Source organism: Kaistia nematophila, assembly GCF_026343855.1.
Lineage (GTDB): Bacteria > Pseudomonadota > Alphaproteobacteria > Rhizobiales > Kaistiaceae > Kaistia > Kaistia nematophila.
In genome coordinates, this window is record NZ_JAPKNK010000003.1 from 1 (window position 1) to 109,936 (window position 109,936).

113 protein-coding genes, 4 tRNA genes and 1 pseudogene (1 of these 118 cut by a window edge) are annotated in these 109,936 nt (G+C 66.8%); 60 read left to right on the forward strand and 58 right to left on the reverse strand.

The features are described from left to right. The 3 genes from OSH07_RS08465 to OSH07_RS08475 form a co-directional block, all read right to left on the reverse strand. Window positions 1-95, reverse strand: a 95-nt coding sequence (locus tag OSH07_RS08465) for a GTP-binding protein (protein ID WP_266338652.1), incomplete at its 3' end; no start/stop codon positions are given. A 109-nt stretch (window positions 96-204) separates the two neighbouring features. Further along, window positions 205-278: transfer RNA gene (locus OSH07_RS08470), tRNA-Gly, on the reverse strand. A gap of 20 nt (window positions 279-298) precedes the next feature. After that, window positions 299-383: transfer RNA gene (locus OSH07_RS08475), tRNA-Tyr, on the reverse strand. Between the two features lie 199 nt (window positions 384-582). On the opposite strand from OSH07_RS08475, the gene rlmB reads away from it, so the two are divergent. Both rlmB and OSH07_RS08485 read left to right on the forward strand, forming a co-directional pair. After that, entirely contained in the window at window positions 583-1,425 is an 843-nt protein-coding gene (gene rlmB, locus OSH07_RS08480; protein ID WP_266338205.1) for a 23S rRNA (guanosine(2251)-2'-O)-methyltransferase RlmB, read from the forward strand. 171 nt (window positions 1,426-1,596) lie between these two features. Beyond that, window positions 1,597-1,671: transfer RNA gene (locus tag OSH07_RS08485), tRNA-Thr, on the forward strand. Window positions 1,672-1,772: 101 nt separating this feature from the next. On the opposite strand, the gene OSH07_RS08490 is transcribed toward OSH07_RS08485, so the two are convergent. After that, window positions 1,773-2,417, reverse strand: a complete 645-nt coding sequence (locus tag OSH07_RS08490; protein WP_266338206.1) for an alpha/beta hydrolase family protein — start codon at window positions 2,415-2,417, stop codon at window positions 1,773-1,775. A gap of 203 nt (window positions 2,418-2,620) precedes the next feature. Between OSH07_RS08490 and OSH07_RS08495 the strand changes: the two genes are divergently transcribed. Continuing rightward, window positions 2,621-2,830 (forward strand): hypothetical protein, encoded by a 210-nt coding sequence (locus OSH07_RS08495; protein ID WP_266338207.1) that lies wholly within the window; start codon window positions 2,621-2,623, stop codon window positions 2,828-2,830. 39 nt (window positions 2,831-2,869) lie between these two features. Here OSH07_RS08495 and OSH07_RS08500 read toward each other — a convergent pair whose 3' ends face one another. From OSH07_RS08500 to OSH07_RS08530, 7 genes are all read right to left on the reverse strand, one after another. Then, on the reverse strand, window positions 2,870-5,137 hold the full coding sequence (locus tag OSH07_RS08500; protein ID WP_266338208.1) for a cellulose synthase: 2,268 nt from the start codon (window positions 5,135-5,137) through the stop codon (window positions 2,870-2,872). Beyond that, window positions 5,134-6,210, reverse strand: coding sequence for a family 8 glycosyl hydrolase (locus OSH07_RS08505; RefSeq protein WP_266338209.1), 1,077 nt, complete (start codon window positions 6,208-6,210; stop codon window positions 5,134-5,136). The genes OSH07_RS08500 and OSH07_RS08505 overlap by 4 nt, the downstream gene beginning before the upstream one ends. Next, a complete protein-coding gene (locus OSH07_RS08510) occupies window positions 6,207-8,927 on the reverse strand; it encodes a cellulose biosynthesis cyclic di-GMP-binding regulatory protein BcsB (RefSeq protein ID WP_266338210.1) in 2,721 nt (906 codons plus the stop codon). The genes OSH07_RS08505 and OSH07_RS08510 overlap by 4 nt, the downstream gene beginning before the upstream one ends. Then, window positions 8,924-11,128: a UDP-forming cellulose synthase catalytic subunit gene (gene bcsA / locus OSH07_RS08515; protein WP_266338211.1), complete on the reverse strand. Its 2,205-nt coding sequence runs from the start codon at window positions 11,126-11,128 to the stop codon at window positions 8,924-8,926. The genes OSH07_RS08510 and bcsA overlap by 4 nt, the downstream gene beginning before the upstream one ends. 110 nt (window positions 11,129-11,238) lie before the next feature. Then, a complete protein-coding gene (gene bcsN / locus OSH07_RS08520; protein WP_266338212.1) occupies window positions 11,239-12,108 on the reverse strand; it encodes a cellulose biosynthesis protein BcsN in 870 nt (289 codons plus the stop codon). Window positions 12,109-12,442: 334 nt separating this feature from the next. Further along, on the reverse strand, window positions 12,443-12,862 hold the full coding sequence (locus OSH07_RS08525) for an HIT domain-containing protein (protein WP_266338213.1): 420 nt from the start codon (window positions 12,860-12,862) through the stop codon (window positions 12,443-12,445). Further along, window positions 12,859-13,815 carry a UDP-glucuronic acid decarboxylase family protein gene (locus OSH07_RS08530; RefSeq protein ID WP_266338214.1) on the reverse strand — a complete coding sequence of 319 codons (957 nt, stop codon included), beginning with the start codon at window positions 13,813-13,815 and terminating at the stop codon, window positions 12,859-12,861. Before OSH07_RS08530 ends, OSH07_RS08525 begins: the two co-directional genes overlap by 4 nt. A 321-nt stretch (window positions 13,816-14,136) precedes the next feature. Here OSH07_RS08530 and OSH07_RS08535 point away from each other — a divergent pair, with 321 nt between their 5' ends. Continuing rightward, window positions 14,137-15,039, forward strand: a complete 903-nt coding sequence (locus tag OSH07_RS08535) for a DMT family transporter (protein ID WP_266338215.1) — start codon at window positions 14,137-14,139, stop codon at window positions 15,037-15,039. Window positions 15,040-15,179: 140 nt separating this feature from the next. On the opposite strand, the gene folD is transcribed toward OSH07_RS08535, so the two are convergent. Next, a complete protein-coding gene (gene folD / locus OSH07_RS08540) occupies window positions 15,180-16,112 on the reverse strand; it encodes a bifunctional methylenetetrahydrofolate dehydrogenase/methenyltetrahydrofolate cyclohydrolase FolD (RefSeq protein WP_266338216.1) in 933 nt (310 codons plus the stop codon). Continuing rightward, on the reverse strand, window positions 16,084-16,944 hold the full coding sequence (purU, locus tag OSH07_RS08545) for a formyltetrahydrofolate deformylase (protein ID WP_266338217.1): 861 nt from the start codon (window positions 16,942-16,944) through the stop codon (window positions 16,084-16,086). Before purU ends, folD begins: the two co-directional genes overlap by 29 nt. A gap of 176 nt (window positions 16,945-17,120) precedes the next feature. Between purU and OSH07_RS08550 the strand changes: the two genes are divergently transcribed. Together OSH07_RS08550 and OSH07_RS08555 are read left to right on the forward strand one after the other, a co-directional pair. Further along, window positions 17,121-17,813 carry a fumarylacetoacetate hydrolase family protein gene (locus OSH07_RS08550; protein ID WP_266338218.1) on the forward strand — a complete coding sequence of 231 codons (693 nt, stop codon included), beginning with the start codon at window positions 17,121-17,123 and terminating at the stop codon, window positions 17,811-17,813. Between the two features lie 96 nt (window positions 17,814-17,909). Continuing rightward, window positions 17,910-18,692 carry an NAD kinase gene (locus OSH07_RS08555; protein ID WP_266338219.1) on the forward strand — a complete coding sequence of 261 codons (783 nt, stop codon included), beginning with the start codon at window positions 17,910-17,912 and terminating at the stop codon, window positions 18,690-18,692. Window positions 18,693-18,788: 96 nt separating this feature from the next. Here OSH07_RS08555 and OSH07_RS08560 read toward each other — a convergent pair whose 3' ends face one another. Further along, window positions 18,789-19,364 (reverse strand): nitroreductase family protein, encoded by a 576-nt coding sequence (locus OSH07_RS08560; RefSeq protein ID WP_266338220.1) that lies wholly within the window; start codon window positions 19,362-19,364, stop codon window positions 18,789-18,791. A gap of 258 nt (window positions 19,365-19,622) precedes the next feature. Here OSH07_RS08560 and OSH07_RS08565 point away from each other — a divergent pair, with 258 nt between their 5' ends. Further along, complete coding sequence (locus OSH07_RS08565) at window positions 19,623-20,618, forward strand: hypothetical protein (protein WP_266338221.1); 996 nt, start codon at window positions 19,623-19,625, stop codon at window positions 20,616-20,618. 835 nt (window positions 20,619-21,453) lie between these two features. Here OSH07_RS08565 and OSH07_RS08570 read toward each other — a convergent pair. Then, window positions 21,454-21,813, reverse strand: a complete 360-nt coding sequence (locus OSH07_RS08570) for a hypothetical protein (RefSeq protein ID WP_266338222.1) — start codon at window positions 21,811-21,813, stop codon at window positions 21,454-21,456. Window positions 21,814-21,838: 25 nt separating this feature from the next. On the opposite strand from OSH07_RS08570, the gene OSH07_RS08575 reads away from it, so the two are divergent. From OSH07_RS08575 to OSH07_RS08585, 3 genes are all read left to right on the forward strand, one after another. Beyond that, window positions 21,839-22,291: a hypothetical protein gene (locus tag OSH07_RS08575; RefSeq protein WP_266338223.1), complete on the forward strand. Its 453-nt coding sequence runs from the start codon at window positions 21,839-21,841 to the stop codon at window positions 22,289-22,291. A gap of 36 nt (window positions 22,292-22,327) precedes the next feature. Then, entirely contained in the window at window positions 22,328-22,675 is a 348-nt protein-coding gene (locus OSH07_RS08580; protein WP_266338224.1) for a hypothetical protein, read from the forward strand. A gap of 112 nt (window positions 22,676-22,787) precedes the next feature. Then, on the forward strand, window positions 22,788-23,390 hold the full coding sequence (locus OSH07_RS08585; RefSeq protein WP_266338225.1) for a hypothetical protein: 603 nt from the start codon (window positions 22,788-22,790) through the stop codon (window positions 23,388-23,390). Window positions 23,391-23,541: 151 nt separating this feature from the next. On the opposite strand, the gene OSH07_RS08590 is transcribed toward OSH07_RS08585, so the two are convergent. From OSH07_RS08590 to blaOXA, 3 genes are all read right to left on the reverse strand, one after another. Beyond that, on the reverse strand, window positions 23,542-23,829 hold the full coding sequence (locus OSH07_RS08590; RefSeq protein WP_266338226.1) for a hypothetical protein: 288 nt from the start codon (window positions 23,827-23,829) through the stop codon (window positions 23,542-23,544). A gap of 254 nt (window positions 23,830-24,083) precedes the next feature. Next, entirely contained in the window at window positions 24,084-26,054 is a 1,971-nt protein-coding gene (thrS, locus tag OSH07_RS08595; RefSeq protein ID WP_266338227.1) for a threonine--tRNA ligase, read from the reverse strand. A gap of 209 nt (window positions 26,055-26,263) precedes the next feature. Continuing rightward, the gene (blaOXA, locus tag OSH07_RS08600) at window positions 26,264-27,097 is read right to left on the reverse strand and encodes a class D beta-lactamase (RefSeq protein ID WP_266338228.1); all 834 of its coding nucleotides are present in this window, start codon (window positions 27,095-27,097) and stop codon (window positions 26,264-26,266) included. Window positions 27,098-27,199: 102 nt separating this feature from the next. Here blaOXA and OSH07_RS08605 point away from each other — a divergent pair, with 102 nt between their 5' ends. Beyond that, window positions 27,200-28,093 (forward strand): LysR family transcriptional regulator, encoded by an 894-nt coding sequence (locus tag OSH07_RS08605; RefSeq protein WP_266338229.1) that lies wholly within the window; start codon window positions 27,200-27,202, stop codon window positions 28,091-28,093. A gap of 5 nt (window positions 28,094-28,098) precedes the next feature. Here the strand turns inward: OSH07_RS08605 and OSH07_RS08610 are convergent, their stop codons facing one another. Continuing rightward, the gene (locus OSH07_RS08610; RefSeq protein WP_266338230.1) at window positions 28,099-29,079 is read right to left on the reverse strand and encodes an AraC family transcriptional regulator; all 981 of its coding nucleotides are present in this window, start codon (window positions 29,077-29,079) and stop codon (window positions 28,099-28,101) included. 125 nt (window positions 29,080-29,204) lie between these two features. Between OSH07_RS08610 and OSH07_RS08615 the strand changes: the two genes are divergently transcribed. Next, on the forward strand, window positions 29,205-30,098 hold the full coding sequence (locus tag OSH07_RS08615; RefSeq protein ID WP_266338231.1) for an SDR family oxidoreductase: 894 nt from the start codon (window positions 29,205-29,207) through the stop codon (window positions 30,096-30,098). A 57-nt stretch (window positions 30,099-30,155) separates the two neighbouring features. Here OSH07_RS08615 and yidD read toward each other — a convergent pair whose 3' ends face one another. From yidD to OSH07_RS08635, 4 genes are read right to left on the reverse strand one after another with little or no spacing between them, the layout of a single operon-like run. After that, window positions 30,156-30,494 carry a membrane protein insertion efficiency factor YidD gene (gene yidD / locus OSH07_RS08620; RefSeq protein WP_266338232.1) on the reverse strand — a complete coding sequence of 113 codons (339 nt, stop codon included), beginning with the start codon at window positions 30,492-30,494 and terminating at the stop codon, window positions 30,156-30,158. Between the two features lie 31 nt (window positions 30,495-30,525). Then, on the reverse strand, window positions 30,526-30,825 hold the full coding sequence (locus tag OSH07_RS08625; protein ID WP_266338233.1) for a hypothetical protein: 300 nt from the start codon (window positions 30,823-30,825) through the stop codon (window positions 30,526-30,528). A gap of 34 nt (window positions 30,826-30,859) precedes the next feature. Then, on the reverse strand, window positions 30,860-31,231 hold the full coding sequence (locus OSH07_RS08630) for a VOC family protein (protein ID WP_266338234.1): 372 nt from the start codon (window positions 31,229-31,231) through the stop codon (window positions 30,860-30,862). Window positions 31,232-31,234: 3 nt separating this feature from the next. After that, complete coding sequence (locus OSH07_RS08635) at window positions 31,235-31,687, reverse strand: iron-sulfur cluster assembly scaffold protein (protein WP_266338235.1); 453 nt, start codon at window positions 31,685-31,687, stop codon at window positions 31,235-31,237. Between the two features lie 129 nt (window positions 31,688-31,816). Here OSH07_RS08635 and folE point away from each other — a divergent pair, with 129 nt between their 5' ends. Together folE and hisI are read left to right on the forward strand one after the other, a co-directional pair. After that, window positions 31,817-32,431 (forward strand): GTP cyclohydrolase I FolE, encoded by a 615-nt coding sequence (gene folE, locus OSH07_RS08640; protein WP_266338236.1) that lies wholly within the window; start codon window positions 31,817-31,819, stop codon window positions 32,429-32,431. Window positions 32,432-32,517: 86 nt separating this feature from the next. Beyond that, window positions 32,518-32,979, forward strand: coding sequence for a phosphoribosyl-AMP cyclohydrolase (gene hisI / locus OSH07_RS08645; protein WP_266338237.1), 462 nt, complete (start codon window positions 32,518-32,520; stop codon window positions 32,977-32,979). Window positions 32,980-32,997: 18 nt separating this feature from the next. Here the strand turns inward: hisI and OSH07_RS08650 are convergent, their stop codons facing one another. Both OSH07_RS08650 and OSH07_RS08655 read right to left on the reverse strand, forming a co-directional pair. Beyond that, window positions 32,998-33,426, reverse strand: coding sequence for a CBS domain-containing protein (locus OSH07_RS08650; protein WP_266338238.1), 429 nt, complete (start codon window positions 33,424-33,426; stop codon window positions 32,998-33,000). A gap of 229 nt (window positions 33,427-33,655) precedes the next feature. Beyond that, the gene (locus OSH07_RS08655; RefSeq protein ID WP_266338239.1) at window positions 33,656-34,396 is read right to left on the reverse strand and encodes a rhomboid family intramembrane serine protease; all 741 of its coding nucleotides are present in this window, start codon (window positions 34,394-34,396) and stop codon (window positions 33,656-33,658) included. Between the two features lie 410 nt (window positions 34,397-34,806). On the opposite strand from OSH07_RS08655, the gene OSH07_RS08660 reads away from it, so the two are divergent. The 3 genes from OSH07_RS08660 to OSH07_RS08670 all read left to right on the forward strand — a co-directional run bounded on the left by OSH07_RS08660 (window position 34,807) and on the right by OSH07_RS08670 (window position 37,830). Next, entirely contained in the window at window positions 34,807-35,448 is a 642-nt protein-coding gene (locus tag OSH07_RS08660; RefSeq protein ID WP_266338240.1) for a PAS domain-containing protein, read from the forward strand. A 420-nt stretch (window positions 35,449-35,868) separates the two neighbouring features. Continuing rightward, window positions 35,869-36,483: a transglutaminase-like cysteine peptidase gene (locus tag OSH07_RS08665; RefSeq protein ID WP_266338241.1), complete on the forward strand. Its 615-nt coding sequence runs from the start codon at window positions 35,869-35,871 to the stop codon at window positions 36,481-36,483. 267 nt (window positions 36,484-36,750) lie between these two features. Then, window positions 36,751-37,830 carry a CAP family protein gene (locus OSH07_RS08670; RefSeq protein ID WP_266338242.1) on the forward strand — a complete coding sequence of 360 codons (1,080 nt, stop codon included), beginning with the start codon at window positions 36,751-36,753 and terminating at the stop codon, window positions 37,828-37,830. A 75-nt stretch (window positions 37,831-37,905) separates the two neighbouring features. Here the strand turns inward: OSH07_RS08670 and OSH07_RS08675 are convergent, their stop codons facing one another. From OSH07_RS08675 to OSH07_RS08690, 4 genes are all read right to left on the reverse strand, one after another. Further along, window positions 37,906-38,427, reverse strand: a complete 522-nt coding sequence (locus OSH07_RS08675; protein ID WP_266338243.1) for a gamma carbonic anhydrase family protein — start codon at window positions 38,425-38,427, stop codon at window positions 37,906-37,908. A 168-nt stretch (window positions 38,428-38,595) separates the two neighbouring features. Further along, window positions 38,596-38,811, reverse strand: a complete 216-nt coding sequence (locus OSH07_RS08680; RefSeq protein WP_266338244.1) for a DUF3126 family protein — start codon at window positions 38,809-38,811, stop codon at window positions 38,596-38,598. Window positions 38,812-38,928: 117 nt separating this feature from the next. Further along, window positions 38,929-39,753, reverse strand: a complete 825-nt coding sequence (gene cysE / locus OSH07_RS08685; RefSeq protein ID WP_266338245.1) for a serine O-acetyltransferase — start codon at window positions 39,751-39,753, stop codon at window positions 38,929-38,931. Window positions 39,754-40,060: 307 nt separating this feature from the next. Further along, a complete protein-coding gene (locus OSH07_RS08690; protein WP_266338246.1) occupies window positions 40,061-40,819 on the reverse strand; it encodes an alpha/beta fold hydrolase in 759 nt (252 codons plus the stop codon). A gap of 154 nt (window positions 40,820-40,973) precedes the next feature. Between OSH07_RS08690 and OSH07_RS08695 the strand changes: the two genes are divergently transcribed. Beyond that, entirely contained in the window at window positions 40,974-41,222 is a 249-nt protein-coding gene (locus tag OSH07_RS08695) for a zinc-finger domain-containing protein (RefSeq protein WP_266338247.1), read from the forward strand. Between the two features lie 15 nt (window positions 41,223-41,237). Beyond that, window positions 41,238-42,404, forward strand: coding sequence for an FAD-dependent monooxygenase (locus tag OSH07_RS08700; protein WP_266338248.1), 1,167 nt, complete (start codon window positions 41,238-41,240; stop codon window positions 42,402-42,404). Window positions 42,405-42,434: 30 nt separating this feature from the next. On the opposite strand, the gene OSH07_RS24435 is transcribed toward OSH07_RS08700, so the two are convergent. Then, the gene (locus tag OSH07_RS24435; RefSeq protein WP_266338249.1) at window positions 42,435-43,475 is read right to left on the reverse strand and encodes a sensor domain-containing diguanylate cyclase; all 1,041 of its coding nucleotides are present in this window, start codon (window positions 43,473-43,475) and stop codon (window positions 42,435-42,437) included. Window positions 43,476-43,645: 170 nt separating this feature from the next. Here OSH07_RS24435 and OSH07_RS08710 point away from each other — a divergent pair, with 170 nt between their 5' ends. Next, entirely contained in the window at window positions 43,646-43,933 is a 288-nt protein-coding gene (locus OSH07_RS08710) for a hypothetical protein (protein ID WP_266338250.1), read from the forward strand. A gap of 33 nt (window positions 43,934-43,966) precedes the next feature. Here OSH07_RS08710 and OSH07_RS08715 read toward each other — a convergent pair whose 3' ends face one another. Continuing rightward, window positions 43,967-45,550 carry an AMP-binding protein gene (locus OSH07_RS08715; protein ID WP_266338251.1) on the reverse strand — a complete coding sequence of 528 codons (1,584 nt, stop codon included), beginning with the start codon at window positions 45,548-45,550 and terminating at the stop codon, window positions 43,967-43,969. Window positions 45,551-45,760: 210 nt separating this feature from the next. Between OSH07_RS08715 and OSH07_RS08720 the strand changes: the two genes are divergently transcribed. The 11 genes from OSH07_RS08720 to OSH07_RS08770 all read left to right on the forward strand — a co-directional run bounded on the left by OSH07_RS08720 (window position 45,761) and on the right by OSH07_RS08770 (window position 57,706). Next, a complete protein-coding gene (locus tag OSH07_RS08720) occupies window positions 45,761-46,450 on the forward strand; it encodes a PadR family transcriptional regulator (RefSeq protein WP_266338252.1) in 690 nt (229 codons plus the stop codon). A gap of 1,023 nt (window positions 46,451-47,473) precedes the next feature. Next, complete coding sequence (locus OSH07_RS08725) at window positions 47,474-49,057, forward strand: arylsulfatase (RefSeq protein ID WP_420909613.1); 1,584 nt, start codon at window positions 47,474-47,476, stop codon at window positions 49,055-49,057. 231 nt (window positions 49,058-49,288) lie between these two features. Beyond that, entirely contained in the window at window positions 49,289-50,254 is a 966-nt protein-coding gene (locus OSH07_RS08730) for a formylglycine-generating enzyme family protein (RefSeq protein WP_266338254.1), read from the forward strand. A 39-nt stretch (window positions 50,255-50,293) separates the two neighbouring features. Beyond that, on the forward strand, window positions 50,294-51,322 hold the full coding sequence (locus tag OSH07_RS08735; protein ID WP_266338255.1) for an HAD family hydrolase: 1,029 nt from the start codon (window positions 50,294-50,296) through the stop codon (window positions 51,320-51,322). Between the two features lie 6 nt (window positions 51,323-51,328). Next, complete coding sequence (locus tag OSH07_RS08740) at window positions 51,329-52,300, forward strand: AAA family ATPase (protein ID WP_266338256.1); 972 nt, start codon at window positions 51,329-51,331, stop codon at window positions 52,298-52,300. 13 nt (window positions 52,301-52,313) lie between these two features. Then, entirely contained in the window at window positions 52,314-53,306 is a 993-nt protein-coding gene (locus tag OSH07_RS08745) for a DUF58 domain-containing protein (RefSeq protein WP_266338257.1), read from the forward strand. Further along, a complete protein-coding gene (locus OSH07_RS08750) occupies window positions 53,303-53,776 on the forward strand; it encodes a DUF4381 domain-containing protein (RefSeq protein ID WP_266338258.1) in 474 nt (157 codons plus the stop codon). The genes OSH07_RS08745 and OSH07_RS08750 overlap by 4 nt, the downstream gene beginning before the upstream one ends. A gap of 3 nt (window positions 53,777-53,779) precedes the next feature. Continuing rightward, window positions 53,780-54,805, forward strand: coding sequence for a VWA domain-containing protein (locus OSH07_RS08755; protein WP_266338259.1), 1,026 nt, complete (start codon window positions 53,780-53,782; stop codon window positions 54,803-54,805). Beyond that, complete coding sequence (locus OSH07_RS08760) at window positions 54,802-55,725, forward strand: vWA domain-containing protein (protein ID WP_266338260.1); 924 nt, start codon at window positions 54,802-54,804, stop codon at window positions 55,723-55,725. The genes OSH07_RS08755 and OSH07_RS08760 overlap by 4 nt, the downstream gene beginning before the upstream one ends. Next, window positions 55,722-56,396: a tetratricopeptide repeat protein gene (locus tag OSH07_RS08765; RefSeq protein ID WP_266338261.1), complete on the forward strand. Its 675-nt coding sequence runs from the start codon at window positions 55,722-55,724 to the stop codon at window positions 56,394-56,396. Before OSH07_RS08760 ends, OSH07_RS08765 begins: the two co-directional genes overlap by 4 nt. Further along, window positions 56,393-57,706 (forward strand): hypothetical protein, encoded by a 1,314-nt coding sequence (locus OSH07_RS08770; RefSeq protein WP_266338262.1) that lies wholly within the window; start codon window positions 56,393-56,395, stop codon window positions 57,704-57,706. The genes OSH07_RS08765 and OSH07_RS08770 overlap by 4 nt, the downstream gene beginning before the upstream one ends. 13 nt (window positions 57,707-57,719) lie before the next feature. On the opposite strand, the gene OSH07_RS08775 is transcribed toward OSH07_RS08770, so the two are convergent. Together OSH07_RS08775 and OSH07_RS08780 are read right to left on the reverse strand one after the other, a co-directional pair. Beyond that, complete coding sequence (locus OSH07_RS08775; protein WP_266338263.1) at window positions 57,720-58,889, reverse strand: MFS transporter; 1,170 nt, start codon at window positions 58,887-58,889, stop codon at window positions 57,720-57,722. 20 nt (window positions 58,890-58,909) lie between these two features. Beyond that, window positions 58,910-60,124: an MFS transporter gene (locus OSH07_RS08780; RefSeq protein ID WP_266338264.1), complete on the reverse strand. Its 1,215-nt coding sequence runs from the start codon at window positions 60,122-60,124 to the stop codon at window positions 58,910-58,912. Window positions 60,125-60,341: 217 nt separating this feature from the next. Here OSH07_RS08780 and OSH07_RS08785 point away from each other — a divergent pair, with 217 nt between their 5' ends. Then, window positions 60,342-61,112, forward strand: a complete 771-nt coding sequence (locus tag OSH07_RS08785; protein ID WP_266338265.1) for a DeoR/GlpR family DNA-binding transcription regulator — start codon at window positions 60,342-60,344, stop codon at window positions 61,110-61,112. A 33-nt stretch (window positions 61,113-61,145) separates the two neighbouring features. Here the strand turns inward: OSH07_RS08785 and OSH07_RS08790 are convergent. Both OSH07_RS08790 and OSH07_RS08795 read right to left on the reverse strand, forming a co-directional pair. Continuing rightward, window positions 61,146-61,230: transfer RNA gene (locus OSH07_RS08790), tRNA-Leu, on the reverse strand. Window positions 61,231-61,309: 79 nt separating this feature from the next. Next, entirely contained in the window at window positions 61,310-62,284 is a 975-nt protein-coding gene (locus OSH07_RS08795) for a tetratricopeptide repeat protein (protein ID WP_266338266.1), read from the reverse strand. A 335-nt stretch (window positions 62,285-62,619) separates the two neighbouring features. On the opposite strand from OSH07_RS08795, the gene OSH07_RS08800 reads away from it, so the two are divergent. Next, the gene (locus tag OSH07_RS08800) at window positions 62,620-63,318 is read left to right on the forward strand and encodes a hypothetical protein (protein WP_266338267.1); all 699 of its coding nucleotides are present in this window, start codon (window positions 62,620-62,622) and stop codon (window positions 63,316-63,318) included. Between the two features lie 174 nt (window positions 63,319-63,492). On the opposite strand, the gene OSH07_RS08805 is transcribed toward OSH07_RS08800, so the two are convergent. Continuing rightward, window positions 63,493-64,353 carry a LysR substrate-binding domain-containing protein gene (locus OSH07_RS08805; RefSeq protein ID WP_266338268.1) on the reverse strand — a complete coding sequence of 287 codons (861 nt, stop codon included), beginning with the start codon at window positions 64,351-64,353 and terminating at the stop codon, window positions 63,493-63,495. 127 nt (window positions 64,354-64,480) lie between these two features. Here OSH07_RS08805 and OSH07_RS08810 point away from each other — a divergent pair, with 127 nt between their 5' ends. Next, a complete protein-coding gene (locus OSH07_RS08810; RefSeq protein ID WP_266338269.1) occupies window positions 64,481-65,389 on the forward strand; it encodes a DMT family transporter in 909 nt (302 codons plus the stop codon). A gap of 72 nt (window positions 65,390-65,461) precedes the next feature. On the opposite strand, the gene OSH07_RS08815 is transcribed toward OSH07_RS08810, so the two are convergent. The 3 genes from OSH07_RS08815 to OSH07_RS08825 all read right to left on the reverse strand — a co-directional run bounded on the left by OSH07_RS08815 (window position 65,462) and on the right by OSH07_RS08825 (window position 67,161). Continuing rightward, window positions 65,462-65,797 (reverse strand): hypothetical protein, encoded by a 336-nt coding sequence (locus tag OSH07_RS08815; protein ID WP_266338270.1) that lies wholly within the window; start codon window positions 65,795-65,797, stop codon window positions 65,462-65,464. Between the two features lie 11 nt (window positions 65,798-65,808). Then, on the reverse strand, window positions 65,809-66,306 hold the full coding sequence (gene gpt / locus OSH07_RS08820) for a xanthine phosphoribosyltransferase (RefSeq protein WP_266338271.1): 498 nt from the start codon (window positions 66,304-66,306) through the stop codon (window positions 65,809-65,811). Window positions 66,307-66,402: 96 nt separating this feature from the next. Continuing rightward, window positions 66,403-67,161 carry a competence/damage-inducible protein A gene (locus tag OSH07_RS08825; protein ID WP_266338272.1) on the reverse strand — a complete coding sequence of 253 codons (759 nt, stop codon included), beginning with the start codon at window positions 67,159-67,161 and terminating at the stop codon, window positions 66,403-66,405. Window positions 67,162-67,486: 325 nt separating this feature from the next. Here OSH07_RS08825 and map point away from each other — a divergent pair, with 325 nt between their 5' ends. Continuing rightward, window positions 67,487-68,320: a type I methionyl aminopeptidase gene (gene map, locus OSH07_RS08830; RefSeq protein WP_266338273.1), complete on the forward strand. Its 834-nt coding sequence runs from the start codon at window positions 67,487-67,489 to the stop codon at window positions 68,318-68,320. Next, window positions 68,317-69,018, forward strand: a complete 702-nt coding sequence (radC, locus tag OSH07_RS08835) for a RadC family protein (protein ID WP_266338274.1) — start codon at window positions 68,317-68,319, stop codon at window positions 69,016-69,018. The genes map and radC overlap by 4 nt, the downstream gene beginning before the upstream one ends. Here radC and OSH07_RS08840 read toward each other — a convergent pair. Continuing rightward, the gene (locus OSH07_RS08840) at window positions 69,005-70,489 is read right to left on the reverse strand and encodes an MFS transporter (protein WP_266338275.1); all 1,485 of its coding nucleotides are present in this window, start codon (window positions 70,487-70,489) and stop codon (window positions 69,005-69,007) included. The two genes, radC and OSH07_RS08840, sit on opposite strands and share 14 nt — an antisense overlap. A 266-nt stretch (window positions 70,490-70,755) precedes the next feature. Here OSH07_RS08840 and OSH07_RS08845 point away from each other — a divergent pair, with 266 nt between their 5' ends. Genes OSH07_RS08845 through OSH07_RS08860 form a run of 4 tightly spaced genes read left to right on the forward strand, consistent with a single transcriptional unit; the run spans window position 70,756 to window position 74,268 of the window. Then, complete coding sequence (locus tag OSH07_RS08845) at window positions 70,756-71,688, forward strand: metal ABC transporter substrate-binding protein (protein WP_277614214.1); 933 nt, start codon at window positions 70,756-70,758, stop codon at window positions 71,686-71,688. Next, window positions 71,685-72,563 carry a manganese/iron ABC transporter ATP-binding protein gene (locus tag OSH07_RS08850; protein ID WP_266338276.1) on the forward strand — a complete coding sequence of 293 codons (879 nt, stop codon included), beginning with the start codon at window positions 71,685-71,687 and terminating at the stop codon, window positions 72,561-72,563. Before OSH07_RS08845 ends, OSH07_RS08850 begins: the two co-directional genes overlap by 4 nt. Further along, a complete protein-coding gene (locus tag OSH07_RS08855; RefSeq protein ID WP_277614226.1) occupies window positions 72,560-73,420 on the forward strand; it encodes a metal ABC transporter permease in 861 nt (286 codons plus the stop codon). Before OSH07_RS08850 ends, OSH07_RS08855 begins: the two co-directional genes overlap by 4 nt. Then, window positions 73,417-74,268 (forward strand): metal ABC transporter permease, encoded by an 852-nt coding sequence (locus tag OSH07_RS08860; protein ID WP_266338278.1) that lies wholly within the window; start codon window positions 73,417-73,419, stop codon window positions 74,266-74,268. Before OSH07_RS08855 ends, OSH07_RS08860 begins: the two co-directional genes overlap by 4 nt. A 66-nt stretch (window positions 74,269-74,334) precedes the next feature. On the opposite strand, the gene OSH07_RS08865 is transcribed toward OSH07_RS08860, so the two are convergent. The 4 genes from OSH07_RS08865 to OSH07_RS08880 all read right to left on the reverse strand — a co-directional run bounded on the left by OSH07_RS08865 (window position 74,335) and on the right by OSH07_RS08880 (window position 78,750). Further along, complete coding sequence (locus OSH07_RS08865; protein ID WP_266338279.1) at window positions 74,335-75,927, reverse strand: L,D-transpeptidase family protein; 1,593 nt, start codon at window positions 75,925-75,927, stop codon at window positions 74,335-74,337. 61 nt (window positions 75,928-75,988) lie between these two features. Beyond that, window positions 75,989-77,011 (reverse strand): amino acid ABC transporter substrate-binding protein, encoded by a 1,023-nt coding sequence (locus tag OSH07_RS08870; protein ID WP_266338280.1) that lies wholly within the window; start codon window positions 77,009-77,011, stop codon window positions 75,989-75,991. A 167-nt stretch (window positions 77,012-77,178) separates the two neighbouring features. Further along, window positions 77,179-78,168, reverse strand: coding sequence for a potassium channel beta subunit family protein (locus OSH07_RS08875; protein ID WP_266338654.1), 990 nt, complete (start codon window positions 78,166-78,168; stop codon window positions 77,179-77,181). A gap of 96 nt (window positions 78,169-78,264) precedes the next feature. Then, window positions 78,265-78,750 (reverse strand): VOC family protein, encoded by a 486-nt coding sequence (locus OSH07_RS08880; RefSeq protein WP_266338281.1) that lies wholly within the window; start codon window positions 78,748-78,750, stop codon window positions 78,265-78,267. Window positions 78,751-79,141: 391 nt separating this feature from the next. Between OSH07_RS08880 and OSH07_RS08885 the strand changes: the two genes are divergently transcribed. After that, window positions 79,142-79,885 carry a proteasome-type protease gene (locus tag OSH07_RS08885; protein WP_266338282.1) on the forward strand — a complete coding sequence of 248 codons (744 nt, stop codon included), beginning with the start codon at window positions 79,142-79,144 and terminating at the stop codon, window positions 79,883-79,885. A gap of 52 nt (window positions 79,886-79,937) precedes the next feature. Here OSH07_RS08885 and OSH07_RS08890 read toward each other — a convergent pair whose 3' ends face one another. The 6 genes from OSH07_RS08890 to OSH07_RS08915 all read right to left on the reverse strand — a co-directional run bounded on the left by OSH07_RS08890 (window position 79,938) and on the right by OSH07_RS08915 (window position 84,161). Next, window positions 79,938-80,207 (reverse strand): usg protein, encoded by a 270-nt coding sequence (locus tag OSH07_RS08890; RefSeq protein WP_266338655.1) that lies wholly within the window; start codon window positions 80,205-80,207, stop codon window positions 79,938-79,940. A 155-nt stretch (window positions 80,208-80,362) separates the two neighbouring features. After that, entirely contained in the window at window positions 80,363-80,974 is a 612-nt protein-coding gene (locus OSH07_RS08895) for a nucleotidyltransferase family protein (protein WP_266338283.1), read from the reverse strand. Next, the gene (locus OSH07_RS08900; protein ID WP_266338284.1) at window positions 80,971-81,678 is read right to left on the reverse strand and encodes an XdhC family protein; all 708 of its coding nucleotides are present in this window, start codon (window positions 81,676-81,678) and stop codon (window positions 80,971-80,973) included. The genes OSH07_RS08895 and OSH07_RS08900 overlap by 4 nt, the downstream gene beginning before the upstream one ends. Next, entirely contained in the window at window positions 81,679-82,020 is a 342-nt protein-coding gene (locus OSH07_RS08905) for an XdhC family protein (RefSeq protein ID WP_266338285.1), read from the reverse strand. It abuts the gene before it with no gap. 12 nt (window positions 82,021-82,032) lie between these two features. After that, a complete protein-coding gene (locus OSH07_RS08910; protein ID WP_266338286.1) occupies window positions 82,033-83,250 on the reverse strand; it encodes a vWA domain-containing protein in 1,218 nt (405 codons plus the stop codon). Beyond that, window positions 83,247-84,161, reverse strand: coding sequence for an AAA family ATPase (locus OSH07_RS08915; RefSeq protein ID WP_266338287.1), 915 nt, complete (start codon window positions 84,159-84,161; stop codon window positions 83,247-83,249). Before OSH07_RS08915 ends, OSH07_RS08910 begins: the two co-directional genes overlap by 4 nt. A 169-nt stretch (window positions 84,162-84,330) precedes the next feature. On the opposite strand from OSH07_RS08915, the gene pcaD reads away from it, so the two are divergent. Beyond that, window positions 84,331-85,116, forward strand: a complete 786-nt coding sequence (gene pcaD, locus OSH07_RS08920) for a 3-oxoadipate enol-lactonase (protein WP_266338288.1) — start codon at window positions 84,331-84,333, stop codon at window positions 85,114-85,116. Here pcaD and OSH07_RS08925 read toward each other — a convergent pair whose 3' ends face one another. From OSH07_RS08925 to OSH07_RS08935, 3 genes are all read right to left on the reverse strand, one after another. Further along, window positions 85,117-85,530: a DoxX family protein gene (locus tag OSH07_RS08925; RefSeq protein WP_266338289.1), complete on the reverse strand. Its 414-nt coding sequence runs from the start codon at window positions 85,528-85,530 to the stop codon at window positions 85,117-85,119. A 108-nt stretch (window positions 85,531-85,638) separates the two neighbouring features. Beyond that, window positions 85,639-87,300: an electron transfer flavoprotein-ubiquinone oxidoreductase gene (locus OSH07_RS08930; RefSeq protein ID WP_266338290.1), complete on the reverse strand. Its 1,662-nt coding sequence runs from the start codon at window positions 87,298-87,300 to the stop codon at window positions 85,639-85,641. A 179-nt stretch (window positions 87,301-87,479) separates the two neighbouring features. Further along, window positions 87,480-88,784 (reverse strand): PQQ-dependent sugar dehydrogenase, encoded by a 1,305-nt coding sequence (locus tag OSH07_RS08935; RefSeq protein ID WP_266338291.1) that lies wholly within the window; start codon window positions 88,782-88,784, stop codon window positions 87,480-87,482. On the opposite strand from OSH07_RS08935, the gene OSH07_RS08940 reads away from it, so the two are divergent. After that, the gene (locus tag OSH07_RS08940) at window positions 88,753-89,721 is read left to right on the forward strand and encodes a uracil-DNA glycosylase (protein WP_478293585.1); all 969 of its coding nucleotides are present in this window, start codon (window positions 88,753-88,755) and stop codon (window positions 89,719-89,721) included. The genes OSH07_RS08935 and OSH07_RS08940 overlap by 32 nt on opposite strands. A gap of 140 nt (window positions 89,722-89,861) precedes the next feature. Continuing rightward, entirely contained in the window at window positions 89,862-91,166 is a 1,305-nt protein-coding gene (locus OSH07_RS08945) for an MFS transporter (RefSeq protein WP_266338292.1), read from the forward strand. 167 nt (window positions 91,167-91,333) lie between these two features. On the opposite strand, the gene OSH07_RS08950 is transcribed toward OSH07_RS08945, so the two are convergent. Then, a complete protein-coding gene (locus OSH07_RS08950) occupies window positions 91,334-91,831 on the reverse strand; it encodes a flavin reductase family protein (protein WP_266338293.1) in 498 nt (165 codons plus the stop codon). 273 nt (window positions 91,832-92,104) lie between these two features. Between OSH07_RS08950 and OSH07_RS08955 the strand changes: the two genes are divergently transcribed. The 7 genes and pseudogenes from OSH07_RS08955 (at window position 92,105) to OSH07_RS08985 (ending at window position 98,938) form a co-directional block, all read left to right on the forward strand. Then, window positions 92,105-93,022, forward strand: coding sequence for a branched-chain amino acid ABC transporter permease (locus OSH07_RS08955; protein WP_266338294.1), 918 nt, complete (start codon window positions 92,105-92,107; stop codon window positions 93,020-93,022). 1 nt (window position 93,023) lies between these two features. Then, window positions 93,024-94,403, forward strand: a complete 1,380-nt coding sequence (gene livM / locus OSH07_RS08960; RefSeq protein ID WP_266338295.1) for a high-affinity branched-chain amino acid ABC transporter permease LivM — start codon at window positions 93,024-93,026, stop codon at window positions 94,401-94,403. Next, window positions 94,403-95,293: pseudogene (locus OSH07_RS08965) on the forward strand (ABC transporter ATP-binding protein); the annotation flags it as partial. The gene livM and the pseudogene OSH07_RS08965, both read left to right, overlap by 1 nt. Window positions 95,294-95,298: 5 nt before the next feature. Further along, the gene (locus OSH07_RS08970) at window positions 95,299-96,036 is read left to right on the forward strand and encodes an ABC transporter ATP-binding protein (RefSeq protein ID WP_266338297.1); all 738 of its coding nucleotides are present in this window, start codon (window positions 95,299-95,301) and stop codon (window positions 96,034-96,036) included. A 40-nt stretch (window positions 96,037-96,076) separates the two neighbouring features. Further along, entirely contained in the window at window positions 96,077-96,421 is a 345-nt protein-coding gene (locus tag OSH07_RS08975; RefSeq protein WP_266338298.1) for a DUF6867 family protein, read from the forward strand. A 160-nt stretch (window positions 96,422-96,581) separates the two neighbouring features. Beyond that, window positions 96,582-97,700: a branched-chain amino acid ABC transporter substrate-binding protein gene (locus OSH07_RS08980; protein WP_266338299.1), complete on the forward strand. Its 1,119-nt coding sequence runs from the start codon at window positions 96,582-96,584 to the stop codon at window positions 97,698-97,700. 101 nt (window positions 97,701-97,801) lie between these two features. Further along, on the forward strand, window positions 97,802-98,938 hold the full coding sequence (locus OSH07_RS08985; protein WP_266338300.1) for a branched-chain amino acid ABC transporter substrate-binding protein: 1,137 nt from the start codon (window positions 97,802-97,804) through the stop codon (window positions 98,936-98,938). Here the strand turns inward: OSH07_RS08985 and OSH07_RS08990 are convergent. Next, window positions 98,935-100,182, reverse strand: coding sequence for an NAD(P)/FAD-dependent oxidoreductase (locus OSH07_RS08990; RefSeq protein ID WP_266338301.1), 1,248 nt, complete (start codon window positions 100,180-100,182; stop codon window positions 98,935-98,937). The two genes, OSH07_RS08985 and OSH07_RS08990, sit on opposite strands and share 4 nt — an antisense overlap. Window positions 100,183-100,343: 161 nt before the next feature. Between OSH07_RS08990 and rpe the strand changes: the two genes are divergently transcribed. The 5 genes from rpe (at window position 100,344) to OSH07_RS09015 (ending at window position 104,125) form a co-directional block, all read left to right on the forward strand. After that, a complete protein-coding gene (rpe, locus tag OSH07_RS08995) occupies window positions 100,344-101,012 on the forward strand; it encodes a ribulose-phosphate 3-epimerase (RefSeq protein ID WP_266338302.1) in 669 nt (222 codons plus the stop codon). Window positions 101,013-101,049: 37 nt separating this feature from the next. Then, window positions 101,050-101,769 (forward strand): DUF2259 domain-containing protein, encoded by a 720-nt coding sequence (locus OSH07_RS09000; RefSeq protein ID WP_266338303.1) that lies wholly within the window; start codon window positions 101,050-101,052, stop codon window positions 101,767-101,769. Between the two features lie 69 nt (window positions 101,770-101,838). Then, on the forward strand, window positions 101,839-102,177 hold the full coding sequence (locus tag OSH07_RS09005; protein WP_266338304.1) for a hypothetical protein: 339 nt from the start codon (window positions 101,839-101,841) through the stop codon (window positions 102,175-102,177). A gap of 69 nt (window positions 102,178-102,246) precedes the next feature. Continuing rightward, a complete protein-coding gene (gene purB / locus OSH07_RS09010; RefSeq protein ID WP_266338305.1) occupies window positions 102,247-103,554 on the forward strand; it encodes an adenylosuccinate lyase in 1,308 nt (435 codons plus the stop codon). A gap of 94 nt (window positions 103,555-103,648) precedes the next feature. Next, the gene (locus OSH07_RS09015; RefSeq protein WP_266338306.1) at window positions 103,649-104,125 is read left to right on the forward strand and encodes a glutathione peroxidase; all 477 of its coding nucleotides are present in this window, start codon (window positions 103,649-103,651) and stop codon (window positions 104,123-104,125) included. Window positions 104,126-104,222: 97 nt separating this feature from the next. On the opposite strand, the gene aqpZ is transcribed toward OSH07_RS09015, so the two are convergent. From aqpZ to OSH07_RS09030, 3 genes are all read right to left on the reverse strand, one after another. Further along, entirely contained in the window at window positions 104,223-104,921 is a 699-nt protein-coding gene (gene aqpZ, locus OSH07_RS09020) for an aquaporin Z (RefSeq protein WP_266338307.1), read from the reverse strand. A gap of 76 nt (window positions 104,922-104,997) precedes the next feature. Continuing rightward, on the reverse strand, window positions 104,998-105,771 hold the full coding sequence (locus OSH07_RS09025; RefSeq protein ID WP_266338308.1) for an HpcH/HpaI aldolase family protein: 774 nt from the start codon (window positions 105,769-105,771) through the stop codon (window positions 104,998-105,000). 33 nt (window positions 105,772-105,804) lie between these two features. Further along, a complete protein-coding gene (locus OSH07_RS09030; RefSeq protein WP_266338309.1) occupies window positions 105,805-106,128 on the reverse strand; it encodes a DUF1476 domain-containing protein in 324 nt (107 codons plus the stop codon). 282 nt (window positions 106,129-106,410) lie between these two features. Here OSH07_RS09030 and purC point away from each other — a divergent pair, with 282 nt between their 5' ends. The 4 genes from purC to purL form a co-directional block, all read left to right on the forward strand. After that, window positions 106,411-107,178 (forward strand): phosphoribosylaminoimidazolesuccinocarboxamide synthase, encoded by a 768-nt coding sequence (gene purC / locus OSH07_RS09035; protein ID WP_266338310.1) that lies wholly within the window; start codon window positions 106,411-106,413, stop codon window positions 107,176-107,178. Window positions 107,179-107,252: 74 nt separating this feature from the next. Then, on the forward strand, window positions 107,253-107,495 hold the full coding sequence (gene purS / locus OSH07_RS09040) for a phosphoribosylformylglycinamidine synthase subunit PurS (RefSeq protein ID WP_018185112.1): 243 nt from the start codon (window positions 107,253-107,255) through the stop codon (window positions 107,493-107,495). A 19-nt stretch (window positions 107,496-107,514) separates the two neighbouring features. Continuing rightward, window positions 107,515-108,177, forward strand: a complete 663-nt coding sequence (gene purQ, locus OSH07_RS09045) for a phosphoribosylformylglycinamidine synthase subunit PurQ (RefSeq protein WP_266338311.1) — start codon at window positions 107,515-107,517, stop codon at window positions 108,175-108,177. Window positions 108,178-108,251: 74 nt separating this feature from the next. Then, on the forward strand, window positions 108,252-109,936 hold the 5' portion of the coding sequence (gene purL, locus OSH07_RS09050; protein ID WP_266338312.1) for a phosphoribosylformylglycinamidine synthase subunit PurL. It continues 529 nt past the right edge of the window; 1,685 of the gene's 2,214 nt are visible here — the first part of the coding sequence; it begins with the start codon at window positions 108,252-108,254; its stop codon lies off the right edge, out of view.

Below are 109,936 nucleotides of genomic sequence, written 5' to 3' on the forward strand. Positions count from 1 at the left end.
ATCGCCGCGGTCAGCGAGGTCTTGCCGTGGTCAACGTGGCCGATCGTGCCAATGTTGCAGTGCGGCTTGTTGCGCTGGAATTTCTCTTTTGCCATCGACGTCGCTTCCTGTCGTCTCGTTCCTACGAGCCGGACGGCTCGAACTGCACCATCAAACCGCTGCGCAACGCGCTCAGATCGCGCCAGAAGCGCAAGGCTCAGTTGATGGAGCGGGTGAAGGGAATCGAACCCTCGTATTCAGCTTGGAAGGCTGCTGCTCTACCATTGAGCTACACCCGCACGCTAACGTTCCGTCGAAATGGTGGAGGAGGTTGGATTCGAACCAACGTAGGCTAAGCCAACGGATTTACAGTCCGTCCCCTTTAACCACTCGGGCACTCCTCCAAATCACTTCGGCAGAGCGTTACCGTTCAGGCAGTCACCGGACGAACCCGCCGGGCGGGTCGTTCGATGGGCGTCTTATGGCGACCTTGCCCGGCCCTGTCAACGCATATCCAACCAACTTCCACGGCTTCGGTGCATGGGCCCGAATCCGGCGGCCGGTTCGATTGCCGGTTTCGCGCGCCGCCCGTATAAGCGGGGCATGACCGACGAAAACAAACATAGCAAATCCCCGCGGCAACCCGGCCATTTCCGGGGCGGCAAGGGCAAGCCCGGCCAACACGGCCAACGCCGTTTCGGCTCCAACGCGCCGGCCGAACGCCGGCCCGATCAGCTGTGGATATATGGCATCCACGCCGTGGCAGCGGTGCTTTCGAATCCCCGGCGCAGGGTTTTGACGCTGCTGGCGACGCAGAATGCCGCAGCACGGCTCGTCGAGGAGGGCGCCTCCCTCCCCGCCGGCCTCAAGGACGCGTCGCCGCGCGATCTCGACAAACTGCTCGGCGCCGAGGCGGTGCATCAGGGCGTCGCCGTCGAAGTCGCACCTCTGGAGCCGCTCGATCTCGACGCGCTCGGCGACGCCCGCCTCGTCGTCGTGCTCGACCAGGTGACGGATCCGCATAATGTCGGCGCGATCCTGCGCTCGGCCGTGGCGTTCGGCGCCGATGCGCTGGTCACCACAGGCCGCCACGCCCCGACCGAGACCGGCGTGCTCGCCAAGTCGGCATCCGGCGCGCTCGAGCACATCGCGATGATCGAAGTGCCGAATCTCGCAACCGCGCTCACCGATCTCCGCGACATGGGCTACACCTGCGTCGGCCTCGACAGCGAAGGCACGACCTCGATCGAGGACGGCATGCAGGGCGACAGGATCGCCCTCGTGCTGGGCGCGGAAGGCAAGGGCCTGCGCCGTCTGACGCGCGACCGCTGCGACGTCGTCGCCCGGCTCGACATGCCTGGCGCGATCAAGAGCCTCAACGTCTCCAACGCGGCGGTGCTGTCGCTCTACCTGGCCCACCGCCATCTCGGCACGCCCACCGCCTGAGGCGGGCACGACTGCGAATCACGCGCGAGCCAACGCCTCCCGCGTGATTCCACCCCGCCGCCCTCCCCGCGCACGGCCAAAGCGGCAGCGGAGGGAAAAGCGATCGATTGCGGAAATCTGCGCGATCCGCGCTTGACCGGCGGGTGCGGTCCTCACTACACCCGTCACCGGGCCGGTTTAGCTCAGCGGTAGAGCAGCGGTTTTGTAAACCGAAGGTCGGGGGTTCAATCCCCTCAACCGGCACCATTTTCCAGAAAAGCCCACGCGTCCCCCAACGTTTCGCCTGGCTCCCGGCAGGTTCGCAGGTCGCGTCCCCTCCGCTCCGCCTGTTGCGACCGCTCTGGCTATCAGCGGTCCACCAACCCGTGGATCCAGCTCGATGCCCGGGCCGACATCGTCTTAAGATGGTCCGCCGCCGTGAAGCCGGAGACGCTCTTGCGCGGCTTCAGGTCGTGGTCGCCATCCTCGAGCCAGAGAACCTCGATTCGTGGCGACAGCGCATAGCCGCCAACCTCTTCCCGTGTTCCGAATTCGTCGCGCGTGCCCTGGCAGATCAGCGTCGGCGTCCGCAGCTCGACGAGATGGGCCGTGCGCAGTTCGTCCGGCTTGGTCGGCGGATGGAATGGATAGCCGAGGCAGAGCAGACCGGCGATCTCGCCGGCGGCATGGAATTCGTCGGCGACCATGCTGGCGACGCGCCCGCCCATCGACTTGCCGCCGATGATAAGCGGCGTCGAGGCGGCGAGCGCCGCAATCGCTTCGCGATATTCGGGCATCAGCCTGTCGGCGCGCGGCGGCGGCTTGCGGCCGGTTCCGCTCCGCCGCTCGGCCATATAGGCGAACTCGAATCGCGCGACACGGAGGCCCGCCGTCGCGAGCGCCCTCGCCGACGCCGTCATCGAGGCCGAATCCATCGGCGCCCCGGCGCCATGCGCCAGCAGGATGGTCGCCCGCGCGTCTTCCGGGCCATCGAAGAGAAAATTTCCTGTCATCTCGCCGCCCTCGCCTTCCGACATTCGAAGGCGCAAGTTTCGCCCATCCTTCAGGACGGCTCAATGCGGCCCTCCCACGCCCGGGGAAGCCCCGACACGCACGGATCACGGCGATATGTAGAAAGGGCGATTCGGCCGCGTGGTAGTCCTAGCGTGACGGCTGGCGGGCTGTTGCCCATCCCCGGAACGCAGGAGAGATCATCATGAAATCTTCAGCCTTGGGTCGTGCCCGACTGGCCGGCCTCGCCGTGATCATGGCAATGACCACACTGATGGCCACCTCGCCCGGCGAGGCCGTCGTCTATTGCCGCGCCGGCGCCTATGTCAGGGGCTGCGTCCAGCGTCCGCCTGCGGCGGCGCCCGCCGTCCGCTGCGGCCATGTCGGCTATACGCGCGGCTGCGTCGTCCGCTAGGCCCTATCCGAGGGAACGCAGCGCTGGCGCCGCGTCCGCTCAGTGCGGCTTCATCGCCTCGGCCAGCGTCGCCAGGGCGCGCTGCGCCTCGCGCGAGCCGGTGCCGGCGACCGCGACGAAGATCGTCTTGGCGTCGTTCCAACGGCGCAGGTGAAAGTAGGACCAGCCCCGCATCATCATCAGGTCGTTCTGCTCGGGTGCGATGCGCGAACGCTCGTCGAGCATCAGGAGCGTCTCGATGTAGCGGCCATCATTGTAGGAGCCGATGGCGCGCTGGGTCAGGATCTCGGTCTTGAGCTCGATCGCGCGCTGGACGGTCTGCGAGGTCTGCGCGGCGGAAGCTGCTGCCTGGTCCGTCAGCCCGGCGCGCAGATAGGCGAGCGTCTTGCCATAAGCGGCGTCCTGCGCGACCTGGCCGTAGCTGGTGCGGAGCGCGACGTCGAACGCGTCGGCCGCCTCGATCGGACGGTTCAGGTCCATCAGGCACCAGCCGCGATTGAGCGCGCTCATCGACGAAAGCAGCGCCGGACGCACTTCGCCGGTGCAGGTGCGGCCGCGGCTGCGGGAGGCATTGCGCGGGGCGGCGCGGCGCTCGGCCGGCTGGGCAGCGGCCTGCTGCCGGCGAGCCGGACGCGCCACCGGGGCGGGATCCGCCTCTTCCTCGTCGGCAACGGTCTCCACCCGCGCCGCCGGGGCGGGATCGTCGACCGCCACGGCTCCATCGGGACCGGGAATGGCCTCGGCGGCCGGGATCCGCTGCCGGGCCGCCTTCGGATCCGCCAGCGCGGCGATGCGCGGCGAACGCGGACCCCACTCCCGAATGATCTTCTCGAAGCCGGCCTTGTCCTTGAGCTTCTGGTTGGCGAGCGCCAGGCCATAGGCGGAGGGCTCGTCGTTCGGCATCAGCGACAGCGCGGTGGCGAACCAGCGGGCGGCGATCGCCGTCTGGCCGATCTTGTAGGCGTACCAGCCGAATTCCTGCGCGCCGGGGCCATACTTGGCGTCGCTGATCGCGGTGGCCATGCGGGTCAGCACGTCGCGCTCCAGCTTCACCGGCGGATCGATGGCGAGCGTGGCGGTCGCGACGACGAGATAGGCGTCGGTGTTTTCCTTGGTGGCGTCGCGCCACTTGTAGGCAGCGGTTTCGGCATCGACGGGCCGCTTCAGCGCGTTCAGCACATAGGCATAGCCGCGCGCGATCTCCGCCGTGTCGGCTCGCCCCTTGGCGAGTTCGAACCACTGCGCCGCACGGGTCGGGTCGTTGTGCTGGAACCAATAGGAGCCGAGAAGCACCGCATCGTCCGGGCCCGTGCCCTCCCGCACCAGCCGCTCGACGAGCGCGATATCGTCGGGCGCCACCGCGAGGCTCGGATCCTTGGCGCCGGCGGCGAGGCGGCGCCGGGCCAGGTCGCCCTTGACCGGCGCGAACTCGCCTTGCCCGTCCGGACCGGTGCGCTCCAGCTTGAGCAATTCGTTGAGCTCGGCATCGTCGAGATAGCCCATCGCCTTCTGGACGGTGGCGAGACGTTCCTTCGGGTCCTGGCAGTTCGTCAGGATGTAGACGCCGACATCGCGGGCGCGCGGCGTCCGCGCGGTCTTGGCGAAGCCTTCGGCGACGCGCCAGAGCACGTCGACATCGGCACAGGTCAGGAGAGCCGGCGTCGCGGCGGCGACCGAGACGACCGTGTTCCACTGCTGCGCGTTGGAGGCATTGACCAGCCGGTCGCGCGCCTCGCCCACTTCGAGGCGGGCGAGCAGGTCCGGCGGCACCTGCCAGTTGGGCTCGCGGGCGAGCCGTGCGGCGATGGCGCTGCGCACGGCGGCATACTGGCCGTCGCCATAGAGTTTCCACATCTGGTCAAGCACCGGATCGGAAATCGGCACCGGCGCCGAGAAATCGTCCGGCGGTGTCCAATCGGGGTTGAGGGCTCGAAGCCGGGCGATCTCCGCCTGCAGACGACGCTGGTCACCCTGGCGGGCAAAATAGCGGAGCGCAGTCTCGTCGACAGCGGGAGCTGCCGCCAGCGCCGGCGCCGGGGCGATGGCGGGGGCCGGCGCCGCAGGCGCGACAGCCGGAGCCGCGGGCGCCGCCGGGGCCTGCGCCATGCGGACGGTTCGCGTCGGCACGACCGGGACGCTCGCGGACGAGCCATAAAAGTCGGTGGCGGCGTCTTGCACCCGCCGCACCTGAAGCATCTGCGCGGTTTCGTCGCCCGCTTCCGCCGGCGACAGCGCCTGGTCGAGGAGATAGGCGCCTTCCAGGCCGATGACCACAAAGGCGCCGAGGATCAGGAGCTGCTGCTTCACAGGCATTCCGCGCGCCTTTCTTTCAGAAAGGACAAGGAGAGAAGGTGGAGGGTCGACGGGTAGTAGAGCGTCGGCGAGAAGGTCTTGAGGTCGTCCGGAACCGGCTTGCCGTCCCGCACGCAGGCCAGCGCCGCGGCGACGATGCGATAGCCGGGCTCGCCCAGCGTGCTCTCGACCGCGTTGGTCTTGACGTTGATCACGGCGGGACCCGGCTTGCCGGGTCCGAACCAGGCCTTTTCATAGGGCCCGAGCAGCGCGGCGTCGGTGATGCCGGCACGCAGGATGTAGAGCGGGATGCGGATGGAATTGTAGCCGAAGACGGGATCGAAGCCCTCGGCCGGCTCCACCCGCTTTTCATGCACCGTGATCCAGTCGGTCGGCAGATGCTCCTCGCCGAACTGCGCCTGCCGCAGCAGCGACAGGCCGGAATTCGCAAGTCCCTTCCAGTTGGTCGCCGGCGCCAGCTGTGCCATCACGGGAAACGCCTCGAAGATCCAGTAGGAGAGATTGACGATCGGCCCGTCCGGGCGCGCCGAGCGGCTGAAGCCATCGACGCCGGGCAGCAGCAGCTCCCGGCCGAGATCCTTCACCACGGTCTTCTTGCCGAGCGCGGTGGCGATCGCCGTGGCCGACTGGAGATAGCCCTTCTCCTTCCACGCCCAGCCCGCCTCGGCGAGCGCATAGGCGATCAGCAGGTCGCCGTCGCTGGCATTGTTGGTGTCGGGCACATGCGGCAGCGTCGGCCGCCAGCTCCAGACGGCCAGGCCGTCGTCGCGCAGGAGCAGTTCGGTGCGCGTGAAGCTCCAGATCCGCTCGAAGGCGGCGCGGTCATCGGCGGCGAAGGCAAGCAGCAGTCCGTAGCCCTGCCCTTCGCTGTGGCTGATGTCGCCGTTGGCGTCGTCGATGACGCGTCCGTTGGGAGCGACGAAGCGATCGCTGTAGGTCTTCCAGTCATCGGCCGAGACGGTGCCGCGCATGGTGAGTTGCTCCGCGTGGGCGGCCACCGCCACCGACATCAAGCCGCCGGCGATCAGGGATGCGACACCCGAAATGCGGAGGAAAGAACCAATCATGACCGTCTCCCCAGGCGTGCCAGAAGGCCCGTCGTGACAATGCCGAGAACGATACACAAAACCACCAGCCCGATCGCGTAGACCACGACGTTGCTGGACAGCCAGTTGGCGGCGATCAGGCGCAGATTCCCCGGCGCGACCGGCTGGGTCATCACGAATTCGAAGGTCAGCAGCGGCCGGCTCTCGATCGCGTCGGTCGTCGCGGAATATGTGGTGAGCGCCCCCCCGAGCAGCGGCCAGCGCTGGACCGTCGAGATCGACTGGATGCCGGTGATCAGCCGCTCCTCGGAAGGCGCCGTCAGAACGGTCCAGGTGCCGCCGCCGTTCGGGCTCGCCTGCTGCGCCACGATCAGGCTCGTCTTCGGCGCCGGGTCATAGGGAGGCGCCGCCGCCTCGCGCAGGCGGAAGGTCGAGAACGAGATGTCGAAATTGCGCTGCAGCCAGCCTTCGAAGCCGGCGAGCTGCCCCTGCAGCCCGCCGCCACCGACCTCGCTGCGCCAGCGATTGAAGGTTGCGCTGGTGTCCTCGGTCTCCGGGCTGGAGGCCGGCGCCTGGCCGATCTCGGTGCCCGGGCGATGCAGGGCGCCGTCGAGCGCCTCGAACCCGGCAGCAGCCGAGGCGGGCATGACACGCTTGCCCGCGCTCGTCTCGTCGCGCCAGCTGGTGCGGATGCTTTCCGCGACATGGACCTGGCCGAGCACGCTGGCGGGCATCTGTGCCGCCGTGCCGACGAAGATGGCGGAGCGGTCGCCGACGCTGGCGGCCGGCGTCGGCGTCAGCGGCACGATGCGGCCGGCCTGGATCGCCATCCGGGCCACCAGGCTCGCGGCTGCCGAATAGATGGTCGGATCGGCACGGCCGAGAACGAGTGCGCTCGGCTCCTCCGCCCGGTTGTAGGGGAAGGCCGTGCCGGCGAAGGCCGCCAGGTTGGGCCGGCGCCCGATGCGCGCGAAGTTCGGCATCGCGAAGGTGGTGGTGTCGAACAGCACGAAGCGCTGGCCGCCCGCCGTCGAACCGCCGGGCGCGCAGACTGCGTCCTCGGCCGTATCGAGCATCGCGTTGATCGAAATCCGGTTGACGCCCGGCCGGAAGTGGCGAAGCGGGACCTGGATCGGAAACTGGCGGTAGATGCCGCCCTGCTGCCGCGTGATGCGTGTCGTCGCCGCGATCTGGTCGTTCACATAGATGTCGATGTGGCTGGCCGGGCGGACGGCCGAGGTATAGGCCGCGTCGAGCAGCAGCGTGGCCTCGCCATAGGCCTCGGCGTAGAAATCGGAGGGCACGCCCACCGCGAATTCCGTATGGAAGCGGCGGCCGGAGAATTCCTGCGTGCCGGCGCCCGCATCGGCGATTCGGAAGCTGTCCTTGCCGGTGACAAAGCGGACGTCCGGCGAGAGCCAGGGCGCCGTGTTCATGACGGTGCGCACGACGCTGATCGGGCGATCGACCGCCGCCGCCATCGTCTCGATGGCCGTACCGATCTGACCCCAGTTGGCGCCGGAGACAACCAGGACGGACGTACCGAGCCTCTCATCATCGACGAAGCCGACGATCGGACGGGAGATCGCATCCGCGGGGGGATGCGTCAGGGCCGCGCTGATCTCGCTCGCAACGCCGAGCACGACGGTCAGCGAGCCGTCGCCATCCGGCTTGGTCACGGTCTCGGAGACCGTGACGACCGGGTTCGGATAGTTGCCGGTCAGGGCGAGCGCTTGGACGAGCTTCAGGAGATGCGGCGCGATCGTCGGCTGGTTGCTGCCGGGCGCGATGACATGGATCGGCGTCACGCCCTTCTCGTTGAAGCCGATGGCCGGCAGGTCGACGAGACCGCGCAAGCTGCGCGGCGCGTCGGCGCGCGCAAAAATCAGCGACGTCCCGGCGGGATCGATCTCGGTCCAGAGCTCGAAGGTGGACTGGACGGTGCAGTCGGTACGGTGGCGCTGCGCCACCTGGAAGCGGATCGTGTTGGCGCCGGCCTGCAAAAGCCCCGGCGGCACCATGGCCATCACGTCGCGGAACGATTCCGAGGACGAGAGCGCCGTCTCGAGCACGGGCTCGTTGTTGATCGAAACCCTCAGGCGCGACGCCTCGGGCATCACGACGATGGCGTTCTTGAACGAAACGTCGAGGCGCGCCGGCGTGGCGGCCTGATCGGCTGTCAGAAAGATCGCCCAGGCGCGCTGGTCCATCTCGCCCTCAAGCCGCATCGACGCGGAGGGAACGATGTAGCGGCGCTCGAAATTGGCCGGCAGCGCCGGCTTGGCCGCAGTCGCAGCCGCCACGTCCTGGGCCGGCTGCGGCGCGGGGGCCGGCGCTGGTTCCGGGGCGGCCTGGGCCGGCTGCGGCGCGGGCGGCAGTTCGACCGCCTCGGGCTCGGGGGCGACGGGGGCGATCTGGATCTCGCGGATCGGCTCGGGCCGGGCGGCCGCCGAAGGCTGCGCCGGCGCGACGGCCGGCGGCTGGGGAGCGGCGGCCGGCGCCGGCTGGACGGGGACAGGTTGGGCGGGCTGCGCCGGCTGGACGGGAGGCGCCAGCTGGAACGGAGCCTCGGGCCGGGCGACCGCGGCCGGGTTCAGCGCGGCGGGCGGAGCCGCCGGCGCCGGATTGGCGACGCGCTCGCCGCTCATATCGAAGGGTTGCGGCGCCTGCGCGATGGCCCAGATGGCGCTTGTGCCGAGCAGGCCGATGGCGAAGCCGGTGCGGATCAGCGTCTTCATGAATTCGGCTTTCCGGCGGCTGCGGCCACGGAAGCCTTGTCGGGCTGCGAGCGGCGGAACGATCTCAGGAAATAGGCGAGGCCGCGCCCGGTCTGGTAGACGGACAGACTCAGGAACCAGACGGTGCCGCGCAGGATTCCGATGTTGGTGCGGCGCGACCACTGGAACTTGGTCCAGAGATCGGAACTCGCGAACACAAGATCCGAGATCAACCGGTAATGGTCGGCGACGGAGGGCTCGTAGCGGACGCCGAGCATCACGCCTTCGGGCTTGCGGATCATGCTGCGGATGCTGATCGGCATGGACGGGGTCGCGATCTCGACATTCGTCTTGAAGCGCACGTCGCAATAGAGGTCGCGGGCGATCTCCGGCACCTTCACATTGCCGAGGTTGATGCGGGCGCCGCCGACCGAGGCGTCCTCGATCGTCGCCGGGATCACCTTGTCGCCGACGAGGATCTCGCAGCGGCGCTTGACGTCGACGCGGCGGCTGGCGCGGTTCTCCTGGCGCTCGGACACCACGCCAAGCGCGCAGCCGGCGATGATCAGGTTGAGCAGGTTCCAGCCGCCCACCACGAAGGCGACGTCGGCCTTCCAGGGCTCGTTGATGATGCGCCAGGCGGTCATCAGCACGGCGAACACCAGCACGGCGAAGATGATGAAGAACGGCCGCGACAGTTCCGAGACGCGGGCGACGTCGAGCGATTCGCTCTTGGAAGTCACCTTGAAGGTCGGCTTGCTCGGATTGAGGATGACCGAGAACAGTGCCGGCAGCAGGTAGACCGACTGCACATACTCATACAGCTCCGAGATCCACGGCCAGCGGAAGCGGCCATAGAGGTAGTTCTGCATCATCAGGTTCACGATCATGTAGGACGAGCTGTAGGCGACGAACTCGCCCGCCGATGCCGTGAAGATCTCGAGGTTGAAGAACAGGTAGCAGAGCGGCGCGAGCAGGAAGATCCAGCGCGTCAGCGGGAAGAACCAGAACAGCGTGCTCGACATGTAGCAAAGCCGCTGCGGGATCGAGAGACCGCGCTTGCCGGGCGGAAAGCGGAACCGCAGGATCTGGTACATGCCCTGCGCCCAGCGGCTGCGCTGGCCGATGAACGAGGCGAAGGTGGCGGGCTGCAGGCCGGCGATCAGCGGGCGATCGACATAGACGCTGTGCCAGCCGCTCGCGTGCAGCTCGAGCGCGGTCTCGGCGTCCTCGGTGATCGAGACGCCGGAGAAGCCGCCCGTCTGGTCGAGTGCCTCGCGGCGCAGCACCGCGGCCGACCCGCAGAAGAACGAGGCGTCCCATTTGTCGAGGCCGCGCTGGATGATGCCGTAGAACATCTCGTTCTCGGACGGCATCGTCTCGAAGGTGCGAAGGTTGCGCTCGACCGGGTCGGGGTTGAGGAAGAAGTGCGGCGACTGCACCAGGAAGAGCTTCGGATCCTGCTTGAAGTAACCGACCGTGTAGAGCAGGAAATCGCGCGCCGGCGCATGGTCGGCGTCGAAGACGACCACGAGTTCGCCTTTGGCGAACTGCAGGCCGTTGTTCATGTTGCCGGCCTTGGCGTGCTCGTTGCGCTCGCGCGTCAGGTAGCGGCAGCCGAGATCCTCGGCGAGCTTCTGCAGCGTGATGAAACGCTCTTCCGCCTCCTGCGCCGCCTGCATGTTCTCGGCGTTGCGCTTCTGGACGGTGCCGCCGTCATCGAGCAGCCAGACAGTCAGCTTCTCGGCCGGATAGTCCATCGCCTTGGCGGCCGCGAGCGTCGTCGCCAGCAGCTCCGGTTCTTCGTTGTAGGTCGGAACGAAGACGTCGACGGTCGGCAGGTCCGGGTCGGAGGACGAAATCTTGAGGTTGCGCGGCGGATGCGGAAGCATCACGACGAACAGGCTCAGGAACAGCATGAAAATGCTGTACATTTCACAGATGTAGACGAGAAAGCCGGGAATGAAGTTCTGCAGCTCGTTGATCGGCGGCAGCGTGCTGGTCGTACGCCAGTAGGCGTAGCGCAGCACCAGCGACGTGCCGAGCGCGAGCGCGATCTGGCGCCAGACGCCGCCGCTCGTGAAGGTCTTCAGGACCATCATCACGCCGAGCACCGCGGTGCCGGCGATCAGGTGCGCCTGCAGGCTGATAGGAAGGGTGATGAGGAAGGCCGTCGCCAGCGCCGCGATGGCCCAGAGCAGCCCGATGCCGATGCGTCCCATCACGAATTCCCCATTTCATGCCGGGAGCAAAGCCCGGACGGCCTTACGGCCGCACCGGGGCGGCTCCTGTCACCGAAATGCGCTGCGGCACCACACGTCATGTCATGCGCTCAAAGTTGGGGAGGCGGGACAGCTGCGAAATCGTCGAAGCGGCCGCTATCGGGCGCCGGCACCGGATCGGCGGCCTCGACGGGTGCCTTGCGGACGACACGGCGCACCGGAGCGGCCGGCGCTGGCGCCGGTTCCGGCGCCAGCTGCGGCGTCACCTGCGCGGTCGGCAGCACGGTCGTGCCGAGCCTGCCGAGATCGGCCGGGATCGGTGGCGCGCCGCCATAGGGATTCCAGTTGGCAGCCATGATGTAGGAGCTGATCGTCATGCCGGTCATCACGGCGAGCAGGTTGGCCTCGGTCGTGTTCGGCTCGCAGAGGCGGAGCCGCAGCGTGATGGTGCCCTGCCCGATCGTCATGTTGGAATCGAGATCGGGTGTGCGGATGCGCTGCCAGGCATAGATGCAGGTATCGCCCTGCGCCGAGCCGCCCATGGCATAGCCGAACGAACCGTAACGGTTCTGCGCGTAATAGGGCGAGACGCGCATCGGCACGCCCGGCAGGGCCTGGCGCATCTCGGCGCCGATGGCGCTCAGCGTGATCGCGGGATTGGCCTGGGTGTTCTCCGGCCCGGTCACCGATTTCACCGGCCCGAACAGCGTCGCCGTCACCATGTTCTGGCCGGGCGTGTGCGAGCGGTTGGAGAGGACGATCTCCTGGGTGGTCGAGTTGGCGTAGTGGCGCTCGATCACGCCGACGACGCCGGGACCGCCCGGCGGCATGTCGACGAAGGCCTTGTCGATGGTAACGCTGGTGGCGATCGAGCCCGACTGGATGTTGCGGCCGCCGATGCTGCCGCAGGCGGCGAGGCTCGCCAGCGCCAGGGCGCAACCGACCATTCCGAGGGGAGAGCGGGAAAAGGCCCGGTTCATCAGGCGGCACATCCCCGAGCGAGACCGGACGCCGCGCGGCGCCGCCCATTGACCCGGTTCCTAAGAATTCGCCGCATCGATCGTCCCCTGTGCGCCAGCAATTGCAATGTCCGGCCTGAACGGAACCCAGCCGGCTGCGACAGCCGATCAGCCCGGCTGCGAACAGCCACGGGCCTCGATGCTCAACCTCCTTCGAGCATGGTTAACAACCGGTTACCAAGGGATTGTTAAGGGCCGTTAATCTTGCACTGCGGCATAGGATCAACAGGGAAAAGTGCAGGCACGGGCTGAACTTGCGGCCGGGACCGCCGATCGCCCGCGCCCTCCATCACGGTTAACGCGCGGCCCCCAGATGATTCTGCAACCTGCGGACGAGATCGGCGCGCTCCACGTCCGGATAGGATTCGCGCGTCCCCTGCCCCCAGACCGGGCCGGGCCAGGCGGCGTCGTCGACGGAGCGGCCGATGACGTGCACATGCATCTGGCGAACAATGTTGCCGAGCGCGCCGACGTTCAGCTTGTCAAAGGTCGCAACCGCCCCGAGCGCCTCGCCGGCTCGCTTGATCTCGACGGCGAGCACGGCAAGTTCTGCCTCGTCGAGCTCGGTCCATTCTTCCAGTCCGGCCCTGCGCGGCAGGAGCAGGAGCCAGGGGAAGCGACGATCATCCATCAGACGCACCTGGCAGAGCGGCCACTCCGCCACCAGCACGCTGTCCGCGGCGATCCGCTCGGCGACTTCGAAAGCCGCGCTCACGCCGCATTCTCCGAAAGCAGCTTGTCGAAATAGGCGATGGTGTGCCGGAGTCCCTCGTCGAGCTCGATCGTCGGCTTCCAGTCGAGCAGCTGCCCCGCCAGCGTGATGTCGGGCTGGCGCTGGCGCGGATCATCCGAGGGCAAGGGCTGGAAGACTAGCTTCGAGGAAGAACCCGTCAGGGCGATCACCCGCTCCGCCAGCTGGCGGATGGTGAATTCGTTGGGATTGCCGATATTGACCGGCCCGGTGACGTCGTCGCCGGTCTCCATCAGGCGGACCATGCCGTCGAGCAGGTCGTCGACATAACAGAAAGAGCGCGTCTGCCGGCCCTCGCCATAGATGGTGATGTCCTCGCCGCGCAGCGCCTGCACGATGAAGTTCGACACCACGCGGCCGTCGTTCGGATGCATGCGCGGGCCGTAGGTATTGAAGATCCGCATCACCTTGATGCGCAGCTTGTGCTGGCGCCAGTAGTCGAAGAACAGCGTCTCGGCGCAGCGCTTGCCCTCGTCATAGCAGGAGCGGATGCCGATCGGGTTGACGTTGCCCCAGTAGTCCTCGGTCTGCGGATGCACGGAGGGATCGCCATAGACCTCGGAGGTCGAGGCCTGCAGGATCTTCGCCTTCACGCGCTTGGCGAGGCCGAGCATGTTGATCGCGCCATGGACGCTGACCTTGGTGGTCGCGACCGGATCGTGCTGGTAGTGCACGGGCGAGGCGGGACAGGCGAGATTGTAAATCTCGTCGACCTCGACATAGAGCGGAAAGGTCACGTCGTGGCGCATCAGTTCGAAGCGCTTGTGGCCGATCAGGTGCTCGATGTTGCGGCGGGAGCCGGTGAAGAAATTGTCGGCGCAGAGCACCTCGTCGCCGCGCGCCAGCAGCCGGTCGCACAGATGCGAGCCGAGGAAACCGGCGCCGCCGGTGACGAGTATCCGCTTGTTCGCGTGCATGAGTAACCCTTCGATTCGTGCGCGCCATACTGACCGCTCGCGCAGCGCCCGCCAATGCGGCCGATGCCCCGCGCCGGGGCTTTTCGGCCACAGGGGACCGAACAACATCATAACATCATCATGATGGCCCCGAATCGGCGCGAATACGCCTTGATTCCGTCATCGGCCGGGGTTTGCATCAGCTTGCAACCATGGCTGGCGAGTCTCGCCTGCCGGCCTGCCACCGCACACACCCGAGGCCGTCGTGTCCATCCCCGCCGAGAAGCGCTGCGTCGCCGCCGACGCGCGCTGGATCAGCCCGCTTCATCGGAGCGCGTGCTGATGTCTGCCGTGCTGCCATCCACCACCCACGAGCAGACAGAACGCGTCGTCGCCGGCATCCTCATCGCGCTGTCGGGCAACATCATGTTCGCTACCAGCGATGCGATCGTGAAGCTGCTGACGGCGCGCTACTCGGTGTTCCAGATCATCGTCAGTCAGGCCCTCTTCGCGCTGATCCCGCTGACGGTGATGATCCTGCGCAGCGGCGGCTTCGGCAGGCTCCGCGTGCATCATCCGCGCCTCGTGCTGCTGCGCGCCGCGCTCGCGGGCACCGCGACCGTGTTCGGCTTCTACAGTTTCTCGCAGCTGCCGCTGGCGGAAAGCTATTCGATCGCCTTCTGCACGCCGCTCTTCGTCACGCTGCTATCGATCCCGATCCTCGGCGAGAAGGTCGGGCTGCATCGCTGGGGCGCGGTCCTGGTCGGGTTCATCGGCATCATCGTCATGGTGCGCCCGGGCTTCGAGACCCTGCATGTCGGCCACGCCGCCGCGCTCGTCGGCGCCGGCCTTGGCGCCTTCACCGTGCTGGTCATGCGTCGCATCGCCCGCGAGGAGGCCCACGCCGTCATGGTGCTGGCGGTCGTCACGGGCCTGATCGCCGTCAGCCTGCCGGGCATGATCCTGACCTTCCGGATGCCGACCCTGCCCGACATGGCGCTGTTCGCATGCACGGGCCTGCTCATGGGCAGCGCCCAATTCTTCGTGGCGAAGTCGCTGTCGCTGGCGCCCGCCTCGGTCATCGCACCGATGCAGTATTCGATGATCCTCTGGGCCATCATCTACGGCGCGATCCTGTTCGGCACCCAGGTCGATCCGGTCATGGTGTTCGGCGCGGCGATCGTGATCGGCAGCGGCCTCTACATCATGCACCGCGAACGCCGGCGCGCACGGCTGGGTCGATAGCTGGAGTAAGCAAGCCCCTCACCCTGCCCTCTCCCGCCAGCGGGCGAGGGTTTCGGCCGGCAGCCTTCATCAAGACCCAGCGCTTCAACAGCTCAGTCGAGCCCCTCTCCCGCTTGCGGGAGAGGGTTGGGGTGAGGGTCCTAGAACGTCGGCTCCGGCTGGCCCGCCGCGCGGCAGGCGGCCACCAGCGTGTTGGCCATCAGCATGGCGATCGTCATCGGGCCGACGCCGCCCGGCACCGGCGTGATCGCCGAAGCGATCGCGGCCGCCTCGGCATAGGCGACGTCGCCGACGAGGCGTGTCTTGCCCTCGCCGCGCTCCGGCGCCGGAATACGGTTCATGCCGACATCGATGATCACCGCGCCGGGCTTGACCCAGTCGCCGCGCACCATCTCGGGCCGGCCGACCGCCGCGACGATGATGTCCGCCTTCCGGGCGAGCGCCGGCAGGTCGCGGCTGCGCGAATGGGCGACCGTGACCGTGCAGCTTTCCTGCAGCAGCAGTTGCGCCATCGGCTTGCCGACGATGTTGGAACGGCCGATCACCAGCGCGTCCTTGCCGGCGAGGTTTCCGCCGAGCACGCGCTGGATCAGCAGCAGGCAGCCCGCCGGCGTGCAGGAGACCAGCGCGCGATCGCGCTCGCCGATCGCAAGACGGCCGACATTGATCGGGTGGAAGCCGTCGACGTCCTTGGCCGGATCGATTGCCTCGATCACCTTCGACGTGTCGATGTGACGGGGCAGCGGCAGCTGGACGAGGATGCCGTGGATGGACGGATCGCGGTTCAGCTGGTCGACGATTGCCAGCACCTCGGCCTCGCTGGTCGAGAGCGGCAGCGTGTGCTGCACCGAATGGAAGCCGAGTTCCTTTGCCTTGCGCCCCTTGGCGCCGACATAGACCTGGCTCGCCGCGTCGTCGCCGACGAGCACGACGGCCAGACCGGGCGCGACGCCGCCGGCCGCGATCAGCCGGCCCGTCTCGGCCGCGACCTTGTCCGTGATCTCGGCGGCGACCGCCTTGCCGTCGATGACGGCTGCCGGAGCCTTAGCGGAAGACGACTGTCCGTGTGTCATTGAGAAGGACCCGATGCTCGATGTGGAACTTGACCGCTCGGGCCAGCACAGTGTTCTCGATATCGCGGCCAATGGCGATCATCGCCTCCGCCGACATGGAGTGATCGACGCGGCCGACATCCTGTTCGATGATCGGGCCTTCGTCGAGTTCGGCGGTGACGTAGTGCGCCGTCGCGCCGATCAGCTTGACGCCGCGCTCATGCGCGCGGTGATAGGGCTTGGCGCCCTTGAAGCTCGGCAGGAACGAGTGATGGATGTTGATGACGCGGCCGGCGAGCCGCGCCGACATGTCGTCCGAAAGAACCTGCATGTAGCGCGCGAGCACGACCAGATCGATCTTCTGCTCGTCGATCAGGGCGAGGATCTCACCCTCCTGCTCCGCCTTGGTGCGTCCGTCCATCGGAATGTAGTGATAGGGCAGCCCCTCGCCCTCGACCCGGCGGCGCATCGTCTCGTGATTGGAGACGACGGAGACGAGATCCATCGGGATCTGGCCGATCGAGTTGCGATAGAGCAGGTCGTTCAGGCAGTGCCCCATCTTCGAGACGAGGATCATGACGCGCGGCTTGACCTTCAGGTCATGCAGCTTCCAGTCCAGGTCATAGGCCGTCGCGACGGGCTCGAAGCCGCGCGAGAAGCTCTCGACCGTGGTTTCCTCGAGACCCGAGAACGAGACGCGCATGAAGAAGCGGCCGCTGTCAGCGTCGCCATACTGCGCGCTCTCGACGATGTTGCAGCCCTGCGAGGCGATGCAATTCGCCACCGCCGCGACAATACCTCGACGATCGCCGCACGACAGGGTGAGGACAAAACGCGCGGGGTCGACTGACATGGGTCTACTAAGCCTCTTTGGAATGCGGCGGAGCCGGGCTCCGCAGGCGGGCAGCACTAGCGTCCGAGCCGCCGCGCCGCAACAGACAACTGCGTCGCACGAGGGAAAACCGCGAAACGCTTGCGCGCGCGGGCGGGCTCGGGACAGAGTGGGCGCGCCGCATACAGGAAATCGTCATGACCGAACCGAACTACGTCGTTGCCCCGCCGCCGAGCGTCTCGGTCGCGGTCCGCGATTCGACGGCCCGCTTCCCGGTGCATCGGATCTATTGCGTCGGCCGCAACTATGCCGCGCACGCGCGCGAAATGGGCCATGACGGCCGCGAGCCGCCCTTCTTCTTCCAGAAGAACCCCGACGATCTCGTCGAGGCGGGCAAGCCGGCGCCCTACCCGCCCCAGACGGCCGACCTGCATCACGAAGTGGAGCTGGTGGTCGCGCTCGCCGAAGGCGGCAGCGACATCGCGGTCGAAGACGCGCTTGCGCATGTCTATGGCTATGCGATCGGCCTCGACCTGACGCGCCGCGACGTGCAGGCCGAAGCGAAGAAGGCCGCCCGTCCCTGGGCAACGGCCAAGGCCTTCGCGAATTCGGCGCCGATCGGGCCGATCGTTCCGGCCTCCGCAAACGGCCACCCCAAGTCCGGCCGGCTGACCGCGACCGTCAATGGCGAGCCGCGCCAGGACGGCGACATCGCCGACATGATCTGGTCGGTGCCGGAAATCATCTCCCACCTGTCGCGCTGGTTCCTCCTCGCGCCGGGCGACCTGATCTTCACGGGCACCCCGGCCGGCGTCGGCGAACTGAAACGAGGCGATGTCGTCGTCGGCGCGATCGAAGGTCTGGGCCAGCTCGAGGTTCGGATCGTTTGAGGCAGGGCTTCAACGGTTTTGAAACATGCCGATGGCATGATAGGGCCGACGGGTAGGCATGGCGGCCGCGACGACCGTCGCGGCTCGGAGGAACGAATGGCGATCGAACCGGTGCAGCATGGGGCGATCGCCTTCATCGCCAGCACGACAGCGGACGCGACCGAGGCGCAGGCGCGCCTGACGAAGCTCTATGGCGGCGTCGATCCGGAAGCGGCGGACATCATCGTCGCGCTCGGCGGCGACGGCTTCATGCTGCAGACGCTGCACCGCTTCATGAATTCGGGCAAGCCGATCTACGGAATGAACCGCGGCTCGGTCGGATTTCTCATGAACGAGTTTCGCGAGGATGGCCTGCGCGAGCGGCTCGCCGCGGCCGTGCCCTCGACGCTGCATCCGCTGCGCATGGACGCCCACGACGCCATGGGCAACGAGCACCGCGCTTTCGCCATCAACGAAGTGTCGCTGTTCCGCCAGTCCTACCAGACGGCGAAGCTGCGCATCTCGATCGACCAACAGGTCCGGCTCGAGGAACTGATCGGCGACGGCGTGCTGGTTTCGACGCCGGCCGGCTCGACCGCCTACAATCTCTCGGCGCATGGGCCGATCCTGCCGATCCACGCGCCGCTGCTGGCGCTGACGCCGATCAGCGCCTTCCGGCCGCGCCACTGGCGTGGCGCGCTGATCCCGGACCGCGTCACCGTGTCGATCGACGTGCTGGAGCCGGAAAAGCGGCCGGTCAACGCGGTCGCCGACCACACCGAGATCAAGTCGGTCCTGAAGATCGCAATCAAGCAGGACCGGCGCGCCAAGAGCCTGATCCTGTTCGATCCCGGCCATAGTTGGGACGACCGCATCCTGGCCGAGCAGTTCCGCTACTAGTCTGCCGTCGGCCGGAACAGTCCCTCACCCCAACCCTCCCCCGCGAGCGGGAGAGGGTTGGGTGAGGGCTTTCTTTTCGAAGGGAGGCCGTCCGGCTCAGGCGACCGGCGACCACTCGCTGACGATATCGGCGAGCGCGGGGCGCGGACGCTCGAACGGATCGGTATTCGGCGTGCCGACATAGACGAGCCCGACCAGGCGCTCCGTATCGGCGAGGCCGAGCACGCGGCGCGCCTCGGCGTCATAGGTGACCCATTCGGTCAGCCACTGGGTGGCGAAACCCATCGCATTGGCAGCGACGATCAGGTTCATCGCCACGGCGCCGGCCGACATCAACTGTTCCCATTCCGGGATCTTCACATGCGGCGCGGCGCGGCTGACCACGGCTACCACCAGCGGCGAGCGCAGGAAGCGGTTCTTCTCATGCGCCAGCGACTTCTCATCGATGTCGGGCCGGTTCTTCAGCAGCACAGCCGCCGTCGCCTCGCCTGCCGCGGCGCGCGCATCGCCCCGGAACAGGATGAAGCGCCACGGCGCGAGCTTGCCATGATCCGGGACGCGGCTGGCGATGGTCAGCAGGTCGGTCAGTTGTTCCGGCGTCGGGCCGGGCTCGACGAGGTTCATCGACGGGAACGAACGGCGTGTCTTCAGAAGCGAAATCGTATCTGTCATGGGGACCGCGAACACGGAGGACGGGGAACTGGCGGGCGGCTTGCGACGGGCAAGGCGCGGCTGGCTGCCCCTGACATCGGACGAATCCGTCCCCATTACAACCCCCGGCCCGCCGCCGGCCGCCGCGCCCTCTGGCGGATCGGCCGCGACGCAGCGCGTCCGAGGTCTTGAAATCGCCACGCTGATCGGGCTCTAACGGGACACGGCACGATCGATCGAGACTGGGACCCGGATTTGCGCGAGAACGCTTCACAATGGTTGCTGCGGCAGGCCCGGACTGCGGGAAGCGCCAGCTTCATCGTTCTCGCGCTCTGCACCGGCCCCGCGCTCGGGCAGGACGCGCCGCCGATCCCGCCAGCCGACATTCCTGATGGCGCGGCCCCATCCGATCCGATGTCGCTGACGCCGCTGCTACCGGAGAAGATCGATCCGGCGGCGCTGCTCAAGACCGGCAAATCGGACATGACGAGTTCCAAGCCGACCGAGAACCGGCCGCAACCGGGGCTGATGCTCGAAGCCAAGCTGGTCGATGGCGGGCCGACGATCCCCAAGGGCGTCGTCTGGCGCGTCTTTTCGAAGACGCCAGGCAAGGACGGCAAGTTGCCGCTCGTCCGCGAGGTCGAGGGCGGCGCGGTCAGCCTGCCGCTGAAGCCGGGCGATTATGTCGTGCACGCCGCCTATGGCCGCGCCGGCGGCATGAAGCCGATCAGCTTCACCGGCGGCGACGAATACGAGACGCTGGTGCTCAATGCCGGCGGCCTCAAGCTGGACGCGCTGGTGGGCAAGGACCTCGCGCCCATCCCCAACCTGGTCAAGTTCGACATCTTCCCGGGAGACGGGGCGTCCGGCGAGGACCGTTCTCCGCTCGTCCCGGCGCTGCGCGACGACCAGATCGTGCGTCTGAACGCCGGCACCTATCACATCGTCAGCCGCTATGGCGACGCCAACGCCATCGCCCGCGCCGACATCGTCGTCGAGGCCGGCAAACTCACCGAAGTGCGGATGTTCCACCAGGCGGCGCGGATCACGCTGAAACTGGTCTCTGAAAGCGGCGGCGAGGCCCTCGCGAACACCTCGTGGAGCGTGATGACGCCGGCCGGCGAAACCGTTTTCGACAGTGCCGGCGCCTTTCCGGACGTGGTGCTGGCCATCGGCGACTACACGGCCATCGCCAAGCACGACAACCAGATCCACGAGCGCAACTTCAAGGTCGAGCCCGGACTCAATCGCGAGATCGAGGTTCTGGCGAAATAGGCCAGAGCTTGGCCCTTTCCCTGCCGCAAAAGCGCGCCCGTCGTGCTCGACAGGCCCTGGCCGGGCCCGGACTGGCCGGATCCTACCCCTTTCGACTTAGACGATGACGGTTGCCGCCTCGGATCTACTTGGGGCGCCACTTTGCAGCGGCTTTCCGGACGCGGAAGTCGATCACGACCACTTCGGTTCCAAATGGCGTTTTGCGCGACATTGACGTAACGGCAACCCCATGACGGGCCGTCGTTTCTCTGCCCGGACGTAAAGAAGCCTGTAGATTCCGCGCGTGCATCGCGCGCTCTCACAACTGCGTTACACTTGGGCAGTGCCGGGCGAGTTCGGCCCAGTCCGTTTCATCCCATGAATTGGCGAAGCCGAATTAACCGGATATTCACCATAGTGAACGGCGTCATATTTTTTTCGTTAAAGCGAAATTTGAAACAATCCACAGCTATTTTTGGGCAACGAGCCCGCACCTGCGAAACGCAGATCCGATCTGATGCCGGAGATCACTCTCCCAGTCACGGTGAAATCGCATCGCTTTTCCCAATCAATTCTTCAAATATTCTGATGAAAAAGCCGCCCATCGAATGGATACTTGTACTTCGATACTGCCCCGATCCCCTTCAATACAGGACCGGAATGGCCTAGTTTTGGGCACTGGAGAACGAAGCTCTGGCAGGGGACTTCGCCCTCTCGACTCCTTTTGTATTTTGTATTTTGGACAAGGGGTTCACATCATGTTTCGGCGAATGAATTCGCCTGTCCAATTGCTTGGACCGGCATCGCGATTTATTGCCCTCGCAGCAGTCCTTTGGATGGTGGCCCCGCCCCTCACCTACGCCCGCGGCCACGGCTCCAGTTCATCCCCCAGCAGCACTAGCGGCACCACCGGCGGGTCGAGCACCTCGACCAGCAGCAGCGGCGCGCAGACGTCGCAATCCGACGGCGGGTCGGCCACCGCGGCCGGAGCCGGCACCAGCGCCACCGCCAGCGTCTCGAACGAAGGCGGCGTGATGCAGGCCTCGTCGTCCGCGACGGGCGCCGCCGGCGCTTCGGCGACCACGCCGACCGACGAAACCTCGGCGACCGCCGGCACGACCGTGACCGCCGTCGCCGTCGCGGGCGACACACCGACCGCGACGACCTCGTCCGGCACGGAAACCACCGCCACGGCCATCGGCGGCAAGAATCCCACGACCACAGCCACCGGAGGAACCGTCGTGACGCGCAAATTGCGCGGCGGCGGCTCGGAATCAATCGCCTACACCGATACCGGCGCCTACTCGATCGCGATTTCGACCCGCACCAGCGCCACGGCGATGTCGAGCACCTTTGCGGCGGGCAGCGCGTTCACGGCGAGGGACGTCTATGCGGCGGCCCGCAGCGCGGCGACCGCATACGCCCACGCCACCCAGACCAATGCCACGGCATGGGCCCGGGCAACCGCCTTCGCCAAGGGCAAGACGCCGACCGGCTTGTCCAGCGCGTCGAGCAGTTCGTTCGCCAGCGCCAACTTCAACAACCGCGCGTCGACGACCAATTTCGGCCTCGGCGGCAACCTTGGCAGCGGCCCCTTCAAGACGGTGCGGATCGCCAGCCTGAACGGCAAGGGCGCCACCACCTGCGTCTGGAGCCAGCAGCAGAAGACCCTCTACTGCCAGCCGTTCCGCTAGGTCGATAACCGCGGAACAGCGCTCGGAGTACACATCATGCGTATCACCTGCCCTATCCATCCCGCCAAGCTCGCCGCCCTCAGCCTCGCCGCCGGCCTGCTGGCCGTCGGCGCCACCGGAGCAAACGCCAGCAATACCGGTGGGAACACCATGCTGAACGATCCCGCCGACTGGTTGCTCCGCCAGGCCGAAACCCTGACGCCGGGAGGCGGCATGACCACCGCGCAGAGCAGCGCTTCGGCCTGGTCCCAGAACAACGGCGATCACGGCATGACCGTGACCACGACCCGATCCGGCGACGTCACCAGTTGCATGGTCGTCGAATGGAAGCGGGAGAACGGCGCCATCAGGAAATGGCAATACCGCTGCGACGCCCAGCCCTGATCGGACCGGACCGGACCGGGCAGGGATCGGCAAGCCGCCGGAAGAAAATGCAGAGGTTCATCCAAGTCTATTGCGGTTCCCTTTGACGGGAACAATCAGGGGAGTTTCAAGCATGCGTCCGTATTCCATCACCAAAATATCGCTTGTGACGTCAGCGGCGCTGGTATCGCTTCTCGCCTTCAGTAGCGCCCCTCTGGCCGCCGGCTCCGCCACCAGCAGCAGCGGCAGCCATTCGAGCGCCTCCTCATCCGGCCCCTCCGGCTCGGCGACCGCCTCCAACACGTCGAGTGGCAGCGCCAGCGGCGGCGGCGGCGGCGGTTCCGCCGGCGCGGGGGCCAACGGCACCTCGACCAGCAACGCCGGGGCCACGACCTCGGGCACCGGAAGCGCGCAGGGCTCGTCCTATGGCGGCTCGTCATCGACCGGCAACGGCTGGGACACCAACGCAACGGCAACCCAGACCGCCACGGTCGGCACGTTCGCCTATGCCGCGAGCGAAGGCCCCGATGACGGCACAGGTCCTGGCCAAGGCCCAGGCGCGGGCCCAGGCGCTCCGGGTGCGGGCCCCGGGGCCAATCCGTCCGCCGGCGGCTTCCTGGCCAGGCTGTTCGGCTCGAGCAACCAGACCGCATCGAATATCGACTGCTCGAACTACAAGCCGATGACCTGGAACCAGGCAAAATACTGGAAGTATCACTGCGAATATAGGCGATAGAAGTTCGCAGAATAACTCACGATTCCTGATCACATATATTTCAATCAGAATTCATTTCAAATTACGAAATAATAAGAAATAATCAGACTTGGCGCCGACTTACGATTATCGCGACGCCACAAATGTCGAAGTATCGCGTAAACCAAGGGAGTTATACTATGACCAAGTATCGTACTGCCCTCGTCGGCGTTGCCGCTTCAGCATTGTTCGTGCTTGCCTCCGCTTCGGCTATGGCGGGCCAGGCCTCCAGCTCTGCCACGCAGAGCGCCGGCGGCACTTCCACGACATCGTCGACCGTGACCGGTAGCGGCTCCGCCGGCTTGGCCAGCGGCAGCGGCGGCGCCACTGGTGCCAGCACGAGCACGTCCGGAAGCTCGTCGACCACGCAGACGGCCTCTTCGAGCAACAGCTGGGGTTCGGTCGGCGTGGCCGGCGCCATCGGCGGTTCGTCGGGCAGCGCTGGTAGCGATTATCACGGCGGTGGCGGCGGCTCGGGCCTCTTCGGTGGCCATGGCGGCGGCGGAACCTCGGGCGGCTCGTCGCAGGGCAGCTCGGCAGGCACCGGCGGTCTCAGCTTCTCTTGGGGCCCGTAGCAGGCTCCTGACTGCTTGCGGGTTCGTATCGAGTACTGCGAGCAAAAAAACGGCCGGGGGAAACCCCGGCCGTTTTTCGTTTCTTCAATACCTCGAAGGCTTAGCCTTCGAGCTGCGCCCGGACCAGGTCCGGCGGGGTCGCCTCGGCAACCAGCGACGCGATCGCCTCATCCAGCGACATCGACACCTGATCGCGCGACCCGATGCGGCGCAGGTTCACCGTCTGCTCTTCCGCCTCGCGCTTGCCACAGACCAGGATCACCGGGATCTTGGCCAGCGAATGCTCGCGAACCTTGTAGTTGATCTTCTCGTTGCGAAGATCGACCTCAGCGCGCAGGCCGGCCTTGCGAAGCTTGGCGACGACCTCTTCCGCATAGGCGTCCGAATCCGAGGTGATCGTCGTGACGACGACCTGCTGCGGCGCGAACCAGAGCGGGAAGTGTCCGGCGAAGTTCTCGATCAGGATGCCGAGGAAGCGTTCCATCGAGCCGCAGATGGCGCGGTGGATCATCACCGGCGTCTTCTTGTTGCTGTCGGAATCGACATAGAAGGCACCGAAGCGTTCCGGCAGGTTGAAGTCGACCTGCGTCGTGCCGCACTGCCATTCACGGCCGATCGCGTCGCGCAGGGTATATTCGAACTTCGGACCGTAGAACGCACCCTCGCCTTCGAGGATGCCGGTCTTGATCTTACCGCCCGACTGCTCCTCGATCGTCTTCAGGACCCTGGTCATGACCTCTTCGGCATGATCCCAGTTCTCATCCGAGCCGACGCGCTTTTCCGGACGCGTCGACAACTTCACGACGATCTCGTCGAAGCCGAAATCGGCATAGGTCGAGAGGATCAGTTCGTTGATCTTCAGGCACTCTTCCGCCATCTGCTCTTCGGTGCAGAAGATGTGGGCGTCGTCCTGCGTGAAGCCGCGCACGCGCATCAGCCCGTGCAAAGCGCCAGACGGCTCGTAGCGATGCACCGCGCCGAACTCGGCGAGGCGCAGCGGCAGGTCGCGATAGGACTTCAGGCCGTGCTTGAAGATCTGCACATGGCCGGGGCAGTTCATCGGCTTGATCGCGAAGACGCGCTCGTCCTCGGTGTCGTCGCCGGCCGACTGCGCCGCGAACATGTTCTCCTTGTACCAGCCCCAGTGGCCCGACGTTTCCCAGAGCGACTTGTCGAGCAGCTGCGGCGCGTTGACCTCCTGGTAACCAAGCGGACGCAGCCGCCGGCGCATGTAGGAGATCAGCTCCTGGAACATCGTCCAGCCCTTGGCGTGCCAGAAGACGACGCCCGGTCCCTCTTCCTGGAAATGGAACAGGTCCATCTCGCGGCCGAGCTTGCGATGGTCGCGCTTCTCCGCCTCTTCCAGCATGTGGAGATAGGCGTCGAGCTGGACCTGGTCATGCCAGGCCGTGCCGTAGATGCGCGTCAGCATCGGATTGTTGCTGTCGCCACGCCAATAGGCGCCGGCCACCTTCATCAGCTTGAAGGCGGAACCGATCTGTCCCGTCGAGGCCATGTGCGGGCCGCGGCAGAGGTCGAACCAGTCGCCCTGGTTGTAGATCTTGAGATCCTGGCCTTCCGGGATCGCGTCGATCAGCTCGACCTTGTAGGCCTCGCCCTTGTCGGCAAAGACCTGCTTGGCGTGGTCGCGCGACCAGACCTGCTTGGTGAAGGGAGCGTTGCGCGCGATGATCTCGCGCATCTTCTGCTCGATCTTCGGCAGGTCCTCGGTCGTGAAGGGCTCGTTGCGGGCGAAATCGTAGAAGAAGCCGTTCTCGATCACCGGGCCGATGGTGCATTGGGTGCCGGGGAAAAGCTCCTGCACCGCCTCGGCCATCACATGCGCCGCGTCATGGCGGATCAGCTCGAGCGCGCGCGGGTCGTCGCGCGTCACGATCTCGAGCTTCGCATCACGGGTGATCGGGTCGGAAAGGTCGGACAGCACGCCATCGAGGGTCATGGCGACCGACTTCTTGGCGAGCGACTTGGAAATGCCTTCGGCGATCGCCTTGCCGGTCACACCGGCGTCGAACTGGCGAACGGAACCATCGGGAAATGTCAGATTGATCATATCTGTCTCCTGCTCACTCCCGCAGACGAACGCGGGTAAGCGGTTGGGCTGAAAGAAAAGCGAGATCCGGACCCCGCCCCACCGGCCGACAATGCCGGTGCGAGACGGCTATACGATGGCAGCGCGCCATTCAAGCCGCAGTCCCCAAATGGGAACGAAACCGGCGGAAATCGAGCGCCCGGCCCGCTTTCCGCCGATGATGGCGCCCGTCAGCCGCCGGCCAGCCCGGCGAAATCCGCGATCATCGCGTCGCGGGCGATCATGCCGCCATAGGTCTTGGAGCGTTCATTGCCGAGGTTGAAGCGTGCGAAGGCGATCCTGCGGCCGCCCTTTTCGCCCCAGCCGACGAACCAGCCGATCGGCCGGGCCCGGTCGGACTTGCCCTTGGCGGTGCGCAGGAAGCCGCTGCCTGTCTTGCCGTGCAATGTCCAGCCACCCTCGGCCGGAAACTGCGCCAGGCTCGCCTCGGTCGCCGCATAGGCATGGTCGGACACGGCGAGCTTGCGATCGAGGAAGCGGCGGATGAACGCCACCTGCTCGTCGGGCGAGATGGTGAGCGACGAATTCAGCCAGGACTGGGTGAGCCCGTCCTTCTTGCCCGGATTGCCGGAGACATCCTCGTTGCCATAGTCGAAGCGGTTGACGTAGTCGCGGAAGCGCGCCTCGCCCAGCTTGCGGGTCAGCTCCTGCGAATACCAGACGATCGAATCCTTCAGCCAGATCGTCGGATCGGTAGCCTTCTTCTGCTGTTCCATCGTGGTCTGGAATTCCGGACGGTAGTCCCAGAGCGGGTTGTGCGGATCGACCAGAACGCCGGAATCGAAGCCCATCACGGCGAGCGGCAGCTTGAAGGTCGAGCAGGGCGAGAAACGCCGTTCGGCCGGGCCGTCGCGATGGACCGTTTTGCCGGTCGCGACATCGACCAGCACCCGGGATACGAATTTCTCTGATGCCAGCGCGGCCGTGGCGAAGCCGGGCCCTCCGAACAGAGCCGTGCCGGCTATCAGCATGAAACCCTTCGAAAACTGCCGCCTGTCGATCATTCGAGCCATCTCCTTCGATTGCGTGCCCCTTGGTAGGCCACTCGCCAGGGGCGGACAAACGATGATAATTCTGGCAAGCCATAAGAAAATCTAAGGTATCCGATGGTCCGTCCGCATCTGCCGCTGAACGCGCTCAAGGCCTTCGAGGCCTCGGCACGACATCTGAGCTTTACCCGCGCCGCCATCGAGCTGGCCGTGACGCAGGCCGCCGTCAGCCATCAGGTCAAGTCGCTGGAGGAGCGGCTGGGCTCGACGCTGTTCCGCCGGCTTCCGCGCGGGCTGGCGCTCACCGACGAGGGGCAGGCGCTGCTGCCGGCGCTGCGCGATTCCTTCGACCGCATCGCCGCCGTGCTCGAGCAGTTCGAGGGCGGCCATGTCCGCGAGGTGCTGAATATCGGCGTCGTCGGCACCTTCGCGGTCGGCTGGCTGATCGAGCGGCTGCCGGAATTCAAACTCGCCCATCCGTTCGTCGATCTTCGCCTCTCGACCAACAACAATCGCGTCGACATCGCCGCCGAGGGGCTCGACTTCGCCATCCGCTTCGGCGACGGCGCCTGGCACAGCACGGAGGCGGAGCGGCTTTTCGCGGCGCCTCTTTCCGTCCTCTGCATCCCCGAGATCGCCGAGCGGCTTGCGGAACCGCAGGACCTTCATGGCGAGACGCTGCTGCGCTCCTATCGCGCCGACGAATGGCCAAGCTGGTTCGCGGCGGCCGGCGTCGCGGCGCCGACGGTGAAGGGGCCGGTGTTCGATTCCTCGCGAACCATGGTCGAGGCGGCCCTGCTCGGCGCCGGCGTGGCGCTGGCGCCGCCACTGATGTTCCGCCGCCAGCTCGGCGCCGGCACGATCCAGCAGCCGTTCCAGACCACCGTCACGAACGGGAGCTACTGGCTGACCTGGCTGAAATCCTCGACCCCGACGCCGGCCATGCGCTCGTTCCGGGCCTGGATCCTCGCCGCGTCCCTGCCCTTCGCGGATGCGGCCGCTGCCGACTAGCAGGCCTATGCTGCCAGCCCGTCGGCGACCGGCGCCAACGCGCCTTGCGCCGCGCCGTCGCCCTCCCCGGCCTCGCCATGGCCGGCGCGGCCATATTGCCGGGGCGAACAGCCCATGACCCGCTTGAAGGCCGTGCTGAACGCGCTTTCGGATTCGTAGCCGAACGACAGGGCGATGCTGGAAACCGAATCCCGCGAGTTCGCCAACCGGTCGCCGGCGAGCAGCATGCGCCAGCGCGTCAGATATTCCATCGGCGACTTGCCGACCGTCTCCTTGAAGCGCAACGCGAAGGACGAGCGCGACATGCCGGCCAGTTCCGCCAGAGCCTGCAGCGTCCAGCGCCGCGCCGGCTCGCCATGCATGGCATGGATCGCCGCCCCCATCTGCCGGTCGCCGAGCGCGAACAGCCAGCCGACGCCGCCGCCCGGCCCCTCGGCCATATGCAGCCGCAGCGCCTGCACGAGGATCATGTGGGCCAGGTGCTGGATCACCAGGAAGCCGCCCGGCTGCGGCTCGCGCAGCTCCTGCATCATCCGCTCGACCGACCAGCGCAGGGTCTCCTGGTCCGCTTCGTGGCGCAGGTGAACGATCGGCGGCAGCACGCCGAGCAGCATGGCGGCATAGTTGCCGTCGAGCGCGAAGCGGCTGCTGACGAGGAGGCAATCGCCGCCGCCCTTGTGGGTGACGATGCCGCCCTTCGGCACGCTGGCAAACACCGTCGACGCATCGACGGATGGCAGCGCCAGGTCGCTGGCGAGACGAAACGGCCGGCCGCTCGGCAGCAGCATGCTGTCGCCCGCCTTGAGCAGCACCGGCTCGGCCGCGCCGTCGACGGCCAGCCAGCAACGGCCCGAGACGACCGCGCCGCACTTGATGCTCTGCTGCTGGTCGGGAAACTGGATCGACCAGTCCCCGCCGGCATCGAAGCCGGCCGACATGTAGTTGCGCGGCCTCATCAGGGACAGCACGTCGGAAAGGGGATCCATGGTCTCACCGGACGATTGCGAAGATAGTGCGGACTTTCCAGCATAGATCGTATTGGGGCTATCGCCTAGCTTGCCGGCAACCGGTCGCCCGCGACCGCAACGAGCCATGAGAGAAGGACATCATCATGCGCGTCTTCGTCACCGGAGCCTCGGGCTTTATCGGCTCCGCCGTCGTCCGGAACCTGCTCGATGCCGGGCATCAGGTGCTGGGCCTTGCCCGCTCCGACGCCTCGGCCAGCGCCCTCGCAGCCATCGGCGCCACGCCGCACCGGGGCGACCTGCAGGACCTGCCAAGCCTGCGGTCGGGTGCAGAACTCTCGGACGGCGTGATCCATACGGCGTTCATCCACGACTTCGCGAAGTTCAAGGAGAACTGCGAGATCGACCGGGCGGTCATCGAGACGCTGGGCGCGGTCGTCGCCGGCACGGAGCGCCCGCTGGTCGTCACCTCCGGCACCGGCCTGCTCGCGAATGCCGGGCTCATCACCGAGGCCGATCGGACCACGCCGGGCGCCGGCCATCCCCGCGTCGCCTCGGAGGAAGCCGCGGCGGCAGCGGTGGCGAAGGGCGCGCGCGTCTCGGTGGTACGCCTGCCGCCTTCCGTCCATGGCGTCGGCGACCACGGCTTCGTGCCGCTTTTGATCAGCCTCGCCCGCGACAAGGGCATTGCCGCCTTTGTCGGCGACGGGTCGAACCGCTGGCCGGCCGTCCACCGCCTCGATGCCGCCAACCTGTTCCGGCTGGCGCTGGAAGAGGGCGCCACCGATGCCCGCTATCACGGCTCTGCCGAGGGCGGCGTGCCGTTCCGCGAGATCGCCGAAGTGATCGGCCGCCGGCTCGGCCTGCCGGTCGTCAGCCTGTCGCCGGAAGAGGCGGCCGGCCATTTCGGCTGGTTCGCGCATTTCGCCGCGATGGACAATCCGTCCTCGAGCGACTGGACGCGGCAAACGCTCGGCTGGCAGCCCACCGGTCCCGGCCTGATCGCCGATCTCGACCAGCCGGCCTATTTCGGCAGCTAGACTTGTTGGATCGCGTTTTCTTCACGCGAACCGGTATCCACTTCGCTCGAAAACGCTCTAGACGTCCAACCGGGTCGCAGGATCGATGTGCTTGCCGGTCCACTGGCCATAGGCCCAGGGCCGGTACCACCGGCCCTTCGCCGGCAATTGCTCCGGTACCGGGTCATAGCCGGACGCGCCGAACGGGCCGCAGCGCTGGAAGCGGGCAAGCGTCATCCAGCCGCCGGCCCACAGCCCGTAGCGGCGGATGCATTCCTCGCCATAGCTGGAGCAGGTCGGCAGATAGCGGCAGTTCTGGCCGATGAAGGGGGACAGCGTCAGCTTGTAGACCCGGATCAGCCCGATGCCGATCCAGCCCGGCCAGCGCGACGGCGAAAAGCCGCCTGTCGCCCGCATCGTCGTAGAGGGCGAGCCGTGCGCGCAGCCGTCACGATGGGCAGTGGAAGTACAGATAGCGTCCGGCCTCCTGGCCCGCGGCCCGCGCAATCGCATGGTCGCCGTTGATCTTCTTCGCCTCGGCCAGCGCGATCGTGGCCGCCGTGACGACCTGGGTCAGCTTGCCCCGGTCGGAACAGACCGGATGCAGGTTCGGCGTCGTCGCCCTGACCCGGTCGACGATCGCCTGGGCGTCGGAGGATAGCGCGAAAGCAGGCGCCAGCGCAGCCAACAGTCCGAGCGCGGCGCCTGCGAGACCCGGCACGACGCCATGGCGATCGATACGTGTCATGCGACTCCCTCCTCCAGGCGGGCGCACCGGCGCGTCAGGTCTCGGCGCGGCGGCACACCGCTTCGATGTTGTGTCCGTCCGGATCAATCACATAGGCCGCATAATAGTCCTGGCCATAGCCCGGCCGCAGTCCGGGCCCGCCATTGTCGCGACCGCCCGCCTCCAGCGCGGCGGCGTGGAACGCGCGCACGGCGGCCCGATCCCGCGCCGCGAAGGCGACATGGATGCGGCCGCTCGGGCCCGCCGGCTCGCCGATCCACAGCAGGACATGGCCATCCTCGCCGAAGGCCGCCCAGTCGTCGCGTTCGTGCAGGATGCCGATATCGAGCGGCCCCAGCGCCTGCACGTAGAAATCGCGACTTCTCAGGAAATTCCGGACATTGAAGCCGATATGGTCGAATGGCATGCCTCACCCCGCCGCCAGCAATTGCGCCCGCTTCGCCTCGATCTGGCCGATCGCGTCGACGACCGCGTCGAAGGTGAGCAGCGTCGAGGCGTGCCGGGCCTTGTAGTCGCGCACCGGCTCCAGGAAGCGCATATCCTCGAAGCGTCCCTCGGGCGGCGCGCCGTCTTCCGTCAGCATGCGCCGCATGGTTTCGCGCAGCGCCCGCAGGGTCGCCGCGTCGGTGCCGACGATGTGGCGCGCCATCACCGAGGACGAAGCCTGGCCGAGCGCGCAGGCGCGCACCTCGTGGCTGAAATCGCTGACGACATCGCCGTTCATCTTCAGATGAACGGTGACGGTCGAGCCGCAGAGCCTGGAATGCGCCGTCGCGCTCGCATCCGGCTGATCAAGCCGGCCGAGCCGCGTCAGGTTGGCGGCGAATTCCAGGATCCGCGCATTGTAGATGTCGTCGATCATTGCGACCTCCTGGCGCCAATATAGAAACTCGCCAACCGAGGGACCAGATAGTAGGACTGCGGCCAAGCAGTCGCATTACCGGCCAATTCGAGTCCCTCCGCCCGAATCCGGCCCAGTCGGAGTACCCCCATGGACGCCAAGAGCCCCGCAAAGCCGCCCGAGTCGCGCGCAAACCTCCGTCCGAGCCGCGAAGAGGCCGAGGCCGCCGTCCGCACGCTGATCGCTTGGGCCGGCGACGATCCAACCCGCGAGGGCCTCATCGATACGCCGAAGCGCGTCGCCAAGGCGTTCGGCGAGTTCTACAAGGGCTATCACGAGGATGCCGCCGAGACGCTCGACCGCGTGTTCGACGAGGCCGGCGGCTATGACGACATCATCCTCGTGCGCGACATCCCCTTCTTTTCGCATTGCGAGCACCACATGGTGCCGTTCATCGGCAAGGCGCATATCGCCTATTACCCGAAGGGCGGCGTCGTCGGCCTGTCCAAGCTGGCCCGCGTCGTCGACATCTTCGCCCGCCGGCTGCAAATGCAGGAGCGGCTGACCAACCAGATCGCCGAGGCCATCGATACCGGCCTCGATCCACGCGGCGTCGCCGTGATGCTGGAAGCCGAGCATCATTGCGTCTCGATGCGCGGCGCCCACAAATCGGGCGTCTCGACGATCACCACCAGCTTCACCGGCATCTTCCACAAGGACCCGGCCGAGCGCGCCCGCTTCCTGTCGCTGGTCCAGCACCGCTAGGCCCACCCGCCCGCCTGTCGCCGCCTTTTCCGCTTCCTTCGCCGCCGAGCCGGCGCTATGGCAGCTACAACCTGCCGGAGTAGACCATGACCACGACGATATTCGCCGCACCGGGCTCGCATGCCGAGGTCGAGGAGGGCACCGCCCTGACGCCGCGCTTCGGCGCCGACGGCCTGATCGCGGCGGTCGTCACCGATTTCGACACCGGCGACGTCGTCATGCTGGCGTGGATGAACGCCGAGGCGCTGGCGAAGACGATCGAGACCGGCGAAGGCTGGTACTGGAGCCGCTCGCGCAAGGAGCTCTGGCACAAGGGCGCCACCAGCGGCCACGCCCAGACGGTCCGGGAAATGCGAGTCGATTGCGACCAGGACGCGATCTGGATCAAGGTCCAGACGGCCGGCACCGGCGCCAACTGCCATACCGGCCGCAAGGGCTGCTTCTATCGCAACGTCCCGGTCGGCCAGGCGGCCGGCACCGAAACCCGGCTCGCCTTCACCGGCGACGAGCCGCTGTTCGACCCGAAGGCCGTCTACGGCGACGCCTGAGGCAAGCGCGCGGCGCGGTCACGCCATCGCGATATAGGCGCGCATCTCGTCGGCCTCGCGCTCGACCTGCTCGATCCGCGCCTTGACCACGTCGCCGATCGAGACGATGCCGGCGAGTTGCCCGGCGTCAACGACCGGCAGATGGCGGAAGCGCCCCTCGGTCATCCGCGCCATCACCTCGTTGATGGTGTCGCGGTCGGTGCAGGTGACCACCTTCGCCGTCATGATCGACGATACGGCTCCATCGATGGAGCCGACGCCTCGGGCGAGCGCCCGCACCACGTCGCGCTCCGAGACGATGCCGACGATGCGATTGGCGGGATCGGTGACGACGACGGCGCCGATCCGGCGATTGGCCAGAAGATGGACGACGTCGGAAATGCTGAGGTCGGCGGAGACGGTGACGACGTCTCTCCCCTTCTTCGACAGAATCGCGGCAACGGTCATTGGCGTCGGCTCCCTGTTCCAACAGGGCCGGCCGCTCTCTGAGGTGGACCGGTCCGGACCCAATCATGATCGGAGGCACGATCGCCTGGCGATCATCCACCGTGCACGACGCCGAGGCTTCTGCGCTCTGGTCGCCCTGCCCGTTTCCTGATGATGGGACCGGACGCAAGGGAATGCAAGGGAATGCAGGCCATGACCGCGCGCGAGCCGGCGCCAGGCCAGCCCTCGATCAGCGGCGGCGGCTACCGACCGGGTCGAACCAGGGGAAGCACAGCAGGCCGAAGACGAAGCCGCCCAGATGAGCCTCCCAGGCGATCGTGCTGTTGGTCACGCCGGGTGGCGTGAAGATCAGGCCGAACACCAGGTTGAACACGAACCAGACGCCGAGGAAGGCGACGATGCGGCGGTCGCGCGCCATCTCGAGGATCGAGAGAGCCGGCCGGAAATCGGCGTCGGGACGCGGGATGCCGCCGCCGAGCCGGCCACCGGCCGAGAAGGCGAAGCGGGCGGATGCCGCCATCTGGGCCGAGATCGCCGCCGAGGCGCCGATCAGCGGCGCCTGGCCGGAAGGATAGAGCAGAAGATGCGCCGCCGCGCCGGCCGCCGCGCCGCCGAGCGAAAAAACCAGGAAACGCCAGGGGCCGAAGCGGCGGGCGAGCGGCGTGCCGAAGGCGGCGAGCCACAGTGCATTGACGCTATAGTGCATCCAGTCGCCATGCAGGAAGGCGTAGCTGAAGAAGGTCCAGACATCGCCGGCGACGCCGCCCGGCCAGTAGAAGCCCGGGATCGCGGCTCCCGTGAGACGGATGGGGAAGAAGGCGAAGGTGGCGATCAACCAACTCGCCTGCGCCTCGTCCAGCACATAGACGCGAACGGCGTGCACGATCGCCAGCACGGCCAGCGAGGCAATGATGACGGCGGGAAGGTTGAATACGGGTTCGCGCTCGGCGCGTTCGCTTCTCGGGCTCATTGGTCCGGCATAGTCGGCCCGCGATTTCGGCGCAAGCGCGGCGACCCCAACGGCTATGAAAGAAACCAGGCCACGAGAGGAAACAGGGGCTTAGAAATGGATCGGCCGTCCGGCGCGCTTCTCAGACGGGCACGCACGGACGGCCTTCGTCACGCCCCGTCTAGCCCCCCGGCATAAGACGCCCCGTGAACGCGACGTAACCTGTCATGCTTCAAATTTAAGATCAATATCGAAATGCCCTCAACTTGTGCGTAACCCTATCCGGCGGCTTTTGCCCAGTCGGTCGCGCCATCTGCTATGAGCCCATCCGAGGCGGCGTTTTCTCTCCCCCATCATCCGCCCGCCCGAACCGCAAGGCGTTGTGACGCCAGCAAAACCGGCCACAGCGCGCTCATGAGCTTCGCATATCTATGAGGCATTCCTCGACCCAGCAGTTGCATGCGTATTGGCTCCGCAAGCGTGGCGGCAGTCCTGCGCCGCTGCGCAGTGCGATCGAGCCCGCTGCTATCGTCCCGCTGCTGGGCGACCTGTTCATCCTCGATGCCGCGGCGCCGGGCACGGCCCCGTTCCGCCTCGCCGGCACCCGCTTCTGCGCCAACCTTGGTCGCGAATTGACGGGATCGGATTTCCTCTCGCTCTGGCCGAGCGCAGACCGCGACGCGTTGACCTCGGCGCTTGGCGCAATCGTGAGCAACGGCGCGACGGCCGTTCTGGAGGTCCTCGGCCGCACCGAGCGAGGCAATCCGCTCATGGCCGAAATGCTGCTTCTGCCCGTCAGCCAGGACGGGAGGCGCATCGACCGCGTCCTCGGCCTGCTGGCGCCGCTGGAGCGCCCCTATTGGCTCGGCCTGCATCCGATCCCTCAGTTGGAGATCGCCGGCCTTCGCTGGCTACCACGGGAAGAAGCACCGCCGGCACGGCCAGCGGTCCTGACCACGCCGCCCCCGGCGGCCTCCCCGGCGCCACTCGGCCGGCCTGCGGCGAGCGAGCCGCCGCTTGCGGCCGGCCGCCGTCATCAGCATCTCGTCGTCCTCGACGGCGGCAGGGATTGAGCCGCCACGTCTGAACGCCCGGCCAAGACGGCGGGCGCCCTATCCCTTCGACGCAGCGCGAGAGAGCCGCCTCCCCGCTCGCGGCAGAACCGCGCCCGCCCGAACTGCCGGGATGGGGCCGAAAGACACGCCCGCGGGCCTCCCCGCAGCGCTATTCACAATTTCCTTACCATGCTGTGTCGGCCGCATCACAGCGCGTTCAGGAATCCAGCGATTCCGCGAGATTGCGCTGATCGATCGCCGCGCATTGTCCACCCACGATAGACAATGCCGCAAGGCCAATTGGTTAATCGTTCATTAAACGAAAGCTTAAACTTCGTCACGAATTTGAAGAGAAGTCGATTAGAATCATCGCACTTGGCTTAGATCGCAGTAAAAGTCTATATGGCATAGTCTTCCTCGGACCAGAGGACGGGTTTTATGTCGTTTGTACGCGTATCGAGTTGCATTGCCGGGCTTGCCATGTTCTTCGGCCTCATCGCTGGAGCCGCCGCGCAGGATCACCCCGCCTTCATGCGGGTGACGGGCAAGACCAGCCAGCCGGTCGGCCATTTCGAGCTCTGCTCGCGGATGCCCGTCGAATGCAACGAGATCACGCGCAACACCGCCCCCGTTCATCTGACGGTCACGCGCTGGAACGAGCTGATCGCCGTCAACGACAACGTCAATACTGCCATCGAGCCTGTAACCGACCAGGAACTCTATGGTCGTGAGGAATACTGGAACTATCCGGAAGACGGTAAGGGCGACTGCGAAGACTTCGTTCTGCTGAAGCGGCGCGAGCTGATCGAGAAGGGCTGGCCCGCCGGATCGCTGCTGATCACCGTCGTCCGCCAGACCAATGGCGAAGGCCACGCCGTGCTGACGGTCCGTTCGGACCGGGGCGACCTCGTGCTCGACAATCTCGAACCCAAGATCAAGCTCTGGGGTGACACCGAGTACCAGTTCGTCAAGCGCCAGTCGGACCAGAACAGCGGCCGCTGGGTTTCCATCGACGACGACCGTCCGACCCTGGTCGGCAGCATCAAGCGCTGATCACACCGGCAGGCCGCGCCGCGGCCTGCCCTTCCCCGGTCTTCGCCTGCGCCTCGTCCCTGTAAAGCCAAGCCGCACCGTGGCTAGGGCAACAGAAAGCCGGACACCTTTCCCTAACGTCACTTCCGGGTTACTCTGCGTTCTTCATATTTCCGATCCAGCCTTTCTTCAGGGGGATGTCGGTTTATGTCGAACGCTCGCTCCAGATGGACCGCAGGCGTCCTCGCGACGCTTTGCCTGATCGCGATCATCGGGATCCTGGTCCCCATGACCGCGGCGAACGCCCTAACGAAATTCCCGCCCTTCGGCGGCGTCGGCGACCATGATGACACCGACATGTGCCCCTCCGGCTACTACCTGGTCGGGGCGAAGATCCGCTCCGGATCCTGGCTCGACCAGATGGCGCTCACCTGCGCCCCGGTCGACCCGGCGACCGGGGCTACCGGCCTCGCCAAGGACGTGCTGCCGCCCCGCGGCGGCAATGGCGGCGGCCCATCAAGCGGAACCTGCCTGCCCGGCTTCATCATCCACGGCGTCGGCATGCTGATGACGCCGGGCGACCGCCAGGTCCGGCTGATGATCTTCAACTGCGTCTCCACCATCAGCGCCGACCGGCACAATCTCGACCTGGGCAACAATGCGCCCGTGTTCCCCAACATCGTCCAATCCTGCCCGGCCGGCGAGGCCGTCGTCGGGATCCGCATCCGCCACGGCCGGCATGTGAACGCGCTCGGGCTGATCTGCGACAGCTTCGAGCAGATCACCGTCAAGCCGCCGCCGGAGGTTGTCGTGGTCGATTGCCCGGAATCGGGCGACGAAGTGCCGACCGAATGGAGCGACATGCTCAACGCGCACAATGAGCGGCGGGCAGAGCATTGTGCTCCCAAGCTCAAATGGTGCGAATCCCTCGCCAAATCGGCGCAGGTCTATGCGAGCCAGTGCATCGTCGGCTCACATGACAAGAACATCGCGCCCAACACCGGCGAGAACCTGGCCAATGCCTATTATTTCGACCAGAACGGCACCCCGGTGCTGCCGGCGCTCTCCGATCGCGATGCGTTCGAACAGAGCTGGTACTGCGAAATCGCCAATTATGATTTCAACAACCCGGTCTTCGTCGGCGGCTTCACCCAGAACTGCCAGCGAGTGAACGGCCACTTCACCCAGGTGGTTTGGAAGGACACGGGCTTCCTGGGCTGCGGCCGCGCAACCTGCGAGATCGACGGCCACCAGGGCACCCAGTGGGTCTGCCGCTACAGGCCGGCCGGCAACGTCAATGTCAGCGACCCGTTCGTCCTCAGCCAGCAGGTGCACAAGCCCCTGCAGCCGGGACAGGAATGCCGCTGAGCCCCGCCCCCGGCAAACAAAGAGCCCGCCATTCCGGCGGGCTTTTTGTTGTCTGCGAATGCGCGCGGGAAAAGCCTATTCGAAGCCCGCCGCATAGCGCCGCCAATTGGCGACATAGTGGGCCGCGCCCTCGCGCAGCCGGGCAAAAGTCGTTTCGTCCAGCGCGCGGATCACCTTGGCCGGCATGCCGACGACGAGCGAGCCATCGGGGATCTCCTTGCCTTCCGGAACCAGCGCACCGGCGCCGATGACGCAATTGGCGCCGATCTTCGCGCCGTTCATGACCGTAGCGCCCATGCCGACCAGGCTGTTCTCGCCGATCGTGCAGCCATGCAGGATGGCGCGATGGCCAATCGTGCAGCCTTCGCCGATCACAAGCGGAAAACCCATGTCGGTGTGAAGGACGCAATGTTCCTGGACATTGCTGCGCGCGCCGATGGTGATGCGCTCATTGTCGCCGCGCAGCACGGCGCCGAACCATATCCCGACCTCGTCGCCGAGCGTCACCTTGCCGATTACGCGAGCGTCGGGCGCGACCCAGAAGCGGTCGGCGGCGGGAACTTCCGGCCAGAGGCCGTCAAGGGCGTGCAGGGGCATGGCGTGTTCCGGTCCAGGACGCCGACCGGAGGCGCGATGCGCCGGCGGTCGGCGGATGGCGGCGCACGGTGTGCCGCCTTGTCAGTATCCACGATCGGCGCGCCGCCGGAGCGACGCCACCATCATGGAACCTCGTTCGGTCGGCGCAGGCGCGCCGGACGCGCCGTATCAGGCTTCCTCGAGATCGATGTCGAGGATCGCCATCGTGAAGTTGTAGGAGAGCTCGCCCTCCTCATCGTCACGGAACAGGACGCCGACGAACTCGTCGCCGAAATAGACCTCGGCCGTGTCGTCCTTGCGCGGGCGCGGACGGACGGTGATGCCCTTCATGTTAAAGCGGCGCTGGAAGAAGCTCTCGAGCTTCTGGATCTCTTTGCGATCCAATTTGATCTCCTGAGGTTCGGGGGAACTACCGGGTATCGCCACCGCGCCGCTAGGCGCCGCGACAGGTCGCAGGCACCGCCCCGAACGGCGCCGCCACAACCCATGAGACTGATCCGATTATGCCTGATCCGGCACGATCTGGTCCATCATTCGCGACGGTTCCGCACAGGGCGCCTTGCCGACCACCTTGGCCGGAACACCGGCGACGGTCGTGTTGGGGGGCACCGAATGCAGCACCACGGAACCCGCCGCAACGCGCGAGCAATGGCCGATCTCGATATTGCCGAGGATCTTGGCGCCGGCGCCGAGCAGGACGCCATGCCGGACCTTGGGATGGCGGTCGCCGGATTCCTTGCCCGTGCCGCCCAGCGTCACGCCTTGCAGGATCGAGACATCGTCCTCGATCTCCGCCGTCTCGCCGACGACGAGGCCGGTGGCGTGGTCGAGGAAGATGCCCTTGCCCATAGGCACGGCCGGATTGATGTCGACCTGGAACACCGAGGAAGAACGGCTCTGCAGGTAATAGGCGAAATCGCGCCGGTTCTGTCCCCACAGCCAATGAGCGAGACGATGGGTCTCGATGGCGTGGAAGCCCTTGAAATAGAGCAGCGGCTCGATGGCGCGCGTGCAGGCGGGATCGCGGTCGAACACCGCCTGGATATCGACGCGCACCGCCTTGGCGATGCCGGGCTCGTCGGCGAAAGCCTCGGCGAAGGCCTGGCGGATGAATTCCGCCGAAAGATCGCGATGATGCAGCCGCTCGGCGATGCGATGGGCGACGGCCTCTTCCAGCCGGTCGTGGTTCAGCACCGTGGCATAGATGAAGCTCGCCAGCGCCGGCTCGGCGCGCATGATGTCTTCGGCCTGCGACCGGATGGACGACCAGAGCGGATCGAAGCTCGCAAGCCCCTCGCCCACGACACGGGAATTGACGGCCGACATTGACGTCTCCTTGCTGCCATCCATCGCTGCAGCCAGTTCGGAGCAGCACCCTAACATGGGGTCGGGATGCCGCAAAACAGACCTCCGCGAGGAAAAATTGCTCGCAGGCCGGCCCGCCGACATGCGGCCCGGATGGGGCTCAGAGACATATCGGCCGGCCCGGAAAAAGCAACGAAAATCCAGATAATCGGACCGCAAATCGAGGGATAGCCGCCGCGACGGAGCCGAAACGGCGCGATCCCGGGCGGAATCAAGCCTTGAAGGGCGGCCGGCAAGCCCCCGACGGAACGGAGCTTTGATCCGCGCTTCAGGAAAGGCCGCGCCGCTCGAGGAAGGAGAGCACGCCCGCCTTGTAGACCTTGTCGCCGACGGCGAGCATGTGGTCGCGCTTCGGGATATCGAGCACCTCGGCGTTCGGCAGGATCTCGGCGAGCTGGGCGGCGGAGCCGGCCAGTTCGTCGCGCTCGCCGACGGCGACCAGCACCGGCAGGCGGAGCGTGGCGAGATCATCCGCCGAGATCGGCTGCCGCGTCGCCTTCATGCAGGCCGCAAGCGCGATGCGGTCGCTGCGAGTCTGGTCGGCGAACCTGCGGAACATCTGGCCGATCGGATCGGTGATGCTGTCGGGATCGTCGGTCTCGAGCGCGTCGACGACCGGCCCCCACGGCCCGATGCCGGTGACGATGCCATAGCCGAGGCCGCCGAGAATGATCGACTTCACCATCTCGGGATGCGCCAGCGCCAGGAAGGCGGTAATGCGGGCGCCCATCGAATAGCCCATGACGTCCGCGCGGGCGATGCCGAGATGCAGCAGCAGGTTGCGCGCGTCCTCCGCCATGGCGGCGACGCGATAGGCGGCGACCTCGTGCGGCTTGTCGCTGTGCCCGTGGCCGCGATTGTCGAAGGCGATGACGCGGCGGCCCGCCTTCACCAGCGTGTCGACCCAGCCGGGGTTGACCCAGTTGACCCGGGCGCTCGATGCGAAACCGTGGATAAGCAGGATCGGCGGCCCCTCGCCCTCATCCAGGTAAGCGATGGAGTGGCCATTGGAAAGGAAGCTTTGCATTGGGGGATTCCGACGATGTCTGCGGCGCAGTTATGAAGGATCGCGACGACCGCGCCAAGGTGTCGCCGCTGGTGGGTGCCATGCGGTCTGTTCATGGCGACGTCGCAACGCTATGGTCCGCGCAACCGCTGCTTCGAACCGACGGACCCGCTCCATGGCCGCACATGTCATCCCGCACTTCCACAACGATTCCGGTGTCGTGACCATCGAAATCGGCGTCAAGGAATTCATGTGCGTCGGCGCCAAGCCGCCCTTCGACCATCCGCATATCTTCATCGACATGGGAGACGACAATGAAAAGGTCTGCTCCTACTGCTCGACGCTCTATCGCTACAATGCCCGCCTGCATGGCGGCGAGACGCTGCCGCCCGGCCACCTGTTCGTCGACCCGATCGCGGCGTAACGGGTCCAGATCGGCATGACATCGATCCGCGTCGGAATTGCAGGCGCGGGCATCGCGGGCCTGACGACGGCGCTGTCGCTGGCGCGGCGGGGCATTGCCTCGACCATCATCGAGCGCACGACGCAGCTCTCCGAAGTCGGCGCCGGGCTGCAGGTTTCGCCGAATGCGGGGCGAATCCTCGAAGCGCTCGGCCTGACCGAAGCGCTCGACCGGGCCGCCGTTCAGCCCGAGGCGATCGACCTTCGCGACGGGGAAACCGGCGAGCCGATCGCCAGCCTCCCGCTTGGCGCCCACGCCCACCAGGCCTATGGCGCTCCCTACCGGCTACTGCATCGTGCCGACCTGCAATCCATTCTCCTTGAAGCCGTCCGCCGGGAAGGCCTGATCGACCTGAAGCTCGGCGTCGAGGCAGAGGCGGTCGCGCAGGCGCAGGACGGAGTCACGCTGTTTCTCGACGACAGCGCGCTCTCGTTCGACGCGATGATCGCCGCCGACGGCGTGCGCTCGAAGCTGCGGAGCGCGGTCAAGGGCGCCGCGGCGGCGCGGTCAAGCGGCCGCACCGCCTGGCGCACCACCATCCCGATCGGCATGGCGCCGCGAGACCTGCCGCAGGAACGCACCACCGTGCTCCTCAGCCGCGCTGCGCATGTCGTCATCTATCCTGTGCGCGGCGGCCGCCAGATCAACGTCATCGTCGTGATCGAGGAGGACTGGCGCGAGGATGGCTGGAACGCGCCCGGCAATGCCGACGTGCTGCGGCAGCGCTTCGATCAGGACGGCACGCGCTATATCGGCCGGCTGGCCGAGCTCGACCTGCCCTGGACGCGCTGGTGCCTGACGGAGGTCGACCCGGGCGGCGCCTGGTCGGACGGACGGATTGCGCTCATCGGCGATGCCGCCCACGCCATGGTCCCCTTCCTCGCGCAGGGCGCGGCGATGGCGATCGAGGATGCCGACGTGCTCGCGACCGAACTCGCCAGCGCACCGGTCGGCGAAGCCCTCCAGCGCTACCAGGCGCAACGCCGTCCGCGCGTCAGCCGGGTATGGAAGGCGGCGCGGCAGGCGGGCCAGATCTATCATCTGGGCGGCGCCATGGCCTTTGCCCGCGACATGACGATGACCGCGCTCGGCGGCGAGCGGCTGCTGCGCCGCTATGACTGGATCTATGGCTGGCGCCCCTGACCGCAGGTCGGGCGGCGCCCGTCCAGGAGACTACTCCGCCGCGGCCATGGCCCTGCACGACGACGAGCAGAGGACGATCCGGTTGCGGCCCGTGGCCTTCGCCTCGTAGAGCGCCGCGTCGGCAAGCGGCAGCAGCTCGATCAGGCCGCCCGCGGGCGGCCGCGACCGATGGACGACGCCGATCGACACGCTGACGCGGATCGGCTGCCCCTCGCCCACCTTGACCGACAGGCGCTCGACCGCATGACGCAGCCGTTCGGCCAGGGTGACGGCGTCGGCGCTGGCGATGTCCGGCAGGGTGATGGCGAATTCCTCGCCACCGATGCGGCCAAACAGGTCATTGCGCCGAAGCTGGCCGGAAATGGCATCCGTCACCGCGACCAACACCGCGTCGCCGGAGGCGTGACCATAACGGTCGTTCACCTGCTTGAAATGGTCGACATCGATCATCAGCACGGCGACGCCAGACCAGAATCCGGGCCTCGGCCGGGAAAGCAGCGCCGCGCTCTGGTCGAGATAGGCGCGACGGGCGAGGATGTCGGTCAGGCCGTCCATGCGGACTGCGCGATCGAGACGCAGCATCAGCTTGCGATGCACGGCGGTGATGGTCGCGACCGTCAGCGGACCCAGCGCCAGCAGCGTCAGGCCGAGTCGGAACGAGGTGGCGCTGTCGATCAGATCCTCGACGTGAACGAAGCGGAACAGATCGGCCGTCTCCGCTCCCAGCATCGCAAGGCTCGACAGCAGGACCAGCAGCGTGACGGGAAACAGGCCATAGGTCAGCGAGCACCAGAGCAGCGCCGGCACCGGAAAGGCGATGGCGCCAGGCCCGCCGATGACGATCGAGCCGACCACCGAAAGGCCGAGCGCGACGACCGGCATGATCGTCGCGAGGCTCGGCCGGAAGCGGGCCAGCCTGTCCAGCATCACGCCGCGCGCCGGGATTTCCGGCAGCGTCAGCAGCACCGGCAGAATGACCACGTAGTTCGCGAGTTCGGTGGTGAACCAGTAGGCGAAGCCGACCCGCGGCAGGGAGCTGGGAACGAGCAGCACCAGGCCGCTGCAGGGCACGGTCTTCCGCGTCGAGCCGGCGAAGCAGGATGAAACCGGCGACGATGCCGGCGAGGTTCGCAGCCGTCAGCCACAAATTGAGGAGCGGCGCATCGCCGCTGACATGGCCGGCCGCCAGATAGGCCAGGACGGCCGCTACCCAACCCCACGGCCCGGCGAGCGACGGACGAATGACGAACAGGCCGAGCAGCACGGCATTGGCCGGCCAGAGCGTGGCGAAGAAGCCGATCGGCCGGGTGAGGATCCCTATCTCGGCCGTACAGAAGACCACCAGCGCCACGACGACGATCCGCCGGATCATGGACGGAAGAAGATGGTGTGCGGTGTCTTCGTTCATCAGTCCCGATTCAATCGATGCGCGCCATCACGCGCGACGTGCCAGGCGCGGCCACACTCTCGAAGGGATCGATATCACGGCCGCCTTGTCGTCCACTGTGAACAAAAACACTGAAATTTGAAGAATTACAGAAAATTCCGACCGCGCCGCTACGTTATCCCCGCGCCAGTTCCGCGATGGCAGGATAGTCGGTCTTGCCGGTCGCCAGCATCGGCAACGCCTCGACGGTTACGATCCGCTTCGGCACCATTATCTCCGGTACGCCATGCGCCTTGGCAGAGGCGATCAGTTCGTTGCGGTCGGCGTCGATGCGATCGGTGACCAGCACGATCTGCTCGCCCTTGCGCTCGTCGGCGACCGAGACGGCGGCATGGATATTGTCCGGCCAGACCTGCGACGCATAGGCCTCGACGGCCGCCAGCGAGATCATCTCGCCGCCGATCTTGGCGAAGCGCTTGGCGCGGCCGCGAATGGTGATGTAGCCCTCGGCGTCGAGGGTGACGATGTCGCCCGTGTCGTGCCAGCCGCCCGGCGTCCGCTCCAGCACGCCAGGCGCGCTCTCGCGCATGTAGCCGAGCATGACGTTCGGCCCCTGGATCCAGAAGCGCCCGCCCTCGTCGAGGCCCGGAACCGGCTCGATCCGGTAGGACATGCCCGGAAGCAGGCGACCGACCGTGCCGTCCTTGTGGTAGAGCGGCGTATTCGCCGATACGACGGGTGCGGCCTCGGTAGCGCCATAGCCCTCATAGAGCTCGATGCCGAAACGATCGCGCCAGAGCGTGCGCGTCGGCGGCTTGATCTTCTCCGCCCCCAGCACGACCAGCCGCAGATTGGCGAAATTCTCCGGCTCGGCCATCCGCGCCCAGCCCGCCGCGAAAGTATCGGTGCCGATCAGGATGGTCGAGCCGCTGTCGCCGACCAGCGCCGGGATCTGCTTGTAGTGCAGCGGAGTCGGATAGAAGAACACGCGCATGCCGATCGCGAAGGGCGCGATCAACCCGACCGTCATACCGAAGGAGTGAAAGACCGGCAGCGGATTGAAAAGGGAATCGTCCGCCTTCAGCGCCAGCGTGCGCAGGAACTGCTCGACATTCGCCAGCACGTTGGCATGCGTCAGCGCCACCCCCTTCGGCGCGCCTTCCGAGCCGGACGTGAAGAGCAGCACCGCGACATCGTCCGGCTTGACGCCGGAAAGCGCATGCAGCGGCCGCGCGAACCAGGACGAGACGACGCCCCGCAGCTTGTCGAGCTTGCTGACCGACTTGCCGATGTCCTCCAGCCACAGTATCTCGACATGCGCCTCCAGCGCCGCGACGAGCGGCTCGAGCTTGCCCTCGGCGATGAAGCGCCGCGACGAGATCACATGCCTGATGTCGGCCGCCTTGCAGGCGACGAGCAGGTTCTTCGGCCCGGCGCTGAAATTGAGCATCGCCGGCACGCGGCCAAAGGCGACGAGGCCGAAGAAAGTCGGCGCCACGGTGGCGACATTCGGCAGCAACACGCCGACGCGCTCGCCCCGCTTCGTCTTCGCGGCGAACACCCGGCCAAGCACCCGCGCGCCGATCACCACGCGGTCGAAGGTGAGAGGTTTGCGCTGGATGTCCTCGATCACCTCTCGCTTGCCGCCGAACTGGGCGCGGGAATCGAGCAGCATGCCGAACAGCGTCTTGCGCCAGCGCCTCGGATCAAGCGGGATCGCCTGCGTGGCAGGGCTGGGAATGGCGGTCGGCATGTCCATCGGCGCTGATTCGCTCTGCTACAGGGTCAAGTGGGCCGCGCATCATCCGAACGGCGCGTCAACATACAATGACCACGGGCACGGTGACGATAAACCGTACCCGGATCGGCTTTGACATAGGCGCGGGCGCGACCATGTCGTAAGATATATCTTGACGGGCGGGAGCGTCGGACTTAGCGCTAAGATATCTTACGATATATCGGAGCCATCGTGCCGCAGACGCCTCCCCCGAACGGGCCGGACCAGACCGCGCCGAGCAGCGGACGCACCCAATTGTCGATGGCGCGCCGCGGCGACAGCCCGGAAAAGCCCGGCAGCGGTCGCCTCGCGCCCGGAAACCGGGGCGGCGACGGATTTCGCGTCGGCCGCATGGTCGCCGACGGGGATCTGCGCCTCATCGTTCTGTCTCTGCTCGCGGAGCAGCCGCGCCACGGCTACGACATCATCAAGGCGATCGAGGAACTGACCAGCGGCAGCTACAGCCCCAGTCCCGGCGTGATCTATCCGACGCTGACCTTCCTTGAGGAGGCTGGCCACGCGACGGCTTCCACCCATGGCAACAAGAAGATCTACGCGATCTCCATCGCCGGCACGGAACACTTGTCGGAAAACAACGCCACGGTCGCCGGCATCCTGGATCACCTCGACCGCATCGGCCGCCGCATAGCTCAGGCGCGCGAATGGTTCGGGCGCGGCGAAGCGGGCGCCCGCGACGACCGGCCCGACCGCGACATACCCGGCGTCATTCCGGAGATGAACGACGCGCGCCGCGCCCTGAAGGCGGCCATCGCCTCCAAGATCGGCAGCACGTCGATCGAGCAGCATCGCGTCACCGAAATCCTGCTGCGCGCCGTGGCCGAGATCCGGGCGGAGCAGCCCGAGGACGGTATCGACATCTAGACGATCCCACAGGGGTTCCCATGCCGATATTTCAATTTTCTACCTATTCCAGTCGAGCGAGTGCTTAACCCCAAGCAACGATCGTCACGCGTCAAGTACAACACGAAAATAGACTCTGGACAGCGCTCCCCGGGCGATCCTATCCTCACCGCGACACACGCTCGACGGGGGAGGACAGTCGATAAAGCCTGGGTCGCTGGCGCGCCGTTGTTCCGGATAAAGAAACGGAACGGCGGTCCTGCCTGATGGCGACGGTCCCTTCCCCCAAATGAACTGCTGCCACCGTCGCCCGACGGTGGATTCCGCCGGAGGCTGCTGGCCGGCGGATGTCGAGGCGCAGGACGGATCCCGAATCCGAAACGCGCCCGACGCATCTTCTCGAAGGCTCTTTGCTCGACGGTTCTTTCTGTTGCCACGCTTCGAAACGAGGTCGACGACAATGCGAAGAATTGCACCGCCTCCCGCGGATTTCGCCTCGCAGCGCGCTCGGCCTCGCCGGGGACTGCGGCGACACCTGGCAGCAGCAATATCAGGACCACGACATCGTCTAGGTCGCGGACACGCCGCCGACCTGATCCGAAAAGCTACCGCCCCGGATTTCAGGCCCGAGCGGCGCGCTCCCGGTCTGCGGACGGGTCCAAAAATGCGGTCCGCTCCCCTACCGGCGGCGAAGGCGGGCGCTAGATGGAGGTCGGAAGGCGTGCCTCGATCCGAGGCGGAGGATCCAGCCCATATTGTAACCACCAACCTATGGTGGCAGAATGGGGGTAATTGGTCCACCGCTACCGACCGCATGACGGCGCTTTGACAGGAAAATGAACCTCTTCGGAGGTTGAACTGCCAAGCCTGGGCTTCGGCCCCGGGTCAATACTGCGAAAGAAGCGCAGCTCTGCCCTGGTTCCACGGCCAGCAACGACAGATCGGACTCCATCTTGCGGTCCGAGTGTCCCCCTGCTGGAAGCCATCGCATCCACCAAGACACTACCTCGACGGCACTACCTTTAGGCAATGCAGGCGAAGGTCATGCGAATAGCGAGATTGATCGCGTCAGCCGCTGTGGTTGGCGCCGGGTTGCTGGCGCCAGTGGCACCGGCATTTGCCCAGGACGCGGCGACAACGGCGACACCGAACATCCTCGTCATCTTCGGCGACGACATCGGCCAGACCAACCTGTCGACCTACAGCTTCGGCCTGATGGGATATCAGACGCCGAACATCGACCGCATCGCCAAGGAAGGTCTGAAGTTCACCGACTATTACGCCGAGCAGAGCTGCACGGCGGGTCGTTCGACCTTCATCACCGGCCAGTCGACCTTGCGGACCGGCATGTCCAAGGTCGGCATCCCCGGCGCGGACCTCGGCCTCCAGGCGTCCGACGTCACGCTCGCCTCCGCCCTCAAGGACAAGGGCTACGCCACCGGTCAGTTCGGCAAGAATCACCTGGGCGACAAGGACGAGTTCCTGCCGACGGCGCACGGCTTCGACGAATTCTACGGCAATCTCTACCACCTGAACGCGGAGGAAGAGCCGGAGGACCGCAACTATCCGCAGGATCCGGCGTTCCGCAAACGCTTCGGACCGCGCGGTGTCATCCATTCCTTCGCCGACGGCAAGATCGAGGACACAGGCCCCCTGACGCGCAAGCGCATGGAGACCGTGGACGACGAAACCGCCGCCGCCGCGATCGATTTCATGCAGCGCCAGAACACGGCGAAGAAGCCCTTCTTCACCTGGTTCAACACGACACGGATGCATTTCCGCACCCATGTGCGCGACGAGCACCGCAGCCCTCCGGGACTGACGGCCCTGACCGAATATGCCGACGGCATGGTCGAGCATGACGCCCTCATCGGGACGGTGCTGAAATCGCTCGACGACATGGGCATCGCCGACAACACGATCGTGATCTACACGACCGACAACGGCCCGCACCAGAACTCCTGGCCGGATGCCGGCACCACGCCGTTCCGCAGCGAGAAGAACACCAACTGGGAAGGCGCGTATCGCGTGCCCGCCATGATCCGCTGGCCCGGCCACATCAAGGAGGGCTCGATCGCCAACGGCATCTTCTCCGGACTCGACTGGTTCCCGACCCTGATGGCCGCGGCCGGCGACACCGACATCACCGAACGCCTGCTGAAGGGCACGACCATCAACGGCAAGCAGTACAAGAACCACCTCGACGGCTATAACCAGCTTGCCTACCTCACCGGACAGTCCGACAAGAGCGCCCGCAACTCGTTCATCTACATGAATGACGATGGCGAGATCGTCGGGTTGCGCTTCGAAAACTGGAAGCTCGTCTTCGCAGAACAGCGCAAGACCGGCACCATGGGCATCTGGGCCGAGCCCTTCACCAAGCTGCGCCTTCCCAAGATGTTCGACCTGCGGTCGGACCCCTACGAGCGCGCGGACATCACTTCCAACACCTATTGGGATTGGCTGCTGTCGCACAGCTATCTGGCGATCGCCGGTCAGGCCTACGTGGGCAACTTCCTGGCGACCTTCAAGGAGTTCCCGCCGGCCCAGCGCCCGGCGAGCTTCTCGATCGATCAGATCCAGGAGCAGATGAACGAGTCCTTCAAGAACGTTGGCGGCGGCCAGTAAAGACGTCGTGGCGGCGCGGCTCGGACGAGCCGTGCCGCCGCTTCTCCATCCGATACATGCGATCCTTTCGCCAAAGCCTTTGACCGCGCGTAACGGCGGGCGCAAGACTCCCGGTTGCCGTTGACGGTCGGACCCGATCCATTATCTTCGACGACCTCTGCTTGAGCGGCTATCGGATCCATCGTGGCGCGGCGACATCCGCCCGCCCCACCCTCGCTGCGGGATTGGCCCATGAACCACGCTCTTCGCCACACATCACCTTCCGCCGCGGCCACGACCGACGAGATGATCTTCATCCCCGGCGGCACGTTCCGCATGGGGTCGGACGACCACTATGCCGAGGAAAAGCCGACCCATCGCGTGACGGTCGACGGCTTCCACATCGATCCGACGCCGGTGACCAACGCCCAGTTCCGCCGCTTCGTCGAGGCGACGGGCCATGTCACCTTCGCCGAGATCGCGCCCGACCCGAAGGACTATCCGGGCGCGCTGCCGCATATGCTGAAGGCAGGCTCGCTGGTCTTCACGCCGCCCGGCCACCCGGTCGACACGCGCGACTGGTCGCAATGGTGGGCGTTCCGCTTCCGCGCCAACTGGCGCAGGCCCTATGGTCCCGGCAGCTCGATCAAGGGCCTCGACGACCACCCGGTCGTGCATGTCGCCTATTCCGACGCCGAGGCCTATGCGAAATGGGCCGGCAAGGAGCTGCCGACGGAGGCCGAATGGGAATTCGCCGCCCGCGGCGGCCTCGACGGCGCCGAATTCGCTTGGGGCGATGAGTTGAACCCCGAAGGCCGCCAGATGGCCAATACGTGGCAGGGCCAGTTCCCGTCCGAGAACCTGAAGACCGACGGCTATGAGCGCACCTCGCCGGTGCGCGCCTTCCCTCCCAACGGCTATGGCGTGCACGACATGATCGGCAATGTCTGGGAGTGGACCGCCGACTTCTGGTCGACCCACCATCCCGCCGACGCCCCGAAGGCTTGCTGCGTGCCTGAAAATCCGCGCGGCGGCCCGATGGAGGCGAGCTTCGATCCCTGCCAGCCGCAGATCCGCATTCCCCGCAAGGTGCTGAAAGGCGGCTCGCATCTCTGTGCGCCGAGCTATTGCCGCCGCTATCGCCCGGCCGCCCGCCATGCCGAGCCGATCGACACGTCGACGAGCCATGTCGGCTTCCGGTGCATCCGCCGCGCCTAGCGGACAGAGACAATCCAGGGGGATGGAACGATGGAGGAAATGATGCGCGCAGCCGGCCAGCTTTCCCGCCGCGCAGTGCTGGGCCTCTGCGCCGGACTGTCGCTGTTCGGAAGCCTCGCCCTGTCGGGAGCCGCCTCGGCGCAGGCGCCCGATCCGCTGCCGTCCTGGAACGACGGCGCGACCAAGACCGCCATCGTCGACTTCGTGACGCGCACGACGACGACCGGAGGCCCTGATTTCGTCGCGATGGGCGACCGCATCGCCACCTTCGACAATGACGGCACGCTCTGGTCCGAGCAGCCGATGTACTTCCAGGCCGCCTTCATCCTCGACCGCATCAAGACGCTGGCGAAGGATCATCCCGAATGGAAGGAGCAGCAGCCCTTCAAGGGCGTGCTGGAGGGCGACATCGAGGCAGTGATGGCCACCGGAAACCAGGGGCTCGGCGAGCTTCTGGCCGCCAGTTCCACCGGCATGTCGGTCGAGGAATTCGCCGCCGTCGTGAAGGACTGGATCCAGACGGCGAAGCATCCGCGCTTCGACAGGCCCTATGTCGAGCTCGTCTTCCAGCCGATGCTCGAACTGCTCGCCTATCTCCGCGCCAATGGCTACCAGACCTTCATCGTCTCGGGCGGCGGCATCGAGTTCATGCGGCCCTGGGTCGAGGGCGTCTATGGCATCCCGCCGCAGCAGGTCGTCGGCTCGTCCGGCAAGACCGAATTCAAGCTCGACGGCGACAAGCCCGAGATCCTCAAGCTGCCGGGCATCGAGTTCGTCGACGACGGCCCCGGCAAGCCGGTCGGCATCAACCGCTTCATCGGCAAGCGGCCGGTCTTCGCGGCCGGCAATTCCGACGGCGACCTCCAGATGCTGCAATGGACCACGCTCAACACAGGTCCGCGCATGGGCATCATCATCCATCACACCGACGCCAAGCGCGAATGGGCCTATGACCGCGATTCCCATTTCGGCCGGCTCGACAAGGCGCTGGACGAAGCGCCGAAGCGCGGCTGGGTCGTCGTCGACATGAAGAACGACTGGAAGATCATCTATCCCTTCGAGAAATGAGCCGTGATGACCGCAAGAGACTCCATTCTCGAGATCCAGAAGCGCGTCAACGCGGCCGTGATCGGCCAGGAAAGGGTGGTCGAGCGGCTCGTCATCGCGCTGCTCGCCAATGGCAATGTTCTGGTCGAGGGATTGCCCGGCCTCGCCAAGACGCGCGCCATCAAGAGCCTGTCCAAGGCGCTTGAATCGGAATTCAGCCGCATCCAGTTCACACCCGATCTGCTGCCTTCCGACGTCACCGGCGGCGAGATCTATCGCACCGACGCCGGCGGCGCCGGCTCGTTCGAGTTCCGCAAGGGGCCGATCTTCGGCAATCTCGTCCTCGCCGACGAGATCAACCGTGCCCCTGCCAAGGTACAGTCCGCGCTGCTCGAGGCGATGGAGGAACGCCAGGTCACCGTCTCCGGCAAGCGCTATACCCTGCCGGAACTCTTCATGGTGCTGGCGACGCAGAATCCGATCGAGCAGGAAGGCACCTATCCTCTGCCCGAAGCGCAGATGGACCGCTTCCTCATGCATGTGCGCATCGACTATCCGAGCGATGCCAACGAGGTGAAGGTGCTGCAGCTCGTCCGCGCGGAGCAGTCCGGCGCCGCCGCCGATGCCGCGGCGAAGATCCCGCAGCAGGCGATCTTCGATGCCCGCAAGGAGATCGACGCAGTCAAGTCGGCCGACGCGGTCGAGACCTATATCGTCGCGCTGATCGCCGCGACCCGGCGACCGGCCGAGTTCGGCGACAAGCTCAAGGACTGGATCGCCATTGGCGCCAGCCCGCGCGGCTCGCTCGCGCTCGACAAGTCGTCGCGCGTCTTCGCCTGGCTGCAGGGCCGCGACTACGTCACACCGGAGGACGTGCAGGCGGTCGCGCATGACTGCCTGCGCCACCGCGTGTCGCTGACCTATGAAGGGAGCGCGGACGGCGTTCATGCCGACGACGTCATCGACGAGATCGTCCGGCAGGTCGCCGTCGCGATCTAGGAATGGAGGCGGCATGGCATCGCGGACAAGGACGGCGGAGGAGCCATCGGGTCCGGCGCGGGCCTATGTCACGCTGGACGAACTGCTGCGCCTGAAGACCAGCGCCAAGGGCTTCAGCTTCCTGCCGCGCCAGCCTGTGCACAGCCTTCTGACCGGCCGCCACGCCTCGCGCCTGCGCGGGCGCGGCCTCGATTTTGAGGAACTGCGCCACTACTACGAGGGCGACGACACCCGCACGATCGACTGGGCGGCGACCGCCCGTCTCGGCAGCCCGCATGTCCGCGTCTACACCGAGGAGCGCGACCGCAGCGTGCTGCTGCTCGTCGACCAGCGCCTGTCGATGTTCTTCGGCAGCAGGCTGATGATGAAATCGGTCGCCGCGGCCGAATCCGCCGCCCTCTCGGCCTGGCGCGTCACCTCGCTCGGCGACCGCATCGGCGCCATCGTCTTTTCCGAGGACCGGATCACGGAGATCCAGCCGGAAGCACGCGACAGGGGCGTGCTGCCGATCCTGCATGAAGTGGCGCGCCAGAACGCGGCGCTGAAAGCGACCGACAGCCGCGCCGCCGATCCCGGCCTCTTCAACGAGGCGCTGCGGCGCGCCTCGCGGCTGGTCCATCACGATTGCCTCGTCTGCGTCATCTCGGACGCCTATGGCGCGGACGCGGAGACAACGAAGCTCGTCACCCGCATCACCGCGCATAACGACGTCCTCGCCATCTTCGTCTCGGATCCGATCGAGGCGGATCTGCCGCCACTCGGCCGCGTCATCGTCGGTGAGGGCGACAACCAGATCGAGGTAGATAGCGCCGCCGTTTCGCTGCGCCACCGCTTTGCCAGCGGCTTCAGCGAGCGGCGCGCCAGCCTCGAGGGCTTTTCACGGCAGCGCACGATCCCGGTGCTGCCGATCGAAACCGGAAGGGACGTCTCGGCGCAATTCCGCGACCTGCTCGGCCAGCGCCTCGCCCATTCGCGCGATACTTCCGGAGCGCGGGCGTCATCATGAGCGGCAATCCCTCCGATCTCTCCAATCTGCGTGACATCGTGCTGCCGGCGCCAGTCCCGTTCTGGCCGCCGGCGCCCGGCTGGTGGATCCTCGCCGCCGCCGTCCTCGCCGGCCTCGTCCTGCTCGCCGCCCGGCAGGTCGTGCGCCGCCGTCACGACGCCTATCGCCGGCAGGCGCTGCGCGAGCTGGCGGCCCTGCCCGAACCGCTCGACGCCGCCGGCGCGCAGCGGCTGTCGTCGATCCTGAAGCGGACCGCGCTCGTCGCCTTTCCGCGAAGCGAGGTCGCGGCGCTCACAGGCGTCGCCTGGCTGCGCTTCCTCGACCAGACCGGGCGGATGCGGGCTTTCGAGACCGGCCCGGCCCAATCGCTGCCGAGGGTCGCGCTCGGCGCTCCGGCACCAGGCGACGACAGCGACATCCGTCGGGCGGCGCGCGACTGGATCCGCCGCCATCGCGCGGCCGGGTGGTGAGCCATGCCCAGCTTCGCCTATCCCTGGTTCGCGGTTCTGCTGCCGTTGCCGCTCGTGGTCTATTTCCTGTTGCCGCGCCATCGCCAGCGCCGGCCGGCGCTCCGCGTGCCGTTCTTCACGCGGCTGGTGACGCTGACGGGCGCAAAGCCCGAGGGCGGCTCGGTCGTCGGCCATCGCGGCCTGATCCGGAGCCTGCTGCTCACGGGCTGCTGGCTCCTCGCCGTCGCGGCGCTGATGCGGCCACAATGGATCGAGCCGCCGCTGCATTTCGACAAGCCTGCGCGCGACCTTCTGTTGCTGGTCGATCTCTCTGGCTCAATGGACACCAAGGATTTCACCGATGCCAGCGGCGCCACGGTCAGCCGGCTGGCTGCCGTGAAGCAGGTGCTGACGGATTTCCTGAAGCGACGCGAGGGTGACCGCGTCGGCGTCGTCGTGTTCGGCGATGCGCCGTTCACGCTTGTCCCGTTCACCACCGATCTCTCGCTCTCCGAGCGGCTGGTGGGCGAGATGCAGGTCGGCATGGCCGGGCCGCGCACCGCCTTCGGCGACGCCATCGGCCTCGGCATCAACCTGTTCGCCAAGTCGACCGTGCCCGCGAAAACGATGATCGCGCTGACCGACGGCAACGACACGGCGAGCAGCGTGCCGACCGACCAGGCGGCCCGCATCGCCGCCGACAACGGCATCGTCATCCACACCATCGCGGTCGGCGACCCGGCCGCCGCCGGCGAGGACAAGCTGGATGAAGCGGCGCTGAAGGACGTCGCCAGCGCGACGGGCGGCGGCTATTACCGCGCCATGGATCGCGAGCAGCTCGCGACGATCTACGACAAGCTCGACCAGATCGAAACGCGCAAGGTCGACACCGTCACCTTCCGGCCGAAGACGGAGCTGTACTGGATCCCGCTCGGCGCTCTGGCGATCCTCTCCATGCTCGGGCAGGCGCTGCTACTCATCCGCTGGCCGCATCGCCGCGCGACGGCGTCGGCCACTTCCGAAGCACGGGCGGAGGCGGTGAGAACATGACGCTCGCCTCCGTCCTTGCCGGGTTCCATTTCATCCGCCCTTGGTGGCTGCTGCTGCTCCTGCCGGCGCTGCTGCTTTGGTGGGCCGAGCGCCGCTCGGCCGACAGCACCAATCGCTGGCAGAAGGTGATCGACCCGGCACTGCTCAAGCATCTCGTCACCGGCGGCGAGGCAAGGCGGCGCGTCCGGCCCGGCGATGTCGCGCTTCTGGGCTGGATCCTCGGCATAGTCGCGCTGGCAGGGCCGACCTGGCGCGAGGTGCCCTCGCCCTTCGCCGCCGCCGCGCGCCCCGCGATGATCCTCCTCAAGCTCTCGCCGACCATGCTGGCGACCGACCTCGCGCCGACCCGGCTCGACCGCGCCCGCCAGAAGCTCGACGACATCCTGAAAAGCCGGGCCGGCGCGCCGACGGGCCTGATCGCCTATTCCGGCACTGCACATCTGGTCCTGCCGCCGACTGTCGACGGCGATGTCGTACTGACGATGGCCAAGGCGCTCTCGCCCGAGATCATGCCGCGCGAAGGCGACGCGCTCGCCGACGCCGTCGCGCAGGCGGATGCCGTGCTCGGCGAGGCCCGGCTCGGCGGCTCGATCCTCGTCCTCGCCGACGCGGTCGCGCCCGACCAGGTCGGCGCGCTGGCGAAACCGGCCGTGCCGGTGACGATCCTCGGCCTGACGGCGCCGAACATCGCGGCGGATGCCGGCCTCGCAGACGCCGCCAAAACCCTCGGCGCCAGCCTGATCCCCACCAGCATCGACGACACCGACGTCGCCGCGATCACCCGCCGGCTCGCCGCCGGCGCGGCGCCTGCGCTCGGCAATGGCGAAGGCGCGCGCTGGGAGGAGGCCGGCTATTGGCTGGTTCCGCTGATCGCGCTCATCGTCCTGCTCTGGTTCCGGCGCGGATGGGTGCTGGCATGACGACGACGCCCGCCTCCCCGCCCCGCTTCGGCAAATACGGCCTGATCGTGCTCGGCATCGCTATCCTGGCGCTGGCGCTCGGCGCGGCGCAATTCGGCTGGCGCGAGCTCTGGGCCTCTCCGGACCAGCGCGGCCGTCTGCTGTTCGAGCACGGCCGCTATGCGGACGCTGCCGCGAGCTTTCACCATCCGATGTGGCGCGGCGCGGCGCTGATGCGCGCCGGAGATTTCAAGACGGCCGCGCAGGTCTTCGGCGGCATCGACACGGCCGAAGCGGCCTATGATCAGGGCAATGCGCTGGTGATGCTCGGGCAATATGAGACGGCCGTCGGCCGCTATGATCGCGCCCTCGAACTGAAGCCGGGCTGGGACGACGCCACCGCCAACCGCATGCTGGCGCAAATGCGCGCCGAGATGATGAAGAGCCCGGGCGGCGATCTCGGCGACCAGGAGGAAGGCGCCGACGAGATCGTCTACGACAAGGACGCCAAGAGCCAGAACGGCCAGGACACGCAGGTCGACGACACGCCGATGAGCGACGCCGAGGTGCGCGCACTCTGGCTGAAGCGGGTGCAAACCAAGCCGGCAGATTTCCTGCGCGCCCGCTTCGCCTATCAGCTTCAGGTGGCGTCCGCGGAGCCTCAGGCAAAGCCGGCCGAGCCGAAGCCATGAGACGCGCCATCCTCGCCTTCGCTCTCCTGCTCGCCTCCGCGACGGCGCGGGCGCAGGAGCCGCCTTCCGCGAGCACGACGGCCGTGGCTCCCGCCGCCGCCCCTGTCGTCCGCACCACGCTCGATCCGAAGGAAGGCGCCGTCGTCGGCCAGCACATCGCGCTCTATGTCGACGTGCTCTTTCCAGGCGACATGCCACATCCGCCGCGCGTCTCCATCCCGGACATGCCTGGCGCCCAGGTGATGCGGTTCGAGAGTCAGGCCACGACGATCAGCGACACCGTCGATGGCGCCAGGCTGAATGGCCAGCGCTTCGAATTCGCCGTCTTTCCTCGACGCGGCGGCGCCCTTTCGATCCCGCCCGCCCGCGTGACGCTGCTCGATCGCGCCGGCAACGTCATCGGCAGCGCCAGCGGCGAGGCAGTGCAGGAGACAATCCAGGTGCCGAAAGGCATCGACGCCAAAGGCGTTGTCGTCGCGACGGAGAAGCTGACGCTCGAGCAGAGCTGGAACCCCGAGCCCGCAAAACCGCTCCACGCCGGCGACGCGCTCGTCCGCACCATCACCCGCACAGCGACCGACATTCCGGCGCTGGCGATGCGCGACCTCTCCTTCGACGCGCCGGAAGGGGTCCGCGTCTATGTCGATACGCCCCAGAATCTTGACCGGAGCGACCGCGGCACCATCACCGGCAAGCGGATCGACCGCGCCACCTATGTGTTCGAAAAGGCGGGTAACTTCGCGCTGCCAGCCGTGACGCAACCCTGGTGGAACCTCGCCGGCAAGCAGGCGGAGACGGCTTCCGGCAAGGCCGCGACCGTCACGGTCGCGCCGGGCCCGGCGCCGGCTGCGACCGGCGGAGCCGAAGCCTCGAAACCCGCCATCCGGCCAGAAACGGGCGCCGCCATCGCCACGCTGGTCGTGCTGGCGGGATTGGCGCTGGCCGCGTTCGGACCAGGCTGGCGCCGGCGCGCCGCCGAGCGCCGCGCACAGCGGACGAACTCGGAAGCGACCGCCTTCAAGGGGGTGATCCGCGCCTGCGGCCAGGACGATGCGGAGGCGATCTACGCGGCGCTCGCGACCTGGCGCGCCCGCCTTCCCGCCACCTGGCCGGCGCCGCCGGAAGCGCGGCCGCTCGAAGCCGCGCTCTTCTCCATGGATGCGGACCAGGGCAAGCCCCGCTGGTCGCGCGCCATGGCGCACGAGCTTCTGGCCAGGCTCCGCCACTACCGGCGCGATTGCCTCGCCCGTCCGGCGCGGCCGGCGGCCGCGCCCCTGCCGCCGCTCAACCCGGCCCGGAAGATGGGCTGAACCGCCTCCGCCGTCAGCGGCGGTAGACGGCCGGCCCAGCGATGCCGACGACCAGCAGCCCGACCGCGATCAGCACGAAGCCGGCGCCGATGCTGAGATGCTGGGCGACGAAACCGATGGCGGCCGGCCCGATCAGGATGCCGGCATAGCCGAGCGTCGTGATCGCGGCGACCGCCAGGCTCGGCGGCATGCGCGTCTGCCGGCCGGCGGCCGTGAACAGCACCGGCACGATGTTGGAAGCGCCAAGGCCGACGAGCAGGAAGCCTGCAAGCGCGATCGACGAAGTCGGCGCGAACACCGCGATCAGGAACCCGGCCGCGCTGAGCAGACCGCCGATGACCATCACCCGCGTCGCCCCGAACGTCCGGACGATGCGGTCGCCGGTAAGCCGGCCGAACGTCATCGCGACGGCGAACATCGTGTAGCCGAGGCCCGCATGGCTCGGGTCGACGGCCTGGGTCGAGATCAGGAAGAGCGCGCTCCAGTCGAGGACTGCGCCTTCCGCCAGGAAGACGATGAAACAGAGAACGCCGATGAAGATGACGATGCCGCGCGGCATGACGAAGAGCGGCGTTCCCTCGGCCTCCCGGTTGCCATAGGGCAGCAGTCCCGCATAGGCCGTGACCACAAGCACCACCAGCAAGGCGCTGACCAGCAAGGTGACCATCAGCGGGGTGAGGCCCATGCCGAGAAGCAGGCTGACCCCGCCCGCACCCGACATTCCGCCGACACTGAAGAGGCCATGAAAGCCCGACATCATGTGGCGGCCGCTGTCTTTTTCGACCATCACCGCCTGGATGTTCATCGCCACGTCGAAGGTTCCGACGCTGGCCCCGAACAGGATGAGAACGATCGCCAGCGCGATCACCGAATTCGCCAGCACGAGCCAGGGCATGACGAGGGCGAAGACGATGGCCGAAATTACCAGCACGGAGCGGCAGCCGAAGCGGCTGGCGAGGACGCCGGTGATCGGCATGGCCACGATCGATCCAAGCCCGAGGCAAAGCAGGAGCAGTCCGAGCGCCGCGTCGTCGACGCCGAGGCGCGCCTTGGCGAAGGGCACCAGCGGCGCCCAGGATGCGAGAGCAAGACCGGCAACGAGGAATACGGCCCGTGTGGCGATCTGTTCCGTTCGGCCGGAAAGCGGATGGGTCTGGGCGGGCGTTGAAGCAAGCGATGTCATCGGGATGAGCTTTCGTGGGGCTAGCGAACGGGATACCGGCTCGCCATGGCGGCGAGCCCGGCCACCGCCAGGAGCGCCAGGCCGGCGGGGATGAAGAAGACATTCGGGAGGCCGAACGCGGCCACTCCCAGGCCGCCCGCGACGCCGCCAAGGGCGGAGCTGAGCGCGCTGGAGCTCATGAAGATGGCGGAAGCGGTCGCGACGGCGTCCGGCAGCAGGCGCTGCGCGACCAGGATGCCGAGAACGGCGAACAGGCCCCACACGCCACCCATCAGGATCTGGCCGACGAACATGCCGGTCGCCGAAGGCCAACCCGCGAAACAGAGATTGGCGCCGACGCAGAGGGCGGCGGCGAAGCTCATCAGATGGAGCGGGCCGAACCGTCGGCTTAGTGCAACGCTGAACGGCATGATGACAAGCTCGATAAGGGGCTGGATGCCGATGATCGCGCCGCGAAGCGCCGGTTCGAGCTTCAGTTGCTCCTCCATATAGAGCAGCAGGAAGCCGAACTTGATCGCCTCGCCCGCATAGACGAGGACGAAAAGCGCGGTGAACGCCAACAGGGGCCACATCGGCTGGAGGCTCGCTCGGGCGGAGGAGCGACCCGAACCGGCTTCAGCGCCCCGCCTCCCTCCGCTCGCGCGCAGCGTTCCGAGCGGAACGATCTGGGCCAGGAAGCAGATCGCGGTTCCCCAGAACAGCGCACGGAGGCCCGCCTCGGCGGCAAGCCAGGCGCCAAGCGCCGGCCCGATCACCCAGCCGGCTGTCAGCGCCATGCGGATGATCGCGACGACGTCGTCGCCGCTGCGGGACGGCGCGCGGACCAATTCGTCGTGGACGGCAGCGAAGAGTTGCGACGCCGCAGCGCCCGAGAAAGCCAGAACGATCGCTCCGATCGCGAACGGCATCCATGCCTCGGTCGCCAAGGCGAAACCCGCCCAGCCCGCGAAGCCGGCGATCGCGCAGAGGCGGAAAAGACCGAGGCGGCCGCCGGTCCGGTCCGAATAGCTGCCGATGAGATAGCCGGCGACGGGCGCCGTCAGGCTGGTCAGATAGTAGAGCCCGGCTACCGGCAGGGACGTACCGAGTTCCCGGACGAGGAACAGGACGATCTGCGGCGCCGCCGCCGACGTTCCGAGACCGGAAAGGAACATGGCGAGCGCCGCGCCACGATAGAGCGGCGACGACAAAAGCTCGTAGATCGGCGAATGGCGCCGGGAAACGGTGAGGGTCACGACAATGCCCCGGACCAGACAGCCAGTTCGATGAAAGCGTCGACAAGTCGGATCGGGAATTCGGAATGAACGTGCATTCGACCTGTCTTCGGTTGTTCACTGCGGGGCCGGATTCGCGCCGGAATGAACAGCGACGCACGTTCCTGAACCGGCGAGGCCTCAGCATTGCAGAATGTACAACAATACGCAATAATGCGCATAAACAAGGCAGGCAGTAATGTTCACCGACGAGCGGCACGAGCAAATTCGGCAGGAACTTGCGAACAAGGGCCGTGTCCTCGCAGCCGATCTGGCGGGCAGGTTCGGCGTGTCGGAGGACACCATTCGCCGTGACCTGCGCGAACTGGCGAAGGCCGGAGAGTGCCGGCGCGTCTATGGCGGCGCGCTGGCGCCGGCCCCCGATGGCGGCCCGCTGGCGGCGCGGATGCGGGAAGGACGCGACGCGAAGGCCCGGCTCGGCGAGGTCGCGGCCGGTCTGGTAGGCACGGCGCAGACGATCTTCATCGATGCGGGCTCGACCAATGTCGCAATCGCGCGCGCCCTGCCGATAGACCGGAAATTCACGGTCGTGACCAATTCGCCCGCGATAGTCATGGCCTTGGAATCACACACCAATTGTACGCGCGTCCTGCTCGGCGGCGTCTTCGATCCGGACAAGGGCGCCTGTCTCGGCGCGCAGACGCTCAGGGACGTGCAGCAAGTTTTCGCCGACCTGTTGATCCTGGGCAGCTGCGGCCTGTCCCCGCTCGGCGGCGTAACCGCCTTTGACTGGGACGAAGCGGAGATCAAGCGCGCCATGATCCGCCAGAGCCGTCAGGTCATCCTGGCAGCCACCAACGAAAAACTCGGAACGGTCGCGCCCTTCCGCGTCTGCGAGATGAGCGACGTGAACCAGCTGGTGCTGGAAGCGAGCGCCTCGCCCGCCGACATCCGCGCCGTCCGGGAAACCGGCACGATCGTGCATCAGGTCGCCGAAACCACGGACTGAGCCAGCCTGCAGGAACCAACGGCTGGATCCGGATGGTGCGGGCGGCGGGGATCGAACCCGCATGACCGAAGTCGAGCGATTTTAAGTCGCTTGCGTCTACCAGTTTCGCCACGCCCGCAATGCGGGCTTTCTGCCATCTCGGCGGCACCGTGGATAGCCCCATCGCGCGACGTCGCGCGCCGCTGTGCAAATCGGGCCTAGCCCGATGCTGCGACCTCGACGTCGAGCAGGGCGGCGCGCAGTTCCGGCCAGCCCTGGTCGACAATCGACTGGCGAAGCAGGAAATGCTGGCGGCCCGCCTCCTCGGGATTGTCGAGCGCGGCGCGCCAGATCCGTTTCGCCGCCTCCGCCTGCCCGTCCGCATAGAGACAGCTGGCATAGGTGTGGCGGGCGAGGATCACGTCGCCGCGGTCGCACTCCGTGCCCCGCTGCGCCGCCTGCATCGCCTTCTCCGACCGCCCCCTGGCGGCGTAGTGGGCGGAAAGATTGAGCCAGTAGGTCGCGATCCGGGCCCGGTCCAGCCTGCGCGTGCGGATGGCGTCGCGCTCGCGCGTCGGGTCGAACACGAGCGACTTGATCAACTGGCTGATCGTCCGGTTCTGGCCGAACCAGTCCAGCACATGGTGTCCCGCGAACGGCATCTTGATCGTCGTCAGCGGATGGCGCTGCGTGATCAGGTCGACATGGCGCTGGTCGTTGCGGTTGTGCGGATCGAAGAAGAGATAGCCCGGGACCGGCGCAATCTCCGACACGACGTCATAGCGGCAGGCAAGGCTCTCCTGCTCCTGCCAGCGGTTCTCCCACGGCACCCGCTTGAGGTCGGGCGAATATTGCGGCGAGAAGAGCAGGACGCGCGACAGCGACAGCCGCTCGGAGAAATTGACCGCGGCGTAGCCGCCCATGCTCGAGCCATAGCCGACCCGGTCCCGACCCAAGAGGCGCTGGTTGATACGGTCGACGACCTCGTCCATCTCCTCGTGCTGGTACCAGTGATTGCCGTGCGACTTCACCGAGAGGACGTTGATGTTATTGGTCGAGAAATAGCGCAGGCCGAACGGCGCCCGGTCCGGATCCGGCTTGTTGATCCAGGGGTCGAAACAGACGACCACAGGCCCGTCGGCCCGGATATCCGCCGACACCCCGTAAGAACGGCCGGAAAAAAGCTCTTCCATCTGCGGGCTCTCTATCGAAAAGATTCTATATTTGAAATAATTCCGGGACAGATACGGAATTACGCTAGACGAAATCCAATACTTGGAAATAGTCTATCGATAGTCGGCGATGCATTCTATCCCCCAATGCATAGGGGCTTCCGATGCTGCCGGCGAACCCGCATGGCGCGAGGCGGCCGTGCCGCCCCGGCTTGCCGGCGCCAACGCCCGCCCAAATAGGCCTTCAAATCGGCACCCGCGCGCTGCTAAACCGCAGCGGGGGATTCGTGGCACCACGACGGCTCGCCCAAGCCTTGACCGAAAGCCTTGCAAGACGAGCCATAGAGGGTGCTCCCATGACCGATCCCGTTTCCCATCGCCAGGCGCTGGCGCCGGAACCGTTCGCCGTTCTGAGCCGCGTTCCCGCCATCGGTAATCTGATCCTCGGCGTGCGCGCCGACGGCGCGCTGCTGGAAGGCCTCGGCGCCATCGACAGCGTGGAGATGGAGGACGGATTCGCCGTCCTGCGCGGCCCCGCGCGCGAGACGCGCCTCGACCTCTCGAAGATCGGCAGCATCGTCGCCGACCAGATGGTGATGAAGAACGTCCTGCCGTTCCTGGAAATCCTGGACACCGACGGCAAGGCCATCGCCAAGCTGACGGCGCTGGACGGGCTGGAGCGCTTCGACGCCGCGCTGGAGGGCATCGAGCGCCTTCCGCTCGACGCCGCGCCGCCGGCCGCGCGTCCGGACCCGGGTGACGAACCGGCCGACGGCCCCCTGAAGGCGGCGGAAGCGGCGGCCGAGCCGGTGACGCTGCAGGCGGTCAAGAACGGCGTCGTGCATCGCTGGTCCGGCACGCTCACCAGCGTCTCGTTCAGCCATGGCTTCCTGAACGCCATGCAGCCCGACATGCACCTGCATATCCGCGCCGGCGCCATCGCCTCATGGAAGAAGGAAAGCGTCGACGGTTCGGACGTCTTCAGCGCCATCGACGGCCATGGCAAGGCGATCGGCCTGACGCTGAAGGCTGAGGCCGGCGCTCTCGCAGTCTAGGAACGCCACTTCAAGCAAGACCCTCACCCTACCCTCTCCCGCGAGCGGGCGAGGGTTTTGGCGGGTGCGCCTCTTTCACGCCGAGAGCGCCGTCAGGCACCGGCGAGCCCCCTCTCCCGCGAGCGGAAGAGGGTTGGGGCGAGGGTCGGACTTGAACTCAGGCCAGGAAGAAACTCACGCGGCGCGCGCGAGGCCTTCCTGCTCGCAATAGGCAAGGACAAGGTCGGCCAGGTCCCGGACCGGCCGGCGCCCGCCCGGCGCGACCTTGAGGGCCAGTTCGGTGGGCGGCACGGGAACGAACCCGTCGCCCACCAGCACCGCATAAGACGGGCGGACTGCCCGCGCCTCGATCAGCGCAACGCCAAGGCCGCCCGCGATCGCCGCCTCAATGCCGATCAGGCTAGCGCTCTCATAGGCGACGCGCCAGCGCCGGCCGGATGCTTCCAGTGCATGCACGGCGCGGTCGCGATAGCGGCAGCCCTGCGGAAACGCGATCAGCGGCACCGGGTCAACGCGCCGCCAATCGACATCGGCGGCGCCGACCCAGACCAGCTTCTCCGGCCAGACGCCCTCGGCCGGACCGCCGCCGGCGTCGCGCTTCATCAGCACGAGGTCGAGATCGCCGCGCTCCAGCCCCCGTTCTAGCTCGACCGAGAGGTCGCAGCGGACGTCGAGCCGGCATTCCGGCCGAAGCTTCGCGAATTGCGCCACCAGGCTGGTCAGTTCGGCGACGGCGAAATCCTCCGTCAGACCGAGACGGACATGCTCCGCCGCCTGCGCGGCGCCGACGACGCTGCGCGCCTCCTGCGACAGCGCCAGGATGCGGCGCGCATAGCCGACAAGCCGCTCGCCCTCCGCCGTCAGCGCGACGCCCCTGCCCTCGCGGATCAGAAGTGGCGTTCCCGCCAGATCCTCGAGCTTGCGGATCTGCTGGCTGATCGTCGACTGGGTGCGATGCACGCGCTCGCCGGCGCGGGTGAAGCCGCCGGCGTCGACGACCGAGACGAAGGTCTTCAGGAGATCGAGATCGAACATGGCGACACCTGCGCTATCGATTTCTCGAATGAGTAGCATCAAAACATCGAATTTCCAAATACCACGCGAAACGCCTATGGCTTCGTCACCGGCCGCGGCCGGCACGTTCTCAAGCAGGCATATCGACATGACGGACCGAGCCATCCCCACCGCAACCCAGCGCAAGGCGCCCGGCAACAGCCTCGCCGACCTCGGGCTGATCGCGCTCTTCTGCCTGATCTGGAGCTCGGCCTTCGCGGCGGCGAAGTTCGCCCTGCCGGATTGCCCGCCGCTCCTGCTGCTCGCGAGCCGCTTCCTCGCCGCCGGCGCGATCCTGCTCGGGCTGGCCGCGCTGGCGGGTCGCCTCGAATGGCCGGACCGGCGCGTGATCTGGAGCTGGGCCGTGCTTGGCGCCCTCAACAGCGCTCTCTATCTCGGCCTCAGCTATGCCGGCATGCGCACCGTCTCCTCCGCCTTCACGGCGGTGCTGATCAGCGCCAATCCGCTTCTGACCGCGCTCGTCGCCAGCCCGGTTCTGGGCGAGCGACTGTCGCCTCTGAAGCTCGGCGGGCTGCTGCTCGGCATGATCGGCGTCGCCATCGTGCTGCGTTCGCGGCTCGCGGGCGGCGCGGAGGACTGGCACGGCACGCTGCTGGTGCTGGGCGGGCTCGTTGCGCTGGTCGCCGGCACCATCCTGTTCAAGAAGCTGAAGCCGGATGGCGACCTCTGGACCGGCACGGCGATCCAGTCGCTATCGGCCGGGATCCTGCTCCTTCCCGTGGCGCTGGCGACGGAGAGCATCGCCGATATCCGCCTGACGCCGGCGCTGATCGGCGGCTGGAGCTATCTGGTGATCGCGGCCTCGATCGGCGGCTATCTACTCTGGTTCCGCCTGCTACAGACGAAGACCGCGACCGAGGCGTCGACGCTGCATTTCCTGATGCCGCCGCTCGGCCTCGCCTTCGGCTGGCTGCTGTTCCGCGAGCCGGTCAGCCTCGTCGATTGCCTGGGGATCGTGCCGATCGCCATCGGCATCGCCATGGTGACGCGCGGCTAAGCCCGGTCAAAAAGAAAGCGGCGGCTCCGAACCCGGAACCGCCGCTTTCAGAACTCACGAAGCCGGGGCTTTTCAGCCCTCGTCTTCCTCGCGCTGGGCCTTGACCTGAGCGATGAAGTCCTCGGCGTCCTGCTTGGCAGAACGGGAATGCTCTTCCGCGTCCTTGTTGAAGCGGTCGAGTTCCATCTTGAGGCCACTCACGGACGGCTTCTCGACGCTGTTCGCATAGGCGATCATGCGCAGCGACACGGCGAGATCGAGCACCATGGCGGCGAGCAGGCCGTCATCGAGCTGCTGGTCGTCGGCATAGTCCGAGATCAGGTCGTAGAGCGCGTCCCGATGCTCTTCATATTCCTCGGCAAAGGCCTCGAAATCTTCGTCGTCGGCGGGCTGGTTCGGATCGGCCATCTTTGTATCTCCTAGCCGGCGATCGGCGGTTGGAAGGTGAGACCCATGTCCCAGGGGAAATAAATCCACGTATCCTGTGACACTTCGGTGATGAAGGTGTCGACGATGGGGCGGCCCATCGGCTTCGAATAGAGCGTCGCGTAATGCGCCTTCGGCAGCATCTCGCGCACCAGGCGGGCGGTGCGGCCGGTATCGACGAGATCGTCGATGACGAGGACGCCGGCGCCCTCGCCGCCGCCGAGATCGATGATCTCCTGGCTGACGGGCTTCAGGACCTTGAGCGAACCCTGGTCCTTGTAGTTGTGATAGGAGGCGACGCAGATCGTCTCGATCATGCGGATGCCGAGTTCACGCGCCACGATCGCCGCCGGCACAAGGCCACCGCGCGTCACGCAGACGATCGCCTGCCACTTCTGATCGCCGGAAAGGCGCCACGTCAGGGCGCGCGCGTCCCGGTGAAACTGGTCCCAGGATACGGGGAACGCCTTGTCGCTGCGAGCGTCGACCATCATTGTCTCCTGCGCGTGAAAGAAGCGGAAGCTGTGGAATGCGGCTCCTTGCCATGCAATCGGGCCAAATGTCGATCCACAGAAATCGCCGGCATGTCAGCCATTCGCCTGCATCATGGCTGCCACCATCGCCTCGACGGCGCGGGCGGCCTGGTCGAGCCGGCCCTCGTCGCGCGAACGCAGCACGATGTCCGTCGCGAACGAACCATCGAGCATCTTCGGATAGCTGCCGATCGAGACGTCGGGATATTCGAGCTGGATCTCGCCGAGTTGCTTGGCGATGCGGCCCTCGCCCATGCCGACGGGCACGGTGCGCGACAGCATCTTGGCGCCGGTCGGGATCTTGGCGGCGACCTCGTCGAACATCGCCTGCATGATCGAGGGCACGCCGGCCATCACATGCACATTGCCGAGGGTGAAGCCCGGCGCCTTCGAGACCTTGTTCAGGATCAGGTCGGCGCCGTCCGGGATCCGCGCCATGCGCATCCGCGCCTCGTTCAGCTGGCCGGCCGCGTAGTGGTCGGTCAGGATGGCGACGGCGCGCGGATCATGGTCGATGCCGACGCCGAAGGCCTTCGCCATCGAATCCGCCGTGATGTCGTCATGCGTCGGCCCGATGCCGCCGGTCGAGAAGACGTGGTCATAGCGGGCGCGCAGCGCGTTCACCGCAGCGACGATCTCGCCCTCGACGTCCGGCACGATCCTGACTTCGCGGATGTCGATGCCGATATTGGTGCAATATTCGGCAATATAGCCGATGTTCTTGTCCTTGGTGCGCCCCGAGAGGATCTCGTCGCCGATGACGAGGATCGCTGCGGTGACGACAGGCGCGGCTTCCGTGGCGGGTTCAGCCATTCACTACTCCATCGGTCCCCCATGGGTTTAGCCTTCCCGCGCCGGCCGCTCAAGGGAGCAGAATGCGAGCGCCGATGCGGCCCGGAAAACGCTGCACTGCGAAGCGCTGCAATCGCGGCCCCCGGCGCATTCCTAGCTCATTCCTGGCGGCATGCATGGCGGAGCGGCCCGGCAATCGACCCGTGGCACGGCATCGCGCCCGCCGCCACCGCGCAAAACTACTTGTAACTCGGCGCCCGATACGCCAGATCGGGGGCAATCCTTCACGATCAGACTTGTCCCCGCCGCCGCGGAATGCTGTGCTAGCGGGACACGGAGTACCCAAATGGTCACCTATGTCGACGCAGACGCGGCCCCGGTAAAGAACACCGGACAGATCCGGCTCTATGGTCCGGAGGCCTTTGCCGCCATGCAGCGCGCCGGCCAGCTGGCGGCCGCCTGCCTCGACGGCCTGGCCGACATCGTCAAGCCGGGCGTGCCGACCGACGAGATCGACCGCTACGTCTACGAATTCGGCGCCGACCATGGCGCGCTGCCGGCGACGCTCGGCTATCGCGGCTACACCAAGTCGACCTGCACCTCGATCAACCACGTCGTCTGCCACGGCATTCCCGACGACAAGCCGCTCAAGGACGGCGACATCGTCAATGTCGACGTCACCTACATCCTCGACGGCTGGTATGGCGATTCCAGCCGGATGTATCTGGTCGGCGACGTCAAGCGCGCCGCGGCCCGGCTGGTCGAGGTCACCTATGAATCGCTGATGCGCGGCATCGCCGCCGTCAGGCCCGGCGCCACCACCGGCGACATCGGCTATGCGATCCAGTCCTATGCCGAAGCCGAGCGCTGCAGCGTCGTGCGCGATTTCTGCGGCCATGGCGTCGGCAAGGTGTTCCACGACACCCCCAACATCCTGCACTACGGCAATCCCGGCGAAGGCGTCGAGCTGCGCCCGGGCATGATCTTCACCATCGAGCCGATGATCAATCTCGGCCGGCCGCATGTGAAGGTGCTGCGCGACGGCTGGACCGCGGTCACCCGCGACCGCTCGCTCTCCGCCCAGTTCGAGCACACGGTCGGCGTCACCGACACCGGCTGCGAGATCTTCACCCTGTCGCCGCGCGGCTATACCTGCCCGCCCTACCCGACAGGGGCATGAGCGGGTTCGACGAGAACCTCGAGAATGCGCCCCATTTCGTGGGGCATCGCGAACGGCTGAAGACGCGGTTCCGCGAGAGCGGGGCGGAAGCGATCGCCGACTACGAGCTTCTGGAACTGATCCTGTTCCAGGCCGTGCCGCGCCGCGACACCAAGCCGATCGCCAAGGCGCTGCTCGCCCGCTTCGGCACGTTTTCCGACGTGCTGGCGGCGCCTGAGGCGCGGCTCACCGAGATCGCCGGCGTCGGCCCGTCGGTCGCCACCCATCTGAAGCTCGTGCACGCCGCCGCCACCCGCTACGCCAGGGGCGCCGTGCGCCAGCGGCCCCTGCTCGGCTCCTGGAGCGCGGTGGTCGATTATTGCCGCGCCGCCATGGCCTATGAGGAAAAGGAGCAGTTCCGCATCCTCTTCCTCGACCGCAAGAACGTGCTGATCGCCGACGAGGTGCAGCAGGTCGGCACCGTCGACCACACACCGGTCTATCCGCGCGAGGTGGTGAAGCGGGCGCTGGAACTGTCGGCCACCGCCATCGTGCTGGCGCATAACCATCCTTCCGGCGACCCGACGCCCTCGCGCGCCGATATCGAGATGACGAAGACGATCGTCAGCATCGCCGGCCCGCTCGGCATCGCCGTGCATGATCACATCATCGTCGGCCGGCAGGGGCATGCCAGCTTCCGCGGGCTCAAGCTGATCTGACGGAAGCCGCAGCGCTTGCCGGCTTCGCCGCGATCGGTTCGCCATGCCGATCCTCGAGGCTCGCCGCCCCGCCGAGTTCCTCGACCAGCAGCGCCGTGATCAGCGCGCCGCCGAGGCTGACCACCGCCACCAGGACCAGCACCGCCGACAGGCCGAACTCCGCCTTGATCACCGGCAGGAAGAAGGCGCCGAGCGCCGCGCCGACCTTGGCCGAGGCGGAGGCGAGGCCGGAGCCCGCGCCGCGCAGCTGCGTCGGGAAGAGCTCGGCCGGCAGCGCGAAGGTGGTCGAATGCGGCCCGGCATTCATGGCGAGGTTGAACAGGATGAAGCCGGCGAAGATGGCGGCGACGGCCGGATGGGCCGGCCCGCTCCACCAGAGCGCGGCGACCAGGATCAGCATGCCGGCGGTCATGCCGAGGAAGCCGGCAACCTGCGGACGCAGGTGACCGAAGCGCGGCACCACCCAGAAGGCAGCGAGAAAGCCGATCACCAGGAAGATGTCGATCAGCGAGGTGCCGCCGATCTCGGAGAAATCGGCCAAGACGATGTTGCTGCGCGAGGCGCCGAAATGCAAGTCCGCCAGCAGCATCGGCGTGAACAGGCCGATGCCGTAGGAGGCGATGTCCATCAGGAACCACGGCACGCAGGCGAGCGCGGTCCGACGCCGATAGGCGGAGCCGAACAGCGCCGCGATGCCGCGCTTCTTCACTTCGTCCGGTGCCTTGGCGACGATGTGCACGGCGCCGGCCGCTCCGTCGCCGAGCGCTGCGAGCTTGGCCCGATCGGCTGTAATCACCGCCCCGATCGCGTCCGCCGCGGCGCGGTTGCGTCCCTGCCCCATCAGCCAGCGCGGGCTTTCCCGCATGAAGAGGCGGCCGATGAGGAAAAGCAGCGGCAGGGCGACGAACGTCGCCATGAATCCGCGCCAGGCATCGTCCGCATCGACGACCGTGAGGATCGCCGCCGTCAGCGCCGCCGCCAGCATGAAGCCGACCGCCTGGAAGGTGATCGTGGCGACCATGACGCGGCTGCGCGCTGCGGCGGGCATCCATTCGGCCACGTAGCTGCTCGACACCGGATAATCGATGCCGACGCCGACGCCGAACACGAAGAGCCCGAGGGTCAGCATGCCGGGGTCGCCGGCGAAAACGGCGATCAGCGCGCCGGCAATCATCACCACAGTATCGACGAGCATCAGCGGCTTGCGGCCGAAGTGGTCGGCGAGCGGACCACCGATCGCCGCCCCCGGTACTGCGCCGGCAAGCAGCGCCGCGCCGAGCAGGCCCTGCATGGCGGCATTGAGGGCGAAGCTCTTGACGAGGAGCGGCAGGGCGACGCCGAGGGTGAAGACCGAGACGCCGCCCAGCATGGTGCCACCGGTCGACAGCAGGAAGATCCAATAATGCGCCCATCCCATCGGCGCGCGATCCAGCATGGCGAGCATCGCCTGTTGGTGTGATGTCTGCTGCATATCCGATCCTTCATCGACCGCCCGGCGAACGGCAAGCTCCCCACCTTTGTTCGCTGCGGCGTAGATTCGCAATAGTTGTACAGGGTTAGGAGCACACAGTGCGCGCCCACCGCGCGGCGCGCACGCCCTCACCGCCCCCCGTGTCCCACCGATCCCGGACAACTCCCACGATCCGCTCCGCCCTCATTTCTGCGAATGAGTTGCAATTGCGAACAAGCCATGCCAGCTTGTTGCGAGTAAGTCGCAATTGCATGGAGGTGACCCACATGATCGACCGCCCGCGCCGACGATTCCTCGCCGCGCTCTCGGCAATGCTGTTCGCCACAACGATGTCGACGACGGCGCTCGCCGGCGAGGCAGGGGCGAAGTTCAAGGCGGTCACGACCTTCACCATCCTGGCCGACATGGCGCAGAACGTCGCCGGCGACGCCGCGATCGTGGAATCGATCACCAAGCCGGGCGCCGAGATCCACAACTACCAGCCGACCCCGCGCGACATCGTGAAAGCGCAGGACGCGCAATTGATCCTCTGGAACGGCCTCGGGCTGGAACTCTGGTTCGAGAAGTTCTTCGCCAATCTGGATGGCGTGCCACAGGCGACCGTCTCGGCCGGCGTCGAGCCGATCGGCATCGCCGAGGGCCCCTATGACGGCAAGCCGAACCCGCATGCCTGGATGTCGCCGACGGCAGCCCTTCTCTATGTCGACAACATCCGCGACGCCCTCGCCAATCACGACCCGGCCAACGCCGCGGCCTATGCCGCCAATGCCGAGGCCTACAAGGCGAAGATCCGCGCCACCGCCGCGCCGATCCGCGCGTCGCTGGAGGCGATCCCCGAGCCACAGCGCTGGCTGGTTTCGAGCGAAGGCGCCTTCTCCTATCTCGCCCGCGACTTCGGCCTGAAGGAGCTCTACCTCTGGCCGATCAATGCCGACCAGCAGGGCACGCCGCAGCAGGTGCGCAAGGTGATCGACGCCGTGCGCGCCAACAACATTCCCGCCGTCTTCAGCGAAAGCACCATCTCGGCCAACCCGGCCAAACAGGTGGCGCGCGAGACCGGCGCCACCTATGGCGGCGTGCTCTATGTCGACAGCCTCTCCGAGGCCGGCGGCCCGGTGCCGACCTATCTCGACCTCCTGCGCGTCACGTCCGAGACGATCGCAAAGGGGATCGCGCGGCGGGAGGCCAGCGCGGAATGAACGCGCCCCTTTCCGCCCGCTCCGCGCCGGCATCCGGCATCTCGGTCACGAACGCCACCGTCACCTATCGCAATGGCCACACGGCGCTGCGCGACGCCAGCTTCGAAATCCCGACCGGCACCATCACGGCGCTGATCGGCGTCAACGGCAGCGGCAAGTCGACCCTGTTCAAGGCGATCATGGGCTTCGTCCGCGTCGCGCGCGGCGACATCACCGTTCTCGGCCGGCCGATCGAGGCGGCGCTGAAGCAGAACCTCGTCGCCTATGTGCCGCAGAGCGAGGACGTCGACTGGAACTTCCCGGTGCTGGTCGAGGATGTCGTCATGATGGGCCGCTACGGCCACATGAACTTCCTGCGTATCGCCACGGCCCGCGACCGCGCGGCCGTCGACGCGGCGCTCGAACGGGTCGGCATGGGCGCGATGCGCAAGCGCCAGATCGGCGAATTGTCCGGCGGGCAGAAGAAGCGCGTCTTCCTCGCCCGCGCGCTCGCCCAGGACGGCCGCGTCATCCTGCTCGACGAGCCCTTCACCGGCGTCGACGTGCAGACGGAGGCCGCGATCATCGAGCTCCTGCGCGGCCTCCGCGACGAGGGCCGGGTGATGCTGGTCTCGACCCACAATCTCGGCAGCGTGCCGGAATTCTGCGATCGCGCCGTCTTGCTCAACCGCACCGTGCTCGCGCATGGCCCGACGCGGGAGACCTTCACCCAGGCCAATCTGGAGCGGACCTTTGGCGGCGTCCTGCGCCACGTCGTGCTCGATCCGGCGACCGTCGGCAGCGGCCCGATCAACATCCTCTCCGACGACGAGAGCCCGCTGCTGTTGCCGGATCCGCCGGCCGCGAGCGCCGAAAGCGCGGAGGCGCGCCCCTGATGGCGATCCTCCTCGAGCCCTTCGCCTATGGCTACATGGTGAATGCCATGTGGGTCAGCGCGCTGGTGGGCGGCGTCTGCGCCTTCCTCTCGGCCTATCTGATGCTGAAGGGCTGGTCGCTGATCGGCGACGCCCTCTCGCATTCGATCGTGCCCGGCGTCGCCGGCGCCTACATGCTCGGCCTGCCGTTTTCCATCGGCGCCTTCTTCTCCGGCGGGCTCGCCGCCGCCGCGATGCTGTTCCTGAATCAGCGCACGCGGCTGAAGGAAGACGCGATCATCGGCCTGATCTTCACCGGCTTCTTCGGTCTCGGCCTCTTCATGGTGTCGCTGTCGCCGACCGCGGTGAACATCCAGACGATCGTGCTCGGAAACATCCTCGCCATCACGCCGGAGGATACGCTGCAGCTCGCCATCATCGGCTTCGTCTCGCTCGCCATCCTCCTGGCGAAATGGAAGGACCTGATGGTCACCTTCTTCGACGAGAGCCACGCCCGCTCGATCGGCCTCAACCCGACCTTCCTGAAGATCCTGTTCTTCACCCTGCTCTCGGCCTGCACCGTGGCGGCCTTGCAGACGGTCGGCGCCTTTCTGGTCATCGCCATGGTGGTGACGCCGGGCGCCACCGCCTACCTGCTCACCGATCGCTTCCCGCGCCTGCTCGCGATCAGCGTCGCCGTGGGTGCGCTCACCAGCTTCACCGGCGCCTATGCGAGCTATTTCCTCGACGGCGCCACCGGCGGCATCATCGTCGTGCTGCAGACACTGATCTTCCTCGCCGCTTTCGTGTTCGCCCCGAAGCACGGGCTGCTCGCCGCCCGCCGGCGCGCCGCCGAAGCGCTGGAGACAGCCGCATGACTCTGCTGGAAACGCTGCTGCAACCGCTGCAGTTCGAGTTCATGCGCAACGCGCTCGTCATCTCGGCGCTGGTCGCCGTGCCGACCGCCCTGCTCTCCTGCTACCTGGTGCTCAAGGGCTGGTCGCTGATGGGCGACGCGATCTCGCATGCCGTGCTGCCGGGCGTCGTCATCGCCTATATCGTCGGCGCGCCGCTCGCCATCGGCGCATTCGTCGCCGGCATGGGCTGCGCGCTCGCGAGCGGCTATCTCAAGGCAAACAGCCGCATCAAGCAGGATACGGTGATGGGCATCGTCTTTTCCGGCATGTTCGGCCTCGGCATCGTGCTCTACACCACGATCGAGACCGACGTTCATCTCGACCACATCCTGTTCGGCGACATGCTGGGCGTGGGGGGCCGCGACATCGCCGAGACGGGGATCATCGCGCTCGTCATCACCGGCCTGCTCGCCATCAAATGGCGCGACCTGCTGCTGCACGCCTTCGATCCAATCCAGGCGAAGGTCGTCGGCCTGCCGGTCAACTGGCTGCACTACGGGCTGCTGGCGATCCTGTCGCTTGCCATCGTCGGCGCGCTGAAGGCGGTCGGCATCATCCTCGCCATCGCGATGCTGGTTTCGCCCGGCGCGATCGCCTTCCTGCTGACCAAGCGCTTCGGCGCGATGCTCTGGCTGGCGGCGACGATCGCCGTCCTCGCCTCGCTGGCCGGCGTCTATCTGAGCTTCTTCCTCGACAGCGCCCCGGCGCCGACCATCGTGCTGCTGCTGACGATGATCTTCATCGCCGCGTTCATCGTCTCCACGCGGCGGGCGGCGCGCATCGAGATGGAGGAAGCCGGTCTTTCATAGGCAATCGAGATGGGTTGCTCAGCGCATCAAAGGCGCCAACCGTCACGGTTCAGCCGAGGCTCATCCTCACCAGGCCAGTGCCTTGCCGTCCAGGGCCGCCAGCAACTTGGCGTCCTGGTTGTAGATGTCCTTGCGGAAATTGACGCCGTCGTCGTCGACCCAGGCGGTGAGATAGGTCAAGTGGATCGGCAACGGCGTGGCGAGCTTGACGACGGTATTCTTCTCCGTCGCCACGACCTTGTTGATCCGGTCCATGTTCCAGCCGGAAATGCCGCCGGCCGTCAGCACCTGAAGGGCGAGTTCAAGCGGCCGGCTCAGCCGGATACAGCCATGGCTGAAGGCGCGCTCGGCCTTCGAGAACGCGCTGCGCGAGGGCGTATCGTGCAGATAGACGTCATGCTGGTTCGGGAACATGAACTTGACCCGGCCGAGCGCGTTCTTCGGTCCCGGCTGCTGGCGCAGCTGGAACGGGAAATTGCCCGGCCCGTAGCTCGACCAGTTGATCGAGGTGAGGTCATAGACGTCCTTGCCGCGCACGGCCTGGAACCCCTGCGAGGCGAGACTGGCGGGGTTGGAGCGCAGCTTGCCGAGCTGTTCCTTGACGGCGATGCCGGCCGGGACCGTCCAGTAGGGGTTGAGCTCGATATAGCGGACCTGGTCGCTGAACACCGGCGTGCGGCTATAGGGCTTGCCGACGACGACCGACATGCGCTCCTCGGCCTGGCCGTCCCTGACCCGGCGCAGCTCGAAGCCGGCGATGTTGACCATCAGATATTGCTGGCCGAGATCGCGCGGCATCCAGCGCCAGCGCTCCATCGCCAGCTCGATTTCCTGAATGCGGTCCTCGATCGGCGCGTTCATCGCGACCAGCGCCGCCGGCCCGACGACACCGTCGACATCGAGGCCGTGGCGCGCCTGGAAGCGCTCGACCGCCTTTACCAGCTCCGCGTCATAGAGCTCGGCATTTCCAGCCGCGGCCGGATCGGCGCCGTCTGTGACCGCGAGCCGCTCGCGAAGAGCGCCAACGCGCGGGTCGGTCATGCCCGGCTTCAGCGTCGGGCCAAGAGGAACCGGCTCCCATCCGCCCTCGGCCTGAAGCTCGCGATATTGCGCCAGCGCGCCCCGAAGCGACGCGTAATAGCTGCTCGGCGGCTGGGCGACGTCGAAATACTCGTCGAGGTCGTCGACCCTCGATATCGCCTGCAGCGCCGCCGCCTGGTCGAAGGTGCGCGTCTTCAGGAAGAAGTTGGGATCGACCTTGCTGGGCAGGAAGCGGCCGACGGAGAGATCGGCGCTATATTCCAGAAAGGCAGCGGAAAAATAGAGCTCGATCAGCGCAAGGCCGCGGAAATCCTCGGGATCGGCGCGCTGCATCAGCGAGAGAAGCTGGTCGGTCGGATAGTCGTCCGGCCGCAGGCCGTCCGCGCCGGCGTCGTTCAGGATCGCGACCAGCGCCTCGGCCCGGTCATCGCGCAGCCAGAGAAGCTCGCCCGCCTGCTCCTCGTAATAGGCGCGCAGCACGTCGCGGCGCTGCTGGATCGGCAAGGGCAGCCTTGGCTCACGCGCCAGCAGGTCGATGGCGTTGATGCGGATGACGGCGAGGTTCCGCTGCATCTCCTCGACGCTGGCGGCCTCGGCCGCCGGAACGCTTGGCAACATCGGCGCGAGCGCGAGAAAAGCTCCCGCGCAGAGCCGGAGGGCGAAACGACGGATCGGGGCGTTATTGAATGGGCGGCGCATAGAGGATTCCGCCTTGCGTCCAGAGGGCGTTGATACCACGGGAGAGTTGCATCGGCGTGTCTTCGCCGAGATTGCGGTCGAAGATCTCGCCGATATTGCCGACGCCGCCGATCACCTGGGTGAGCCAGGCATCCGACAATCCGAGCGGCGGCCCGCTCAAGGCACCGAGCAGGCCGGCCTGCTGCGCCTTGTCGGCGGCGATGGAGGTAGAGCTCAGCCCGACCTCCTCCGCGTCGATCAGGCCGAACAGCACCCAGCGCACGAGATTGACCCATTTCGGATCGTCGTCGCGCACCACCGGGCCAAGCGGCTCCTTCGAGATGACGTCCTTGAGGATGACGTGCTCGTCCGGCTTCGGCAGGTCCGCTCGCTCGCCGGCGAGCGCCGAACGATCGGCGGTATAGGCGTCGCACTTGCCGTCGGCATAGGCCTTGCGGGCGTCCTGCCGCTCGGCGAAGGGCAGGAACGACACCTTGAGGCCTGCCCGTTCGAAATAGGCGGCGGCGTTGTCCTGCGTCGTGGTTCCGCTGACAACGCAGACGGTGGCGCCGTTCAATTGCAGCGGGCTGGTCGCGCCATAGAGCGCCGGCACCATGAAACCCTGGCCGTCGAAATAGCTGACGCCGACGAATTCCAGCGACTGCCCGGCATCGCGCGAAAGCGTCCAGGTGCTGTTGCGGGAGAGAAGGTCGACCTTGCCATCCGTCAGCGCCTTGAAGCGGTCGGTCGCCGACAGCGGCACATAGTCGACCTTGCCGGCATCGGCGAAGATCGCGAGTGCGACCGCCTTGCAGAAATCGACGTCGAAGCCGCGCCAGGTCCCCTGCTCGTCCTTCTCGGAAAAGCCGCCGAGCCCCTCGCTGACGCCACAGACGAGCGTGCCGCGCGTCTTGACGGTCTCCAGCGTCCCCGCCGCCGCATGGGTGGCGGAGCCGGCGGCGAGCAGCAGGCTCAGCGCCGTGGCGCACGCCGAAAGGCGAGCGGAAAGGGATTTCAGCTTCATCGATGGGCCCCGATATCACGACGGCAGTACCGGCATGATACATCGGCGCGCGCCGCCAACAAGGCCACAACCCAAGATGTCGGCCGCGCTGCGACGGAACCCTCGAAACGGGCATGGCCGGGACGAGCCCGGCCATGCGATGTTCTTCGAAGGAGGCGCGTCAGCGCTCAGTAGCGGGCGGGCGCCGCCGGCTTGTTGCCGAGGATGGCGTCGATCCGGTCAAGCACGTCCTGAGTCAGCTTCTCGCGGCTGTCGAGGGCGGCGAGGTTGTCCTCGAGCTGGCTCTTCTTCGAGGCGCCGAGGATGACCGTCGAGACGTTCTTGTTGGCGAGGCACCAGAGCAGCGCCATGTGGTGGATCGGCAGGCCGATCTCCTCCGCCAGCGCCGCCAGCTTCTCGACCTGGGCGATGCGCTGCTTGCCCTTCTCGCCCTGCCAGATCTCCTTCAGCCACTCATAGCCCGGCAGGTCGAGGCGGCTGCCGGCCGGAATGCCCTTGTTATACTTGCCGGTGAGAATGCCGGAGGCGAGCGGGGACCAGATCGTCGTGCCGAGGCCCATCAAATCGTAGAGCGGGCGATAATCGCCCTCGACCTTCTCGCGCTCGAACAGATTGTACTGCGGCTGCTCCATGGTCGGCGGCGTGATCCTGAGGTCCTTGGCGACGGCCCAGGCCTCGGTCAGCTGCTGCGCCGTCCATTCCGAAGTGCCCCAGTAGAGCACCTTGCCCTGCTGCACGAGGTCGTGCATGGCGCGGACGGTTTCCTCGATCGGGGTATCGATGTCGGGGCGGTGGCAGAAATAGAGGTCGAGATATTCGACCTGCAGGCGCTTCAGCGCCGCGTGGCAGGCATCGGTGACATGCTTGCGCGACAGGCCGCGCTGCGTCGGCTTCGAGCCGCCCCAGAACACCTTGCTGGAGACGATGTAGGAATCGCGGCTCCAGGCGAGCTTGGCCAGCGCCTCGCCCATCAGCGTCTCGGAGACACCGGCCTCGTAGCCCTCGGCATTGTCGAAGAAGTTGATTCCGCGATCATAGGCGAGCGTCATGATGTCGAGCGCGTCGCGCTGGTCGACCTGCTTGCCGAACGTCACCCAGGAACCGAGCGAGAACTCGCTGACCTGCAGGCCGGACTTGCCCAAACGGCGGTACTGCATCATCCATCCGATCATTGTTGAATTAGGCTGCGGCATGCGCCGCGCGCGGCAGGCTAGTGCACTTGCTTCCGGCGCGCTACTCCGCCCGCCAAGGGCTCAGGACGCGACGGCCTGCCCCTCATAGGCCCGCCGCAGTTCGGCGATGTCGATCTTCGTCATCTGCAGGTAGGCCTCGGTGACGCGCTGCGTCTTCTGCGGCTCGGGATCGACCAGCATCGGCGCCAGGATGCTTGGCACGATCTGCCAGGAAATGCCGAACTTGTCCTTGAGCCAGCCGCAGCGCCCCGTCGAGCCGCCCTCGGAGAGCCGCTCCCAGTATTCGTCGATCTCGTCCTGCTCCTCGCATTTGACCACGAAGGAGATCGCCTCGTTGAACTGGTAGCGCGGACCGCCATTGAGGGCGGTGAACTCCATGCCCTCCAGCTGGAACGTCGCCGCCATCACGCCGCCCTTCGGCCCCGGCCCGGCATCGCCGAAGCGGGCGACCTTGCCCACCTTGGCATTCTTGAAGATCGAGACATAGAAGATGATCGCCTCTTCGACCTGATTGTCGAACCATAGGAACGGCGTGATCTTCTGCATGGTTTTGCCCTCCTTGCTGCAACCGTGACGGCCCGAATGCCCCCATCCGGGCCACCACGGCGTCACGGCGATGTCGGTGCCGTCGCGGCGAGGAACAGATCCGGAATTGCAGGATGCCGGGACGCCCCCCGGGCCGATCCCGCGCCGCGACCAAAGAAGGAAAACGCCATGCCCGCCCTTGCGTTCCCCGCCGCCCTCGCGCGGGCCGGTCACGGTTTCGACAAGCCGGGCCACCCGTGGATTGGACTATGATGGCGACCGACGCCGGCCTTCGCCGCGGGCCGGGTGCCGCTGCAAGCTGTGCGACAAGCCCCGCGAGGCCCGCATTTTCGCTTGCACCTCAATTCTGCGGCTCTAAAAGAGCGGCCGGGGCGGGCAGGACGAAGAGTCTATGACTTATTGCGTTGGAATCCTGGTGCGCGACGGACTGGTCATGCTGGCCGATACGCGCACGAATGCCGGTCTCGACAACATCGCGACGTTCCGGAAGCTGCACCTCTACCAGACCGAGGGCGAGCGGGCGATCGCGGTCGCGACCGCCGGCAATCTCGCCGTCAGCCAATCCGTCCTGAACATCCTGACCGAAGGCCTCGAAAATCCGGAAACCGGGCGGATCGAGACCATCCATACCATCCCTTCCATGTTCAAGGTGGCGCAGTTCGTCGGCCGGGCCATCCGCGAGGTCTATCGCATCCATGGCCAGTCGATGGAGCAGCAGGCCGCGAGCTTCGACGTCACCATGCTGCTCGGCGGCCAGGTCAAGGGCGGGCGGCTGCGCCTGTTCATGATCTATCCGGCCGGCAATTTCATCGAGGCGACGACCGACACGCCCTACCTGCAGATCGGCGAGCACAAATACGGCAAGCCAATCCTCGACCGCGCCGTCACCAGCGACACCGCGCTCTACGAGGCGCTGAAGCTCGGCCTCGTCTCTATGGATTCGACGCTGCGCTCCAATCTCGGAGTCGGGATGCCGATCGACATCGCCGCGATCCGCCGCGACGACCTGCGGTTCGAGATCTCCCGCCGCGTCGATGACGGCGACGAGTATTTCGCCAGCCTGCGCGAGCGCTGGTCGGCCGCGCTGCGCGCCGCCCACCAGGCGATCCCCAACCCTCCCTACGACAAGCCCTGAGGGACCCGCGCCGGGATCGCTGGACGCGGGCTGCGCGGGTACGGCCGCGGCGTCAGTGCAGCGCGAATTCGGTGGCGATCCGGCATTCGGCCGGCCCGATCAGGCTCTGATGGGCCACGCGCACCGAATGAAGCGGGCCATCGATCTCGCGCCGCCAGAAGTCGAGGAAGCCGGTCAGCTCCGGGAATTCCGGGGCGAGGTCGTATTCCTGCCAGACGAAGGTCTGCAGCAGGGCCGGATGGTCCGGCAGGCGGTAGAGGATGTGGGCAGTCGTCAGGCCATAACCCGAAAGCTGGCGCAGCAGGGATGACGGCATGGGCACCTCATCTTGCATCGGCAGTCCCTCACGAGGACTTGCCCATGCTCCCCCCTGCTCCGAGTCGTTTCAATCGAAAAATCAATGATTCATCATTTATATCAAAAGGTTAGCAGCATAGGCGCCTGAGTGCTGCCACAGTGTGAGACACAGTCCCGCGCCTATCCGGGCAGGCGCCCGCCCGCCGCGTCGAGCGCGTCCGGCGTGTCGATGTCGAGCGCCACTTCGGGACCGATTTCCACCTCGACGACGGCGCCGGCATGCGCGCCGATCAGCTGGCGGGCGCCCATGTCGCCTTCGATCGCCTGCAGCGCCGGAAAGAACCCGCGCGACCAGAGCACGGGATTGCCGCGCCTTCCGCCATGGGTCGGCACGACGATGCATTCCGGCGCCGCCGGGTCGAACGCGGAGATCAGGCGATCGAGGATGGCGCCCGTGATCCCGGGCATGTCCGCGAGCAGGACGACGACCCCGTCCGGCCCGTCCCCGAGGCTGGCGACGCCCCGCCGCAGCGATGTCGACAACCCCGCGGCATGGTCGGGATTGTCGATGAAGCGCACGCCGGCGCCGGCGAGTGCCTGCTCGACAGCCTCGCGCTGATGGCCGGTCACGACCGTCACCGAGGCGGCGCGGCTCGCGAGCGCGGCGTCGGCGACGATCCGCACCAGGCTGCGGCCCCCGATCTCCGCCAGCAGCTTGTTCGGCCCGCCCATGCGCCGGCCCTGCCCCGCCGCCAGCACCAGCGCCGCGATCGCCGGCCCGGCGTGCGTCACGCCGCCATGCCGCGCTTGCGCAGCGCGTCCACGATTTCCGCCAGCACCGAAACGGCGATCTCCGCCGGGGATTGCGCGCCGATGGCAAGCCCGATAGGCGCGCGGATGCGCGCGACGTCCGCCTCCTCCAGCCCGGCCGCCGTCAGCCTTTCGACGCGCTTCGCATGGGTCTTGCGGCTGCCGAGCGCGCCGACATAGAAGCAGTTCGCCGCCAGCGCCGCCTGGAGCGGCATGTCGTCGATCTTCGGGTCGTGCGTCAGCGCCGCCACGGCCGTGAACGGGTCGAGCGGCAGGCGCCGCAACGCCTCCTCCGGCCAATGCGGCATCAGCGCGACGCCGGCGAAGCGCTCCTGTGTGGCGAAGGCGGTGCGCGGATCGATGATCGTCACGTCGAAGCCGGCGATGCGGGCCATCGGCGCCAGCGCCTGCGCGATATGCACCGCGCCGATGACGACGAGGCGCGGCGGCGGCACATGCACGGTCAGGAAGAACTCGTCGCCCTCCGCCGTGCGGACCAGGCCGGAATGGGCGGAGCGAAAACGTTGCGGCAGGATCTCGCCAAGCGCCGGCTCGATCATCAGGTCGAGGCCGAGATCGTTCTCGCGCACCAGACGGACGAGGCCCGAGGCAAGATTGGTGATCAGGATCGCGGCCTGCCTCTGCCCGCGCGCCTCGTTCAGCCCTTGCAGCGTGAAGCGATCCATTCACACCACCTTCTCGACATAGATGCGGATGCGGCCGCCGCAGGAGAGGCCGACACGCCAGGCCGTCTCGTCGGCAACGCCATATTCGAGCAGGCGCGGCTCGCCCGAGGCGATCACCTCGATCGCCTCGCCGATGACGGCGCCCTCGACACAGCCGCCGGAGACGGAGCCCTCGAAATGGCCGTCGGCGTCGATGACGAGATGGCTGCCCGCGGGGCGCGGCGCCGAGCCCCAGGTCTCGACCACCGTCGCCAGCGCCACGGTGCGGCCGGCCCGGATCCACGCCTCGGCGGTGCCGAGCACGTCGGCGTCCCCCAGGCCAAGCGGTCGTTCAGCGGACATGATCAACCCTCCTCAGGCCACGGCGAGAAAGCGACGGGGATCGGCGGCACCGACCGCCGGCCCGAAGTGGAGCGCGTGGACGAGATCGGCCAGCGCCTCCAGCGAATGCACGGCGCGAAGCTCGTCGACATGGGGGAGCATGGCGCGGATGCCGCGCGCCTTCGCCTCGAAGCCATCGAAGCGCAGCAGCGGATTGAGCCAGATCAGCCGCCGGCTGGCGCGATGCAGCCGCTCCATCTCGGCTGCGAGATCGTCGCCGCCGTCGCGCTCCAGTCCGTCGGTCACCAGCAGCACGATGGCCCCCTGCCCCAGCACCCGCCGCGACCACAGCCGGTTGAAGACGCGAAGCGTCGGCGCGATCCTCGTGCCGCCCGACCAGTCCTCCACCGCCGCCGCGCAGGCGGCGAGCGCCGCGTCCGGGTCCTTCAGCCGCAACGGGCGCGAGACGTTGGTGAGCCGGGTGCCGAACAGGAAGGCGTCGACCCGCCGCGTCGCGCCGAGCGCGTGCAGGAAATGCAGCAGGATGCGGCTGTAGCGGCTCATCGAACCGGAGATGTCGCAGAGCGCGACGACGGGCGGCAGCGCGGTCGCGTGCCGGCGAAAGGCGGGCAGGATCAGCTCGCCGCCATTTCGCAACGCGAACCGCAGCGTCCGGCGCGGATCGATCCGGCCGCGCGCGGCCGAAACCAGGCGGCGCTTCGGCTGCCGGTCGCCGGCAAGCGTCAGCCGGCCGATCGCCGCCTCCGCGTCGGCGAGCTCCGCGGCGCTCATCTGGGCGAAGTCGCGCTTTTGCAGCCGCTCCTCCGCCGAAACGGCGAGATGCTCGCGCTCGGGACCCGGATCATCGTGAGCCTCGGGCGCGCGATCGCCGAGCATCGCCTGCGTCACACGGGCGGCCGCGGCGGCCTGCGCCGGCGACGCCTGGCCGGGCGGCCGATCGACGAAGACCGGTGCACGCAGACGGCCGCTTCGCCAGAACTGGCGGAACGCCTCGTCGAACACCGGCCGCTGCTCGCGCCGGCTCAGAAGCGTGGCGTGCAGCGCCCAGTAGAAGTCGTCGCGCGCGGCGGGACCGACGATCTCGGCGGCGCGGAGCGCATCGGCGATCGCCGCCGGCCCGACCGGCACGCCGGCCCGGCGCAGCAGCCGGCCGAACTGCAGGATGTTCTCGTCGAGCCTGCCGCCACCCGGAGGCGGACGATCGTCAAGAAGGGCGGGCGTCGCCGTCATGCCGCCGCCTCCTCCCGTGCCGCCGCGACCAGCGCCCGCACGCGGTCTTCGTCCAGCCGGGCGATATCGTCCTGGTATTTGAGCAGGACCCCCAGCGTGTCGGTGACCATTCCCGGCTCCAGCGCCACCTGGTCAAGCTCGGAGAGAGCCGCCGCCCAGTCGAGCGTCTCGGCGAGGCCCGGGCTCTTGAACAGCCCTTCGCGGCGCAACGACTGCACGAAGGCGACCACCTGGCGCGACAGGCTTTCGCCCGCGCCCGGCACCTTGGCGCGCAGGATCCTGAGCTCGCGCGCACTGTCGGGATAATCGACCCAGTGGTAAAGGCAGCGCCGCTTCAGCGCGTCGTGGATCTCGCGCGTCCGGTTGGTGGTAACCACGACGATCGGCGGCTCGGCGGCGCGGATGGTGCCGAGTTCCGGCACGGTCACCTGACTGTCGGCCAGCACCTCGAGCAGATAGGCCTCGAACGCCTCGTCGGCCCGGTCGAGCTCGTCGATCAGGAGCACCGGCGCCCCGCCCGGCCCCGCCTCCAGCGCCTGCAGCAGTGGGCGGCGGATCAGGAAGCCCTCGGAAAAGACGTCGTCGACCAGCCGCTCCCGGTCGACGCCGCCAGCCGCCTCGGCGGCGCGGATCTCGACCATCTGCGCGGCGTAGTTCCATTCATAGACGGCCGAGGCGACGTCGAGCCCATCATAGCATTGCAGGCGGATCAGGCGGCGGCCGAGCCGCTCCGCCAGCACCTTGGCGATTTCCGTCTTGCCGACGCCCGCCTCGCCCTCGAGGAAGAGCGGCCTGCCCAGCCGGAGCGCCAGAAACAGCACGGTCGCCAGCGCCCGGTCGGCGACATAGCCGCCATCGGCGAGCAGCGCCTCGGTGGCCTCGATCGAAGCGGGGAACGGCCGGTCGGACATCGCAACTCCCTGCAACCCGGAACAACCTACCGGCCTGGCGCGGACATGAACCAGACTCTTGGCCGGATCGCTCGCATTCGCTAGGCTGATGCAAGCAACGCCCTTGTCAGGGGCCTGTGGCCATCATGCGGGCCGATCCGGCCGGCTGGCAAGTTCGACGGGGTATCTTATGCCACTGATCGCTATGGACGACGGCATCCGACTGAATGTCGAGGCCGATCCGGACAATGGCAAGCCGGCGCTTCTTCTCGCCAATGCGCTCGGCACGAATCTCGGCATGTGGAACGACCAGCTCCCTGCCTTCCGCGAACATTTTCGCGTGATCCGCTTCGACGACCGCGGCCATGGCGGCTCGGACGTCCCCGACACGCCCTACACGATCGATCGGCTCGGCCGCGACGCGCGCAGCGTGCTCGACGCGGTCGGGGTCGAGAGCGCCCATATCGTCGGGCTGTCCAAGGGGGGCATGGTCGGCGCCTGGCTCGCGGCCAACAAGCCGGACTATGTCGACAAACTGGTGATCTGCGCCTCGGCGCCGCATCTGCCGCCGCGCGACATGTGGGAAGGCCGGGCCAAGACGGCCCGCAACGAGGGCCTGACGGCGCTGGTCGATTCCGTCATCGGTCGCTGGTTCCGCGAAGGCTTTCGCGCCGGCGCGCCCCAGGTGGTGGCGCGCATCCGCGAGATGATCCTCGGCACGCCGGCCGAAGGCTACGCCGCCTGCTGCGAGGCACTGGGGGAAATGGACCTGCGCGACGACCTCGAGCTGATCCAGTCGCCGACCCTCGTCGTCTGCGCCGATCACGACGCCAGCGTCCAGCCGGCCAAGGCGCGCGAATGGGTGGCGGATATCGACGGCGCCCGGATGGAGGTCATCCAGAACGCCGCCCATCTTTGCAATGTCGAGCAGCCCGAGGCGTTCAACCGCGTCGTGCTCGATTTCCTGCGCGCCTGATCAGGCGCGCTCACGCTTCAGGAGCGCATCGACGCTCCAGCGGCCGGGACCGGCGAAGACGAGATACAGGAAGATGAAGCAGTAGAGGATGGCGGCGTCGCCGCCATTCAGCACCGGATAGACGCTGCGCGGGGCGTGGGCGAGCCAGTAGGCGAAGGCCATCAGGCCCGACAGCACGAAGGCAACCGGACGCGAGAACAGGCCGATCAGCAGCAGGAAGCCACCGAACAGTTCCAGCATACCGGCCGTCCATGAAAGACTGAACATCGCCGGGGCTTTATCCGAAGCCGGGAAACCGAGAATCTTCTGCGTTCCGTGCGCCATGAAGATCAGCGAAGAAACGATACGCAACAACCCCAGCGTATAGGGTTGAAACTTAGAAATCTTCTCAAATAGCACTACGAGTGTCTCCATGTGATCAGTACGCCCCTGCTAACACGGCAGGGATATCGCGCCTAGAACACGAAGACACAGAATCGGGGACTGCGGATAAACTTGTGATCACGCGAACGTGATCACAGTTCACATATTCGGATAGTTCGGACCGCCGGCGCCCTCGGGCGTCGTCCAGTTGATGTTCTGGTTCGGATCCTTGATGTCGCAGGTCTTGCAGTGGACGCAGTTCTGCGCGTTGATCACGAAGCGCGGGCCGTCCCCGTCCTCCACCCATTCATAGACGCCGGCCGGGCAATAGCGCGTCGACGGGCCGGCATAGACGTCGTGCTCGGACGTCTTCTGCAGCGCCGCGTCCAGCACCTTCAGATGCACCGGCTGGTCTTCCTCATGGTTGGTGTTCGACAGGAACACCGAGGACAGCCGGTCGAACGTCAAGACGCCATCCGGCTTCGGATATTCGATCTTCTTGCAGGATGCCGCCGGCTTGGTCGCGGCGAAATCCGGCTTGCCGTGCTTCAGCGTGCCGAACAGCGTGAAGCCGAGCGTGTTGGCCCACATGTCGATGCCGCCGAGCGCGATGCCGAGATAGGTGCCGAGCTTCGACCACAGCGGCTTGACGTTGCGCACCCGCTTCAGGTCGCGACCGATCGGACCGGCGCGCCAGTTCTGCTCGTAGCCGAGGATCTCGTCATGCGCGCGGCCGGCCGCCAGCGCGTCGGCGACGTTGTCTGCCGCCTCCATGCCCGACAGCATGGCATTGTGGCTGCCCTTGATGCGCGGCACGTTGACGAAGCCGGCCGAGCAGCCGATCAGCGCGCCACCCGGGAAGACCAGCTTCGGCACCGACTGGTAGCCGCCCTCGGTGATCGCGCGCGCGCCATAGGAGATGCGTTTGCCCCCGGCGAAGACGGGGGAAATCGTCGGGTGCGTCTTGAAGCGCTGGAATTCCTCGAACGGCGACAGATAGGGATTCTCGTAGTTCAGGTGCACCACGAAGCCGACGACGACCTGATTGTCCTCGAGATGGTAGAGGAACGAGCCGCCGCCGGTCGAGCCGCCGAGTGGCCAGCCGAACGAATGCTGCACCAGGCCGGGCTTGTGCAGCTTCGGATCGACCTGCCAGAGCTCCTTTATACCGATGCCGTATTTCTGCGGCTCGCGGCCCTCCGCCAGGCCGAAGGATCCGATCAGCTGCTTGGCGAGCGAGCCACGGGCACCCTCGCCGATCAGCGTATACTTGCCGCGCAGCTCCATGCCGCGCTGGTAGTTCGGGCCGGGCTCGCCGTCGCGGCCGACGCCCATGTCGCCGGTGGCGACGCCCGCCACCGCGCCATTCTCGTCGAACAGCAGCTCGGCGGCGGCGAAACCCGGATAGATTTCGACGCCGAGCGCTTCGGCCTTCGCCGCCATCCAGCGGCAGACATTGCCGAGCGAGACGATGTAGTTGCCGTGGTTCGACATCAGCGGCGGCATCACGATGTTCGGCAGCCGCACCGAGCCGGCCGGCCCGAGAAACAGGAACTGGTCCTCCCTCACGGGCGTCTTCAGCGGCGTGTCGTCCTCCTGCCGCCATTCCGGCAGCAGCTTGTCGAGCGCGATCGGATCCAGCACGGCGCCGGACAGGATGTGCGCCCCCACCTCGGAGCCCTTCTCGACGACGACGACCGAGATATCGGGATCGCGCTGCTTCAACCGGATGGCTGCCGCGAGCCCGGCAGGACCCGCGCCCACGATCACAACGTCAAATTCCATCGCTTCGCGATCGGGAAGCTCTACCGAGGTAGCCATGCGTGCCCATCCGGTTCTGATTGTTGGGTCCTCTTTAGAAGAGCAACAATCCTCAGGCAATGGCGAAAATATAGTGATGCGAAGGACTTGATGAGCATCGCGCATCAACATGATGCGGATCCGGCGCGAAGGTGCCGCATGGGCCGCGCAACGGAACGACGGGCCCGAATGACGGCGAATTATTTCGCCGCCCGAACCCGCCAGACAGTTCCGTTCGCATCCTCGGAAACATAGAGGGCGCCGTCCCCGCCGACCGTGACGCCGACCGGACGGCCCCAAAGCTCATGGTCGGAGAGGATGAAGCCGGTCATGAAGTCCTGATACGCGGCGGTCGGCCGACCGTCCTGCATCGGTAGACGTACGACCTTGTAGCCGGTCGGCTTGCCACGGTTCCAGGAGCCGTGCAGCGTGACGAAGGCATCGCCGCGATATTCGGCCGGGAATGCGTCGCCCTCATAGAAGGCGATGCCGAGCGGCGCCGAATGCGGCTGCAGCAGCACGTCGGGCACCGTGACCCGATCCCTAAGGTCGGCGCGGGCGCCGTCATGGCGCGGATCCGGGTTGGCGCCGATATAGAACCAGGGCCAGCCGTAGAAGGCGCCGGCCTTGACGGAGGTCGCGTAGTCGGGCGGCAGGTTGTCGCCGAGCCCGTCGCGCTCATTGGTGACGCACCAGGGGGCGCCCGTCGACGGCGCGATGGCGAGGCCCGAGCAATTGCGGATCCCGGCGGCGAACGTGCGGAGATTGCCACCGTCCGGGTCGGCGACGAGCACGGCGGCCCTGCCCGCCTCCGCCCCCCAGGCAGCGCCGAGACCATGCTCGCCTTCCCAGGCCCGGATCGCCTCGGCGCTCTTCTCGCCCATCCGCTCGCCGGCATTCGAGGCCGAGCCGACCGAGATGAAGAGCTGCTTGCCGTCCGGCGAGAAGGCGATGTCGCGCGTCCAGTGCGAGCCGCCCTTGGGCAGGCCGCGAACGACGATCTCGGCCTTGCCCAGCGCCTGCCGGTCGCCGGCGGCATAGGGGAACCGTACGACTTGGTCCGTCTCGGCGACATAGACGAAGCGTGGATCGGGACCGGGGGGATAGAAGGCGATGCCATAGGGACGGTCGAGCCCCTTGGCGAAGACGGCCGGCGCGGCATCGCCGCCCTCGGCGAGCACGCGCACCTGGCCGGCGCCGCTCTCGGCCAGGAAGATGTCGCCGTTCGGCGCGGTGCGCAGGACACGCGGAGTCCTGAGCCCTTCCGCCACCAGCTCCGCCACGAAGCCGGCCGGCACGCGGGGCAACCGGCCCTTCGGCCGCGCCACCGTATCGGGCTGGGTCGCCACCGATTCCGTCGCATGGGGCGGCGGCAGGTCGCCGGGCTCGACCCGATGCGTCCCGCCCGGCCGGTCGGCGCGCCAGTCGCCAAATGTCGATGGCGCCTGCGCCAGCGCCGTAGCGGGAAGCAGGATGAGGGCGGCGGCCAGCAGGCGTGCGATCAACGGCGAAATCTCCCTGAATGATGCTAAGGTGCGCGAGCGCCACCGGGGCGACTTAGACGCTCGACACGGACGCCCGTTGCGCCTACTCAAGAACGATATGATGGCTTCCGAGTTGCAACCTCCGTCCCCCGAAGCGCTGGCGGCGCTATTGGATTGGTACGTCGCCAATGATGTCGACGTGGCGATCGAGGAAGAGGCTGTCAACCGGCTGGTCGCCCGCGCCGCCGAGGAAATCGCGCCGGAGCCGACCCCGCGGCCGATGCCGCCCGTCTTCGACGCCGCGCCGCGTGCGCAGCCATCGCTGCCGATCGCCACCGCGCGCACGCCCGAGGCCGAGGTTCTGGCCGCGCGCGAGGCGGCCGCGAGCGCCCCGACGCTGGAAGCGCTCCGCGACGCCCTCGGCCGCTTCGAAGGCTGCGCGTTGAAGACGACGGCGAAATCCCTGGTCTTCGCGCAGGGCAATCCGAATGCCCGGGTCGTTCTGGTCGGCGACCCGCCTGGCCGCGACGAGGACCTGCAGGGCGAGCCCTTCAGCGGCGCGGCCGGTCCGCTCGTCGACCGCATGCTGGCGGCGATCGGCCTTTCGCGCGCCGAGGTGCATCTCGCGAACATCGTGCCGTGGCGGCCGCCGGGCAATCGCGCGCCGACGCCGCAGGAGACGGCGGTCTGCCGCCCGTTCCTCGACCGCCAGATCGAGCTGGTCGATCCCGACTACCTGATCTGCCTCGGCCCGATGGCGGCCAAGGAGTTGCTGCCGACGACGGAGGGGCTGCTTCGCATTCGCGGCCAGTGGTTCCCCTACGACACCGGCCGGCGGCGGATCCGGGCAATGGCAACCCTTCATCCGTCCTATCTGCTTCTGCAACCGCTGCAGAAGCGGCTGGTCTGGCGCGATCTTCTGGCGCTTCGGGCCGCGCTCGATGAGAAAAACGCGTAAAGATCTGGCGGATCGCTAGTTTTTCATGCCGTAAACTCAATATTCACCACAAAGTGCCATCATTTGGACATGCGAGCGGTCGACAAAGCCGCAGCACCACAATCGATTCAATTCGGCCGCATTCGGCGCCCCCGGTCCAGATGGCATCCCAGCTCATTCCCGTCGCCGCGCTCCTCATCGGGTCGGCACTTCTCCTGATCGCAGGCGGCATCCATGGCCTGCTCCTCCCGATCCGCGGGGCGATCGAAGGGTTCTCGACCACGGAACTGGGCCTGATCGGCACGGGCTGGGCCGTCGGCTTCGTGCTGGGCTGCATCGTCGTGCCGCGCATCGTGCGCCGGGTGGGCCATGTCCGCGCCTATGGCGTCATGGCCTCGATCGCCGGCGTCGTCATCCTGCTCAACCTGCTGATCATCTCGCCCTGGGCCTGGATCGGGCTACGCGCCTTTTCCGGCTTCTGCTTCGCCGGGGCCCAGATGATCGTCGAAAGCTGGCTGAACGAGCGCGCCACCCGCGAGAACCGCGGCACCATCTTCTCCGTCTACCAGATGGTGAATTTCGCCGCATCGACGGCCGGCCAGCTTCTGCTCGCCACCGCGCCTGCCGAAGGCTTCTTCTTCTTCGTGCTGGGCGCCATCTTCTACAGCCTGGCGATCCTGCCCTCGGCGCTGTCGACCGCGCAGACGCCGCGCCCGCTGAAGACGACGAAGATCGACCTGCGCAGCCTGTTCCGCAATTCGCCCGTGTCGGCGGTCGGCTGCTTCCTGATCGGCCTCGTCAACGGCGCGTTCGGAACGCTCGGCGCCGTCTATGGCCAGAAGATCGGTCTGCCGACGGCCGTCATCGCCTTCTTCATGAGCGCGGCCGTGCTCGGCGGCGCCATCACGCAGGTGCCGCTCGGCAAGCTCTCCGACAAGATCGACCGCCGCCTCGTGCTGATCGGCGTCGCCGCGGCGGCGATCGTGATGAGCCTTGCCATCGCCTTCGTCAGCCCGACCCAGCCAACCGTCATCATCGTGATGATCGCGCTGTTCGGCGGCATGATCTATCCGATGTACGGCCTCGCCGTGGCGCATGCCAACGACTATGCCGCGCCGGACGATTTCGTGAAGGTCGCGAGCGGCCTGCTGCTGATGTCGGGCTTCGGCACCATGATCGGCCCGATCATCGGCGCGCTCGCCATGACGCATCTTGGCCCGGCCGGCCTCTTCACCTTCTTCTCGGTGATCCACGTCGTGCTGATCGGCTACACCGCCTTCCGCATGTCGCGGCGTCCGGCCCCGCGCGACGTGCCGCGCGACGCGTTCCAGTCGATGCCGCCGCTGAAGAACGCGACGCCGGAGACGATCGCCCTCGACCCGCGCGCCGAAGACGGCAAGCCGGCCCAGACGGTCGCGCCCGCCACGGCGCCCCTCCCGGCGCCGGCCACGACGCCGACGATCTGAGGCCCCTCACACCGCCCCTCTCCCGCAAGCGGGCGAGGGAGCGCGCCGAGCCTCGTCTTCAGGCTTCGGCCACACCGACCGAATGAACGAAGCGGACGCCCCAAAAGCCCTCTCCCGCTCGCGGGAGAAGGTTCGGTGAGGGTCTTGCTGGCTGGATGCCTGCCGCCTCAGACGCGGTGATAGGTGCGGTCGAGATACACCAGCGCGCTGTCATGCGGGCCGACGCGCACCGCCTCGACGACACCGAACAGCACCGAATGGGAGCCCTGCTCGACCACTTCCGAGAGGCGGCAGTCGAAGCTCGCGCGCGCGGATTCGAGCACCGGCGCGCCGGTCGCCAGCGTCACCCAGGAGCCGAGCGCGAAGCGCTCCGGCATGGAAAGGCCGGTGCGGCCGGCGAAGGCCTCGGCCAGGCCCTGCTGGCTGCCTTCCAGCGTGTTGATGCAGAAGATGCCGTTCTGCTTGAAGGCGGCATTGGTCAGGCTCTTCCGGTTGACGCAGACCAGCACGATCGGCGGCCGGTCCGAAACCGAGGTCACGGCCGAGGCCGTCAGGCCGCACGAACCGCCTGCCCCGGTCGTCGTCACCACATGGACCGGAGCGACAAGGCGACTCATCGCCTCGCGGAACATTGCCGGATCGACCAGATCCGTGAGCGTATCCATGCCTGTTTCTATCCCAATCCTCGAAGCATCGTCACCTCTGGTGGTACCGGGTCGGGCCGACGCCGACAAGCCGCCCGCTACGAAGCAGGATAAAAATCGGGCCACCTACTTATAAGGTCGACTTATCACTTACCCCAGCGTCAGCGAAGTGTTCGGTATGGCTTGTTGTTTTGTTCGGTTCGTGTACCTAATCGAGGGATAAATGAGAGGCTGGCCTACGGGCACGGACCTCCGGGAACAAAAAGAACTAAGCTGCATGCGGGGATCCATGAGATGGACGTATTCCTACAACAATTGATCAATGGGATCACGCTTGGGTCAATCTACGGCCTGATTGCGATTGGATACACGATGGTGTTCGGCATCATCGGAATGGTCAATTTCGCCCATGGCGACGTATTCATGACATCGGCGTTCATTGCGCTGATCTTCCTGCTGGTCCTGACGACAGTACTTGGCATGACGTCAATGATATTGGCGCTGATCATCGTGATGGTGATCGCCATGGTGCTGACCAGCCTGATGAGCTGGGCGATCGAGCGGGTCGCCTATCGTCCGCTGCGCGGCTCGTTCCGCCTGGCGCCGCTGATCTCGGCCATCGGCATGTCGATCGTCCTCTCCAACTTCGTGCAGGTCGCCCAGGGCCCGCGCAACAAGCCGATCCCGCCGATCCTGAGCGGCGGCATCGAGGTGATGAACTCGAATAACTTCGCCGTCACGCTCTCTTACAAGCAGATCCTCATCTGGGTGACCACGGCCGTGCTGCTGGCCGGCTTCTGGTATCTCGTCCAGAAGACCTCGCTCGGCCGCGCCCAGCGCGCCTGCGAGCAGGATCGCAAGATGGCGGCGCTGCTCGGCGTCAATGTCGACCGCACCATCTCGCTGACCTTCGTGATGGGCGCTGCGCTCGCCGCCGTCGCCGGCACGCTGTTCCTGTCCTATTACGGCGTCGTCAACTTCTCGGACGGCTTCGTGCCGGGCGTGAAGGCGTTCACCGCTGCCGTGCTCGGCGGCATCGGTTCGCTGCCCGGCGCCGTCATCGGCGGCCTGCTGATCGGTCTGATCGAGACCTTCTGGTCCGGCTATTTCTCGATCGACTACAAGGACGTGGCCGCCTTCTCGATCCTCGCCATCGTGCTGATCTTCATGCCGCAAGGCCTCCTCGGACGCCCCGAAGTCGAGAAGGTGTGACATGGCTGAAGCTACCCCGAAACAACATGGCCCGGATTTCTCCGCGGCCGTGAAGGACGCCCTGTTGTCCGGCCTCATCGCCCTCGGCCTGTTCGGGCCGCTGGTCGGGCTCAGGACCGAGCAGAACATCCGCAACGAACTGGTGGTGCAGGGTCGCTGGGGGCTGCTCGCCTCCGTCATCGCCGTCATCGTCGTCGGCCGCTTCCTGCTGCTGACGCTGGTCTGGCCGGCAATGGCCGCGCGCAAGGAGCGCGCGGCGCCCGCCTCCGACACGCCGTCGCCGCTGCGGCAGGCGGTTTCGCGCTGGTTCGCGCCCGCTTCGCTCGTCTTCCTGTTCCTCTATCCGGCGATCATCGTCAGCCTGCTCGGCTTCCAGGGCTCGCTGAAATGGGTCGACAATTTCGGCATCCAGATCCTGATCTACGTGATGCTCGGATGGGGCCTGAACATCGTCGTCGGCCTCGCTGGCCTGCTCGACCTCGGCTATGTCGCCTTCTATGCGGTCGGCGCCTATTCCTACGCGCTGCTGTCGACCCATTTCGGCTTCTCGTTCTGGCTCCTGCTGCCGATGGCCGGCATCTTCGCCGCGCTCTGGGGCATTATGCTGGGCTTCCCGGTGCTGCGCCTCAGGGGCGACTATCTCGCCATCGTGACGCTCGCCTTCGGCGAGATCATCCGCCTGGTGTTGATCAACTGGCGCGACCTCACCAATGGTTCCTCGGGCATCAGTTCCATCCCGAAGGTCACGCTGTTCGGCATCAAGTTCGACGCCTCGCCGACCGGCTTCGCCAAGATGTTCGACCTGCCGATCTCGTCGGCCTATTACAAGATATTCCTCTACTACCTGATCCTGCTGCTGGCGCTCTTGACCGCCTTCGTCACCATCCGCCTGCGCAAGCTGCCGGTCGGGCGCGCCTGGGAAGCGCTGCGCGAGGACGAAATCGCCTGCCGCTCGCTCGGCATCAACACCACCAACACCAAGCTGACCGCCTTCGCGCTCGGCGCCATGTTCGCCGGCTTCGCGGGCTCCTTCTTCGCCGCGCGCCAGGGCTTCGTCAGCCCGGAATCCTTCACCTTCATGGAATCGGCGATCATCGTGGCGATCGTCGTGCTCGGCGGCATGGGCTCGATGGTGGGCGTGGCGCTCGCCGCCGTCGCCATGATCGGCGGCACCGAGGTGCTGCGCGAACTCGACTTCCTGAAGACGGTGTTCGGCGACAACTTCAACCCCGACCAGTTCCGCATGCTGATCTTCGGCCTCGCCATGGTCGGCATCATGATCTGGAAGCCGCGCGGCTTCGTGTCGTCGCGCGAACCGACGATCTTCCTGGCGGAGAAGAAGTCGATCTCCGGCGCCCTCGTGAAGGAGGGCCATGGCTGATGTCGGAAGCCCTCTCCATGTCCAGCCCGGCCTTGCTGCCCTGGGAACAGAACCCGGTCCTGAAGGTCGAGCATGTCTTCATGCGCTTCGGCGGCCTGATCGCGGTCAACGACCTCTCCTTCAGCGTCGGGCGCGGCGACATCACCGCGCTGATCGGCCCGAACGGCGCCGGCAAGACCACGGTGTTCAACTGCATCACCGGCTTCTACAAGCCGACGCAGGGAATGCTGCGGCTCGAGCACGCCGCCGGCACGACCTTCCTGCTGGAGCGGATGCCCGACTTCAAGATCTCGGCCAAGGCCAGGGTCGCGCGCACGTTCCAGAACATCCGCCTGTTCTCCGGCATGACCGTTTTGGAGAACCTGCTGGTGGCGCAGCACAACACTCTGATGACCGCTTCCGGCATGACCATTCTCGGCGTGCTCGGCCTGCCGGGCTACCGCAACGCCGAGAAGAAAGCGGTCGAGAAAGCCAAGTACTGGCTGGAAAAGACCGGCCTGACGCTCCGCGCCGATGACCCGGCCGGCGACCTCCCCTATGGCGCCCAGCGCCGGCTCGAGATCGCCCGCGCCATGTGCACCGAGCCGGAACTGCTCTGCCTCGACGAACCCGCCGCCGGCCTCAACCCGCGTGAATCGGCCGAACTGAACGCCCTGCTGCTCGGCATCCGCGAGACCGAGAAAACCTCGATCCTGCTGATCGAGCACGACATGTCCGTGGTCATGGAAATCTCCGACCACGTCATCGTGCTCGAATACGGCACCAAGATCGCCGACGGCACGCCCACCGAGGTGCGCAACGATCCGCGCGTCATCGCCGCCTATCTCGGCGTGGACGACGAGGAGATCGAGGTAGTCGAGGAGAAGCTGGACGAAATCATCGAAGGGGCGGCGACATGACCGGTCAGAACGGGGCGCCGCTGCTGTCCGTGCAGGGCGCCAAGACCTATTACGGCAAGATCATCGCGCTGAAGGGCGTCGACGTCGACGTCCACCAGGGCGAGATCGTGACGCTGATCGGCGCGAACGGCGCCGGCAAGTCGACGCTGATGATGACGATCTGCGGCAACCCGCGCGCCCGGGAAGGCAGGATCTTCTTCGAGGGCCGCGACATCACCGAACTGCCGACGCACGAGATCGCGCGGCTCCGGATCGCCCAGTCGCCGGAAGGACGCCGCATCTTCCCGCGCATGACCGTCCTCGAAAACCTGCAGATGGGTGCAGCCCTCGACAAGCTCGCCCATTTCGACGAGGACGTGGAGCGGATGTTCACGCTGTTCCCGCGCCTGAAGGAGCGCATCGGCCAGCGCGGCGGCACGCTTTCGGGCGGCGAGCAGCAGATGCTGGCGATCGCCCGCGCGCTGATGGCGCGGCCGAAGCTTCTGATGCTCGACGAGCCGTCGCTCGGCCTCGCGCCGCTGATCGTCAAGCAGATCTTCGACGTGATCGGCGAACTGAACCGGACGGAGGGCCTCACCGTCTTCCTGGTCGAACAGAACGCCTATCACGCGCTGAAACTCGCCCATCGCGGCTATGTGCTCGTGAACGGCGTCGTCACCATGTCGGGAACCGGCAAGGAGCTGTTGCAGAAGCCGGAGATCCGCGCCGCCTATCTGGAAGGCGGTGCGCATTGACCCGCTTCCAGTCCCGTTCCGCTGAAAGTGAGCATTCCTGATGTCGGGCATCCTCTATGAAGAAGCCTCGATGGTGACCTTCATCTTCGTCACCATCATCCTCGGCGGCGCCGGCGCCTGGATGACGGGGCGCGCCTGCGCCCTGACCTGGCGGCCCTATCCGATGCTGCTGTTCTACCTGCTGGTGCTGTCGTTCGGCGTCCGCTTCATCCATTTCTCGCTGTTCCAGGCGACGCTGCTGTCACTGCATTACTGGATCGTCGACGCCATCTTCGTGCTGGCCGTCGGCTCGATCGCCTATCGCTATACCCGCACCAATCAGATGGTGTCGCAATACTACTGGCTTTACGCAAAGTCCGGCCCGCTTTCGTGGCGGAGTTTGTGAACCTGTTCCCAAGGTCCAACAACGTCGAAAGGTTGATGCAAGACTGAATCCAGAATCCGGATGACAGCCTCAATGAAATCGGCAAGATAACCGATCAAGGCGACCCGTCATCCGCCGAAAGGGCGAAAGCCCACCTTCCAGATCCAACGGGAGACTTTGAATGAAGAAGAGCATCCTCTCGAGCCTGGCGTTCGCCGCGGGCTTGACGCTGGCCGGACTGGCCCATGCCGACGACATCAAGATTGCCGCCGCAGGCCCGCTGACCGGTCCGAACGCCGCCTTCGGCGCCCAGATCCAGAAGGGTACCGAGCAGGCCGTCGCCGACATCAACGCCGCCGGCGGCATCAACGGCAACAAGCTGGTCCTGTCGCTCGGCGACGACGTGTCCGATCCGAAGCAGGGCGTCTCGGTCGCCAACAAGTTCGTCGGCGACGGCGTGACCTACGTCGTCGGCCACTTCAACTCCGGCGTCTCGATCCCGGCCTCGGAAGTCTATGCCGAAAACGGCGTCTTCCAGATCTCGCCGGCCTCGACCAACCCGAAATTCACCGAGCGCGATCTCTGGAACACCTTCCGCACCTGCGGTCGTGACGACCAGCAGGGCGCAGTGGCCGGCAAATACATCGTCGACCACCTGAAGGACAAGAAGATCGCCATCATCCACGACAAGACCCCGTATGGTCAGGGCCTTGCCGACGAGACCAAGAAGGCCGCCAATGCCGGCGGTGTCACCGAGGTCCTGTATGAAGGCATCAATGTCGGCGACAAGGACTTCTCGGCCCTCATCTCCAAGATGAAGTCGGCCGGCGTCGAGGTCATCTATTACGGCGGCCTGCACCAGGAAGCCGGCCTCATCGTGCGCCAGGCTGCCGAGCAGGGCCTGAAGGCCGTGCTCTTCTCCGGCGACGGCATCACCGACCGCGAATTCGCTGCGATCGCCGGCCCGGCCGCCGACGGCACGCTGATGACCTTCGGTCCCGATCCGCGCCTGAACCCCGACGCCAAGGAAGTGGTCGACCGCTTCCGCGCTTCGGGCTTCGAGCCGGAAGCCTACACGCTCTACTCCTACGCAGCCGTCCAGATCATCGCCCAGGCGATCGAGAAGGCCGGCACGACCGACCCGCAGAAGGTCGCGGAAGTGGTGAAGACGGGCGGCCCGTGGAAGACGGTTCTCGGCCCGCTCTCCTTCGACAAGAAGGGCGACCGCACCACCGCCGACTACGTCGTCTACTCCTGGGTCAAGGATGCCGACGGCAAGCTGGACTACAAGCAGCTCTGATCGCGCCGCCTGAATGCGAAGCGCCCGCGTCTCCCGACGCGGGCGTTTTCTTTTGGTCCGCCGCCGGGCATGATCGCCCCATGCCCCGAAAAGGACGACCGATGTTCCGCGCCAACTGCCTGTCCGACCGCCTGCCCGCCCGTCTTGCCTGCTCTCTCGTCCTTTTCGCCGTCGTGGCGGCCGGCCCGGCCATCGCCGACATCCGCATCCTGGCGGTCGGGCCGATGACCGGCCCCTACCAGGCGCTCGGCAAGCAGATCCGATCCGGAGTCGAGACGGCGGTCGACGCGCTCAATGCGCGCGGCGGCATCCATGGTGAACGGATCAGCGTCGACATCGAGGATGACGCCTGCAAGGCCGACGCCGCCGTCGCCGCCGCCAACCGCGCCGTCGGCCGTGGCGACCAGCTCGTGGTCGGCCATGTCTGCGCCGAGACGGCAATCGCCGCCGGCGCCGTCTATGCCGCCAACAAGCTCCTCGCGATCACGCCGGCGGTCACCGCCAACCGCTACACCGACGAGCGCGGCGGGCCGACGCTCTTCCGCCTCGCCGCCCGCGACGACGCGCAGGCGCCAGCCGCCGGAACCTTCCTGGCCGAGCGCTTTGGCGGCAAGCGCATCGCCGTGCTCAATGACGGCTCGCCCTATGGCAAGCCGCTGGCCGAGGCGACGCGGCTCGCCATGAACGCTGCCGGCAAGCGCGAAGCCCGCCTCGACACGTTCGACCCCGGCGCCAAGGAATACAACGCTCTCGCCGACCGCCTTGTCGCCGACGCGATCGACGTGGTCTTCATCGGCGGCGATCCCGGCGACATCGCGCTGATCCTGAAGGCGCTGCGCGCCAGAGGCTCGCAGGCGGCCGTCATGGGCGGCGACTCGCTCGCCACCAGCGAATTCACCGGCGCGGCCGGCGACGCCGCCAACGGCACGCTCCTGACCTTCTTCACCGACTGGCGTCAGGCGCCCTCCGCGCAGGACGTCAGCGCCGCGCTTCGCACCGCAGGCGTCGAACCGCAGGGCTACGTGCTGCCCGCCTATGCCGCCGTGCAGCTCTGGGCCGAGGCGAGGCGGACGGGCGGATCGGCCGATGGCGAGGGTCTCGCCGCGACGATCGCCGGCGCCACCACGCCGACGGTGCTCGGCGCGATCGCCTTCGACGGCAAGGGCGACGCCCAGATCCCCGGCTTCGCCGTCTATCGCTGGCAGGACGGTCTGCTCGTCCCCGAGACGACGCCCTAGCGGAAACGCGTCGGGCTGAACGGGGCCGGGTCGACGAAGGGCATCTCGCGGGTGATCAGTTCGGCGAGCAGCCGGCCGGTGGCCGGGCCGAGCGTGAAGCCGAGATGGCCGTGGCCGAAATCGAGCCAGAGGCCGGGATGGCGCGGCGCCGGGCCGACGATCGGCATCGAATCCGGCAAGCAGGGCCGCGCCCCCATCCACGGCTCCGCCTCGATCGGTTCGCCGAGCGGGAACAGCGCCCGGACCTGCGGCAGGATCTTCTCGATCTGCACCGGCGTCGGCGGCGCGTCGCGGTCGTCGAACTCGATTCCCGAGGTGATCCGGTAGCCCTGCCGCATCGGCGTCAGCGCGTAGCCATGCGCGACATCGACGACCGGGCGCTCCAGCACGGCGTCGCCGCGCGGCTTGAAATGCAGGTGATAGCCGCGCTTGACGGCAAGCGGATAGCGGTAGCCGAGCGGCTTCAGCACATCCATCGCCCACGGGCCGAGCGCGACGACGACATCCGGCGCCGCCGCCTTGCGCTCGCCCATGTCGACGACCCAGAGATCGTTCTCGCGCCGCAGCGACAGCGCGTCGCCATGCGCGAAGGTGCCGCCCATCGCCTCGAACAGCCGCGCATAGGCCTTGGTAACGCCGCCGGGGCTCGCCACCGAGACCGTATCCGGCCAGAACACGGCGCGGGCGAACACCGGCGCGAGGTCAGGCTCGAGATCGGTAATCTCGTGATTGTCCAGGATCTCGTAACGCACGCCGAAGCGCTTCGCGAGGGCGAGATGCGCCTTGGTGTCGGCCTCGAAGCCGGCGATGCTGCGATAGCCCTTGATCCAGCCGGTGCCGCGGAAGAACTCGACCGCCCTGCCCTTGCCGGCCAGAACGCCATGCTCGCTCGCGGCATGGGCGAGGATCGGGTTCATCGCCTCGGCATAGGCATCGATGGCGCGCGGCGCCGATTCGGCGCGAAGCTTCAGCAGCCAGGGCGCAATCTTCGGCAGGAAGCGCCTGTTGTAGTGGAGCGCGGTTTCCTCGTTGCGGCCATACTTCCACAGCGCGCCGAACTGGCGCGGAAAGACGATCGGATAGAAGCCCTCACGCTCGATGACGCCGGCATTGCCATAGGACGTCGCCTCGCCAGGATCGCGCCTGTCGATCAGGGCGACAGTGCGGTTGCGCTTCTGCAGGTTGAGCGCGGCCGAGACGCCGACAATGCCTGCGCCGAGCACGATCGCATCGAACCGTTCCATCGCCTTGTCGCCGGGAATCGCTTTCGTCCTTTCCTTCGCTGGCGTGAGTTTGCCTGTCCGGAGCCGGGCGGGCAATTGCCGGGGCGCGATTGCCGTGTTACGGCCGAAACGGACCGTCCGGACCCGCCCTCAACGCCCCTCGAAGCTGAAAGCTTGCTATCATGGCCTCGCCTCTGCTGATCTCGCCGTCCATCCTCGCTTCGGACTTTTCCCGTCTCGGAGAGGAAGTACGCGCCATCGAGACGGGCGGCGCGGACTGGGTCCATCTCGACATCATGGATGGCCACTTCGTCCCCAACATCACCTTCGGCCCGCCGGTCGTGCGGGCGCTTCGGCCGCTGACCAAGGCCGTGTTCGACGTCCACCTGATGATCACGCCGGCCGACCCGTTCCTCGCGGAATTCGCGGAAGCGGGCGCCGATCTCATCACCGTGCATGCCGAAGCCGGCCCGCACCTGCACCGGTCGCTGCAGACCATCCGCCATCTTGGCAAGAAGGCCGGAGTCGCGCTCAATCCCTCGACGCCCGAGAGCGCCATCGCCTATGTGCTCGACATGATCGACCTCGTGCTGGTGATGAGCGTCAATCCGGGCTTCGGTGGCCAGACCTTCATCCCGGAGTCGATCGACAAGGTCGCCCGCGTCAAGGCGATGATCGGCGACCGCCCCATCCATATCGAGGTCGATGGCGGCGTCGCGCCGGATACCGCTCCGGCCCTGGTCAAGGCGGGCGCCGACGTGCTCGTCGCGGGCTCCTCCGTCTTCAAGGGCGGCAGCGCCGCTGTCGCCGGCAACATCCGGGCAATCCGCGACGCCGTCGCGCGCGGCTGATCGCGCGCCTCCGAGCCTCCAGCAGAAAGACCGGACCATGCGCAACCTCGCCCTCGCCGCCTGCCTGATCTCCGGAGCCCTCGCCGCCTCCGCGCCGACCGCGGCGATGGCGGGCGATTTCGCCGAGCGCTCGATACTCGGCTTCTCGCCGGATGGCGGCCGATTCGCCTTCGAGGAATTCGGCATCCAGGACGGCTCCGGCTTCCCCTATTCCAACATCTTCGTGCTCGACACGGCTCGGGACAGCTGGGTCGCCGGCACGCCGGTCCGCGTCCGCCTGGACGATGAGACGGCCGGCATCGCCGCAGCGCGCGCCGACGCGCGCAAGAGGGCCGGCGACCATCTCGCGGGCCTCGATCAGCCGGGCACGCTGCTCGCCTCCAATCCGATCACCGAGAGTGGCCGCGATCCCTATTCGATCGCGTTTCGCCGCCACCCGAAGCAGCAGCTCGACGGACCGGAGCTCCAACTGAAGCTCGAGACGATCCCGCTCGACGCGCCGAACAATGACGACCCGGACTACAAGACCCAGGGTTTCCGCCTGATCCTGCAGGACGAGCGCGGCGACACCGTGCTGCATGAGGACAAGTCGCTACCGGCCAGCCGCGGCACGGCGCTCGACTATCGCATCAACGACGTCGTCATCTACCAGCGCTTCGGCCAGCCGGCGACGCTGATCGCGCTGGTCATGGTGCTGACGCGCGGCTTCGAGGGCCCGGATGGCCGCTACATGGCGGTGACGGCGCAGCTTCCCTGATACGCCTTTCGTCGGAACGCCTCCTCTGCCCGGCCGTTGAACCCGCGGGGCCGGTAAGGAGTATTTTCCATGACGACAAGACCGACAATGCCGACGGGTGCGCGAAGTCAGCCGTTTCGGCTGGCGATGTTCGGCCTCGCGGCCTGCGCCTTCGGCATTCTGGCCGTTCCTTCGGCGACATTGGCGGGCAACATCGTCGTCGCCGAGGATATCGAGGTTCCACCGCCGCCTGGCGCCGTGGATGAGCCACCACCCCCGCCGCCGCCCGGCTGCACCGAGACGACAATCCAGACGCAGGACGAAACCGGCACGACCACGGAACGACGCACGGACTGCGCGCCACCGCCGCCGCCGGACGGCTATGCCGACCCGGACGAGCCGCCGCCGCCTCCCCCACCGCTCGATTAGGCAGGCAATCGGGTTGTTCGGGCCCTCGTGCTCTGTTAGACCCCCGGTCGAAACCATGAGGGCCCGCCTATGATCCCGCGCTACTCGCGCCCCGAAATGACGGCGATCTGGTCGCCGGAGACCAAGTTCCGCATCTGGTTCGAGATCGAGGCGCACGCGCTCGACGCGCTGGCCGAGATCGGCACCATCCCGAAATCGGCGGCCAAGACCGTCTGGGAAAAGGGCGGCGCGGCGACGTTCGACATCGACCGGATCGACGAGATCGAGCGCGTCACCAAGCATGACGTCATCGCCTTCCTGACGCATCTGGCCGAGATCGTCGGCGAGGAAGCCCGCTTCGTGCACCAGGGCATGACATCGTCCGACGTGCTCGACACCTGCTTCAACATCCAGCTGGTGCGCGCCGCCGACCTCTTGATCGCCGATGTCGACAAGCTGCTCGCCGCCCTGAAGCGTCGTGCCTTCGAGCACAAGAACACGGTCACCATCGGCCGCAGCCATGGCATCCATGCCGAGCCGATCACCTTCGGCATGAAGCTCGCCCAGGCCTATGCCGAGTTCGACCGCTGCCGCGCCCGCCTGGTCGCCGCCCGCGCCGAGGTCGCCACCTGCGCCATTTCCGGCGCCGTCGGCTCCTTCGCCAACATCGATCCGCGCGTCGAGGAGCATGTCGCCGAGAAACTCGGCCTCGTGCCGGAGCCGGTCTCGACCCAGGTCATCCCGCGCGACCGCCACGCGATGTATTTCGCGACGCTCGGCGTCGTCGCCTCGTCGATCGAGCGCCTCGCCACCGAGATCCGCCATCTGCAGCGCACCGAAGTGCTCGAGGCCGAGGAGTATTTCTCCCCCGGCCAGAAGGGCTCGTCGGCGATGCCGCACAAGCGCAACCCGGTCCTAACCGAGAACCTGACCGGCCTCGCCCGGCTGGTGCGCGGCATGGCGGTGCCGGCGATGGAGAACGTCGCCCTCTGGCACGAACGCGACATCTCGCACTCCTCGGTCGAGCGCATGATCGGCCCGGACGCGACAGTGACGCTCGACTTCGCGCTCAACCGCCTCACCGGCGTGATCGACAAGCTGCTCGTCTATCCCGAGAACATGCAGAAGAACCTCGACCGCCTCGGCGGCCTGGTCCATTCGCAGCGCGTTCTCCTCGCGCTGACCCAGAAGGGCGCCTCGCGCGAGGATGCCTACAGCCTCGTCCAGCGCAACGCGATGAAGGTCTGGGAACAGGGCGCGGACTTCCTGACCGAGCTCAAGGCCGACCCGGACGTGACGGCGCTGCTGTCGGATGCGGAGATCGAGGAGAAGTTCGACCTCGGCTACCACACCAAGCACATCGACACGATCTTCCGCCGCGTCTTCGGCGAGGCGTAAGGATCGGCAAGACGAAGCTTTGAGCTTTTGACAGGCGCCCTTATCTCTAGGGCGCCTGTTTTCGTTTCACCGCCATGAAGCTTGAGGTTCCAGCATGCCCTCCCCGCTCTACGACATTCCCGTCAACCGCATCGATGGCAGCCAGGCGTCGCTCGGCGACTATGCCGGCCGCGTCCTGCTCGTCGTCAACGTCGCATCGAAATGCGGGCTGACGCCGCAATATGACGGGCTGGAGGCCCTCTACCGGACCTACAAGGACAAGGGTCTGACGGTCGTCGGCTTCCCCGCCAACAACTTCATGGGCCAGGAGCCGGGCAGCAACGAGGAGATCCAGGAATTCTGCCGCCTGACCTATGGCGTCGATTTCCCGATGTTCGCCAAGATCTCGGTCAAGGGCGAGGATCGCCACCCGCTCTATGACGCGCTGGCCGGCGACGAGGATGTCAGCTGGAACTTCGAGAAGTTCCTGATCGGCCGCGACGGACATGTCGCCGCGCGCTTCGCGCCTAAGACCGAACCGACCGATCCGGCGGTCGTCTCCGCCATCGAGACGGAGCTCTCGAAGGCCTGACGCAGAGAAACCGAAGCAAAAAAGCCGCCCCGGGGGGCGGCTTTCTTGGGCGTCATGAAGGGGACAGGCCCGACGAGCGCGCTGCGCCGTGCAAGGATCAGTGCTCGCCGTTGTAGAGGATGCCGGCGCGATAGACGAAGCCGGCAATGGCAGCGCCGATGAACGGCGCCACGATGAACAGCCAGAGCTGCGACAGCGCCGCGCCGCCGACGAACAACGCCGGGCCGAGGCTGCGCGCCGGATTGACCGAAGTACCAGTGATGTTGATGCCGACGATATGGATCATCGTCAGCGTCAGGCCGATCGCGAGGCCGGCAAAGGCGTGCGTGACCAGCTTGTGCGTGACGCCGAGGATGACGACCAGGAAGATGAAGGTCGCGACCACTTCGAAGAGGAAGGCCGAGGTGACGTTGTAGCCGCCGCCATATCCGGGCCCCCAGCCATTGGTGCCCATGCCGCCATCCCAGCCTTCCGCCTTGCCCTTCATGATCAGGTAGAGCACCAGCGCGCCGACGATGGCGCCGAGTACCTGGGCAATCACATAGGTGATGAAGTCGCCGACGGACATGCGGCCGGCGACAAGAGCGCCGAGGCTGACGGCGGGATTGACGTGGCAACCGGAAATCGGGCCGATCGCATAGGCCATGGCGACGATGGCGAGGCCGAAGGAGAAGGCGATGCCGAGCACACCGACCGTATTGGCGGCGGCAATGGCAGGCCCTGCGACAACGGCGGCGCCGCAGCCGAACAGGACGAGCGTAAAGGTTCCGATGAACTCCGCGATGGCTTTTTGCATGAGAAATTTCCCCGAAACAGTCGAATCACTGCCGGGAAACGGTACGCCCGATCTTCAACTTAAAATAGTGCCGGCTTTACTCGGCTTTCGCTTCGGCAAGCATCGTCGTCGCGCCGAGGCGGAAATACATGCCATCGGTGCCGAGCGCGATCAGGTCATAGCCGAGCTTGCGGTAGTGCCGCGCCTGCTCTCCGGTGATGGCGAAGATGCCGGCGAGCTTGCCGGCCGCATGGGCGCGGGCGAGGATGTCGGCCGCCGCGGCCTGGTTGTCGGCGCGCATCGGATCGACGCTGGCGCCATCCGATAGCGCGATCGAAAGATCCGACGGGCCGATGAACACGGCATCGATGCCTGGAACGGCGAGGATTTCGTCCAGCGCCTGTAGCGCGGCCCGCGTCTCGATCATCGCGAAGGTGAGCGTGGCGGCGTTGGTATCGCGCAGAAAGGCGGCGCCGTCGGAAACGCCGGAAAGCTGCATCGCCCGTACGGGGCCCCAGCTGCGCTCGCCGAGCGGCGGATACTTGGCGGCGGTGGCGAAGGCGCGGGCATCCTCGGCCGAATTGATCATCGGCGCGATGATGGCGCTGGCGCCCATGTCGAGCGCGCGGCTGGCCATGGCGAAGTCGCCGACGGGAATGCGGACGATGGCGGGAACGCCGGCCAGCGCGACGGCGCCGATGCCGCGCATCACGCTGACGGGATCATGCAGGCCGTGCTGCATGTCGAGCGTCACGCAGTCGAACCCGGCGCGCGCCGCGCTTTCGGCGATCAGCGGCTCGGGTGTCGCGATCCAGGCGGTCAGGCAGGCGCCGCGCGACCGGAGCACCGAAACGAGGGAAGGCATCGCCATGTTCAGGTGCTCCGGAGGCTTTTGGAAAAAGGCTCAGCCTTCGGTCTTCAACTGCTCGACCGCCTGGGCCAGCAGTTCGTTCATGGTGCGACGGATCTGGTGGTCCGACTCGGCGACGCCGGCGGCGTCGAAATCGGCGCGCAGCTTGCGGAAGACGTCTTCATCGCCGGCTTCCTCGAAATCCGCCGCGACCACGTCGGAGGCATAGGCCTCCGCCTCGACGCCCGACTTGCCCAGGAGGGCAGCCGCCCAGATGCCGAGCTGGCGGTTGCGCCGCGCCACGGCCTTGAACCGAGTCGCCTCGTCCAGGGCGAACTGGCTCTCAAAAGCGTTCTTGCGCTGGTCGAACGTCGTCATAGGCGGTCTCTCCACTTGGTCAACTTGTTGGCCAGGGCCATGATATGGGCCTTGCATATCGCCGTCGCCACCCCAAATCAATGACAGCACCGAATGGGAAGAGGCGGCTGAAAGCGCTCAAAGCGCCGCATCTATCCGTCATTGTGAAATGACGAGTGATCGAGTAGGTTCACGCCGCGCAAGCGACCTCCTCGAGAGTCGGTTGGCTGAGCTTCGCCGCGGCGAATCCCTGTACATTGGAACCCCGGCTATATGGATTTCCTCAAACCACGGTATGTGCCCATGAACCGTCGTCGGCGCATCTATGAAGGCAAGGGCAAGATCCTTTTCGAAGGACCGGAGCCCGGGACTCTGATCCAGTTCTTCAAGGACGATGCGACTGCCTTCAATAACAAGAAGCATGAGGTCGTTGACGGAAAAGGCGTGTTGAACAACCGCATTTCCGAGCACATCTTCACGCATCTGAACCGGATGGGCATCCCGACGCATTTCATCCGTCGGTTGAACATGCGCGAACAGCTGATCCGCGAAGTCGAGATCATCCCGCTCGAGGTCGTCGTCCGCAACGTCGCGGCCGGCTCGCTGGCCAAGCGCCTCGGCCTCGAGGAAGGCACGGTCCTGCCGCGCTCGATCATCGAGTTCTACTACAAGGCCGACGCGCTCGACGACCCGATGGTGTCGGAAGAGCACATCACCGCCTTCGGCTGGGCGACCCCGCAGGAAATCGATGACATCATGGCGCTCGCCATCCGCGTCAACGACTTCCTCTCCGGCCTGTTCCTGGGCGCCGGCATCCAGCTCGTCGATTTCAAGATCGAGTGCGGACGCCTCTGGGAAGCCGACATGATGCGGATCGTCGTCGCCGACGAGATCTCGCCCGATTCGTGCCGGCTCTGGGACGTTGCGACCCAGAACAAGCTCGACAAGGACCGCTTCCGCCGCGACATGGGCGGCCTCGTCGAGGCCTACCAGGAAGTGGCGCGCCGTCTCGGCATCCTGACAGAAGAGCAGGAGCGGCCGCAGGGCGGCGGGCCTGTGCTCGTTCAGTAAGTACCCGTTCATGGCAACGGCCGCCGCGAGGCGGCCGTTTGCATTTCTGGATCCATCCCCCACTGGAGTAACCGATGAAGGCCCGCGTCACCGTCACCTTGAAGAACGGCGTTCTGGATCCCCAGGGCAAGGCCATCGAAGGCGCGCTCGGCGCGCTGGGCTTTGCCGGCATCGGCAGCGTCCGCCAGGGCAAGGTGTTCGACATCGAGGTCGAATCGACCGACGCCGCCAAGGCGAAGACCGAGCTCGAGGCCATGGCCGCCAAGCTTCTGGCCAACACCGTCATCGAGAATTACCGGGTCGAGATCGTCGACTGAGCCGCGAGGGACACCACCGATGAAATCCGCCGTCGTCGTATTCCCAGGCTCCAATCGCGAACGCGACATGGTCGCCGCCATCGACAAGATCACCGGCCACCGCCCCGTCACCGTCTGGCACGGCGATCATGACCTGCCCAAGGTCGACCTGATCGTCATTCCCGGCGGCTTCTCCTATGGCGACTACCTGCGCTCCGGCGCCATCGCCGCGCGCGAGCCGATCATGGCCGCCATCGCCCGCGAGGCCGCACGCGGCGTCGCCGTGCTCGGCGTCTGCAACGGCTTCCAGATCCTGTGCGAGGCCGGCCTGCTGCCGGGCGTGCTGATGCGCAATGCCGGGCTCAAGTTCATCTGCAAGGAAGTCGAGCTCCGCGTCGAGACCACGGCGAGCCAGTTCACCCGCGGCTACGCCAAGGGACAGGTCATTCGCTCTCCCGTCGCCCATGGCGACGGCAACTACCGCACCGACGACGAAACGCTGGCCCGCCTCAAGGGCGAAGACCGCGTCGCCTTCCGCTATGTCGACAATCCGAACGGCTCGGTCGACGACATCGCCGGCATCCTGTCGGAGAAGCGCAACATCCTCGGCATGATGCCGCATCCCGAGAACCTGATCGAACCGCTGAACGGCGGCACCGACGGACGGCCGCTGTTCGAAGCGGCGCTCGCCGCCGTCGCCTGACCTTCGCCAGACTGATCCCGACAGCCACGTCCAGACCGTTTCCCGGTCCGCGCCCTGATTGACCTGAGGTTTCCGTGCTCCAGAACGACACGCCGATCACGCCCGAGCTCATCGCCAGCCATGGCCTCAAGCCCGACGAATATCAGCGCATCCTTGATCTGATCGGCCGGGAGCCCACCCTGACGGAGCTGGGCATCTTCTCGGCGATGTGGAACGAACACTGTTCCTACAAGTCGTCGAAGAAGTGGCTGCGCACCCTGCCGACGACCGGCCCGCGCGTCATCTGCGGCCCCGGCGAGAACGCCGGCGTCGTCGACATCGACGACGGCCAGGCGATCATCTTCAAGATGGAAAGCCACAACCACCCGTCCTTCATCGAGCCCTACCAGGGCGCGGCGACGGGCGTCGGCGGCATTCTGCGCGACGTCTTCACCATGGGCGCCCGCCCGGTCGCGGCCATGAACGCGCTGCGCTTCGGCTCGCCGGACCATCCGAAGACCCGCCATCTCGTCTCCGGCGTCGTCTCCGGTGTCGGCGGCTATGGCAATTCCTTCGGCGTGCCGACGGTCGGCGGCGAGGTGAACTTCCATTCCCGCTACAACGGCAACATCCTCGTCAACGCCTTTGCCGCCGGCCTCGCCGACGCCGACAAGATCTTCTATTCGAAGGCGGAAGGCGTCGGCCTGCCGGTCGTTTATCTCGGCTCCAAGACCGGCCGCGACGGCGTCGGCGGCGCCACCATGGCCTCTGCCGAATTTGACGAATCGATCGAGGAGAAGCGCCCGACCGTGCAGGTCGGCGACCCCTTCGGCGAGAAGCTGCTGCTGGAAGCCTGCCTGGAATTGATGAAGACCGGCGCCGTCATCGCCATCCAGGACATGGGCGCCGCCGGCCTCACCTGCTCGGCCGTCGAGATGGGCGCCAAGGGCGACCTCGGCATCGAGCTGGACCTCGACAAGGTGCCCTGCCGCGAAGCCAACATGACGGCCTACGAGATGATGCTCTCGGAAAGCCAGGAGCGCATGCTGATGGTGCTGCGCCCCGAGCAGGAGAAGGAAGCCGAGGCGATCTTCCACAAATGGGGCCTCGACTTCGCCATCGTCGGCTGGACCACGGACGACCTGCGCTTCCGCATCCTGCACAAGGGCGCCGTCGTCGCCGACCTGCCGATCAAGGAACTGGGCGACCAGGCGCCGGAATATGATCGTCCCTTCGTGCGCCGTCCGGTTCCGGCCGCGATCGAGGCCGCCGACGTCGCCGCGCCGAACGACTATGCCGAGGCGCTGCTGAAGCTCGTCTCCTCGCCCGACATGGCCTCGCGCCGCTGGGTCTGGGAGCAATACGACCACCTGATTCAGGGCAACACCGCGCAAAAGCCGGGCGGCGACGCCGCCGTCATCCGCGTCGAGGGCCATGACAGCAAGGGCCTCGCCTTCTCGCTCGACGTTTCCCCGCGCTATTGCGAGGCCGATCCGTTCGAGGGCGGCAAGCAGGCGATCGCCGAATGCTGGCGCAACCTCACCGCCGTCGGCGCCGAGCCGCTGGCCGCCACCGACAACCTGAACTTCGGCAATCCGGAAAAGCCGGAGATCATGGGCCAGTTCGTCGGCGCCATCGAGGGCATCGGCGCCGCCTGCCGCGCGCTCGACTTCCCGATCGTCTCCGGCAACGTCTCGCTCTACAACGAAACCAACGGCGTCGGCATCCTGCCGACCCCCGCCATCGGCGGCGTCGGCCTGCTGCCGGACATCGACGTCAT

Bases quoted from the DNA above. Each gene is read 5' to 3' on its own strand.
- rlmB (WP_266338205.1), top strand. From the start codon at position 583: ATGACCGACGAAAACAAACATAGCAAATCCCCGCGGCAACCCGGCCAT.
- OSH07_RS08490 (WP_266338206.1), bottom strand. From the start codon at position 2,417: ATGACAGGAAATTTTCTCTTCGATGGCCCGGAAGACGCGCGGGCGACC.
- OSH07_RS08495 (WP_266338207.1), top strand. From the start codon at position 2,621: ATGAAATCTTCAGCCTTGGGTCGTGCCCGACTGGCCGGCCTCGCCGTG.
- OSH07_RS08505 (WP_266338209.1), bottom strand. From the start codon at position 6,210: ATGATTGGTTCTTTCCTCCGCATTTCGGGTGTCGCATCCCTGATCGCC.
- OSH07_RS08510 (WP_266338210.1), bottom strand. From the start codon at position 8,927: ATGAAGACGCTGATCCGCACCGGCTTCGCCATCGGCCTGCTCGGCACA.
- bcsA (WP_266338211.1), bottom strand. From the start codon at position 11,128: ATGGGACGCATCGGCATCGGGCTGCTCTGGGCCATCGCGGCGCTGGCG.
- bcsN (WP_266338212.1), bottom strand. From the start codon at position 12,108: ATGAACCGGGCCTTTTCCCGCTCTCCCCTCGGAATGGTCGGTTGCGCC.
- OSH07_RS08530 (WP_266338214.1), bottom strand. From the start codon at position 13,815: ATGCACGCGAACAAGCGGATACTCGTCACCGGCGGCGCCGGTTTCCTC.
- OSH07_RS08535 (WP_266338215.1), top strand. From the start codon at position 14,137: ATGTCTGCCGTGCTGCCATCCACCACCCACGAGCAGACAGAACGCGTC.
- folD (WP_266338216.1), bottom strand. From the start codon at position 16,112: ATGACACACGGACAGTCGTCTTCCGCTAAGGCTCCGGCAGCCGTCATC.
- purU (WP_266338217.1), bottom strand. From the start codon at position 16,944: ATGTCAGTCGACCCCGCGCGTTTTGTCCTCACCCTGTCGTGCGGCGAT.
- OSH07_RS08550 (WP_266338218.1), top strand. From the start codon at position 17,121: ATGACCGAACCGAACTACGTCGTTGCCCCGCCGCCGAGCGTCTCGGTC.
- OSH07_RS08555 (WP_266338219.1), top strand. From the start codon at position 17,910: ATGGCGATCGAACCGGTGCAGCATGGGGCGATCGCCTTCATCGCCAGC.
- OSH07_RS08560 (WP_266338220.1), bottom strand. From the start codon at position 19,364: ATGACAGATACGATTTCGCTTCTGAAGACACGCCGTTCGTTCCCGTCG.
- OSH07_RS08580 (WP_266338224.1), top strand. From the start codon at position 22,328: ATGCGTATCACCTGCCCTATCCATCCCGCCAAGCTCGCCGCCCTCAGC.
- OSH07_RS08585 (WP_266338225.1), top strand. From the start codon at position 22,788: ATGCGTCCGTATTCCATCACCAAAATATCGCTTGTGACGTCAGCGGCG.
- OSH07_RS08590 (WP_266338226.1), bottom strand. From the start codon at position 23,829: ATGGCGCCGGCCACGCCGACCGAACCCCAGCTGTTGCTCGAAGAGGCC.
- thrS (WP_266338227.1), bottom strand. From the start codon at position 26,054: ATGATCAATCTGACATTTCCCGATGGTTCCGTTCGCCAGTTCGACGCC.
- blaOXA (WP_266338228.1), bottom strand. From the start codon at position 27,097: ATGATCGACAGGCGGCAGTTTTCGAAGGGTTTCATGCTGATAGCCGGC.
- OSH07_RS08605 (WP_266338229.1), top strand. From the start codon at position 27,200: ATGGTCCGTCCGCATCTGCCGCTGAACGCGCTCAAGGCCTTCGAGGCC.
- OSH07_RS08610 (WP_266338230.1), bottom strand. From the start codon at position 29,079: ATGGATCCCCTTTCCGACGTGCTGTCCCTGATGAGGCCGCGCAACTAC.
- OSH07_RS08615 (WP_266338231.1), top strand. From the start codon at position 29,205: ATGCGCGTCTTCGTCACCGGAGCCTCGGGCTTTATCGGCTCCGCCGTC.
- yidD (WP_266338232.1), bottom strand. From the start codon at position 30,494: ATGCGGGCGACAGGCGGCTTTTCGCCGTCGCGCTGGCCGGGCTGGATC.
- OSH07_RS08625 (WP_266338233.1), bottom strand. From the start codon at position 30,825: ATGACACGTATCGATCGCCATGGCGTCGTGCCGGGTCTCGCAGGCGCC.
- OSH07_RS08630 (WP_266338234.1), bottom strand. From the start codon at position 31,231: ATGCCATTCGACCATATCGGCTTCAATGTCCGGAATTTCCTGAGAAGT.
- OSH07_RS08635 (WP_266338235.1), bottom strand. From the start codon at position 31,687: ATGATCGACGACATCTACAATGCGCGGATCCTGGAATTCGCCGCCAAC.
- folE (WP_266338236.1), top strand. From the start codon at position 31,817: ATGGACGCCAAGAGCCCCGCAAAGCCGCCCGAGTCGCGCGCAAACCTC.
- hisI (WP_266338237.1), top strand. From the start codon at position 32,518: ATGACCACGACGATATTCGCCGCACCGGGCTCGCATGCCGAGGTCGAG.
- OSH07_RS08650 (WP_266338238.1), bottom strand. From the start codon at position 33,426: ATGACCGTTGCCGCGATTCTGTCGAAGAAGGGGAGAGACGTCGTCACC.
- OSH07_RS08655 (WP_266338239.1), bottom strand. From the start codon at position 34,396: ATGAGCCCGAGAAGCGAACGCGCCGAGCGCGAACCCGTATTCAACCTT.
- OSH07_RS08660 (WP_266338240.1), top strand. From the start codon at position 34,807: ATGAGGCATTCCTCGACCCAGCAGTTGCATGCGTATTGGCTCCGCAAG.
- OSH07_RS08665 (WP_266338241.1), top strand. From the start codon at position 35,869: ATGTCGTTTGTACGCGTATCGAGTTGCATTGCCGGGCTTGCCATGTTC.
- OSH07_RS08670 (WP_266338242.1), top strand. From the start codon at position 36,751: ATGACCGCGGCGAACGCCCTAACGAAATTCCCGCCCTTCGGCGGCGTC.
- OSH07_RS08675 (WP_266338243.1), bottom strand. From the start codon at position 38,427: ATGCCCCTGCACGCCCTTGACGGCCTCTGGCCGGAAGTTCCCGCCGCC.
- cysE (WP_266338245.1), bottom strand. From the start codon at position 39,753: ATGTCGGCCGTCAATTCCCGTGTCGTGGGCGAGGGGCTTGCGAGCTTC.
- OSH07_RS08690 (WP_266338246.1), bottom strand. From the start codon at position 40,819: ATGCAAAGCTTCCTTTCCAATGGCCACTCCATCGCTTACCTGGATGAG.
- OSH07_RS08695 (WP_266338247.1), top strand. From the start codon at position 40,974: ATGGCCGCACATGTCATCCCGCACTTCCACAACGATTCCGGTGTCGTG.
- OSH07_RS08700 (WP_266338248.1), top strand. From the start codon at position 41,238: ATGACATCGATCCGCGTCGGAATTGCAGGCGCGGGCATCGCGGGCCTG.
- OSH07_RS08710 (WP_266338250.1), top strand. From the start codon at position 43,646: ATGACGAACAGGCCGAGCAGCACGGCATTGGCCGGCCAGAGCGTGGCG.
- OSH07_RS08715 (WP_266338251.1), bottom strand. From the start codon at position 45,550: ATGGACATGCCGACCGCCATTCCCAGCCCTGCCACGCAGGCGATCCCG.
- OSH07_RS08725 (WP_420909613.1), top strand. From the start codon at position 47,474: ATGCGAATAGCGAGATTGATCGCGTCAGCCGCTGTGGTTGGCGCCGGG.
- OSH07_RS08730 (WP_266338254.1), top strand. From the start codon at position 49,289: ATGAACCACGCTCTTCGCCACACATCACCTTCCGCCGCGGCCACGACC.
- OSH07_RS08735 (WP_266338255.1), top strand. From the start codon at position 50,294: ATGATGCGCGCAGCCGGCCAGCTTTCCCGCCGCGCAGTGCTGGGCCTC.
- OSH07_RS08740 (WP_266338256.1), top strand. From the start codon at position 51,329: ATGACCGCAAGAGACTCCATTCTCGAGATCCAGAAGCGCGTCAACGCG.
- OSH07_RS08745 (WP_266338257.1), top strand. From the start codon at position 52,314: ATGGCATCGCGGACAAGGACGGCGGAGGAGCCATCGGGTCCGGCGCGG.
- OSH07_RS08750 (WP_266338258.1), top strand. From the start codon at position 53,303: ATGAGCGGCAATCCCTCCGATCTCTCCAATCTGCGTGACATCGTGCTG.
- OSH07_RS08755 (WP_266338259.1), top strand. From the start codon at position 53,780: ATGCCCAGCTTCGCCTATCCCTGGTTCGCGGTTCTGCTGCCGTTGCCG.
- OSH07_RS08760 (WP_266338260.1), top strand. From the start codon at position 54,802: ATGACGCTCGCCTCCGTCCTTGCCGGGTTCCATTTCATCCGCCCTTGG.
- OSH07_RS08765 (WP_266338261.1), top strand. From the start codon at position 55,722: ATGACGACGACGCCCGCCTCCCCGCCCCGCTTCGGCAAATACGGCCTG.
- OSH07_RS08770 (WP_266338262.1), top strand. From the start codon at position 56,393: ATGAGACGCGCCATCCTCGCCTTCGCTCTCCTGCTCGCCTCCGCGACG.
- OSH07_RS08775 (WP_266338263.1), bottom strand. From the start codon at position 58,889: ATGACATCGCTTGCTTCAACGCCCGCCCAGACCCATCCGCTTTCCGGC.
- OSH07_RS08785 (WP_266338265.1), top strand. From the start codon at position 60,342: ATGTTCACCGACGAGCGGCACGAGCAAATTCGGCAGGAACTTGCGAAC.
- OSH07_RS08795 (WP_266338266.1), bottom strand. From the start codon at position 62,284: ATGGAAGAGCTTTTTTCCGGCCGTTCTTACGGGGTGTCGGCGGATATC.
- OSH07_RS08800 (WP_266338267.1), top strand. From the start codon at position 62,620: ATGACCGATCCCGTTTCCCATCGCCAGGCGCTGGCGCCGGAACCGTTC.
- OSH07_RS08805 (WP_266338268.1), bottom strand. From the start codon at position 64,353: ATGTTCGATCTCGATCTCCTGAAGACCTTCGTCTCGGTCGTCGACGCC.
- OSH07_RS08810 (WP_266338269.1), top strand. From the start codon at position 64,481: ATGACGGACCGAGCCATCCCCACCGCAACCCAGCGCAAGGCGCCCGGC.
- OSH07_RS08815 (WP_266338270.1), bottom strand. From the start codon at position 65,797: ATGGCCGATCCGAACCAGCCCGCCGACGACGAAGATTTCGAGGCCTTT.
- gpt (WP_266338271.1), bottom strand. From the start codon at position 66,306: ATGGTCGACGCTCGCAGCGACAAGGCGTTCCCCGTATCCTGGGACCAG.
- OSH07_RS08825 (WP_266338272.1), bottom strand. From the start codon at position 67,161: ATGGCTGAACCCGCCACGGAAGCCGCGCCTGTCGTCACCGCAGCGATC.
- map (WP_266338273.1), top strand. From the start codon at position 67,487: ATGGTCACCTATGTCGACGCAGACGCGGCCCCGGTAAAGAACACCGGA.
- radC (WP_266338274.1), top strand. From the start codon at position 68,317: ATGAGCGGGTTCGACGAGAACCTCGAGAATGCGCCCCATTTCGTGGGG.
- OSH07_RS08840 (WP_266338275.1), bottom strand. From the start codon at position 70,489: ATGCAGCAGACATCACACCAACAGGCGATGCTCGCCATGCTGGATCGC.
- OSH07_RS08845 (WP_277614214.1), top strand. From the start codon at position 70,756: ATGATCGACCGCCCGCGCCGACGATTCCTCGCCGCGCTCTCGGCAATG.
- OSH07_RS08850 (WP_266338276.1), top strand. From the start codon at position 71,685: ATGAACGCGCCCCTTTCCGCCCGCTCCGCGCCGGCATCCGGCATCTCG.
- OSH07_RS08860 (WP_266338278.1), top strand. From the start codon at position 73,417: ATGACTCTGCTGGAAACGCTGCTGCAACCGCTGCAGTTCGAGTTCATG.
- OSH07_RS08865 (WP_266338279.1), bottom strand. From the start codon at position 75,927: ATGTTGCCAAGCGTTCCGGCGGCCGAGGCCGCCAGCGTCGAGGAGATG.
- OSH07_RS08870 (WP_266338280.1), bottom strand. From the start codon at position 77,011: ATGAAGCTGAAATCCCTTTCCGCTCGCCTTTCGGCGTGCGCCACGGCG.
- OSH07_RS08875 (WP_266338654.1), bottom strand. From the start codon at position 78,168: ATGCAGTACCGCCGTTTGGGCAAGTCCGGCCTGCAGGTCAGCGAGTTC.
- OSH07_RS08880 (WP_266338281.1), bottom strand. From the start codon at position 78,750: ATGCAGAAGATCACGCCGTTCCTATGGTTCGACAATCAGGTCGAAGAG.
- OSH07_RS08885 (WP_266338282.1), top strand. From the start codon at position 79,142: ATGACTTATTGCGTTGGAATCCTGGTGCGCGACGGACTGGTCATGCTG.
- OSH07_RS08900 (WP_266338284.1), bottom strand. From the start codon at position 81,678: ATGGATCGCTTCACGCTGCAAGGGCTGAACGAGGCGCGCGGGCAGAGG.
- OSH07_RS08905 (WP_266338285.1), bottom strand. From the start codon at position 82,020: ATGTCCGCTGAACGACCGCTTGGCCTGGGGGACGCCGACGTGCTCGGC.
- OSH07_RS08910 (WP_266338286.1), bottom strand. From the start codon at position 83,250: ATGACGGCGACGCCCGCCCTTCTTGACGATCGTCCGCCTCCGGGTGGC.
- OSH07_RS08915 (WP_266338287.1), bottom strand. From the start codon at position 84,161: ATGTCCGACCGGCCGTTCCCCGCTTCGATCGAGGCCACCGAGGCGCTG.
- pcaD (WP_266338288.1), top strand. From the start codon at position 84,331: ATGCCACTGATCGCTATGGACGACGGCATCCGACTGAATGTCGAGGCC.
- OSH07_RS08925 (WP_266338289.1), bottom strand. From the start codon at position 85,530: ATGGAGACACTCGTAGTGCTATTTGAGAAGATTTCTAAGTTTCAACCC.
- OSH07_RS08930 (WP_266338290.1), bottom strand. From the start codon at position 87,300: ATGGCTACCTCGGTAGAGCTTCCCGATCGCGAAGCGATGGAATTTGAC.
- OSH07_RS08940 (WP_478293585.1), top strand. From the start codon at position 88,753: ATGAGGGCGGCGGCCAGCAGGCGTGCGATCAACGGCGAAATCTCCCTG.
- OSH07_RS08945 (WP_266338292.1), top strand. From the start codon at position 89,862: ATGGCATCCCAGCTCATTCCCGTCGCCGCGCTCCTCATCGGGTCGGCA.
- OSH07_RS08950 (WP_266338293.1), bottom strand. From the start codon at position 91,831: ATGGATACGCTCACGGATCTGGTCGATCCGGCAATGTTCCGCGAGGCG.
- OSH07_RS08955 (WP_266338294.1), top strand. From the start codon at position 92,105: ATGGACGTATTCCTACAACAATTGATCAATGGGATCACGCTTGGGTCA.
- livM (WP_266338295.1), top strand. From the start codon at position 93,024: ATGGCTGAAGCTACCCCGAAACAACATGGCCCGGATTTCTCCGCGGCC.
- OSH07_RS08970 (WP_266338297.1), top strand. From the start codon at position 95,299: ATGACCGGTCAGAACGGGGCGCCGCTGCTGTCCGTGCAGGGCGCCAAG.
- OSH07_RS08975 (WP_266338298.1), top strand. From the start codon at position 96,077: ATGTCGGGCATCCTCTATGAAGAAGCCTCGATGGTGACCTTCATCTTC.
- OSH07_RS08980 (WP_266338299.1), top strand. From the start codon at position 96,582: ATGAAGAAGAGCATCCTCTCGAGCCTGGCGTTCGCCGCGGGCTTGACG.
- OSH07_RS08985 (WP_266338300.1), top strand. From the start codon at position 97,802: ATGTTCCGCGCCAACTGCCTGTCCGACCGCCTGCCCGCCCGTCTTGCC.
- OSH07_RS08990 (WP_266338301.1), bottom strand. From the start codon at position 100,182: ATGGAACGGTTCGATGCGATCGTGCTCGGCGCAGGCATTGTCGGCGTC.
- rpe (WP_266338302.1), top strand. From the start codon at position 100,344: ATGGCCTCGCCTCTGCTGATCTCGCCGTCCATCCTCGCTTCGGACTTT.
- OSH07_RS09000 (WP_266338303.1), top strand. From the start codon at position 101,050: ATGCGCAACCTCGCCCTCGCCGCCTGCCTGATCTCCGGAGCCCTCGCC.
- OSH07_RS09005 (WP_266338304.1), top strand. From the start codon at position 101,839: ATGACGACAAGACCGACAATGCCGACGGGTGCGCGAAGTCAGCCGTTT.
- purB (WP_266338305.1), top strand. From the start codon at position 102,247: ATGATCCCGCGCTACTCGCGCCCCGAAATGACGGCGATCTGGTCGCCG.
- OSH07_RS09015 (WP_266338306.1), top strand. From the start codon at position 103,649: ATGCCCTCCCCGCTCTACGACATTCCCGTCAACCGCATCGATGGCAGC.
- aqpZ (WP_266338307.1), bottom strand. From the start codon at position 104,921: ATGCAAAAAGCCATCGCGGAGTTCATCGGAACCTTTACGCTCGTCCTG.
- OSH07_RS09025 (WP_266338308.1), bottom strand. From the start codon at position 105,771: ATGGCGATGCCTTCCCTCGTTTCGGTGCTCCGGTCGCGCGGCGCCTGC.
- OSH07_RS09030 (WP_266338309.1), bottom strand. From the start codon at position 106,128: ATGACGACGTTCGACCAGCGCAAGAACGCTTTTGAGAGCCAGTTCGCC.
- purC (WP_266338310.1), top strand. From the start codon at position 106,411: ATGAACCGTCGTCGGCGCATCTATGAAGGCAAGGGCAAGATCCTTTTC.
- purS (WP_018185112.1), top strand. From the start codon at position 107,253: ATGAAGGCCCGCGTCACCGTCACCTTGAAGAACGGCGTTCTGGATCCC.
- purQ (WP_266338311.1), top strand. From the start codon at position 107,515: ATGAAATCCGCCGTCGTCGTATTCCCAGGCTCCAATCGCGAACGCGAC.